The 115343-nt window shown below is 38.1% G+C and carries 88 protein-coding genes (1 of these 88 only partly in view); 47 read left to right on the top strand and 41 right to left on the bottom strand.

From position 1 onward, the window contains the following. Positions 1–80: 80 nt before the first annotated feature. Positions 81–1247: a response regulator gene (locus DSM106972_RS00965; RefSeq protein WP_127077990.1), complete on the bottom strand. Its 1167-nt coding sequence runs from the start codon at positions 1245–1247 to the stop codon at positions 81–83. A 29-nt stretch (positions 1248–1276) separates the two neighbouring features. Next, the gene (locus DSM106972_RS00960; RefSeq protein WP_127077988.1) at positions 1277–7225 is read right to left on the bottom strand and encodes a hybrid sensor histidine kinase/response regulator; all 5949 of its coding nucleotides are present in this window, start codon (positions 7223–7225) and stop codon (positions 1277–1279) included. A gap of 465 nt (positions 7226–7690) precedes the next feature. Between DSM106972_RS00960 and DSM106972_RS00955 the strand changes: the two genes are divergently transcribed. Together DSM106972_RS00955 and DSM106972_RS00950 are read left to right on the top strand one after the other, a co-directional pair. Then, complete coding sequence (locus tag DSM106972_RS00955) at positions 7691–8446, top strand: pentapeptide repeat-containing protein (RefSeq protein ID WP_158632742.1); 756 nt, start codon at positions 7691–7693, stop codon at positions 8444–8446. A 3-nt stretch (positions 8447–8449) separates the two neighbouring features. Further along, on the top strand, positions 8450–12916 hold the full coding sequence (locus tag DSM106972_RS00950) for an nSTAND1 domain-containing NTPase (RefSeq protein ID WP_127077984.1): 4467 nt from the start codon (positions 8450–8452) through the stop codon (positions 12914–12916). Between the two features lie 19 nt (positions 12917–12935). Here DSM106972_RS00950 and DSM106972_RS00945 read toward each other — a convergent pair whose 3' ends face one another. Continuing rightward, entirely contained in the window at positions 12936–15323 is a 2388-nt protein-coding gene (locus DSM106972_RS00945; protein WP_127077982.1) for a two-partner secretion domain-containing protein, read from the bottom strand. A gap of 137 nt (positions 15324–15460) precedes the next feature. Between DSM106972_RS00945 and DSM106972_RS00940 the strand changes: the two genes are divergently transcribed. From DSM106972_RS00940 to DSM106972_RS00930, 4 genes are all read left to right on the top strand, one after another. Continuing rightward, positions 15461–16420 carry a hypothetical protein gene (locus DSM106972_RS00940; RefSeq protein WP_127077980.1) on the top strand — a complete coding sequence of 320 codons (960 nt, stop codon included), beginning with the start codon at positions 15461–15463 and terminating at the stop codon, positions 16418–16420. 344 nt (positions 16421–16764) lie between these two features. Further along, positions 16765–17733: an SGNH/GDSL hydrolase family protein gene (locus DSM106972_RS00935; protein ID WP_127077978.1), complete on the top strand. Its 969-nt coding sequence runs from the start codon at positions 16765–16767 to the stop codon at positions 17731–17733. 81 nt (positions 17734–17814) lie between these two features. Next, on the top strand, positions 17815–17937 hold the full coding sequence (locus tag DSM106972_RS54700; RefSeq protein WP_267901035.1) for a hypothetical protein: 123 nt from the start codon (positions 17815–17817) through the stop codon (positions 17935–17937). A gap of 270 nt (positions 17938–18207) precedes the next feature. Beyond that, positions 18208–18537 (top strand): cupin domain-containing protein, encoded by a 330-nt coding sequence (locus DSM106972_RS00930; RefSeq protein ID WP_127077976.1) that lies wholly within the window; start codon positions 18208–18210, stop codon positions 18535–18537. Between the two features lie 57 nt (positions 18538–18594). Here the strand turns inward: DSM106972_RS00930 and DSM106972_RS00925 are convergent, their stop codons facing one another. Continuing rightward, positions 18595–19290: a Crp/Fnr family transcriptional regulator gene (locus DSM106972_RS00925; protein ID WP_127079073.1), complete on the bottom strand. Its 696-nt coding sequence runs from the start codon at positions 19288–19290 to the stop codon at positions 18595–18597. Positions 19291–19422: 132 nt separating this feature from the next. Between DSM106972_RS00925 and DSM106972_RS00920 the strand changes: the two genes are divergently transcribed. Further along, the gene (locus DSM106972_RS00920) at positions 19423–20751 is read left to right on the top strand and encodes an AAA-like domain-containing protein (protein ID WP_127077974.1); all 1329 of its coding nucleotides are present in this window, start codon (positions 19423–19425) and stop codon (positions 20749–20751) included. Positions 20752–20809: 58 nt separating this feature from the next. Here the strand turns inward: DSM106972_RS00920 and DSM106972_RS00915 are convergent, their stop codons facing one another. The 6 genes from DSM106972_RS00915 to DSM106972_RS00895 form a co-directional block, all read right to left on the bottom strand. Then, positions 20810–21331: a hypothetical protein gene (locus DSM106972_RS00915; RefSeq protein ID WP_127077972.1), complete on the bottom strand. Its 522-nt coding sequence runs from the start codon at positions 21329–21331 to the stop codon at positions 20810–20812. A gap of 35 nt (positions 21332–21366) precedes the next feature. After that, on the bottom strand, positions 21367–21528 hold the full coding sequence (locus tag DSM106972_RS53040; RefSeq protein ID WP_186538574.1) for a hypothetical protein: 162 nt from the start codon (positions 21526–21528) through the stop codon (positions 21367–21369). A gap of 393 nt (positions 21529–21921) precedes the next feature. Then, on the bottom strand, positions 21922–22128 hold the full coding sequence (locus DSM106972_RS00910) for a hypothetical protein (RefSeq protein WP_127077970.1): 207 nt from the start codon (positions 22126–22128) through the stop codon (positions 21922–21924). Positions 22129–22210: 82 nt separating this feature from the next. Further along, a complete protein-coding gene (locus tag DSM106972_RS00905; protein WP_127077968.1) occupies positions 22211–23704 on the bottom strand; it encodes an HlyD family secretion protein in 1494 nt (497 codons plus the stop codon). Next, a complete protein-coding gene (locus DSM106972_RS00900; protein ID WP_127077966.1) occupies positions 23673–25865 on the bottom strand; it encodes a peptidase domain-containing ABC transporter in 2193 nt (730 codons plus the stop codon). Before DSM106972_RS00900 ends, DSM106972_RS00905 begins: the two co-directional genes overlap by 32 nt. A gap of 128 nt (positions 25866–25993) precedes the next feature. After that, positions 25994–26410, bottom strand: a complete 417-nt coding sequence (locus DSM106972_RS00895) for a hypothetical protein (RefSeq protein ID WP_127077965.1) — start codon at positions 26408–26410, stop codon at positions 25994–25996. Positions 26411–26657: 247 nt separating this feature from the next. Here DSM106972_RS00895 and DSM106972_RS00890 point away from each other — a divergent pair, with 247 nt between their 5' ends. Then, the gene (locus DSM106972_RS00890; protein ID WP_127077963.1) at positions 26658–28961 is read left to right on the top strand and encodes a CHASE2 domain-containing protein; all 2304 of its coding nucleotides are present in this window, start codon (positions 26658–26660) and stop codon (positions 28959–28961) included. Positions 28962–28984: 23 nt separating this feature from the next. On the opposite strand, the gene DSM106972_RS00885 is transcribed toward DSM106972_RS00890, so the two are convergent. Further along, positions 28985–29842 carry a glycosyltransferase family 2 protein gene (locus DSM106972_RS00885; protein WP_127077961.1) on the bottom strand — a complete coding sequence of 286 codons (858 nt, stop codon included), beginning with the start codon at positions 29840–29842 and terminating at the stop codon, positions 28985–28987. Positions 29843–30014: 172 nt separating this feature from the next. On the opposite strand from DSM106972_RS00885, the gene DSM106972_RS00880 reads away from it, so the two are divergent. The 3 genes from DSM106972_RS00880 (at position 30015) to DSM106972_RS00870 (ending at position 36340) form a co-directional block, all read left to right on the top strand. After that, entirely contained in the window at positions 30015–33068 is a 3054-nt protein-coding gene (locus tag DSM106972_RS00880; protein WP_127077959.1) for a two-partner secretion domain-containing protein, read from the top strand. Between the two features lie 83 nt (positions 33069–33151). Continuing rightward, positions 33152–33712 carry an S-layer family protein gene (locus tag DSM106972_RS00875; protein WP_127077957.1) on the top strand — a complete coding sequence of 187 codons (561 nt, stop codon included), beginning with the start codon at positions 33152–33154 and terminating at the stop codon, positions 33710–33712. A 3-nt stretch (positions 33713–33715) separates the two neighbouring features. Continuing rightward, positions 33716–36340: a CHAT domain-containing protein gene (locus tag DSM106972_RS00870; protein WP_127077955.1), complete on the top strand. Its 2625-nt coding sequence runs from the start codon at positions 33716–33718 to the stop codon at positions 36338–36340. On the opposite strand, the gene DSM106972_RS00865 is transcribed toward DSM106972_RS00870, so the two are convergent. Further along, positions 36337–37176, bottom strand: coding sequence for a DUF928 domain-containing protein (locus DSM106972_RS00865; RefSeq protein ID WP_127077953.1), 840 nt, complete (start codon positions 37174–37176; stop codon positions 36337–36339). The two genes, DSM106972_RS00870 and DSM106972_RS00865, sit on opposite strands and share 4 nt — an antisense overlap. Before the next feature lie 394 nt (positions 37177–37570). On the opposite strand from DSM106972_RS00865, the gene DSM106972_RS00860 reads away from it, so the two are divergent. From DSM106972_RS00860 to DSM106972_RS00850, 3 genes are all read left to right on the top strand, one after another. After that, positions 37571–38335 (top strand): cupin domain-containing protein, encoded by a 765-nt coding sequence (locus DSM106972_RS00860; RefSeq protein WP_201800659.1) that lies wholly within the window; start codon positions 37571–37573, stop codon positions 38333–38335. Positions 38336–38808: 473 nt separating this feature from the next. Continuing rightward, positions 38809–39363, top strand: coding sequence for a sigma-70 family RNA polymerase sigma factor (locus DSM106972_RS00855; protein ID WP_127077951.1), 555 nt, complete (start codon positions 38809–38811; stop codon positions 39361–39363). Positions 39364–39390: 27 nt separating this feature from the next. After that, positions 39391–39981, top strand: coding sequence for a cupin domain-containing protein (locus DSM106972_RS00850; RefSeq protein WP_127077949.1), 591 nt, complete (start codon positions 39391–39393; stop codon positions 39979–39981). 137 nt (positions 39982–40118) lie between these two features. On the opposite strand, the gene uvsE is transcribed toward DSM106972_RS00850, so the two are convergent. Then, positions 40119–41060, bottom strand: a complete 942-nt coding sequence (gene uvsE, locus DSM106972_RS00845) for a UV DNA damage repair endonuclease UvsE (RefSeq protein ID WP_127079069.1) — start codon at positions 41058–41060, stop codon at positions 40119–40121. A 559-nt stretch (positions 41061–41619) separates the two neighbouring features. Here uvsE and DSM106972_RS00840 point away from each other — a divergent pair. Continuing rightward, positions 41620–41835 carry a hypothetical protein gene (locus DSM106972_RS00840; protein ID WP_127077947.1) on the top strand — a complete coding sequence of 72 codons (216 nt, stop codon included), beginning with the start codon at positions 41620–41622 and terminating at the stop codon, positions 41833–41835. A 180-nt stretch (positions 41836–42015) separates the two neighbouring features. Beyond that, on the top strand, positions 42016–43500 hold the full coding sequence (locus tag DSM106972_RS00835; RefSeq protein ID WP_127077945.1) for a protein kinase domain-containing protein: 1485 nt from the start codon (positions 42016–42018) through the stop codon (positions 43498–43500). 73 nt (positions 43501–43573) lie between these two features. Here DSM106972_RS00835 and DSM106972_RS53035 read toward each other — a convergent pair whose 3' ends face one another. Further along, positions 43574–45232, bottom strand: a complete 1659-nt coding sequence (locus DSM106972_RS53035; RefSeq protein WP_233787858.1) for a PPC domain-containing protein — start codon at positions 45230–45232, stop codon at positions 43574–43576. Positions 45233–45473: 241 nt separating this feature from the next. On the opposite strand from DSM106972_RS53035, the gene DSM106972_RS00825 reads away from it, so the two are divergent. From DSM106972_RS00825 to DSM106972_RS00815, 3 genes are all read left to right on the top strand, one after another. Then, positions 45474–47477 (top strand): WD40 repeat domain-containing serine/threonine-protein kinase, encoded by a 2004-nt coding sequence (locus tag DSM106972_RS00825; protein ID WP_127077943.1) that lies wholly within the window; start codon positions 45474–45476, stop codon positions 47475–47477. A gap of 230 nt (positions 47478–47707) precedes the next feature. After that, complete coding sequence (locus DSM106972_RS00820; RefSeq protein WP_127077941.1) at positions 47708–48397, top strand: chromophore lyase CpcT/CpeT; 690 nt, start codon at positions 47708–47710, stop codon at positions 48395–48397. Positions 48398–48743: 346 nt separating this feature from the next. After that, a complete protein-coding gene (locus DSM106972_RS00815) occupies positions 48744–49187 on the top strand; it encodes a hypothetical protein (RefSeq protein WP_127077939.1) in 444 nt (147 codons plus the stop codon). Here the strand turns inward: DSM106972_RS00815 and aroF are convergent. Beyond that, on the bottom strand, positions 49184–50041 hold the full coding sequence (gene aroF, locus DSM106972_RS00810; protein WP_127077937.1) for a 3-deoxy-7-phosphoheptulonate synthase: 858 nt from the start codon (positions 50039–50041) through the stop codon (positions 49184–49186). The two genes, DSM106972_RS00815 and aroF, sit on opposite strands and share 4 nt — an antisense overlap. 566 nt (positions 50042–50607) lie before the next feature. On the opposite strand from aroF, the gene DSM106972_RS00805 reads away from it, so the two are divergent. From DSM106972_RS00805 to DSM106972_RS00785, 5 genes are all read left to right on the top strand, one after another. Beyond that, on the top strand, positions 50608–51096 hold the full coding sequence (locus DSM106972_RS00805; protein ID WP_073619884.1) for a hypothetical protein: 489 nt from the start codon (positions 50608–50610) through the stop codon (positions 51094–51096). Positions 51097–51303: 207 nt separating this feature from the next. Next, on the top strand, positions 51304–52227 hold the full coding sequence (locus DSM106972_RS00800; protein ID WP_127077935.1) for a pentapeptide repeat-containing protein: 924 nt from the start codon (positions 51304–51306) through the stop codon (positions 52225–52227). A gap of 117 nt (positions 52228–52344) precedes the next feature. Then, positions 52345–52830, top strand: coding sequence for a glutathione peroxidase (locus tag DSM106972_RS00795; protein WP_127077933.1), 486 nt, complete (start codon positions 52345–52347; stop codon positions 52828–52830). Between the two features lie 94 nt (positions 52831–52924). Then, positions 52925–53746: an SDR family oxidoreductase gene (locus tag DSM106972_RS00790; protein ID WP_127077931.1), complete on the top strand. Its 822-nt coding sequence runs from the start codon at positions 52925–52927 to the stop codon at positions 53744–53746. Between the two features lies 1 nt (position 53747). Beyond that, on the top strand, positions 53748–54644 hold the full coding sequence (locus tag DSM106972_RS00785; protein WP_127077929.1) for an alpha/beta fold hydrolase: 897 nt from the start codon (positions 53748–53750) through the stop codon (positions 54642–54644). An 88-nt stretch (positions 54645–54732) separates the two neighbouring features. On the opposite strand, the gene DSM106972_RS00780 is transcribed toward DSM106972_RS00785, so the two are convergent. Beyond that, positions 54733–55377, bottom strand: a complete 645-nt coding sequence (locus DSM106972_RS00780; protein ID WP_127077927.1) for a DNA-3-methyladenine glycosylase family protein — start codon at positions 55375–55377, stop codon at positions 54733–54735. A gap of 105 nt (positions 55378–55482) precedes the next feature. Here DSM106972_RS00780 and DSM106972_RS00775 point away from each other — a divergent pair, with 105 nt between their 5' ends. Both DSM106972_RS00775 and DSM106972_RS00770 read left to right on the top strand, forming a co-directional pair. Next, on the top strand, positions 55483–56106 hold the full coding sequence (locus tag DSM106972_RS00775) for a Uma2 family endonuclease (protein WP_127077925.1): 624 nt from the start codon (positions 55483–55485) through the stop codon (positions 56104–56106). 101 nt (positions 56107–56207) lie between these two features. Beyond that, entirely contained in the window at positions 56208–56609 is a 402-nt protein-coding gene (locus tag DSM106972_RS00770; protein WP_127077923.1) for a protein kinase domain-containing protein, read from the top strand. Between the two features lie 140 nt (positions 56610–56749). On the opposite strand, the gene thrS is transcribed toward DSM106972_RS00770, so the two are convergent. Beyond that, on the bottom strand, positions 56750–58603 hold the full coding sequence (thrS, locus tag DSM106972_RS00765; protein WP_127077921.1) for a threonine--tRNA ligase: 1854 nt from the start codon (positions 58601–58603) through the stop codon (positions 56750–56752). A gap of 712 nt (positions 58604–59315) precedes the next feature. On the opposite strand from thrS, the gene DSM106972_RS00760 reads away from it, so the two are divergent. Further along, positions 59316–59633: a DUF2605 domain-containing protein gene (locus DSM106972_RS00760; RefSeq protein ID WP_127077919.1), complete on the top strand. Its 318-nt coding sequence runs from the start codon at positions 59316–59318 to the stop codon at positions 59631–59633. A gap of 249 nt (positions 59634–59882) precedes the next feature. After that, on the top strand, positions 59883–60197 hold the full coding sequence (locus tag DSM106972_RS00755; protein WP_127077917.1) for a DUF2973 domain-containing protein: 315 nt from the start codon (positions 59883–59885) through the stop codon (positions 60195–60197). Between the two features lie 37 nt (positions 60198–60234). Here the strand turns inward: DSM106972_RS00755 and DSM106972_RS00750 are convergent, their stop codons facing one another. Next, positions 60235–62520 carry an amylo-alpha-1,6-glucosidase gene (locus tag DSM106972_RS00750; protein WP_127077915.1) on the bottom strand — a complete coding sequence of 762 codons (2286 nt, stop codon included), beginning with the start codon at positions 62518–62520 and terminating at the stop codon, positions 60235–60237. Positions 62521–62534: 14 nt separating this feature from the next. Here DSM106972_RS00750 and DSM106972_RS52410 point away from each other — a divergent pair, with 14 nt between their 5' ends. After that, positions 62535–62678 carry a hypothetical protein gene (locus tag DSM106972_RS52410; protein ID WP_186538572.1) on the top strand — a complete coding sequence of 48 codons (144 nt, stop codon included), beginning with the start codon at positions 62535–62537 and terminating at the stop codon, positions 62676–62678. Between the two features lie 411 nt (positions 62679–63089). Here DSM106972_RS52410 and DSM106972_RS00745 read toward each other — a convergent pair whose 3' ends face one another. Then, positions 63090–64121 (bottom strand): glycosyltransferase family 4 protein, encoded by a 1032-nt coding sequence (locus DSM106972_RS00745; protein ID WP_127077913.1) that lies wholly within the window; start codon positions 64119–64121, stop codon positions 63090–63092. Positions 64122–65052: 931 nt separating this feature from the next. On the opposite strand from DSM106972_RS00745, the gene DSM106972_RS00740 reads away from it, so the two are divergent. From DSM106972_RS00740 to trpE, 3 genes are all read left to right on the top strand, one after another. Then, positions 65053–67065 (top strand): DICT sensory domain-containing protein, encoded by a 2013-nt coding sequence (locus DSM106972_RS00740; protein WP_127077911.1) that lies wholly within the window; start codon positions 65053–65055, stop codon positions 67063–67065. A gap of 160 nt (positions 67066–67225) precedes the next feature. Beyond that, positions 67226–67645 (top strand): photosystem I reaction center subunit II PsaD, encoded by a 420-nt coding sequence (psaD, locus tag DSM106972_RS00735; RefSeq protein ID WP_127077909.1) that lies wholly within the window; start codon positions 67226–67228, stop codon positions 67643–67645. 136 nt (positions 67646–67781) lie between these two features. Further along, on the top strand, positions 67782–69296 hold the full coding sequence (trpE, locus tag DSM106972_RS00730; RefSeq protein ID WP_127077907.1) for an anthranilate synthase component I: 1515 nt from the start codon (positions 67782–67784) through the stop codon (positions 69294–69296). Between the two features lie 71 nt (positions 69297–69367). On the opposite strand, the gene DSM106972_RS00725 is transcribed toward trpE, so the two are convergent. Next, positions 69368–70750, bottom strand: a complete 1383-nt coding sequence (locus DSM106972_RS00725; RefSeq protein ID WP_127077905.1) for an aldehyde dehydrogenase — start codon at positions 70748–70750, stop codon at positions 69368–69370. Positions 70751–70987: 237 nt separating this feature from the next. Between DSM106972_RS00725 and DSM106972_RS52405 the strand changes: the two genes are divergently transcribed. From DSM106972_RS52405 to DSM106972_RS00715, 3 genes are read left to right on the top strand one after another with little or no spacing between them, the layout of a single operon-like run. After that, positions 70988–71149 carry a hypothetical protein gene (locus DSM106972_RS52405; RefSeq protein WP_186538570.1) on the top strand — a complete coding sequence of 54 codons (162 nt, stop codon included), beginning with the start codon at positions 70988–70990 and terminating at the stop codon, positions 71147–71149. Between the two features lie 18 nt (positions 71150–71167). Beyond that, positions 71168–71314, top strand: coding sequence for a hypothetical protein (locus DSM106972_RS53030; protein ID WP_186538568.1), 147 nt, complete (start codon positions 71168–71170; stop codon positions 71312–71314). 59 nt (positions 71315–71373) lie between these two features. Then, a complete protein-coding gene (locus DSM106972_RS00715) occupies positions 71374–72684 on the top strand; it encodes an NAD(P)/FAD-dependent oxidoreductase (protein WP_186538566.1) in 1311 nt (436 codons plus the stop codon). 36 nt (positions 72685–72720) lie between these two features. On the opposite strand, the gene DSM106972_RS00710 is transcribed toward DSM106972_RS00715, so the two are convergent. Next, entirely contained in the window at positions 72721–72930 is a 210-nt protein-coding gene (locus DSM106972_RS00710) for a hypothetical protein (RefSeq protein WP_186538564.1), read from the bottom strand. Positions 72931–72985: 55 nt separating this feature from the next. Here DSM106972_RS00710 and DSM106972_RS00705 point away from each other — a divergent pair, with 55 nt between their 5' ends. Further along, positions 72986–73294: a type II toxin-antitoxin system RelE/ParE family toxin gene (locus tag DSM106972_RS00705; RefSeq protein WP_233787286.1), complete on the top strand. Its 309-nt coding sequence runs from the start codon at positions 72986–72988 to the stop codon at positions 73292–73294. A gap of 220 nt (positions 73295–73514) precedes the next feature. Here DSM106972_RS00705 and DSM106972_RS00700 read toward each other — a convergent pair whose 3' ends face one another. The 5 genes from DSM106972_RS00700 to DSM106972_RS00680 all read right to left on the bottom strand — a co-directional run bounded on the left by DSM106972_RS00700 (position 73515) and on the right by DSM106972_RS00680 (position 86474). After that, positions 73515–76439: a response regulator gene (locus tag DSM106972_RS00700; RefSeq protein WP_127077901.1), complete on the bottom strand. Its 2925-nt coding sequence runs from the start codon at positions 76437–76439 to the stop codon at positions 73515–73517. Between the two features lie 397 nt (positions 76440–76836). Then, positions 76837–79359, bottom strand: a complete 2523-nt coding sequence (locus DSM106972_RS00695) for a response regulator (protein WP_158632741.1) — start codon at positions 79357–79359, stop codon at positions 76837–76839. Between the two features lie 14 nt (positions 79360–79373). After that, a complete protein-coding gene (locus DSM106972_RS00690; protein ID WP_127077899.1) occupies positions 79374–82982 on the bottom strand; it encodes a helicase-related protein in 3609 nt (1202 codons plus the stop codon). Positions 82983–83079: 97 nt separating this feature from the next. Then, entirely contained in the window at positions 83080–83436 is a 357-nt protein-coding gene (gene relB / locus DSM106972_RS00685; RefSeq protein WP_127077897.1) for a type II toxin-antitoxin system RelB family anti-toxin, read from the bottom strand. A gap of 41 nt (positions 83437–83477) precedes the next feature. Further along, positions 83478–86474 carry a hypothetical protein gene (locus DSM106972_RS00680; RefSeq protein WP_127077895.1) on the bottom strand — a complete coding sequence of 999 codons (2997 nt, stop codon included), beginning with the start codon at positions 86472–86474 and terminating at the stop codon, positions 83478–83480. A gap of 437 nt (positions 86475–86911) precedes the next feature. Between DSM106972_RS00680 and DSM106972_RS00675 the strand changes: the two genes are divergently transcribed. After that, entirely contained in the window at positions 86912–87499 is a 588-nt protein-coding gene (locus tag DSM106972_RS00675; protein WP_127077893.1) for a Uma2 family endonuclease, read from the top strand. Positions 87500–87594: 95 nt separating this feature from the next. Here DSM106972_RS00675 and purQ read toward each other — a convergent pair whose 3' ends face one another. Beyond that, the gene (gene purQ / locus DSM106972_RS00670; protein WP_127077891.1) at positions 87595–88269 is read right to left on the bottom strand and encodes a phosphoribosylformylglycinamidine synthase subunit PurQ; all 675 of its coding nucleotides are present in this window, start codon (positions 88267–88269) and stop codon (positions 87595–87597) included. 42 nt (positions 88270–88311) lie between these two features. Continuing rightward, entirely contained in the window at positions 88312–88587 is a 276-nt protein-coding gene (gene purS / locus DSM106972_RS00665) for a phosphoribosylformylglycinamidine synthase subunit PurS (RefSeq protein WP_019493419.1), read from the bottom strand. A gap of 142 nt (positions 88588–88729) precedes the next feature. On the opposite strand from purS, the gene DSM106972_RS00660 reads away from it, so the two are divergent. The 3 genes from DSM106972_RS00660 to DSM106972_RS00650 all read left to right on the top strand — a co-directional run bounded on the left by DSM106972_RS00660 (position 88730) and on the right by DSM106972_RS00650 (position 92206). Continuing rightward, the gene (locus tag DSM106972_RS00660; RefSeq protein ID WP_127077889.1) at positions 88730–89134 is read left to right on the top strand and encodes a Fur family transcriptional regulator; all 405 of its coding nucleotides are present in this window, start codon (positions 88730–88732) and stop codon (positions 89132–89134) included. A gap of 533 nt (positions 89135–89667) precedes the next feature. After that, on the top strand, positions 89668–91635 hold the full coding sequence (locus DSM106972_RS00655; RefSeq protein ID WP_127077887.1) for a protein phosphatase 2C domain-containing protein: 1968 nt from the start codon (positions 89668–89670) through the stop codon (positions 91633–91635). Between the two features lie 289 nt (positions 91636–91924). Beyond that, complete coding sequence (locus DSM106972_RS00650; RefSeq protein ID WP_019493422.1) at positions 91925–92206, top strand: ferredoxin-thioredoxin reductase variable chain; 282 nt, start codon at positions 91925–91927, stop codon at positions 92204–92206. Between the two features lie 9 nt (positions 92207–92215). Here the strand turns inward: DSM106972_RS00650 and DSM106972_RS00645 are convergent, their stop codons facing one another. Beyond that, positions 92216–92437: a hypothetical protein gene (locus tag DSM106972_RS00645; RefSeq protein WP_127077885.1), complete on the bottom strand. Its 222-nt coding sequence runs from the start codon at positions 92435–92437 to the stop codon at positions 92216–92218. Positions 92438–92570: 133 nt separating this feature from the next. Here DSM106972_RS00645 and DSM106972_RS00640 point away from each other — a divergent pair, with 133 nt between their 5' ends. Continuing rightward, positions 92571–92798: a tetratricopeptide repeat protein gene (locus DSM106972_RS00640; protein WP_127077883.1), complete on the top strand. Its 228-nt coding sequence runs from the start codon at positions 92571–92573 to the stop codon at positions 92796–92798. 84 nt (positions 92799–92882) lie between these two features. Here the strand turns inward: DSM106972_RS00640 and DSM106972_RS00635 are convergent, their stop codons facing one another. The 5 genes from DSM106972_RS00635 to DSM106972_RS00615 all read right to left on the bottom strand — a co-directional run bounded on the left by DSM106972_RS00635 (position 92883) and on the right by DSM106972_RS00615 (position 97669). Next, the gene (locus DSM106972_RS00635) at positions 92883–93671 is read right to left on the bottom strand and encodes a YdcF family protein (RefSeq protein WP_127077881.1); all 789 of its coding nucleotides are present in this window, start codon (positions 93669–93671) and stop codon (positions 92883–92885) included. A 53-nt stretch (positions 93672–93724) separates the two neighbouring features. After that, positions 93725–94225 (bottom strand): hypothetical protein, encoded by a 501-nt coding sequence (locus DSM106972_RS00630; protein ID WP_127077879.1) that lies wholly within the window; start codon positions 94223–94225, stop codon positions 93725–93727. 9 nt (positions 94226–94234) lie between these two features. Further along, complete coding sequence (locus DSM106972_RS00625; RefSeq protein ID WP_127077877.1) at positions 94235–95779, bottom strand: bifunctional aminoglycoside phosphotransferase/ATP-binding protein; 1545 nt, start codon at positions 95777–95779, stop codon at positions 94235–94237. A 124-nt stretch (positions 95780–95903) separates the two neighbouring features. After that, positions 95904–96203, bottom strand: a complete 300-nt coding sequence (rplY, locus tag DSM106972_RS00620) for a 50S ribosomal protein L25 (protein ID WP_127077875.1) — start codon at positions 96201–96203, stop codon at positions 95904–95906. Between the two features lie 122 nt (positions 96204–96325). Next, positions 96326–97669 carry an adenylosuccinate synthase gene (locus DSM106972_RS00615; protein ID WP_019493428.1) on the bottom strand — a complete coding sequence of 448 codons (1344 nt, stop codon included), beginning with the start codon at positions 97667–97669 and terminating at the stop codon, positions 96326–96328. 366 nt (positions 97670–98035) lie between these two features. Between DSM106972_RS00615 and DSM106972_RS00610 the strand changes: the two genes are divergently transcribed. Both DSM106972_RS00610 and DSM106972_RS00605 read left to right on the top strand, forming a co-directional pair. After that, positions 98036–99775 (top strand): ATP-binding protein, encoded by a 1740-nt coding sequence (locus DSM106972_RS00610; RefSeq protein WP_127077873.1) that lies wholly within the window; start codon positions 98036–98038, stop codon positions 99773–99775. Between the two features lie 90 nt (positions 99776–99865). Next, positions 99866–100903 carry an adenosine deaminase gene (locus DSM106972_RS00605; RefSeq protein WP_127077871.1) on the top strand — a complete coding sequence of 346 codons (1038 nt, stop codon included), beginning with the start codon at positions 99866–99868 and terminating at the stop codon, positions 100901–100903. Positions 100904–101031: 128 nt separating this feature from the next. Here the strand turns inward: DSM106972_RS00605 and DSM106972_RS00600 are convergent, their stop codons facing one another. Further along, positions 101032–101367, bottom strand: a complete 336-nt coding sequence (locus tag DSM106972_RS00600) for a rhodanese-like domain-containing protein (protein ID WP_127077869.1) — start codon at positions 101365–101367, stop codon at positions 101032–101034. Between the two features lie 203 nt (positions 101368–101570). Between DSM106972_RS00600 and mutL the strand changes: the two genes are divergently transcribed. Continuing rightward, entirely contained in the window at positions 101571–103325 is a 1755-nt protein-coding gene (gene mutL / locus DSM106972_RS00595; RefSeq protein ID WP_127077867.1) for a DNA mismatch repair endonuclease MutL, read from the top strand. Between the two features lie 141 nt (positions 103326–103466). Here mutL and DSM106972_RS00590 read toward each other — a convergent pair whose 3' ends face one another. Together DSM106972_RS00590 and DSM106972_RS00585 are read right to left on the bottom strand one after the other, a co-directional pair. Beyond that, complete coding sequence (locus DSM106972_RS00590) at positions 103467–103724, bottom strand: hypothetical protein (protein ID WP_186538559.1); 258 nt, start codon at positions 103722–103724, stop codon at positions 103467–103469. 174 nt (positions 103725–103898) lie between these two features. After that, a complete protein-coding gene (locus tag DSM106972_RS00585; RefSeq protein ID WP_127077865.1) occupies positions 103899–104993 on the bottom strand; it encodes a glycoside hydrolase family 3 N-terminal domain-containing protein in 1095 nt (364 codons plus the stop codon). Positions 104994–105172: 179 nt separating this feature from the next. On the opposite strand from DSM106972_RS00585, the gene DSM106972_RS00580 reads away from it, so the two are divergent. Both DSM106972_RS00580 and DSM106972_RS00575 read left to right on the top strand, forming a co-directional pair. Next, positions 105173–105721 carry a coiled-coil domain-containing protein gene (locus DSM106972_RS00580; RefSeq protein WP_127077863.1) on the top strand — a complete coding sequence of 183 codons (549 nt, stop codon included), beginning with the start codon at positions 105173–105175 and terminating at the stop codon, positions 105719–105721. Between the two features lie 46 nt (positions 105722–105767). Beyond that, the gene (locus DSM106972_RS00575) at positions 105768–106886 is read left to right on the top strand and encodes a tetratricopeptide repeat protein (protein ID WP_127077861.1); all 1119 of its coding nucleotides are present in this window, start codon (positions 105768–105770) and stop codon (positions 106884–106886) included. On the opposite strand, the gene DSM106972_RS00570 is transcribed toward DSM106972_RS00575, so the two are convergent. The 3 genes from DSM106972_RS00570 to DSM106972_RS00560 all read right to left on the bottom strand — a co-directional run bounded on the left by DSM106972_RS00570 (position 106881) and on the right by DSM106972_RS00560 (position 112915). Beyond that, complete coding sequence (locus DSM106972_RS00570; RefSeq protein ID WP_127077860.1) at positions 106881–107768, bottom strand: GAF domain-containing sensor histidine kinase; 888 nt, start codon at positions 107766–107768, stop codon at positions 106881–106883. The genes DSM106972_RS00575 and DSM106972_RS00570 overlap by 6 nt on opposite strands. After that, the gene (locus tag DSM106972_RS00565; protein WP_127077858.1) at positions 107740–108579 is read right to left on the bottom strand and encodes a response regulator; all 840 of its coding nucleotides are present in this window, start codon (positions 108577–108579) and stop codon (positions 107740–107742) included. The genes DSM106972_RS00570 and DSM106972_RS00565 overlap by 29 nt, the downstream gene beginning before the upstream one ends. Positions 108580–108874: 295 nt before the next feature. After that, positions 108875–112915 (bottom strand): chemotaxis protein CheB, encoded by a 4041-nt coding sequence (locus tag DSM106972_RS00560; protein WP_127077856.1) that lies wholly within the window; start codon positions 112913–112915, stop codon positions 108875–108877. A gap of 267 nt (positions 112916–113182) precedes the next feature. Between DSM106972_RS00560 and DSM106972_RS00555 the strand changes: the two genes are divergently transcribed. Then, positions 113183–113854: an HD domain-containing protein gene (locus tag DSM106972_RS00555; protein WP_127077854.1), complete on the top strand. Its 672-nt coding sequence runs from the start codon at positions 113183–113185 to the stop codon at positions 113852–113854. A 36-nt stretch (positions 113855–113890) separates the two neighbouring features. Here DSM106972_RS00555 and DSM106972_RS00550 read toward each other — a convergent pair whose 3' ends face one another. Next, a protein-coding gene (locus DSM106972_RS00550; protein ID WP_127077852.1) for a GAF domain-containing sensor histidine kinase crosses the window boundary here: on the bottom strand, positions 113891–115343 show its 3' portion. It continues 803 nt past the right edge of the window; the window shows 1453 of its 2256 coding nt (coding positions 804–2256); its start codon lies beyond the right edge, outside the window — the gene reads right to left on this strand; it ends in the stop codon at positions 113891–113893.

The following is a 115343-nucleotide window of genomic DNA, read 5'->3' as shown; positions in this document are numbered from 1 at the left end:
AGTTTTCTATCCCTCTGTGTTAGGGCGCCTACCTCCCTTGGTGTAGTACTAGGTTCCAACATTGGTACAGCAGTTGGGGGTTACGGGCTGATGGTAAAGTAGAAGGTGGCGCCTTTATTTTCAACAGCTTCAGCCCAAATGTGTCCATTGTGACGGTCAATAATTCGCTTGACGGTTGCAAGTCCAATACCAGAGCCAGGAAAATCGCTTTTGTGATGTAAACGTTGGAAAGCACTGAAAAGTTTACTCGCATAAGCCATATTAAAACCTGCTCCGTTATCCCGCACAAAAAAAATTTCTTGAGATTGTTGCTCGTTTTGCATGGCGCCAAATTCTATACGAGCTAATGGGTTTTTGGCAGTATACTTCCAAGAGTTTCCGAGTAAGTTTTCTAACAATATTCTTAATAACCGTGTGTCTCCAAAAGCAGAAACATTTTCAGAATAGATAAATTCTACTTTTCGTTCTGGGTGTGCTTGCTGCAATTGTGCTATAGTTTCACTAGCTATTTTACTCAAGTTAACGTCCTCAAATAACATTTTGCTACCTTTAACTTGAGATAGAAGCATTAAACCTTCTATGAGTTCTTCCATCTGCATAGTGGCTTGCCGCACACGACGAGTATAGTGTTGCCCAGTATCACTTAGTAGTTGAGAATATTCTTTTTCTAGAAAATAATTAAACCCATTAATACTAGTAATTGAAGAACGTAAATCGTGGGCCACAGAATGTCCAAAAGCATCTAATTCTTGGTTAACTGCTTCTAATTGAGCGGTGCGTTGTTTGAGCGCTTCCTCAACTTGAAGACGAACGCCTATTTCTTGTTGTAAAAGCTGATTTTGCAGTTGCAGTTGCTTTTGTAAATTTTGTAAGTTAAGATGTGTTTTGACGCGAGCTAAAAGTTCTTGCTTTTTGATGGGCTTTGTAATGTAATCTACGGCGCCTGCTTCAAAACCCTTTACTTTATCTTCGGTATCAGCGAGAGATGTAACAAATATAATTGGTATATTATGAGTAGCTTGGTTAGCCTTAAGATGAAGGCAAGTTTCAAACCCAGTCATTCCAGGCATTAATACATCAAGAAGAATTAAATCAGGTTGTGCATATTCTGCCTGTTGAATTGCACTTTCACCATCAAGAGCAGCTAAAACTTCAAATCCTGATTCGATTAAATAATCTTGCAAAACTGCCAAATTATTTGGTAAGTCATCGGCAATCAAAATAACTTCTTTTGTAGCTTTCTCCATTTTATGAACCTTTAGGAACGTATTTGAAATTATTGATTTGTAGGTAAAAATTTTAAAACTAAATCTCGAATATTCTTGACTTGAAAGCCTTTAGCAAACCCACGTACAAGTGTAGTAAAAGGAATAAAATCTCCTTCCATACTTTCAATTAAAGCAACTTGCTCTAAAATCGCTGGAACATTGCCTCTTGTAGCCAAATCAAGTAAAACAGTGAGTTTTTCAATCGGTGGGGGTACTATAGTTACCGATTCATTAACATGAGAATGAGAATGAGAATGTAAGGATTGTTGTTCGCGCTCCTGGTAAACCCATTCTAGCCCTAAATGTATTTGCAATGCTTCAAAAAGTGCCTCCGAATCTATTGGTTTGGCTAGAAAATCATTACAACCAGCTTGGTAACTATGGGACTTAGAGTTATCAAAAACACTAGCAGACGTGGCTATTATAACCGTATTTTGCGTTTCAGAGTGCTTTCGCAGGCGCCGAGTTGCCTCAAATCCATCCATGATAGGCATAACTAAGTCCATAAAAATACAATCTGGTTGAAATTCTACAGCTCTATTGATACAATCTAAACCATTTTCAGCTTCGTTTATATCAAAACCAAGAGGTGAAAGCAATCCGGCTAAAACACCACGATTAGCCCATTTATCGTCTACTATCAAAATTTTACGCTGTTTACCTTCATAACCAACGATATTACTTTTGTTTTTTTGATTTTGAGCAATTGCCTCTGCGACTTGAGGTAAATCTAAATCTACCCAAAAAACACTACCTTGATTTAGGGTACTTTTAACGTTGATATTGCCACCCATTAGCTGGGCAATTTTTTGGCTGATAGTTAAACCTAAACCTGTACCTTCAATCACATGACGTTGTGAGCTAACTTGCTCGAAGGGTAAAAAGATTTTTTCTATATGTTCAGGCGCCATTCCAATACCTGTATCTTCAACTTGAAAGCGAATTCGGTCATTAATTATACAAACTTTAAAAATTACGCTACCTTTATCGGTAAACTTGACGGCATTACTCAATAAGTTAATCAAAATTTGTCGTAATCTTTTGGCATCGGTTCTGATAATTGTCGGTAACGGATAGCTTGGCTGATAAACAAACGAAATACCTTTTTGTTCGGCGCGAAGCCTTATTAAATTAACAATACCTTGTATCAAGTCAGCAAAATCAAAATTGTTTAAATCTAGCTCTATCTTTCCAGCTTCGATTTTAGAAATGTCTAAAATATCATTAATCAGAGTCAGTAAATGGCTTCCACACTCTTCAATTACATTTAGCCCCTCCATTTGTTTATTAATTAAACTTGTGTCTTTAAGTATTGAAACATTTTGCTTAAGGATGTGAGCATAGCCAAGAATACCATTTAGAGGTGTTCGCAATTCATGGCTCATATTTGATACAAATTCGCTTTTAGCTTGATTTGCAACATCGGCAAGTTCTTTTGCTTGTTTTAACTCTTGGGTGCGCTCTTCGACTTTTATCTCTAATGTTCGCGAGTAATCTTCTAACTGCGTTTTTGCAACTGTAAGTTTTTCTAGAAGTAGGGCATTTTCTAGAGAAATTGCAACTTGAGCGCAAAGAAGGTTTAAAATTTCTAATCTGTCTGGTGTAAAGGCGCCATCTGCTAAATTATTTTCTAGATAGAGTATTCCAATAAATTTACCTTGATTAACAATAGGAATACAGAGAATCGAAAGTGATGGTTTACCCTTTATATAAGTATCATTCGTAAATATTCCACTTTGAGATGCATTTGTTAAAAGTACATTTTCTCTAGTTCGCACTACATAATTAATTACAGACAACGGTAATAAATTACTCGCTTCAACAGGAATTGATTGCTGCAAAGTTATTTCATTTTTATCGACATTGACAGATGCTTCTATCAATAGTTTATCGTCTTGCTCTAAAATGAAAAGTCCATTACGGGCGCCAGCATTTTCGACGGCAATATTCATCATTCGACCTAGCAATTTTGTCAATTCTATTTCGCTAGATAGAGTTTGAGAAGCTTTAATTACAGTTTGTAAGTCGAGAGTGTCTAAATTATAATTAGTCGTCTTTATACTTGTAGTATCCTTACTTGTTCTAACATTGCTTTTTTCCGCTAGCTTAGGATATTCAGATTCTAGTTGCTTTACTTTTGCCTTAGCTCCCCAACGAAGATAATAGTAATGAGCGTCTGTAAGATATGCCCAAGCAACTTTTTCTTTTTTAATCGCCAAATAAAATTTTGCTGCTAATTCGCTGGCAAGTGCTTCTTCGTGTAAATATTTTTGCAATGCAGCACCTTGGATAGCTTTGTCGTAAAAATTCATCGCTGTCAAAATTTCTTCTAATACCCGTGCTTTTTCTGCTTCTACCAAGTCATATTTATGCTGATAATTACTAGGTGCATGGTTAGCCCAATTTTGCATTATTTTTTGATTAGCAATTACTTGGCTAATTGATTGCTGTTTTTCAGCTTCACTAATATTACTACACTGAGCTAATAGCGCTAGAGAATAATAAAAATTATACTCAGCACCAAAAATAGTTCCAACTACACCATCAAGATGTGCAAACGAATTAACTGCATTATCTAAAGCTTGTTTATAGTCTTGGAATAAATAAGCTAAAATTAGCTTGAAAAGGTAAAAACAAAATATTAGCATTTTGTAGTTAGCTTTAACTATTAATGGCAACATTGCTACTTCGTCAAAGCTTTCCCCTGTCAAAACTTTTGGGTTACTAGTATTACCTGTAAGATTCAAAACAGCTTGGCGCCCAATTTTAATATAAAAGCTGCCGAGTTCTTGTTTGAGATTTACTAATAATTCTTCATACTCGTAAAACTTTTGATTGACAACTTCTAAATTTTCACCTTGAAAAAATAAATATAGGCAGTATTCAGCACTACCATAGCTCAAATATTCAAAATTTCCTGTTTCTAATCCTAATTGAATCGCTACACTAAAATTGTTTGCAGAGTTACGTAAAGGTTCTTTCCAAGGTTGAATGTGACTGGCAAATACTTTATGAACTTGACATTTAATTGCGTGTTGCGGAAATTTTTCAACGATTTTTAAAGATAAGCATCCAAATTCATAACCCGAATCAAAATCATTATACATTCCGCACAACAGTAAACCATATAAACAATAACCATAAGCCGACTCAGCAGCATTTCCATAATTCACTGACAAATTAACCAAGGACAGAATAACTGGTACTAATAATTCTGGCTTGCTGAAATAAACAGGTGGTATGATAGTAACTAAAATCTCAACAACTGCTGTTTTAATTGCATCATTCATGAATGGTAAATCAACTAATGCAGCTATTTGCTTGATTTCAAAGCTTAACTCCGCACGTAATTGCTCTAACTGAGTTGGAATTGGGTTGCCTAATATTTCTAAAGCTTCCAAACCTGCGTGAATAGCTGTTGTTAAGTCACTTTGGCTAGTATAGAAATGAATTTTTTGCTTATAAATTGCTGCTTTTTGTAATACCGTCTTTGATTTGGCTATGGCAACATCAATTAAAGCTTTAGAGTCTAAGTAATTAGTATTGAGGTATTCAACTTCTATCGCTGCCAAATAAACTGAATAAGTCAGTTCGTACTGACAATCCCAGGAATTTAGTGTCAAAAGTGACAGAGCAGTTTTTAGATATTTAGCTGCGGCATAATAAGCTGTAGAAGCCTTTGCCTTTTGTCCAGCGATTAAATTTAGATTTACGAGTTGATATTTTTCGACTTCGCTAAAAATTAAGTCGGCGCCAATATTGAGGTGGTTAACAATTTCAAAAATATTTTCTTCAATTTCATGTTGCTGGCTTTTATTTAATAACTGTCTGCCAATTTGCAAATGCACTTCTTTTTTACTTACATCTGGAATTAGTGCATATGCAGCTTGCTGTACTCGGTCGTGTAAAAACTTGTAAGATATAGTTAAATTATCAAGATTATCGACAAATAGAGGTATTTTATACGCATTACTAAGAGGTAAAATTAAACCTGATTGGAAAGCAGTCCAAAGACAGTCAGCCGTTTCTCGAAAAGTTTGTGCGTACACTATTGCTAAGGTACTAAAATCAAATTTATTACCGATGCAGGCAGCTAGCTTTAAAATATTTTGTGTGTTCGCATCTAGTTTTTGTATCTTACCAATCATTAAATCGACAACATTATCAGTTATGTCGGTAGCTTCAATTTGTTCAATATCCCATTGCCATTCGCTTTTGGTTACACCCAAGTTAAACGATAAAAGTTTTTCTTGATAAAGTGAACTGAATAATTGATTTAAGAAGAAAGGATTACCATTTGTCTTAGCTTCTAAAAGTTGGGCTAATGTTTTAACTTTTTCTCGCGATTCGTGCAAAGTATCAGCGACTAACTCAATAATATTATTAATGTTCAAAGGATAAAGCGTAATAGTATCTAGCTTTTCGCTATATTGACGAATTTCATTTAAAGTCGCCATTAACGGATGCGTGGCATTGACCTCGTTATCGCGATAAGCTCCAATAATTAATAAATATTGACTATCAGGGTCAGTTACCAATAATTTTAATAAACTCAGAGAAGCAGTATCAGCCCATTGTAAATCATCCAAGAAAATCACTAAAGGATGCTCTTTTTTGGTAAAAACATGGATGAATTGTTTAAAAACATGATGAAATCGATTTCGTGACTCAGTTGGCTCTAAAATTGATATAGGCGCCTGTTTGCCAATAATCAACTCAACTTCGGGAATTACGTCAATAATGATTTGTCCGCTATTACCCACCCCTTCTAAAATTTCAGCTTTAATTGCAGCTAAACTCGATTCATCTTCTGTTAATAGCTGCCGTATCAAATCTTGAAAAGCCTGAATTAATACACTGTAAGGGATATTACGCTTAAATTGGTCAAATTTTCCAGTTAGGAAATACCCGCGCTCACGAATAATTGGTTTGTGAACCTCTGATACTAATGCTGATTTACCAATTCCCGAATAACCAGCTACTAACATTATCTCTGTCTGACCTTGACTAACTCGCTCAAAAGCAGCCATCAAAATCGCAATATCGTTCTCTCTGCCATAGAGTTTTTGGGGAATTTGAAATTTATCTGAGAAATCTTGTTTAGCAAGGGGGAAGTCATCAATATGTCCAGTGCTTGTTAACTGATGTAAACAAGTTTCTAAATCTGCCTTTATACCCCATGCGCTTTGATACCTTTCTTCCGCAGTTTTTGCAATTAATTTCATCACTATGTTAGAAATTACGGGACTCACATTCGGATTAACTTGATGAGGCGCCTGTGGTATTTTAGCAATATGGCAGTGAATCAATTCGATTGAATCTGATGTTGAGTACGGTAACTGTTTAGTCAGCAGTTCATAAAAAGTAATACCCAGAGAGTAAAAATCAGTACGATAATCGATATTACGATTCATTCGACCCGTTTGTTCAGGAGAAATATAAGCGAGGGTTCCTTCAATAACATTTACATGATTAACTTTGTCGGTTTCATTCTCTAGGTATGTTGCAATACCAAAATCAGTTATTTTTACTATCTCTGTTTCGAGATTTATAATAATATTTTCTGGTTTAATATCTTTGTGAATAATATGATTTTGATGTAAATAGCCAATTGCTTCTACAAGTTGAATACCAATGCGTAAAAACAACGGTAACTCAATATTACAAGAGTTGATCACCTCTTCGAGAGATTTACCACCAAAATCTTCTAAAATTAGTGCGATTCCATGATTATATTCAACCAAATTTATACACTTTACAACACCTTCGTTATTCAAATCTTTAACTACCATATACTCTTGCTTAATTTGAGCAATATCCTTAACATTGGGATAATATGCAGATAATGTTTTGATAATAACTAATTCTTTATCTACTGTCCTTTCGGCTCGATAAACAACAGTTTTAGAACGCGCGTAAATCTGTTCGTTAATTTTATACCCAGGAATAGAAAACATGGTTTTGTATTTCGCCCTTTATGATTAAAATTAAGAATTTTAAAACAATATGTTCTTGTTAGATTATATAACTACCGGATTGATGTAATTAATTTTTGTAGATAGAAAAACTGGCAACGGATATGTCAAAAGTTTTGGGTAGTTGGCACTCCCGCGTAGGTGTGCCTATGCCTCACTTACAACCAGCCAAAATTTCATTCTAATGGTAGATGTGGAAATAAAAGACAATACTCAAAAGAATATTATGTTTTAATTAATACTTGACTAATTGTGTTCAATACGGATAACTTGAAAAGTGAAAAGTAAACTATAGATTGTTGTAAGTGAGTGTGAATATTGAAAACAAAAAAGTATAAAAAAACACTTTTGTCATCGAAAATGCTTTGGCTTCGGTTAAAGAGGATATTTTTGCTTAGGATTTTAATATTTTTTCTATTAGTTTTATTGGTACTATGTGTAATTATCTTGTGTATTCACCTATTAAACTTTACCAATTTTCCAAAAGATATTGAAAGACTTATTAAAAATAATTATTTATTTGAAAAGCTGGAATCTTTTAGTATTATTGTGGGTTTGGTTATTTTTCTTTTAAATATTCCCGAACAGCAAAAGCGTACTCATTATGAAGCATGGCAACTAATTAATTCTGCACAGGGTCAAGGTGGAAGTGGTGGACGTGTTAAAGCGCTAGAAAATTTAAACGAAGATGGGGAAAGTTTAGCTGGTCTAACTGCTACTGATGCTGACTTAACAGGAGTTCAATTACAAGGAGCAGACTTAGTTCGAGCTAATTTAAAAGGGACTAATCTTAGTAAATCTGACTTTAGTGATGCGAAGCTTGATAGAGCGGACTTAACTGGCGCCATCTTAGTTGGTGCAAATCTAATGAGTGCTAATCTTTGTGATGCAAACCTTAGCCATGCTGACCTTAACGATGCCCAATTAGTCAAAGCTCAACTAATAAATGCCAAGCTAGTAAATACAAATTTCAGTGGCGCCAATTTAAGCGGTGCAAATTTCAGCTATGCAGACCTCAGAGGCGCCAACCTCAGTAGTGTAAATTTTAGCGATGCAGACCTTAGCAATGCAGACCTTATTTCCGCTAAATTAATGGGAGCAAAAAATCTAACTTCTCAACAAGTAAAAAAAGCTCGTAATTGGGAACTTGCAAACTACGATGAATCTTTTTTAAATTTGCTTAATTTATCATCTGAGAAATAAAAAATGTTATCTAACAATAAGCGAAAAGCCTTAGTAGTTGGAATTAATAAGTACAATTGCTTTAAAAATCTTCAAGCACCTGCTGTCAATGCAACATTTATAGAGAATAACTTTAAAACGCTGTGTCAATTTCAAGTTACGCGATTAGAAAATGTAACTCGAAAGCAAATTAAAAATGCGATTATCAATCTTTTAATGCCAAGTGGCGAACATGCAGATACAGTGATATTGTATTTTTCTGGATATGTTTTAGCTAAGAACGAAGGAGTTTCAGAACTTTTTTTTACGACTAATGAATCTAATCCCTCTCAAGACGATTTGGGATTATCTTTACAATGGTTAAAACAAATACTAAAAGAAAGTCCAGTCACCAATCAAATCATTATTTTTGATTGTTGCTATCATCAAAAAAAACAACTTGATTTAGACAAATTTATTGCTGGAAATGAAAATGGTAAAAATAGATTATTTATTGTTTCGTTCCATAGCCATAGTAAATCTTTTAGAGACAAATACCATAAAAATACTAAATTAAGGAAATGTACTGAATTAACTGCTGCAATACTTAATATACTTAAACCTAAGAGTAAAGAAAGTATTGATAATAAAAGATTAGTGAAACAATTGAAAGAATATGAAAAGCAGTTAAATACATGTGGAGATTTTAAACGTATCTCTTTTGGTAAGACTATTTATCTTATACCGGGAGAAGATAAGTACACGCTAGAAAACAAGTCAGAACCAAGTGATAGCCCTTACAAAGGTTTAGCTTATTTTAATTATACTGAAGCAGATGCTGAATATTTCTACGGACGCAATACTCTAACTGACGAGTTACTAGAAAAAGTAAATAAAAATAATTTCTTAGCATTACTAGGAGCATCAGGAAGTGGAAAATCAAGTATTATTAGGGCTGGTATAGTTTATCAGCTGCAACAAGGACTACGAATATCAGGCAGTGAAAATTGGTATATTCCTCAAGTTTTTCAACCTGGTAAGGAGCCACTTAATAACTTAGCACGAGCCTTTGTAGATACAAAATTACCAGAGGATGAACAGAATATTCGCTTTAAAGAGTTTAGAGAACTATTAAATCAAGAAGATCAAGGCTTAAAACAACTGATAAATAAAGTTATTAGCACTAACGTAGAGGGAGTGGTGTTAATAGTGGATCAGTTTGAGGAAGTTTTTTCTTTGCGTGATAATCCTGATGAACCTTTGGCTAAAGATTCTGAACAATATAAGTTTATTCAATGCTTGTTAAAAGATTTAAATGACTTGGGTGAGAAATTTTGCTTAGTATTAGCAATACGAGCAGATTTTTTTGGTAAGTGTGCCGAAGAGGAATATTTTGGACTTGCTAGGAAAATTCAGCAACATCTAGTAGCTGTAACACCGATGAGTGAGGAGGATTTAGAAGAAGTAATTGTTCAACCTGCCAAAAAAGTAGGTGTTAAAGTAGATGATGCTTTAAAAAGACAATTAATTACAGATGCAAGAGAAGTATCAGGAAGTTTACCTTTACTACAAAATTCTTTAACAGAACTTTGGAAGCGGCGAAATCATCAAGAATTAACATTAACATATTCGTTATATGAGGAAATTAAAAATGAAATAAAAAAACAGTTGGTCGATAATCGAGGATTTTTAGAAGCATTACTAGAAAAACATCTTGAACACGTCTATAACAGCTTAGATAAGCGAAAGACAGAGATTGCAAATTACATTTTAGTAAATTTAATAGAAATAGGAAATGGCACAGGAAGTACACGTATCAGAGTTTACATAACAAATTTAGCAGAATCAGCACAGTATTCTTTAAATGAAATCAGAGCAGTAATTAATCATTTAACAAGTAATAATATAATAATTATTAGCGAAGAAATACAGAATGATGGTTTCAAATACGAAGTAGTTACTTTAGCTCATGAAATTTTAATTATTCACTGGAAAACTTTACGTGAATTGCTAGATAAAAAACGTGTTTACCGCCCCTTCAAAGCTGCGATTGAATTGGATACAAAAAAGTGTAAAATTGAAAAAAAATCAGGGAATCAAAATATTGAAAGTTTTTTATATACCGGAGAAAAATTAAAAGAAGCTGAAAAAATTATTGAAAATTTCGGGTATCTTTTGCAGTTAACAGCAGAAGAGAAAGAGTTTATTCAAGAAAGTAAGGCAAATCAAGTTAGCGAAGAACAAAAGAGAGATAAAATCAGGCAACAGCGTTTTACGGCTCTAAGAATTTTAATTATAAGTTTACTTTTAATTTTATTTTTATTATCTTTATTGTTTGTTTCCGAAAAGGAAAAAAACACGCAAGCAGAAAGATTTCAGTTAAACCAAAGCGTTGCTCTGACTCGTTATTCAGATGCTCTTTTCAGAGAAGGGCAAAAATTTGATGCACTTGTAGAAGGTTTACGAGCAGCAATACCACTGCAAAAATTAAAGCTAGATACCCCAATGAAGGATGAGACTGTATCAGTATTGCGAAGAACTGTATATGGGGCAAAAGAACGCAATAGACTGGAAAAACATATCGGTTCAGTTTACAGTGCTAGTTTCAATTTGGATGGTAAAATTTTAGCCTCTGGTGGCGCCGATGGTACAATTAAACTTTGGAATGTTACTACGGGTGAAGAAATTAATACCTTAACAAAGCATAGTGGTAGAGTATATAGCGTTAGTTTTAGTTCGGATGGTACAACTCTAGCTTCAGGTAGCGCCGATAGTACAATTAAACTTTGGAATGTTACTACGGGTGAAGAAATTAACACGTTAAAAGGACATAGTGGCAAAGTTTACAGTGTTAGTTTTAATTTAGATGGTACAATCTTAGCCTCCGGTGGCGCCGATGGTACAATAAGACTTTGGAATGCTGCTACGGGTGAAGAAATTAACACGTTCAAAGGACATAATGGCAAGGTTTACAGCATCAGTTTTAATTCGGATGGGAAAACTTTAGCCTCCGGTAGTACAGATGGTACTGTTAGAATATGGAATATTGACACACACAATAATTCCATTCTCAGTAAAGATAACTACTTTGTTCACAGTGTTAGTTTTAGTCGAGATGGCAAAATTTTAGCTTCCGGTAGTGCAGATGGAACCATCAGACTTTGGAATGCAAGTGACACTGCCAAACTTTGGAACGCTAATACTCGTGAAAGTCGTATCCTTAATAGACATGAATATAGTGTCAACAGCGTTAGCTTTAACAAAGATGGTACTAAGTTAGTCTCTGGCAATTTCGATAATACAATTAAACTATGGGATGTTGCTACAGGTAAAAAAATTACTACTGTGACTGGACATCGTGATTGGATTTTAGATGTCAGCTTTAGTCCAGATGACAAAATCTTAGCTTCTGCTGCTGCCGATGGTTCAATCAAAATTTGGGATGCTAGTAGAATTGAAGAAAATACAACTTTTACAGGACATAGCGATTGGGTTAGTAGTGTTAGTTTTAACCCCAAAAATGAAACTAAATTAGCTTCTGGCAGTCTCGATAGTACTATCAAAATTTGGGATATTGCTACAGGTAAAGAAGAACGTACTATTTATACAGTTGAAGGCAATAATAGCGATTCGCGCCAAAGAAAAATTAATAGCATCAGTTATAGCCATAATGGTAAAATATTAGCTTCTAGTAGTGCAGATGGCTTCATTCAACTCTGGGATGCTTCCACTGGTCAAGAAATTGATTCTAAATTTATTGATAATAATACTTGGATTAACAATATTATTTTTAGTTTCGATGACAAAAAAATCGCTTTTGCGACTCTTAATCATACTGTTCAAATTTGGGATTTAGAAACAGATAAATTAATTCGTATTTTTCAAGAAAGTGACGGTTTTAGTGGTGTTAGTTTTAGCCCCGATGATAAACTTTTAGCATCTGGTAGTTTTGACAATACTATTAAAATTTGGGATATTATAACAGGTAAGCTAGTTAAAACCTTACAAGGGCATAATAGTAAAGTTAATACTGTTAGCTTTAGTCCTGATGGTAAAACTTTAGCATCAGGTAGCTTTAACAATATTATTAAGCTTTGGGATGTCGAAGAAGGCAAACTAATTAAAACTTTAAAAGGACATAGTGGTAAAATTAATAGCCTCAGTTTTAGCCCTAACGGCAAACTTTTAGCATCTAGTAGTGCTGACAAAACAATTAAAATTTGGGATATTCTCTTGGGTAAAGATATAAAAACATTCACAGAACATATCGAAGATATATTGAGCGTTACTTTTAGTCCAGATGGCAAAACTTTAGCTTCTGGTAGTGCAGATGAAAAAGTAATGCTGTGGAAAGTTCCAGACAATAATAATTTTATCGCAGCTAGCGAGAATTTAGATTTAAATGAGCTAATTAAACTGGGTTGTAATTGGGCAGGTGGTTATTTGCAATATAATTCTAATGTCAGAATTCATGACCAGCATTTATGCGACAATATTAATAGAGTAAAATAAACCATACAAAAATACTAATTTATAACGGACAAACTGCGGAACTGATGAAATGCCCATGTATGTCTTTTGATGCAGAAGCAATTAACATTACTTCACCAGAATTGCTAATTACCCAATTATCAGCTTCGCTAATTTCAGGTTTTATTAATTGCTCTTTATAATTAGTATCTTTCTGATTCGATACTAAGTCATTAGTTGTCACCCAATCAATACTTGCTGTTTGATTATTGCGAAGCATTGCATTCGGTGAGACTGGTAAACCCCCACGTCCAGTAATTATAAATGTATTACCTCGTTTAACGGGACAACTTTGAGCAATTAGGTAACTATGGTCAACAATATTAACAGGTAATTCAATTAACCCGGATGTTGGGTCTACTTCTGGTCGATTAATTCGTACAGTACCATTCAACTGAGAATTGGCGCCACTCGCAGTGATATCGCTCATATTAGTGGGTGCATCACGGAATTGTAGTCCAAATAACCCTGTAGTATTAATAGTCACATTTCCACCGCGAAAATCTATAGAATTAGCGCTAATATCGCTATTATCTTCAGGAATACCAACTAGATTAATTGTATTAATTTTAATATTACCACCGATATTATTACTTCCTGTGGCATTAGTAGTAATATTACTATTTCGATGCAATATTAAATCCTTTGCATTCAAATCAATATTACCGCGACCACCAACGGTGTCAGATGTAATCGCTCCTTGATTATCTAAACGAATAAAGTCAGCATTTATGCCTAAATTTCCTGCTGCTCCTTTACCTTTACTACTGCTAAACAATTGGGCGCCATTCATAACTCTTAGCGTTTGAGATGTAATATTTACATTACCAGCATTACCTATACCTGTAGGTTCGACGCTAGTAAAGGCGCCACTCGGTCCTCGAAGACCAACTCCATCAAATAAAATGCCCTTGCGAACATTGATATTAATATTTCCAGCATCCCCCTGACCGAATGTTCTTGCAGATAAGCGGGCGCCTTTGCTAACTTCGAGGCTAGCCGCTCTGATGTTAATATCACCCCCATTACCAACAGAAGTAGGTGAAGCAATACTGGTATAAATTCCACTTGCGTTTGAAAATCTTTCTCTTCTGGCAACATTACTCAACAAAACATCATTTTTGGCGTTAATAGTAATATTGCCAGCATTGCCGGAACCTAAAGCAAAAGAAGTTAATGCGGCGCCATTAGTAACAGAGAATGAATCAGCAGTAATGTTTGTATCACCTCCTGAGCCTATACCTTCAAGATTAATACCGCTTCCCACTGTAGTCGCAGATGTATTATTCCCTCCATCAAATGAAACAGTACCAAGAGCATTTATTCTAATGTTGCCAGCCAAACCTTTTCCATAAATACTGGCACTTATTAAGGCGGCGCTTTTTACATAAAGCGAACCACCAGTATTAATGTTTATATCACCAGCTTGTCCCGTTGCGTCGGGTTCCACAGTGTTGCGAACTCTACTTCCGTCTTTTAAATAAACATCTTTAATTGCATTAATATCAATATTGAATGCTTTACTGTCAACAGACCCTAACCCTTGTCCTATACCAGCTTGAAGAGTACTTTGCCCTGCTAATTCCACAGAACGAGCATTAATAGCAATACTACCTCCATTATCTCCAAGTACGTTCACTTCTGCAAAATTACTTAGCAATACATTTGTTTGTGCCGCCGTATCTCCTAACTCGACACGTCCAGACGGCGCCAGCAATTTTCCACCATTGATATTAACCGAAGCGCCAGTTAGTGTTAGAGTTTTACCAGGATTTACTTGTAAATTCGCTAATTTGACTTCAATATCGCCTGGATTACTTCCATATTGTAATCCTATTGGTACATTAACACTAAGTAACGGTGTCGCCAACGGGTTTTTAGCACTAAATTCTAACGAGTCGCCAAATTTAACACCACTAGCTGCGGTGGCAGTAAAAGAACCGCCAATTTCTAGTTTTGCATTCTCACCAAATATAATTCCTTTATGATTAATTAAGAATAGGTTTGCTGCACCGTTCGCTTTGATTAAACCATTTATATTAGAGATATTACTACCTGTTACCCGACTGATAATATTTTGAATGTCTGGGTTATTTTGAAAATGAGCCGTATTGCCTGTTGTAACAGAAAACTCTTGAAAGCTGTGGAATAAATTGGCGCCTGCTTGTGTGCCACCTGTAATATTTAAGGTATTATTTTCTAATTTGACATTAGAGTTATTGGGTAAAGTGCTATCCGGTGTAATTTGGGCTACAGCCGAATATCCAGTAAAAACTATTGTACCATTAATACCAATTACGAATGCCCAGAACAAATGTTTCATCATAGTTGCAGTAATAAAAGTATCGATTGTTGGTTGGAGTGCATAAATTAATAATTTCGCCCCCATATACAAAGTAGAACTATTTTGCAACAATTTTTATAATGCCATCCTATACTAAAGTCGAGTACGTTTTAGCAAGATTGGCGCCTATAATATTGAGCAAAATAATATCCAAATGTGGTCATTAATAAGGTTAAGAGTTTATGTTTAATCAGCAGAACGCAAATGTTATCGCAGAATCTCTTTACAACAGCAATTCTAATCTTATTTCGAGTCAAAGAGTACCATTTGAAGAGTTAAGTTGTAAATTCTATCGTAGCAGTGAAATAATTGACAGAAAACCGCAGGTTGGTGTGACGCTCTCACCAGCGACAGTTGTTGAAGGAAGTGGAATACCATTGGTATATTCATTTAATCTTAGTGAACCTGCACCAAAAGGAGGTTTGCAACTTAAATTTTTGGTGGGTGACACTGATGGTGGTGAGGATGATGCATCTGCTGTAGGTTTTGAGTCACAAAGTAGCAATATTAAAGATATATCATTTGCCGTAGAAAATGGTAGTGCTTTTTTCCTAGTTGGTATTGCAGAAGGTGCTGAAAATGCTTCCTTTGCGGTTGGAGCATATGAAGATAATGTTGCAGAAGGTTCGGAGACTGTTGTGTTTAGCCTTGTCGATAACAAAAACAGCTATACTATTGACACAAAGAACAGTTTTGTTATTGCTACGATTAAAGATGCAGAGAGTGTAATATCACCGACACCTAAAACTATAGATTTTGATGAAAGTTGGTCTTTTAAAATCGATGATTATGCAATTGAGCATCAAGGAAAAGCGGTAATCGATATTGACGTTAGCTATGACTATATTGATGGAATTGGAGTTCCAGACCCTTTACAGTACCCAGATTTTGTGCCTATCTCTAATTATGTTAAAAATTTCTTGGTTAATTATCCCAACGAAACTGATTTTTGGGAGATTTTGAATAAAAATCTAGTTAAGTCTTTACTAACGGAACCAATTCCTACACCTTATGGAATTGATTATAAGTTAGCAGATGTTTTAGATTCTTTAACTGTAAAAATAGACGTTGAATCTGGTTCATCTAATATTAATATTCCTCGTTCTAGCACTGTTACAGGTAGACCACAAGAAACGACCTAACTGGTAATACTGCAAGGGATAGCTCAAAAATCGAACAATTCGTAGGTTGGGTGGAGGAACGGAACCCAACGTTTTCAGGACGCGAGTTGGGTTCCGCAAAGCCTACACCCAACCTACAAATATCCAAACTGGTAGAAATTTAGGCAACATCATTTTGACATTTTGTTATATATTCCCGATTTATTAAATAAGTCGGGAATCTAGTTTTAGGCGATGGTTTTAATCACAGTATTGCATAAGTTGATTTTGCTTACATCTATTAATATATAGCAATCCGTGCAGGAATTTTAAAAAATATATCCATGTAAACACAAACTGCTATATCTAAAATAAGGAGTAAAATCATGATTGTTAATTTATATGATGTTGTTAACAAATATCGACATATTAATCTCGACTTAGTAAATATTTCTCAATCGATAGACCTCCCAAGTTTATCAAATATTCAACGTGACGCTGAATTTAATAAAAAACTTTATAATCTAAATAAGATTTATGTATTTGGCGATAGTCTCTGTGATGTTGGGAATTCTTTCGATGTGACTTCATTAGCTTTAGGGCAACCCATACCAGCAACACCTCCCTATTTTTGTGGCCGCTTTTCCAACGGTCGGGTATGGGTAGAATATCTTGCAGAACTATTAGGAATAAATCACGACCGATGTACTAATTTTGCTGTAGGTGGCGCCAATACTGGCAACACTAATACATTAGTTCCGAATAATTCTATTGGTTTACTAGGACTACAACAGCAAATCGATAAATTTAAGGCAGAAAATTATCAGCCAGATAGTCAATCGCTTTATATTATTTGGGCTGGCGCCAATGATTATCTAAGTGGTAGTATTACTGACCTTACTATATCAACCAAAAATTTATCAAATGCAGTTCAATCACTTGTAGATGAAGGCGCTAAGAATATAATGATATTAAATTTACCTGATTTAGGTCTTCTGCCAGCCATTCGTAATGATAGTCAAAAATCCGTCCTCCTGACAAATTTAACTAAATTACATAATTCGACATTAGAAAATTCTTTAGAAGCTTTAAGGCAATCGTTTTGTGAAAGCATCAGAATAATGTCAATCGATGTTTATTCGCTGTTTAATCAAGTTTTTAGTAACCCTAAAGAGTTTGGCTTTACAAATGTGAAAGACTCTGCACTTGCACAATACGAAAAATTTCAAGGTTGCAGCGAAACATTTTTCTTTTGGGATGAAATACACCCAACAACAGCAGCTCATCTCATGTTAGCTAAAATAGCACTCAAAGTACTGGCGCCAGTCAAAGAATTATCTTTGGTCGAAAGCTAAATTTCTTTAAATACTTCTTTGAGCTAGCTCATATTTCACAGCCAATTTCCAACAAAAAGGTAAGGCAATAGTTAAAAAATAATGAAATTCGGCACCTCACTCAAGCAGCTAGTAGTCCGTGTCATTAGTTTTGGTTGGTTTGCAACGGATGTAACGGATGTAACGGATGAGTTATTCGTCAAAAATATAGATTTTGTTATCTAAAATTACCTATCCGTTACATCCGTTGTATCATCCGTTGCCAATATTCCTACCCACCAAAACTAATGACACGGACTACTAGTAAAATTTTGTAAATAACGTATTTGCTTGCTGCATAATCTGGTTTGTACCCATTCTCCAATAGAGGTTTCCCAATTTCTTTACAAAACTTGAGCTACCTCAGAGAAGAAAATCGAAGACTTGAGCAAAATAGAAGCATAACAACTCAACAGTCAGTACATACCACCCAACCTACTAAAAAGGGGAAACATCATGTCATTAAAAGAAAGCAACGCTTGGTATACTCAATTACAAGACCAATGTGAATATCCGAGCAATCAAGTTTTCAGCAAAGTTCTATTCAAAGATAACAACAGCCAGCACAACTTAATTTGCATTGCTACAGGCATAAATATGGCTGAACACAGCACAAATCGTAACGCAATTATTACAGTCATATCAGGAAAAGGTACTCTTGTATTAAAAGGTGAACCAGTTATTTTAGAACCAGGTGTGTTTGTATCAATGCCATCAGGAACGCGACATGCTTTGAAATCAGAAGAAAATCTTGCTTTCTTGTTGATATTTTCTGAAAATTCTTAAAATATAAAGCGAAAAAATGCAAACGAATTCTCTAGAAATTATCAAGCAGGCTTACATTTACTTGAACGAGAAAGCTATTTCATCCAGCGCTTTCACATCTAAAATAGTAATTTTTCCACCTCGACGATAATTAATAACAGATTTTATACTTCCTATCAAACGGACACATTCTTCGTAGGTAATGCCAATACTCCGAGATATTTGATAGTAAGAAAGATTCACTTTTAAATTTTGCCCTTCTTTGGATATTTCAGTTCCATACTGTAACATCGCACACTGAATAAACCTTGCTAACCTAACTATCGCGCGTTCGGAAACCAACCCGTGTATAGTATTATGAAGTAATTGAATACGTTGATTTAAAACAGACATAATCTGTAGGGCAATTTCTGGAGTTTGTCGAATTGCCTCTAATAATGCTGTCCGCTCAATTGTGAGAATTTCACAATCTTGTTCACAAACTACCGTTGCTGGTGCAATCCCATCACCTATTAGCACATGTACGGCGAATATATCCCCTGTGTACAAAATTCTTAATATAGTTTCTTTACCTGTGGCAGAAGTTTTTTTGATATGAATTCTTCCCGATGCAAGTGCATACAGTTTTGCTGGCAAAGAGTCACCTTCATGAAAAATAATTTCTTCACGTAGGTACTTTAGTACTTGAGAATGCTGTACTAATTGCTCTAACTCTTCTGGTTTTATAAGCGCAAAAATGTGAATCTTGATGAGTTGTTCTACAGTAGCTAACATAATAAACTTGTTCAAAACAGTTTTCTTTTAGGTTTCCTCTTAAAACTAAGCCACCTCAAAAATATTATCCATAAACAGTTTATAATGGGCAAACTGCGGGAGTAATAAAATATCCATCTACAGGCTAGCATTATGGATTTCAACTTAAATGAGGCAATTCAGGTTGCTAATCAAGCAGTTAATCAAAAATTTAAGAGAAATTTAACAGATATAGAGATTATCATTCTCAAAGGCGCCTGGGAACGGCAAGAATATGATCAAATAGCTGCTAAACATCAGTATGCTACTACTTATATTAGTCAAGATGTGGCGCCGAAGCTCTGGAAACTACTTTCTGATTCATTGGGAGAAAAAGTCAAAAAAAATAGTTTCAAAGAAGCATTAAAGCGAAGATGGGAGAAATTAAGCACTAATACAAATGCTTTAGGTATTGACTTAGATATAGAGCAAGAACAATTAAAAAATATAATTCCTGAAATTTATGTTGAAAGACATCCGATAGAATCGATTTGTTACGAAACTCTTTTACAACCTGGTTCTTTAATCCGTATTAAAGCACCGAGTTTAATGGGGAAAACGTCACTGATGATTAATGTAATTACAAAATTATCGAAACAAGACTTTCGCAGCGTAATATTAAGTTTTGAGCTAGCAGATAGAAACACCCATTTTACTAACCTGAATAAATTCTTACGTTGGTTTTGTACTAATGTGAGTCGAGAGTTATCATACAAAAGCGAGTTAGATGAATATTGGGATGAAGAAGGTATGGGAGCAAAGGTCAGTTGCACGACCTACTTTGAAGAATATTTGTTAGCTGCTACCGATAGTCCCTTGATTTTGTGCTTAGATAATGTAGATTTACTTTTTCCTTATCCAGAAATTTATGAAGATTTTTTTGGACTGTTACGCTCCTGGTATGAGAAAGCAAGAACCAGAAAAATTTGGGCAAAGTTGCGGTTGGTACTAATACATTCTACTAATGTTTATATCCGATTAAATATTAATCAATCACCATTTAATGTTGGACTACCGTTAGAATTGTCTGAATTTACGCGCGAGCAAGTGCAAGATTTTGCCCAGCAACATGGACTTAATTTAGATGCGACTTTAATAGACTCGCTTATAAACTTAGTTGGGGGACATCCTCATTTATTAGAAATGGCTTTTTCTCACCTTAAAAATTATCCAGATATTACCCTAGAGCAAATCTTGATGGAAGGAACTACAGAAACTGGTATTTACGCTCATCATTTACGTGAACATTGGTTAAATTTACAACAACATCCTGAATTAGCAAAAGCCTTTACTAAAGTTAATAATTCTACACATCCCGTGCAATTAGAACCAGTGTTAGCTTATCAATTACAAAGCATAGGTCTAGTTAAACTTTCTGGTAATTTAGTAGAGCCAAGGTGTAATTTATATCGCCAGTATTTTCAAGCGCATTTACTAGAATAATAATGTTATATCCTTGGCATGTAATATACCAGTACTAGATTTTGGGGTTAATAACCAATTATTTGATTCTTTGTCCAGCAATGGTTTCTGTTACCTGACTATCAGATTTGTCGCTGATAGAATTTAAATCGTTCATTTTTATATTTTGATTATTTCTACTGCTCGGTATAAGTTGTAAGGTATGTAATGGTAATCGTTTCATTTGACGAAGAACAACAAGAGCTTCAAGTATACCGTCAAGACCACCCGAACTTTTTACTCCGGCACTCCTTGCCAACGATGCAAACTCTTCTGTATTAATTGGTTGAAAAACGTTATCTAAATATACAGGCTGGCTATGTCCAAGTGCTGCGCGCTCTGCGACCAATACCTTAGCTGCTAACCACCTAACTTCTCCAAAACGGTAGGGCAGAAATATAACGGATATTGTGTCATCATCTAACAAATCTTCCAAGTATGGTAATACCCGCTCATCAAGAACAGGCTGTCTATATAAGCATTTTAACGTATCAACACGTATTGATACGTCAGGACTTGACAAATCCTCGGCTAATTCCTGAAACTCAATATCACTTAACATTGTTTTCCTCACTGTGGGAGTTTTTCAAATAAACTTTAAAGTTGACTTATTTTTTTCTGTTTAACCGCTCTTACCAACTCAGCAAGCGTTGGGTTTGCTAGTAACTTTAATTTTAGCCGTTGATTACGATTTAGTTGAAGGATTTCTTCACCGCGTTGTTTCCAAAAGTACGGTACCAAGTATTTTTGCTGCTTCATGTAAAAGAGGTGGATATATTTTATTTAAATATTTTGTACTATATAATTCTCGTGTAGAATTATCTTGACATTTAAAATTGTTTATTTTTTTAGTTGTTAACTCTAAACCTATCTGTAAACCTATAGGATTTATTAAGAAGACTTTTCCTCGTCTTCCGTCAACATGCACAACATCTCTTCCAAGGAGGAGCTTTGATAAAACTTTGAATGTTGTCAATCTGCAAACTACTATCCATAAGTGCCTGACTCTCGCTTAAATTGTTTTAGCGGCTTCAAAACTCCTTATTTTTAGTGTTCCCGCAGACTGAGTAAATATAACACCGACTACAACCCATTCGGTGTTTCATTGACTACCTTTTAATTACATCCTCTTGGTTAGGATATAATCAAAAGTCAATTGTTCATGTTGGGTTCCGCACTCGCTGACACCCAACCTACAAATATCCTGGCGCCTCCGCTTGACAAGACTCCGTTTTTCTTAACTTGACGTAAATGGTGTCCCCGCCCCATGTTTATGACGGGCAAGGATGCCCGTTCCACAAGAGAGAGTTGTATTAGGGACTTCCAAAAATTTAATTCTCCATCTTGTGGGGTGGGCATCCTTGCCCGCCTTCTTTAAATAAACGGGCTTTCCTGCCCATTCCACAAGAAGATATTGGAGATTTTTTTATTTGGAAGTCCCTTAGATGTCTGTGATTAGTTTTGCTTTTCTTAGGAAGAATTGGAGTGCATTGTCTTCTCTGGAGATAATATCTGCTCTGCCTTCCATGCCTAGTTGGATGGAACATTTGTTTTTGCCTTTGCCTAGGATGAGGCTGTTTGGTTCTACTGTTACTTCGTAGAATGTGGCGCCTACACCGGGTTTTTGAGTTGTGGCAATGGCGCCTGTTTGTGTACCATTAGCTTGGGGGGTAATGGCATCTGGAGATATGGCTTTGACTTTACCATTAAGTGTTCCGTAGTCTGGGTAAGGACAAGCTGATACTCGTAAGTTGACTTTTTGTCCTATTTTGACTTTGCTTACATCTTGGGAGTCAACGATAGCTTTTACTACTACGTTGCTGTTGTTGGGTGCAATATGAGCAATTTCTTCACCTGCTCGTACTGTTTGGGTAGAATTTCGTAGAACTAGTTTGAATATAGTACCGTCTGCTGGCGCCGCTATAACTGTTTGTTTAATATCGGTTTCTACTTGTATTAACTCACGACTATCTCGTTCGAGTTGTTTTTGAATATCAATTTTTTGATGAATAAGAGCTTGTCTTTCTTTGCTTAGTGCTGCAAAGTTAGCTTTGAGTGTTGCTTTTTCTTGAGCTATACGTTGTTGTGCTATTCCTACTTCTGAATTACTTGGATTTAATATAGCTTGTGCGCGTTGTTTTCTAGCACGTGCTGCTAAGACTGCTTGTTCTAAGCGTTTAATTGTTTGTTTTTGTGATTCTATTAATGCTTTTTGCGCTTCTACTGCTTGTTCTTGTTGCGAGACTGCTAACTGTGTTTCTTCTAATTGATTCTTGGAAATAGCTCCTTCTTTAGCTACACTTTCGTATCTTTCTCGTTTTGTTCGTGCTGCTGCTAAAATAGCTTGAGTTGCATAAAAGGTTGAATGTACCGATTTTAAATCAGCGTAACCTTTATGTAGTTCTTCTCGAGCGATTCCTATATTGGCATCAGCTTCTTGGACTTCTGCAACTGTCGTCAAGTTTTTATCTCTAAACTCACGGGTACGACCGCTTAATTCGGCTTCTGCTGAGGCAATAGTGCGGGTTATGCGCTCTGTTTCGGCGCGAATTTGATTACCCATTGCATTTATTTGGGCATTAATTTGGACGAGTTGTAATTTGCTTTGTTGAAGATTGCTTTGTAGTTGACTTTTTTTAGTTTGCAGACGCGAGTCGTCAATAGTGGCAATGATATCTCCTTTTTTGACTATTTGGTTTTCTTGGACGGAGATATGCATTACTTGACCCTCGGTTGCTGACTGAACGATTCGTAATTCTCCAGCAGGACGGATAGTTGCTTGTGCTTTGACGGTAACTTTATATTTGGCAAAGGAAGCTATGGGAATAGTTAGACTCAATACAGTAAGGATAAAAATTCCACCAAACTGAGTCCAGCGTTTAATTGGGGGTAGAAAATTTTGTTCAACAGGGATTGAAGCTTCGTGTGTAAGCATAGTGAGATGGGGGGAGAAAGTCTTCTAAAAAATCTAAGTGTGTACCTGGGAGAGCGCGTAGTTGTTCTGGACTACCTTGAATTTTCAGGCGCCCTTGTTCTAGTAGTACAATTACATCCGCACGCTGGATGACTTTGGGACGGTGACTAATCATGATTGTGGTTTTACCCTGACGGTAATACAGTAGTTTGTCTAATACTTCCGCTTCACTAACTGGGTCAAGGGCGCCTGTAGATTCGTCTAATATTAATATAGGTGGGTCTGTAACTATAGCTCTGGCAATGGCTAACCTTTGTCGCTGTCCACCGGAAAGGTTGGCGCCAAATTCACCTAACACAGTTTGATATTTATCAGGTAATTTACTAATAAAATCATCTGCACCAGCGATTTGACAGGCTTTGACAATTTGTTCAAAGCTAATATTAGGATAGCTAAAGCGGAAATTATCAACTATAGAGCGACTCCAGAAGTGCGGTTCTTGAGGAACTAATACAACTGAGGAACGCAAACAGTCTAAAGAAAGGTCTTGCTGATTATAAAGACCATAACGAATATTACCTGATTGTGACTCATATAAACCAGCAAGCAGTTTAGCAAGGGTACTTTTACCGCAACCAGATTTACCAATTAAAGCAATTACTTTACCACCAGGGATAGTAAGAGAAAAATCTTCTAGTAAGTCAACCCTACCTGCATGGTGGAAATTAAGGTTATTACAATTAATATCGGCATTACCAGGAATTTCTGCCCAAGGCTTTTTAAAATCATTCTCGTCTTCTGGAGTTGCGTCAATAACTTCTGTCAAGCGTTGAATTACTATTTGAGCAGTGATAAATTCATCAGCTAACCCAATAACCGAACTCAAAAAACCCAGAAAGTTACCGCTCATGCCATTAAACATCAGCAATTGCCCAATGCTTAAAGTTTGATTAATTACTAAACTGCTACCTAACCAAAGTAAACCAATATTAGTTAAAGTTGAAATAATACCCGTAAACGTACCGCTATATAAACTTAGTTGCATCCGACTCCAACCCAAATTAGCTAGGCGCCCGAAATTGTTTTGATACTCTTCCCAAGCTTGAGGAGTAGCTTGTGTTGTTTTTAGCACCTGAACACCCCGAAAGGTTTCAACGAGAAAACCCTGATTTTCTGTGCCCAGTACCAAGAGATTACGGCTTTTATTACGTAATGCTGGCAAAAAAAGTAAATTAATTCCCGTAACGACGATAAAAACAACAATTGAAGCGCAAGTTAGTTCCCAACTGTAAACCAGCATTAAACTTAAGGAAACCAGAGCAATAAAAAATTGACTAGGTAAACCAAGGACAATTTGGGAAACTAAGGCATTGATAGCATTAACATCAGAAATGCGACTAACTACTTCTCCACTACGGCGCCCTTCAAAATAAGATAGCGGTAAATGTAGTAATTTTTGACCATATTCTAAAATTAGTCCTAACTGTAACTTTTGTGCAAAGTGACCTATTAAGTTTGACTGTACTAAACCGATAGCACTTCTAACCAAATTCATGACAATTACCCCAATTGCCACAGTAGTTAGCAACTGAGTATCTCCCCGCACCAATACATCATCAGTGAGCAGTTGCATCATAAAGGGAGAGGCAAGCGATAATAGTCCAATAAATAAATTAATCGCAATAGCTTGAGCAAGAATTAAGCGATAAGGTAAAACCCGTTGAATATAACGCCCAAAACCGCCTATTTTATCAGACTCTTGTAAGTAAAAACGGCTATCATCAGGTTCTAATAACAACATCACACCATTCATCCAACCAGCGACTAATTCTTTACTGGTTAAATACCGTAGACCAACGGCAGGGTCGCCTATTACGTATTTATTCCCCTTCTTACCGTATAAAACAACCCAGTGATAGCCCTTCCAGTGAATAGTCGCAGGCAAAGGAATTTCCGAGAGTCGTTCAAGTAACTGAGGAGTACCTTTACAGTAGCGTGCATGGAAACCTAACGTTTCTGCTCCTCGTTTTAACCCCAGCAAACTGGTACCTCGCGAACCTGTACCAACCGCTTCACGCGCACGGTTAATCGCAAAAGTGCGTCCATAGTGTTTAGCAATAGTTGCAAGGCAAGCAGCACCGCAGTCTTCCTCGCTATGTTGAAGAACAATCTGATATTTCATAATTAAATAGTAGGTTGGGTTAACACCCAACCCCACCTCTAAACAACACTAAACAAGAAACCCGGTTTCTGATGATAAGCTATGCTAACAAAGCTAAATTTTCGTAGAGAAACCTGGTTTTTTTAGGACTACACAATGCTGTAAGTTACATCGTAAGTAGAACCAGAACCCCTAACTCGCATTGTTCTTGTACCGTTAGTTGGTGTGCTTCCTACAGTAAAACCTCCCATATAGTCGTCATCGTTGGGCCAGGGGTCGCCGTCAAAAAGATTAACCTTGGCGGTTCCATTGAAGTATACTCGTTTGTTAATACGAGCAGTTTCGCCAGTATCTACGTCGTCAAGAGTTCCAAAGACTTGTCTGCCGTTAACTTTAACCTTAAGGTCGTCTCCGTTACTTGGTCCAAAGTCGGCGCCTGCTTTAACAGCAGTTGCATTATGTAAAATTAGGTAGGCGCCTCCTTCAATTACAGATGCTTCTTCAGCAGTTAATTCGGTAAACAGTTCTTGTTCGACGCTAGTAATGTTAGAAGTAGAAAGTGACATAAAGAAAGTCCTTAATTTTTGATTTGTGTTAATTGTTGGGAAAGAAAGCTTTAATGTTGCTTTCTATTAATAGTATGTTTGAAGACATTCTTGAAGTGTTTAGTTAAATTTAGGAGTATCAAATTAGATTTACAAAGCAGTAATTCTGTGAAATTCAGTAAAATTCAGGTAAGACACTGAAAATATCGCCAGTGGGCTGAAACGATATATAATTTGGTAAAAATAAAGCCTTTGTGGGGAATCGAAGATGAGGGCTGATTTTAACTCCAACTACAAATATCAAGCCGGAGGAAGCCTACCTGCTGACGCTCCTACTTACATTGTTCGTGCAGCAGACCATGAACTTTACAATGCTTTGTTAGCAGGCGAATATTGCTATGTCCTTAATTCCCGGCAAATGGGCAAATCAAGCTTACGCATTCGTACAATGTACAAGCTACAAGCACAAGACATCGCCTGTGTTGAAATTGAATTAAGTGGAATTGGAAGCCAAGAAATTACTGCTTCCCAATGGTATGGGGGTATTATTCAAGAATTAATAAGCGGTTTTGAGCTAAAAATAGACCGTCGTAGTTGGTGGCGCCAACAAGAAGACCTTTCGCCAGTGCAACGTTTAGGGGAGTTTATTGAAAAGGTATTACTGACGCAACTTAAACAAAATATAGTTATCTTTATTGATGAAATTGACAGCGTTCTGAGTTTAAGCTTTGCCACAGATGAGTTTTTTGCTTTAATCCGCAACTGCTACGATAAAAGAGCTAGCAAAACAGAATATCGAAGACTTTCTTTTGCACTATTGGGTGTAGCAACACCTGCTGATTTGATACAAGATGAAAATGCCACTCCCTTTAATATCGGTAGAGCCATTGAATTAAAAGGCTTTCAACTGCACGAAAGTAACATTTTTATGCAAGGTTTGCTTGAAAAAACCAGCAACCCAGAAGCAGCTTTAAAACGAGTACTGTACTGGACTTCTGGACAACCGTTTTTAACCCAAAAGCTTTGTTTACTTATTTCCCAGCAATCTAAACTGCAAACACCCCAGTCAATAAATCAATTAGTCAAAAAGCAAATTATAGAAAATTGGGAATCTCAAGATGAACCAGAGCATTTACGTACAGTTCGTGACCGCATTCTTAGAAACGCGCGCTCCACACAACGCTTGCTATTACTGTATAAACAAATTTTGCAGAAGGGAAAAATACCTGCAAATAATTCTAACGAGCAATTAGAATTACGTCTTTCTGGTTTAGTACATAAGTACAATGAAAATTTAGTTATTAAAAACCCTATTTATCAAGCTGTTTTTGATTTAAAGTGGCTTAACAAACATTTAGATAAACAGCACAACACCAATACTATACCATTTTGGCAAGTTGCTTTAACAAGTGTTGCTGTTACCAGTATAATTACTTTTGTTAGAGCGCTTGGTTTTTTACAAGCATGGGAACTTCAAGCTTACGACCAACTAATGCGCTGGCGCCCTTATGAAGGAGTAGATAAGCGGTTATTAATAGTTACCATTACAGACGAAGACGTTCAGTCTCAACCCGTTATAGAGCGAGGAGCAGCATCTATATCAGAGCGTTCTTTAGCACAATTACTATCAAAACTAGAACAGTCTCAACCGCGAGCTATTGGTTTAGATATATATAGAGAAACAGGTGTAGGAGAAAAATACCCAACCCTAGCCCAAAAAATAAAACGCAATAACTTCTTTGCAATTTGCTTATATGGTAAACCAGGTATCAAACCACCTTCATATGTTCCTAAACGTGGTCAAGGATTTAATAATGTAGAACGCGACCCCGATGGAATTTTGCGGCGCCAAATATTAGCTGTGGATTCTGCATCTCCTTGTCAAAGCAAATACTCGTTTAGTTGGAAACTTGCGACCCATTATTTAGCTTCTTCTGGAATTAAACAAGAATTTACACCAGATAATTACTTAAAACTTGGCGAAGTAACATTTAAACCTTTAGAAGAGAATACCAGTGGCTATCGCAAAATCAACGCTAGTGGTCATCAAATATTACTTAACTATCGCGCGTCATCAGAAATTGCCGAAAAAGTAACTCTTCGAGATATTCTCAGCAATCAGTTTGATGTAGAAAGAGCCAAAAATCGTATAGTACTTATTGGCACGACAGACCCTAGCTTTGGAGATTATCAGTGGCGCACACCTTATAGTAGTGGCGATTTAACAGAAGAAACTCTAGCAGGTGTAGAAATTCAAGCACACATGGTTAGTCATATTCTCAGTACAGTACTTGATAAACGACCGTTAATTTGGTCTTTGCCAAAACCAATAGAAACTATATGGATTTTTAGTTGGTCATTAGTAGGAGGTGTACTAGCTTGGCGTTTAATGTCACCACATTTAATATTACTAGGAGCAGGAATTGAAAATGGCGCCTTGTATCTAACTTGTGGGGGATTACTAATTTTAAAAGGAGGTTGGATACCCCTAGTTCCTTCAGCTTTAGCATTGATAGCTGTTAAAAGTCTTTTGGTCATATATAAATACAAGATATTTGACAAAACTCATTAAAATCTCTCAAAATTCTCCTAGCATTAAGGAAGATACTTATACTTTATACAACCTTGTAAATGTCCAGTAAACCAGGCAACATCTAATAACCACCTTACCAACTTTTCTCGATTATGAACTTTAAGCAGAAATTTCACAGGAAGAATGGCTGCGTCTTTGACGAAACTTTGCCATTTAATCAACTTAGGCATACCCACTTTTTGATGCTGTTTATTGAGCAAAACGTCGTAAACAGCTAATTTCCGATATCTATGGTACAAATCTCCTATAGTGTTGCGAAAGCGGAAATGAACGAGTGCATTTGTTGCAGAATTAAGAGTTTTCCCTGCCTCTTGAATTCTCCAGCAGTAGTCAACATCTTCGAGTACAAGCATTTTTTCATCGAAACCACTAACCATTTCATGAACTGAACGCTTAACACCAAGATTACTGGCGCCTGCATAAGGAAGATATGGATGTTTATTAACTCCATTGCCTTCTCTGTATTTACAGCACTCAATGACCCACGGTTGATTCAGTTTCCAGTAATCATTATAACCAGCAACAAAGTCGTACTTGGAAAGTGCCTCAATCATAGCTGCCACCCAACAAGCAGCTACTTCATCATCCGCATCGCAAAATGCAAGCGCTTCACTATATGCAACACTTGCACCAACGTTACGCGCGTGGGCAGCACATTGAATAGCAGATGTTTCCACAAAACGAAGATGAGGCAAACGGTGCTGATATTGTTTGATGATGGCTACTGTGTCATCAGTGGAGCCATTATCAACAACAATAATCTCCCACGGTAAGGAGCATTGCTGTTTAGCCAATGCCTCTAATTGAAAAGCGATGGTATCCGCAGCATTAAAACACGGTACTATCACACTTAAGTTCATAAAAATTTTATATTTCCTCCGATTAATGTATCGATTCCTAACCTGGTAAGGTATATTTTTAAAGCTGATTATTTTGTTAGCAAAAAAATATATGTACCCCAGTAGCTTATGAAACACTATATCAAAACTTTTTATTTTTATAACTGCTCATAAAGTATTAAGGAGGTAACTGATGAAAACCAGCAAAGTTAATTTTTTATTACATGCAGTTCGCGTAGCTAAATTCGCATTTTTCGGAGGATTGGCGATTACATTTTCTTGCAATAATGTCCTTGCTCAAATTATTCCAGATGAAACTTTAGGCGCCGAACGTACACTAATTACCCCGAATGTAAATATCAAAGGTGCGACTGCTGACCAAATTGATGGTGGCGCCATTCGAGGCAGTAACATTTTTCACAGCTTTAGTGAATTTAATATCCAAGATGGACAACGAGTATATTTCTCAAATCCTCCTGGTATAAATAATATTCTGGGTAGAGTTACAGGTAATAACCAATCGAATATTTTGGGAACTGTAGGTGTAAAAGGTAATGCCAATTTATTTATACTCAATCCCAATGGGATAATTTTTGGACAAAATGCACGTTTGGATATTGGGGGTTCATTTGTTGCTAGTACGGCAAATGCAATTCAGTTTGGCGAGCAAGGCTTTTTCAGTGCAGCTAATCCTTCTAGCCCTGCGCTACTAACAGTCAATCCGGATGCATTATTCTTTAACCAGATAAATAATAAACAAATCGAAAATCGCTCTAGGGTGGAAGCAGGGTTAAACGTAGCAGGAACTCCTTTATTTGGCTTACGAGTACCAGATGGCAAAAGCTTGTTACTACTGGGGGGAAAAATTGTCGTTGATTCCGGAGGTCTTCACGCATTAGGGGGTCAAGTCGAATTAGCAGGTGTGACAGTGGGAAGGTTAGGATTAACTTTCAATGACAACAAACCGAGTATCAATCCTGAAAAAATAGAACGAGCAGATATATCCCTTCGTAACGGAGCATCTGTCAGCACTAGTAACCAAGGAGGGGGTAATATTAGGGTTTTTGGAAAACATGTGACAGTTAGTGATGGTTCGCGAATTGAAGCCAATACTTTAGGGTCGCTAGTTGGTGGAGAGTTGAACATAGATGCTTCAGAAATATTAGAAGTAGTTGGAGAATCTGCGACTGGTCAACGTAGCGAGTTGGTTGCACGCACTACAGGAACAGGTAATGCCGGAAACTTAACAATTACTGCTCCCGTGTTTCGCATTTTAGAGGGCGCCAGGGTTTCCACTACTACTGCTGGTTCAGGAAAAGCGGGAAATTTGAGGGTAACAGCATCAGAAGTCAAAGTAAGTGGTTTCACTAAAAGTCGCGAATTTGGTAGTGATTTATTTGCTCAAACTCGGAGGGGTTCAACTGGAGATGGCGGAGAATTGGCTGTTACTACCAAACGATTATTAGTGCAGGATGGGGGACAGGTCGGGGTTTCGACGTTTGGAAATGGCAATGGAGGAAAGTTAACTATCAACGCATCTGAATTGGTAGAAGTTAGTGGCTCCTCTGAAAGTATTTTAGCAGCCAACACAAATGGGAAAGGCAAGGGGGGAGACCTGATAATCAATACAGGAAAACTGCTTGTCCAAGATGGTGCAGAAATTGCTGCTACTGCTAATAGTGATGGCGATGCCGGAAGTTTAATTGTAAACGCCACGGAATCAGTACATGTACGCGGGGCTTCAGCTTCGGGTAATGTGAGTGAGTTGACTGCTGGCGCCTACGCAACAGGTAAAGGGGGAGAATTAACAATTAACACACCACTGTTACGAGTTGAAGGGGCGGATATTTTTGCAGGAACCGCTAGTAAAGGTGATGCAGGCAACCTGACAATTAATACTGGTTATTTATTTGCTGACAAGGGAGCGCAGATTTCTACTTTAACTGTTGGCAGTGGGAATGGAGGACGTTTAGCTGTAAATGCTTCAAAACAAGTGCAATTGAATGGAACTTCAGATGATGGCAAACAAACTACTGGTTTTTTTGCTAGTACTTACAATGTAGGCAAAGCCGGAGACTTGATTGTTGATACTCCGGTACTGATAGTTAAGAACGGCGCTCAAGTTTCAACTAGTACTATTGGTGGAGGTCAGGGAGGAAAATTAACAATAAAAGCTTCAGAGTCGGTGCTGCTTGAAGGTATAGGTAGTGGATTATCTTCTCAAGCTTTGAGTACAGGTAATGCAGGAAGCATCACCCTTAACACCCCCAACCTAACTATCCAAAAACAAGCAAGAATTGCAGCAGAAACCATTAATAAAGGCAACGCAGGAAATATAAATATTGATACTAATAAATTGATGATTCAAGATGGTGGAATTATTTCTAGTGCCACTACAAACGAGGGAAGCGGTGGCAAGTTAACGGTAAACGCCACTGAATCAATACAAGTAATAAATAATCCCAATGAACAGAGTATAACTGGTTTGTTTACCCAAACTCAAGGTACTGGAAAAGCACAAACGTTGACTATCAATACCCCAATTCTTATTCTCCAAGATGGAGCGCAGATTGATGCTGGTACCGATATCCGTAGTACAGGTTCGGGTGGAGATTTAATAGTAAATGCATCAGAATCAGTTCAATTAATTGGAACTACAGCAATTCGTAGATTTCCAAGTGGTTTATTTACTGCGACTAGAGGCACGGGAAAAGCGGGAAATATTACCGTTAATAGTCCAACACTCATTATCCGGGATGGAGCTACTATCTCCAGCGCCACCAATAATGGTGCTGGTGGTAACATTTCAATCACTGCGAATCGCTTAGAGACTATTAATGGAGGTAAATTCCGCACTAGTACCACAGGCGTTAATAAAGCTGGCGACATCACTTTGAACGTTAGGGACAGCATACTTATAGCTGGAGTAAATAGTGGGTTGTTTGCCAACACCCAAACAGGCTCTACTGGCAATGGTGGTAATATCTTTATCGACCCTAGAAGCATCATTTTACGAGATGGCGCCCGTATTGCTGTAGATAGCCAAGGTAGCGGAAAGGGTGGTGATATTCAAATTGAAGCAGGCGCCCTCACCTTAGACAATCAAGCTGCTATTTTTGCCGAAACCGCTAGCAACACTGGGGGTAGTATCACCCTTAAAATGCAAGAACTATTACTACTGCGTCGTGGTGGTAAAATCTCCACCAACGCTGAACTAACTCTTCAGGAGGAGATGGTGGTGATATAGATATTGATGCCAAATTCATCGTCGCTCCTCCAAACGAAAACAGGGACATCACCGCGAATGCTTTTCAGGGTAGCGGTGGTAAGGTGAATATTAATGCTGCTGGAATATTTGGGATAAAACCGCTTAGTCGTCAACAACTTGAGCGGTTGTTGCAAACCACTGACCCACAAAAACTAGACCCTAGTCAGTTACAAACAAGTGAGATTACCGCCATTTCTCAAACCAACCCTTCGTTGAATGGTGAAATAAATCTCAATACACCTGATACTGACCCTAGTAGGGGAATAACAGAATTACCCACAGAAATAGTCGATGCTTCTGGGTTAGTTAACCAAAATCTTTGTGTAGCTTCTATTGGAAGTGAATTTACTATCACGGGTAGAGGTGGTTTACCTGCTTCTCCTTATGGAATTGTTAGTGCAAATGCAGCTTGGGAAGATTGGTCGATATTAGAACCATATCAAAGCAAACCAGCAATAATTAATAACTCACCACGCTCCTCACCAGACATATCTACAACAATTGTTGAAGCTCAAGGTTGGGTAACTGATGCAAATGGTAATGTAATACTTACGGCAAAACCTGTAACCGTGGCGCCTAAAAATACTTGGTTACATTCTTTAAATTGCCAAACGGGGAGGTAAATTATGAGGCGCCTGCTAAACTTGATTTTGTTGAGTATTTTTGCACTAATATTCAGCTTGGTTATTCCATTAATTCCAGTTGCATTACCACAAAGTAACTTGGCGCCAGCTTTAACTTTAGTGCAGTCTGGTAAAAAATATTATGATGCTGGACAATTTTTTGCAGCAGCGCAGTCGTTAGAAAAGGCAGTTAGTATTTATCAAGCTTCGGGAAACAAACTTAATCAAGCTCAGGTATTAAGTTTATTATCTTTAGTTAAGCAAAAACTTGGACAATGGCAGCAAGCAAAGGCAGCAATTGACACAAGTTTAGATTTACTAGATAAATTACCATCTGAGCGAGAGTCATATAAAGTGCGCGCGCAAGTTCTTAACAGTCAGGGACATTGGCAGTTAGCACAAGGACAAACTGAAGCAGCATTCACAAGCTTTACGTTGGCACAAAAATTTTATGCTTCTTCTGGTGATACTGTTAGTGTTGTTGGTAGTCAGATAAATCAAGCTAATTCGTTGCAAAGTTTGGGGCTTTACCGTAGAGCGGAGAAATTATTAACTCAAGCCGAGCAACAATTATATGAACAATCAGACTCTTCCTTAAAAGTATCTGGTTTACTGAATCTTGGTAATATTCGCCGATTTGATGGAGATTTAGAAAAATCGACTGAAATTTTGACTCTTGCTTTAGGTGTTGCCCAAAAATTGAATTTACCCCAAGAACAAAGTACAGCTTTGCTCAATTTAGGAAATGTTGAAATAGCTTTTGCTAACAGAGCGGAAGCATTAAAAGATACAGATAACACACAAAAGCACAGACAAAAAGGTTTAGAATATTATCAAAAATCCGCAGCACTTGCAGCTTTGCCTATTACCAAAATTCAAGCGCAACTCAATCAAATTGCAGTGTTAATTAATACTAGTGAGCTTACATCTATTTCGCCATTAATAAATCAAGTTAATGCTTCAATTAGTCAATTACCAGCAAGTCGAGTATCCATCTACGCGCGCGTCAACTTTGCTCAAAGTTTAATGAAGATGGAAGAAAGAGATAATTCTCAAAATATTATTCAGGTATTAGAAACAGCTATTAATCAATCTCGAACTTTGCAAGACCAGCGTGCGGAATCTTATGCACTTGGCACTCTTGGCACATTATACGAAAGCAGCAAAGATTGGTCGAATGCAAAAAAAATTACTACTACTGCACTATCTCTGGCACAGGGTATAAATGCACCAGATATTAGCTACCTGTGGCAGTGGCAAATGGGAAGATTGTTTCAAAAACAAGCAGAAACACAACAAGGCGCCAACTTTCAAGCAATTCAATATTATACTCAAGCATTTAATAACCTCAGTAGTTTACGCAGTGATTTAATTGCTCTTAGTCCAGAAGTTCAGTTTTCCTTCCGAGAAAGTGTAGAACCAGTGTATCGGCAATTAGTCGAATTGCTTTTGCGCTCCCCCAGTAAAAGTAATCTCATCCAAGCGCGTCAGGTAATGGAAGCGCTACAACTAGCAGAATTAGATAACTTTTTTGGAGATGCTTGTGCCAAACCAAAACAAGTAAATATTGACAATTTAGACTCAAATGCTGCTGTTATTTATCCAATTGTCTTACAAAACCGTTTGGAGGTAATACTCAAATTACCAGGTTCAGATAATTTACGTCATTATGCTCATGTAAATGTCTCGGAGCAAGAAGTTGATGCAGCAGTAACACAACTGCAAAAGTCTCTAACACGACCTAGCACGAGTTTAAAACAAGTCAAAGCAGAAGCACAACAATTATATAACTGGTTAATTAAACCTTTTGCGGCTGAACTTGGCGCCACAACTACACGAGAACAAAGTCAGATTAAAACATTAGTATTTGTTTTAGATGGTTCATTACGAAATATTCCAATGGCTGTTCTTTATGACGGAGACAAATATTTGGTCGAAAGATATGCTGTAAGCGTTACTCAGACTTTACAATTACTCGAAGCTAAACCATTACAAAGCTCAAACGTCAATGTGTTAATTGCAGGCGCCAGTGATGCTCCTAGCTTTAAAAAAGAAGGATTAGGAGTAATTGATAATGTTGAATTAGAATTAGCAGGAATTAAGCAGAAGGTACAACGCAATCAGACACTAGAAAATCAACAATTCATTAAAAATAACGTGCAAGCCAAGATTAATACAACAAATTTCAATGTTGTCCACTTGGCAACTCACGGTAAATTTAGCTCCAATCCTGAACAAACTTATATTTTAGATTGGAATGGACGTATAAAAGTTAAAGATTTAGATAACTTACTGCGTTTAGATTACCAAAGAAGTGCCAAGCCAATTGAATTACTAATTCTTAGTGCTTGCGAAACAGCAAGTGGAGACAAGCGGGCAGCATTAGGACTAGCAGGAGTAGCAATTCGAGCAGGCGCCCGTACTACCCTAGCTTCGTTATGGCAAATTAACGATGCATCTACCGCAGAATTTATGATTGAATTTTACCAACAACTCAATCTCGGACAAGTCACAAAAGCAGAAGCTTTAAGAAACGCTCAAATTAAGTTTTTGAAAGAATCTTCAAGCCGAGATTATAATCGTCCTTATTATTGGGCTTCATTCATTTTAGTGGGAAACTGGCTTTAGAAACCCGGTTTCTTTGTTAATAACTTGTAATAAAAACGATAATCTTGCTTAGAAACCGGTTTCTCGCCAATTATATCGACTTGAGCAATACTTTTTAAGCCAACTTGTTTAGCGCTTAAAAGCTCAACCCACATTTTTTTTAAAGTAGAATTTTGTGGCTCTTTTAAACGTAATTGCGCCAACTCCGTTATTGTTTCGTACCAAATACCATACTTGGCATAAGCAGAAACTTTCTCTAAAGGACTGCTTGCTTTTTCTAATTGCCTTGCCAGTTCAACTGGTATTGACTGTCGTTGTATAAGTCCTGTTACGGAAGCTGGTGTAGCTGAGTTACCTCTATTGGAGGCGCCGTGACAGTTAACTTCAACATACCATCGATAAGAGTTACCAATCGCTAAAGCTGGTACTGTTGATGGCAAACTCACACTGATAATACCAGCTTTTTCTGGTAAGCGAAAGCGAGTACGATATAACTCAACGTCACCATCCTGCAAAGAAAATTCTCCCGACTCCGCATCAGTCGAAGTATAAGGCACATAAACCCAAATAGTTGGACGTTCATTTACTGTTGACTTCAATTGATTACTACCTACCACACGAGTTAGTGGTATCATGCCCTGCTTATATCCACAGTCACCTCTGCTTCCTGTACCCTCTTTGGCTGGAGGAGTTCCCCTACTTGGAGGGTCTTTTTCTTCTTGGACTGCATTAGTTTGTGCCTGATGGTCATTACTAGCTAGCTTTTTTGTAGATGCAACAGAAGGCGCCGAACACGAAGGAAAGCTAACGATTAACCACAAAAAGAAAAATAAACCTTTTTTACAATCTATCAACATCGCTATATCCGGCTATATTTTTCGTTTTCTATCCATAGTATTTAACTACAATATTTAGCTTTATCATTCCAGATATGGGCTATCTCCAGCTTTTCTGCTTCATTAGTACAAGACAAATGTAACAATCCAGGTGCCATAAAGGATTGCACTGGTATTCTGGCAATACTGCTGTTCGCTCCCACTTTCTACAACAAGTAAGAAAAATAAATTATTCCTAAATTCACCTAAAATTTTTTGTGTTTTTATTTATGCAGTTCTAAGGTAGTGATGGTGAACATTTGCACGAAATAGTACATTTGTAAGACAGTGCATAAATTAATAGTTTTACCCCTGATATGTGAAGTAGAACTGTTTCGATTGAAGAACCGCAAGTTAATTAACAATATTAAAACATATGATATCTTCTCAACCCAAATGGAACTCTCGACAAGTTCACAATCACTTATTGAAGCGATATTCTGTGCGACCAGAAGCGCTAACTTGGTATCAGACAGACTTTACCGGAATTTGGTTCGGTTGCTTCGAGTCTGATGATTTGGTTCAAGATCATCCTGTGACTATGCTGACTCGTTTTGACCCAGGTGGCTTTTTTCCACTACATGGACACCCTGGTGGGGAGGAGATTTTAGTGCTTCAGGGAAACTTTACTGATGAAACTGGTGTGTATCCACCAGGTTCTTATATGCTTAATCCTGAAAAGTTTAATCATCGTCCATACAGTCAGGAAGGTTGTTTGACCTTTGTTAAGTTACGACAACATGGTGGTGAATCTCGTCAACAAATTAAAACAAATATTTATTCCTTACCTTGGCAACCCAGTATCATTCCGACTATTGAGGTAAAGCCTTTATACCAGCAAGCAGGGTTTTCAGAAAAAGTCAGCATTGAGCGCTGGCACCCTGGAACGGTACTGTCTCTAGTCGTCGAATCTGAAGTTAAAGAAATCTTCGTCTTGGAAGGTACTTGGAGCGATGAATTGGGAGACTACCCAGCGGGCAGTTGGCTGCGGTATCCACCAAATTGTCCTTATACTCCTTCTTCTATTGAAGGTTGTACTGTTTACGTCAAGACCTATCCTACAGATACAACCAGATTTATTGTCGGAGCAGACTTCCAACATCCACTTCAAAACTGTAGGTTGGGTGGAGGCTTTGCGTAACCCAACCTAGAACCACGTTTAAATTAGTTACCAACAAAAAAATTTGATTATACGTCATCAGGGGAAACGCACCTAAATAGTCACAATATAGGTCAAATAAGCTTTTCAGACGAGAAAAAAGAGTAAGTTGACCTTGTTACTGTCAAACAATAAAAATGTAATATAAGTTTCAATAGTAATGCATTAAAAATCGCATTAATATCGACTTTTGTCAATATCCCTGAACATTTTTTAGATGCGTTTGCCCTGGCGTTCCTAACCAACTGGATTTTACTGGTATTTGCATTTTTAACTAATCTAGAACTCGTAGTAAGGATTGTATGGAAGAACATATGAAATAAAAATTACACAGTGTCTACATATATATTCGTATTTAATTGATTTGTGTAAATTAATTTTTGAAATAAAAATTTGATTAGAGAAGTAAACACTTGGTATACTTAGTAGTCAGATAAAATAAACAAAGCCTGTAAATGGATTGCCGACCTGTATCCGATGATGCGCTGCTAAGTCAAATCGCCAAGCATGACCAGACTGCTTTGTCTGAACTGTATAATCGCTATGCGAAAGTTATTTATTCGGTTGCCTTTAGCAGTTTGAAATCAGTAGAGGAAAGCGAAGAAGTTGTACTAGATGTTTTTTCTCAAGTATGGCGAATCGCTGAACGTTATGATACTACTAAAGGTAGAGTCGATACTTGGGTTTTTATGCTAGCCCGCAGTCGGATTTTAGATAAACTTCGCAAACTCCAGCGATCTCAATTCTCATCCCCTGTTTTAACAAAACTTTCAGAAATTGAAACACCGACAACTATAGACCCAACAGAGAATGTAGCAATTTACGAACGGCGCCAGCGCGTTAGTGATGCGCTACAAGTTTTACCCAAAGAGCAGCGGCAAGTAATTGAGCTAGCTTATTATCATGGTCTAAGCCATAGTCAAATTTCTGTTCAAACCGGTATCTCTTTGGGAACCGTTAAAACCAGAATTCGGTTAGGCTTAAATAAGTTAAAATCGGCACTTGAATAACACCCGTACACGTAAACTAAACTCCCAATGGCTATTGAAAACAACTGTTTCTGCGAACTAGTTCCACTATATGTACTAGATTTACTAGCCGACTCAAAGCGGGTTTGGGTCGAGCGCGAAATACAACAATCTCCAGAGCTAGCTGAAGAATTAGCTTATTACCAAACAGCTGCAACGGCAATTCCTTACAGCGCACCCGTTGCACCAATGGCTCCAGATTTAAAAGACCGACTATTCGCACGCTTACAACTGGCGCCACCATCTCAAAGAACACAGTCAGAAAATGTCGAGAAGCCATTAACGACAATACGTTTTCAAGATTTAGAATGGCAACCGTACTCAGTCCCAGGTGTAGAAATTGCGAACTTATATATAGATAATACAAAGCGCGAAGTTACCGGAGTGTTACGCGCGCAAGGTGGTGTTCATTATCCTTTACACCGTCATGCAACAGGAGAAGAAATTTTTATGTTAGAAGGTGATTTAGTCGTTGATGGTAAAGTTTATGGCGCCTTCGACTATATCCGTTCTGAACCAAATTCGAGTCATGCTCCTCATACAATAGGTGGTTGTATGTTCTTCTTCCGCACTTCGATAGATGATGAATATACAACTTAGAACAAGTCTTGAGTTACCACGTACAGGTAAGATGAATGAACCACAAAGGCACGCTCGTACACAAAGAAAGAATTATTAATATATAATATTTCTCAATCATTCGTAAATTTCCGTGTTGTAGAGACAGGTCTCTAAATTTACTCATCAATCCACCAATCTCGCAAATTAGCGATAGCGTCTTCTTTATGTTTGGCTTCAACTTCAATCCAAGGCGCCTCTCGGTACACTTCAGGCATAGAATTAATTAAATCACTATGCTTTCTATCTTTAAACGCTTCTTCTCCGTTAGAAATATGTACTAATTGCCAATCTGGATTTTCCCAAGTTGCACGTGCAGCATAAAACATTTCCGCAACGCTAGGGTCATCATACGATTCTAAGTTTTCGTGACAGATATGATGGTGCGCGTCAAATACCATTGGCACCCCAGTACGTTGACACACTTCTAATATCTCACTGCTGCTATAAGCGTGTTCGTCGTTTTCAAATGTCAATCTATTTTTTATATTGTGAGGTAGCTGCGAAACCACACTAACTAAATTATCTGTACGCTGCGATTTTCCACCATGAATATTCATTAATGCCCAAGGTGACTGCGGTAAACCCATTAAATCGAAAGTGTGTGCGTGTCCTGTTAAAATTTTGATGCTTGATTCAACAATTAATGGTGAATCTGAGCTTAACACAACAAATTGGTCAGGATGCAACACGACTCTTACACCCAATTTTGTAGCTTTTTGTCCAACCCGCGCTAACTCGGCGCCCATATTATCTAAAATAGTGGCACCAATATTATCTTCCCAGTCACTAAGTGGGAATAACCCTGAAGACATACGATAAAGTTTTATTCCACGCTTATGACAATACTCTAATGCAATATGCAGGCGCCGTAAGTTCTCACGATAAAGCTCTTCTAGAGTGCGTACTTTGAAATTCTCAGTTAGTTGTAAATAACGTGTGCGCGTAATTGTCTTAAAACGTACATCTTTGGAGAACGTAATACAAACCAATCCTAATTGTGGCGTAATATCCTTACGTCTCGCCTCCTGTCTTGGAATTTTGATTTGAGTTGCAGTCATAATCAGGTTCTGTGATTGAGTGGCGCCGTTCAATTCTACTTTGACAAACTCAGGCGCCGCACAATCAGTATCTAAAGACATAAAAACCGGGTTTCTTTCCAAAGTGCCATAGAAACCGGGTTTCTTTTCAAAGACTTGTAATAGAAACAACAATTTTACATAGAAACCCGGTTTCTTAAGATTTGTTACGTAAATTGTTACATTGGTAACACCAATTCAGAATACCAGTGATTACAATGGCATCAAAAAAGTACTACCTGGGTGCAGTATACAAATGAATCAGCTTGTGGGTTTTCGCATGGCTATAAAGGTTAAAAGCCTTATGCAGCATAGATAAATTGCTTTGGCACCGAATCCGAGCGAACAATAAACTATCCAAAGGCATAGTCGGGAATAAATCTACATGTACCTGGGGGTAGTGATGTCAAGTAAGAAAAATATTTATTAATATAAGTACATACTTGGCAACAAACGTATTGATTTATGTTAAGGAGATTAATTTTATCAATTGAGTCTAAATAGTGCGATTTTGCCAACTTATACGAAAAAATAGGAAATTATGAATAATCAGCAATCGAGCGACTCGAATGAATTTGTAGGAAACCTTAAGAATGGGATATGGCTTTTTGGTGTATCGTCTTGGGTGTTCGGCATAACCGATAGAAGCATCGCTTCATTTTCCGATGGGTATTTATCTGCATTAGACTTGACGCAATTATTTACAGCAGCAACTTTCTTTGTTGCCTGGATATTTTTAAAGCCAGTGAAAGTTTAAAATTGCCAATACTTGTAGGTTATGGGAGGATGCTTTCGTTTAATATTTCAGTAAGCCTGGTTTCACCTAAAAACCAGGCTGTATTGTAATAAAACTGTGCAGTTACAACTATTTACCCTGTTCAAACCAAGGTTGTATATTATATTGGTCTTATAACAACCCAGGAATTTCGTAGCGCAAATGAGCTACTGCATAAATCCCAACTGTCTAAAAAAAGAAAACACGGGAAAACCGTTGTATTGTCAGACTTGTGGTTCCGAGCTGCTTTTGCAAGGACGTTATCGAGTTGTGCGTACACTTGGTGGTGGAGGTTTTGGCATAACTTATGAAATTGATGATTCTGGGTTGCCCAAAGTTTTAAAAGTTCTTACAAATAGTTTACCCAAAGCTATTGAGCTATTCCAACAAGAAAGCTCAGTGCTAAGTCGTTTGCAACATCCAGGTATTCCCAAAGTGGAGTCAGATGGATACTTTACATATTTGCCCAGAGATAGTGAACATCCTTTCCATTGTTTAGTGATGGAGAAAATTGAGGGAGTTAACTTGGATGAATACATGCGAGAATCTCGGAGTTATCAACCTATTGCCGAACTTGCCTCAATTAACTGGTTAAAGCAACTCGTTCAGATTTTGCATCAAGTTCATCATCAGCAATATTTCCATCGTGACATCAAACCAGCGAATATCATGCTGCGACCAGATGGGCAATTAGCTTTAATAGATTTTGGTACTGCCAGGGAAGTTACACAAACGTTCATGCAAAAGCTTGCTGGACAAGAAGTAACAGGTATTGTTTCCCTCGGTTACACACCTCCCGAACAAATGAATGGTAGGGCAGTACCACAATCAGACTTTTATGCTTTGGGACGCACTTTTATATTTCTACTCACAGGAAAATTTCCAAATTCTTTTCCTGAAGACCCTCGAACAGGTGAATTAATCTGGCGAAATTACGCTCCCCATGTATCACAGCAACTTGGTAACTTAATCGATTATTTAGTGGCGCCGTTTCCAGGAAATCGACCCAAAGATGCATCTCAAATTTTAGATTTGCTTGCAGCTATAGATAAAGACTCATCAAATTACGAAAAGGCGCCTGTACATAACACACCAAAATATGCTGGTTTTTGGAAGCGCGCAATAGCTTACATAATTGATTACGTAATTATCGTAATTGGTGTAATGGTAATAAGTGGAATAGTCGGGTCAATACTGGTAGATGTATTTCCTGCTTCAATGGCAACGCTACCAAGTTCCATACCAAAAGAGAAAATAACAAGTACCCCAATTACAGATGCAGTTGTCGGAGGACTTTTCACTTCTAGCTTCGGTTTATTTGGACTATTACTTGTTTTTTTTGTCTCAGACCCACCACTATATCCAGTGGCAAAAATTACGAGTCTTCTTATATTAATATTGCAATGGTTGTATTTTGTATTCTTAGAAAGCTCAAATTTACAAGCAACAGTAGGAAAAATGCCGCTACAAATTATCGCAACAGATGCAAATGGAAAACGTCTTAGTTTTGCTCAAGCAAATATTAGATATTGGAGTAAAAATCTTTCAGGTATAATGTTATGTATTGGTTACGTAGTTGCCATCTTTACCAAAAAGAAACAAGCTCTCCACGATATAATAGCAAATACTTTAGTCATAAATAAGTAGGTTGGGGAGCCACTGCGCCCTTACGGGTTTCCCGGTGAGTCCAGCCTGCGGCACGGAAGCCGACACCGCTGGACTAAAAAACAGTTAGTCTATACGTTCCCCTCTCACGTGCAATAGCAGAAATAACTACCACATAATAAATATCATCTTGAGGCAACCTAACCCTGTCAATTAAAGCACTGTATCTACCATCCTTATCATTATCCCTAGCAACAACCTCTCCTCTAGAGTTTAAAAGCACAACATAAGGAGAAAAATCTTCAAAAACACTATCAGCACGTATACTTACAAGCTGGTCTCTTCTACCTTGAAACTTAGAAACGCTATAAGGACTGCCATTTCTTCTAATAGTAGAACCTCGCGTAGTTAGCACACCAGATTTATCTAAAGCATAACTAGCTCTATCGTTCCGTAAAGCCAAACTATAACGACCACTATCTCGTGGGTTACGACTAGTTACTGCAATGGTGTATTTGCCTGTAGCAGGAAGTCGAACGAACGCAAATGCACTCTTAACCCTTCCGCTAGCTTGTCCATTATTTAATTCGTTGCTACCTCTAGTTAAAATAACTTGATTATTTGAGTCTAGTAGAAACATAAAGGGGTCTAGACTCAAATTATTAGAACGACGCTTATCTATACTCCCAGTTAACCTAACTTCAATAAGTTGATTTTCTGTACCCTCGAACTGGTAAAAATGAAAATATCTGCCTTGTGACTGGAAATCACCTCTTTTTAAAACTCCAATTTCTAAATCTACAAAGTTAATATTTTTATAATTACCAGACGAAGAAACTGGTGATTTTGTTCTTTGCTGCTGATTTCTCTGTCTTTGAGGTATTTGATTAGATTCAATATTTTCAGAAGGTATTGATTCTATTCGTTGACGTACAGGTGTAGATTGACGCTGTGGTTGTGGCGCCGTTTGTAAGGGTGTCGTTGGAGTTACATTTGGTTGCGGTGTTTGACGACGTTGCACAGGTTGAGGTTGACGCTGTGGTTGTGGCGCAGTTTGTAAGGGTGTCATTGGAGCTACATTTGGTTGCGGTGTTTGACGACGTTGCACAGGTTTAGATTGACGCTGAGGTTGTGGCGCCGTTTGTAAGGGTGTCGTTGGAGTTACATTTGGTTGCGGTGTTTGACGACGTTGTACTGGTTGAGGTTGTGGCGCCGTTTGTAAGGGTGTCGTTGGAGTTACATTTGGTTGCGGTGTTTGACGACGTTGTACTGGTTGAGGTTGTGGCGCCGTTTGTGTTGGTGGTTTTGTAGGGGTTACGTCCGGTTGTGGAGTCGGCGCCGTTTGTGTTGGAGTTGTAGTAGGAGTTACGTTTGGTTGTGTTGGAGTTGGGTCGGGTGTAGGAGTTACGGGTGATGGGGTAGGAGGTAAAGGAGATTTTATTGGCTGTTTGGGTTCTCGCTGTTGCGGTATTTCAGATGTCGGAATTTTTTCAATACCTTGTTCTACTGCTTCTGGTTGTCTCTCATCTGGTGGTTTAGCCAGTAAAAATTGTTTTGAATTAGAATTTGTTTGATTTGAAGAGTTTGTGTTCAGATAATTTATACTTCGGGAATTTGGGCTTCCTGAATTTACGGTCAAAGACTTTGCTGATGCTGCGAGAGACAAGCCATTACTTAATAATAATACACTGCTGCTTATGCAACTGGCTAAAATTAGCTTTATTTTTTCTTGATTATTTTTTGGATAATATTTATTCTTATTGTTTGCCATCATTCTACTCCTCGCGGTTTATTTTAAAATTTTGATGGTAAAATTACATTTATGAAATTAAGTGTGACAATAATTACACCATAATCATAATTATTTTGAACTTAATTACTTAAGTATAGGTATTATATAGCGATTATAGCTATATAATTAACAAGAATTTAGAAAATATTGTTTAAGTAAAATCCGGTTGTTAAATTAGTAAGGTATGGCTCAATAATAACTTAAGCTGGACACGAATACCAGTATGCTCTGTTGCCTAAATCCCGACTGCTCAAATCCTTTGAACCCTGATGGCGCCAGTCATTGTCAGGAATGCGGTACACCTTTGATACCTCTACTTAGAGGTCATTATCGTATTATTAAAGTTCTATCCAACGAGGGAGGTTTTGGCAAAACTTATCTAGCTTCCGACGTAGATAAGCTAGATGAAAAGTGTGTTGTTAAGCAGTTGGCGCCGAAAACTCAAGAACCAATGGTTATCAAGAAAGCAATTGAGCTATTTAAACAAGAAGCGAATCAATTACAGCAGTTGGGAGAACATCCACAAATACCTTCGCTATACGCTTACTTTGAGCAAGACAATTATTTATACTTGGTGCAACAATATATTGATGGGCCGAATTTGCTCAAAGAACTACAAATACAAGGAATTTACAGAGAAAGTAAAGTTCAAGAACTGTTGTTAGATTTATTACCTATATTAAGTTATATTCATGACCGTGGGGTAATTCACCGAGATATTAAATTACAAAATATTATTCGCCGTTCGAGTGATGGAAAGTTTGTACTTATAGATTTTGGCGCCTCGAAGCAACTGAGTGAAACAGTACAAACTAAAGTTGGTACAGCTATTGGGTCACATGGTTATAGCGCACCTGAGCAATTACAACATGGGCAAACTTACCCAGCAAGTGACTTATATAGTTTAGGTGTAACTTGCTTTTACCTGCTAACAGGCATTTCTCCATCTAAATTATGGATGGAACACGGTTTTAGCTGGACTAACGACTGGCGGCGCCATATTATCCTAAAAAGCGTATTACCAAGCGAGGAATTAGGCAACTTTTTAGACAGGCTGTTAGTAGCTGACATTCAAAAACGCTACCAATCTGCCTCAGAAGCTTACGCGCACTTAACACACAACGCTTCCAACCACACCTCGATTAATGAACCTCTTCAAACCAAGTTAACACAGCGAACTCAACTAGATAACCTACTCAAGAATCAACTACTGTTGTTTAGTATAATAACTTTGTTAACTTTAGGCATCGGTTGGTATTCTAAACAATCTCAAAATATTCGACCGAATCATTCGGAGCAAACAAACACATTCAAATTGGCGCCTAAAACTTTGAGTGGACATTCAAGCGATGTAAATTCTGTGGCATTTGCTCCTGATGGTAAAATACTCGCGAGTGCGAGTGATGATAAAACGATAAAATTATGGAATTCAGCCACAGGGCAAGAAATTCGCACCCTTACAGGACATTCTAATTGGATTTGGTCTATAGCTTTTAGTCCTAATGCAAAAATACTAGCAAGTTCCGGCGCCGATAAAACCATAAAACTGTGGGATGTCGCAACAGGAAATTTAATCAACACATTCAAAGGACATACACAAGGTGTTAGCTCTGTAGCTTTTAGTCCTAATGGCAAACAGCTAGCTAGTAGCAGCTTAGACAAAACTATTAAAATATGGGATGTAGCAAACGCAAAAGAAATTCGCACTCTAATTGGACATTCTCAACCAGTCGATAACATTATTTTTAGTCCCGATGGTGCAACACTAGCTAGTGCCAGTTGGGATAAAACTATCAAACTATGGAATTTAGTAAACGGTCAAGAAATCCGCACACTAAAAGGACATTCAGATATTGTCCTCTCCATTGCCTTTGATGCCAGAGGTGTTATGTTAGCAAGCGGTAGTAAAGATAAAACTATCAAATTATGGAACTTGGTAACAGGAGAAGTAATCCGTACCATAGAAGGACATACCGAAAAAGTTAATTCTGTTGCCTTCGCATCTGGTGCTAAATATAATCAAGCTTTAGATATCGATGAAATTTTAATTAGTGGTAGTAACGACAACACTATCAAACTATGGAATCCAGTTACTGGAAAAAAACTTCGTACTTTAACACAAGACTCTGGCTTTATTTATTCTATCGCCGTTAGTCCAGATGCACAAAGTATTGCTAGCGGCGGTAGCGCAGGAAATAATCTCAAAATATGGCACATCCCTTTTTAAGAGGTATAAATTGTCATTAGTTGCGTAGCGAAGAATCTGTAGCTACGTTCTACCCGCATGTCCCTTTCAGTCCCCATGCTAATAGCAAAACTCCTCTAGAAGAGGACTATAAATGAATGTGACTGTTACGGCGCCAGACTAAATGACATATTTTTAGATATTTGAGATGCTTCCGTAATCTTGATTTAGAATAGTTGTATTAATTGCATGTTTTTACATAAGTATTACCAATGAAGGCTGTTACAAAAATTTTCCAAAATTGCGGTTTGGGTATTGTGTTACTCGGCGCCTCTCTACTAAGCAATTATACTTTGGTTGCTGTAGCCCAGGATGCTGTGTCAAGTCAGCAGCAGATAGAAGAAGTTGCACAGCGCTTGGAAGGGATAATGGATACTTCGGCACGAGCGCGGGTAAATTCCAAAGCTGCAAATGTTAGGATGACTGCTTGCCGTATTAGTTTAAATAATAATGCTCAAGCAACAAACAAATCTAATAACCCAATATTTCTATATCAAGAGCAAGCGTTATCAAGCGAACTGAACAAACCTTATCGGCAACGCTTTCTAGAAATATCTTCGGTAAATAACGGTCGAACCGTGCGGTCATTATCTTACAAACCAGCCAACGTACAATCTGTTATTAACCTCTGCAACAAACCAGTTTCTGAACGAATAGTTACATCAACTGACCTTGGTAAACCAGTTTGTAGCGTTTATCTTACACGTTCAGGTGAAAACTATATTGGTATCACACCAAATGAAGGTTGCCCCGCTAACGTTCGAGGCGCCGTTAAAATCACAAATACAATTGTATTAAGTAAAACCGGAATGAATACCTGGGATAGAGGCTTTGATGCCAACGGTAAACAAGTTTGGGGCGCCAAAGCTGAATCATATGAATTCCGTAAAATCACTCAATAAACCAAAGTCCTGTAATACATCTTATAGAGCATCTTGTGGGATGGGCATCCTTGCCCGTCCCTTATCTATATTTTTTTTACAAACAAAGTATATTTACCGACTTAATAAATAAAAACTATAAATTTTTGATTTTACTTATATTTCAGATTGACGATAACACAAATGTTATGCCAGTTTGTAGAAGTAGAATTTAATCCCCCCAACCCCCCTTACTAAGGGGGGCTTTAAATCTTAATATTGTTCCCTCTTCCTTCAGAAAAAAGCTTCAAACACCACTCTTATTCCCCCCCTTATTAAGGGGGGCTAGGGGGGATTTCCAATCTTTAAAATAGGAAAAAATCATAAAATGCTACGTAAAATTATTTTATCAAACATTGTAGTTGCAGGTTTAATGCTTACCATATTTCCAGCAACAGCAAGCACTAACGTTAATAAAACACCATCTTCACCAACCTCAACACTACTAGCGCAAGCTATCGACCAAGAAGCACTCTACAAAGCAGGTAATGCACTAGAAAGAGCAGCAAACGCAATGCTCGCAACCCAAACAGCAAAAAGTACACAACAAGTGCAACTACATTTTGACACAGCATTAGTAGCAATGGAAGAAACAGCAAGTTTATTAGAACAAGCTGGTGTTCCAGAAGGCGCCAAAGCAATGAACCGCGCGCTTGCATCAGTACAAGCTGCGGTCAATGCTGAATCTGATGCTGAGGCAGACAACTTCATCAAAGAAGCAGGTAAAGCTTTAGATGATGTAATTACAGCAGTAGAAAAAGCAGCTAATTAGTAATGAGCGCACTTTCTACTCAGCACTTTTCTATTAGATATTTTGCGTCCGACAGAGAAGGCAACTGGTACTAATGTGTGAACTAAATCAATCATTTCTTCTAAAGATAGTGCTTGTTGTGCATCGGAAACTGATTTTTCTGGAACTGGATGACACTCAATTATTAATCCATCGGCGCCACATGCAATTGCGGCACGTGATAATGGTGCTATTAGTTCGCGTCCACCAGCAGCGTGTGATGGGTCTACGATAACTGGTAGATGTGTAATTTGTTTGAGTGCTGCTACGGCGCCTAAGTCTAATACGTTACGAGTATAGTTATCGAAACTGCGAATACCGCGTTCGCACAGTACAACATCAGAATTGCCGTGACTTAAAATATATTCTGCTGCCATGACAAACTCTTCAATTGTGGCAGCTAAACCGCGTTTAAGTAGAATTGGTTTACCTGCACGTCCAAGTTCTTTAAGTAAATCGAAGTTTTGCATGTTGCGACTGCCTACTTGCAGCATATCAGCATGAGCAGCTATAACTTCGATTTGTGAAATCGCCATTACTTCTGTAACTACAGGTAGATTATATTTGTGACTTACTTCTGCTAGCACTTTCAACCCAGTTTCACCCATACCTTGGAATGCGTAAGGAGATGTGCGGGGTTTGTAAACTCCACCACGTAATGCTTTTACAGGGGAAGTATGGAGTTTTTCTGCTACGGTTTCCATTTGTTCGTAACTTTCTACCGCACAGGGACCACCAATAATAATTATTTCTTCTCTTCCGAAGGTTACATTATCAGAGATTTGTACTAAAGATTGTTGTTGGTTTGATTTAGCAGCGAGTTTAGCGTTATTCATTGCAAGATGTTGTTTATATGTGTGAAAGTCAAAAAAAACCCGGAGTGTTAATACTCCGGGCAAAAGTTTGTCATCATGACGCGCCTATTGCTCCGGAGGATATCCGAACCAAAAATAAAATCCGTAAAACCAGCTTGTAAGGTATGCCATGACGAACAAATTAATAGAAGTACAAAAAAACAAAAACCGCAGAACATCTAGTCTGCGGTTCACTGGGTGATTTCCATGTGGAAACGTCATTCACTCCCAGTGAACCACCCGATGCCAAAAATAAAAGTAGCTGATTGTATGTATCATTGATTAGATTGTTGCAAAAACTTATAATAATCCTATCCTTTACAATTTAGCAGGGTATAACAGCATTCGTCAATATATGAGCATCATTAAAAAAAATAGTGTTTATTCTGTAAAGTACAGCTTAGTGAAGTAAAGCTTTATAGATAATAGGTAGTAGTCAATCGGCAACCACCAGGGTAAGTAAGATATGTTCATAGCATCGATTGAGTGGAAAGCGCGGCGCCTATTAACCATCCATTGCACAACGTTATCGACGCATCGACTTATATATGAAGCCCAGTTCCAAACTTTTATCAACATCATTTAACTATCACGGTGCTTATCCCTGTCCGGTTTGTCGTGTGGGTAAAATTACTCATATGCCCATGATGGAGGCAATGTCTTGTGATTTTTGTCAGCAAATCTTTACTGTCAACATAGAGCAGCAGCAACTAAAAATGCCTTCGCGACAACCTCCTTTAGTTTGGCGTTGGAATGGTTTCAATTGGACAGAAGCTCAACTAGAAGGAGTTGAATTTGGCTGGGGTTACGTTTTTGCAGCACTTGCCTTTATATTTTTACCAACAGGACTAATAGGTATCGTTGCTTACAATTTCCCCCCATCGCCAGAGGCTCCATTAAGCTGGGTACCTTATATTTGGACTGCGTTGACTTTTATATCGCACTTTACAATCATTTTATGGTTGTTCATTGAGATATATCAAGTACCGATTCGAGCTTATTTGCGAGCTATACGCGAGCGTTTGCTGATTCGGTAGATAAAAATTGAGGATTCTGAGTCCGGGAATAGGGGATTACAAAATGTATATTCTCTAGTCCCGATTCATAATTCTAGGTAATCACAAAAATTAAAAAATACCGTATTTGTGGTGCCCTGAACGAATTTGTTAAAAGATTTACTCCTGAAAAGAGCAGATAAGGGGCTAAATCACTCATAATTAAAATGGTAAAAATACAACTGACTTATGCGAGAACTGGAGCGATACTACCGAATTTTAGAATTGGAGCCAGGAGCTACTCTTGATGAAGTTAACCAGGCTTACAAGGATTTGGCTTTTGTATGGCATCCAGACCGCATCCCGTTGGATAATCAACGTTTAAGAGAAAAAGCTGAGAGAAAGCTTCAAGACATTAACGAAGCACGCGAGAAGTTACGCTCGTACAAATCGCGCTTTAACGTTAATCGCACATCCTCGCAAACAACCTACAGGCAATCATCTAGACCTGTATCACAACCGCCACCAAAGTCAACTAGATATACCTCTCAATCAACCTCACAATCAAGAACATACGAGCCAGCACCAGAGCCAAAACCACAGCCAGCACCGGAACCCAAACCACACTCGCCAGCACCAGAACCCAAACCAGAAGCGGCGCCAGAACCCAAATCAGAAGCGGTGCCAAAATCTTCATCGTCAAGCCAAACAACCTACAGACCTGCATCTTCAACCACACCAAAACCCACACCCCAGCCAAGTTATCAAGAACAAACATATCAATCAAATTATCAACCGCCTAAGCAGCATCCCGATTTAAGCGGCAAAGACTACAGTAACGCCAACTTAAGTAACCGTGATTTCTCTGGTCGAAACTTGAGTTACGCAAATCTTAGCGGCGCCAATCTTAGCGATACATTTATGCACAAAGTAAATTTACGTGGTGCAAATCTATCTGAAGCTAATTTATTTCGGGCAAATTTATTGCTAGCCGATTTACGAGAAGCCAATTTACAGTCAGCCAACTTAATAGGTGCCGACTTAAGCGGTGCTGATTTACGTGGCGCCGACTTCCGCAATGCCAGAGTCATGATTGGCGATAGAGTTCAAGTTAAACTCATCGGCGCCATGTTAAGCGGCGCCATTATGCCCGACGGTTCCGTACACGATTAGTTAATGTAAGGGCGGGTTAACCCAAATCTTTCTTGTTCACCAAACATATAACTAAACCCGCCCCGTACCAATAATGTGAGAAACTTAACAATGGTTTACAATTACACCATTAGTTAAATGAGTACCACAATCACAGACATAGCAGTCAAAACAATCGACGGACAAGAAAAAAACCTCAGTGAATATGCTGGAAAAGTACTATTAATAGTAAACGTCGCATCTTACTGCGGTTACACAGGGCAATATAGCGGACTAGAGCAATTAAACAAAAAATACCGCGATGCCGGATTACGTATACTTGGATTTCCTAGTAACGATTTCGGCGCCCAAGAACCAGGTACAAACCAAGAAATTGCAACATTTTGCGACAGAAACTACGGCGTAACTTTTGACTTATTCGATAAAGTTCACGCAAAAGGTTCCGACAAACACCCACTTTACGAGCGACTAACAAGCGCAGTGGAACCAAAAGGTGACGTATCTTGGAACTTTGAGAAATTTGTAGTCGGCAAAAATGGTGAAGTCGTCGCGCGGTTCAAAAGCGGTACCACACCCGAATCACCAGAGTTAATCGAAATAATTGAGCGCGAACTCGCAAAATAGTAGATTTAGTTATGAGTGCTGAGTGCTGAGTTGTAACTCATAACTCATAACTCATAACTCCTAACTCCTAACTCCTAACTCCTAACTTTAAATTATGAATGTTGCAATTATTGGATGTGGTTATGTCGGTACAGCAGTTGCTAAATGTTGGCAACAAAAAATGACGCTGGTTGTAACAGCGACTACTACTACACTGGCAAGAGTTTCAGAATTACAAACTTTTGCCCAAAAAGTATTTGTTTTACAAGGTAATGACCGCGAAGAGTTAGAAAAAGTTGTACATGGTCAAGATTGTGTATTGTTGAGTGTTGCACCTAGACGTGGTAATTCTTATCAAGATACTTATTTACAAACTGCCGAAACAGTCGCACAAGTCTTAAAAAAAGCTTCAGTCAAACAATTAATATATACAAGTACTTGTTCAGTATACGGAAATCAAAACGGTAATTTAGTAGATGAAACAACACCTTTGGCGCCAACTAGTGAAAGTCAGCAAGTTCTTTGTGACACCGAACAAGTATTACTTACTGAATTAAAAGATAAATTACATGTTTGTATATTTCGTCTTGGTGGAATTTATGGGCCAGGACGCGAACTAGTAAAAATTTACAGTCGAGTCGCAGGCCAAACTCGTCCTGGAGATGGAAGCGAACCATCTAACTGGATACATTTGGATGATATTGTTGGCGCCATTGAGTTTGCACGACATTATCACCTTCAGGGAATTTATAATTTAGTTGACGATGCTAATTTATTAAATCGCGAAGTAATAGACCGTGTATGTGAGACACATAATTTACCCAAAGTCACATGGGATACCTCACAACCGTCTAACAAAAACTACTTAGCCAAAATCTCGAATCAAAAAATTAAAGCTACTGGTTACAAGTTAATTCATCCGGAGATGATTTTTTAACATGCTAACTCAAGATACTACACAGACACAATATTACACCTGGCAAAACTACCGTTGTGCTTACGAGGTGTACAATCCTACTAATACACCAAGTGGCGCCCCTTTATTATTAGTTCACCCTATCGGGGTAGGTTTATCACGCCAATTTTGGCAGCGTTTCATTCGCGAATTTTACAATCAAGGTCATCAAAATCAGATTTATAATCCTGATTTAATTGGATGCGGTGACAGTGATATGCCCGCTATACCATCTACACCCGAATTTGAAGCACAACAGTTACAATTCTTTATTCAAAATATAATTCAGAAGCCAGTAATTTTAGTTGTACAAGGCGCCTTATTTCCTGTAGCTGTCGAATTATACCAGAAAGTACCCGATTTAATCGCGGGAATGGTGTTATCTGGGCCTCCCACTTGGTCACTAATTAGTAAAGACAGACCCAAATGGCGCCAAAATTTAGCATGGTCAATATTTAGTTCACTATTTGGAAATTTATTCTATCGTTATGCACGTACCGAGAAGTTTTTACGCAACTTCTCAACTAAAAGACTATTTGCATCCTCTGATAAAGTTGATAGTGAATGGCTAAATACTTTACAGAAAGGCGCCTCTAATATGGCTTCTCGCTATGCTGTATTCTCATTCTTAGCTGGATTTTGGCGCCAAGATTATCGTAGCAAGGTAGCAGTAATTCAAAAACCCGTACTTGCAGTAATGGGTGAAGTCGCATCGAGTATAGCCAAAGAAGGAGAACAAGAAAAAGCAAACGAACGTTTAGCCGAGTACTTGGCATGTTTACCCCAAGCACAAGGTATTAAAATTCCAGGAAGAAATGTTCTGCCATATGAGTCAACAGCAGAATTTGTAAAAGCAATGTCATCATTTGTCAAACTCTAAAATCAAATCTTGTGGAACAGGCATCCCTGCCTGTTAATTTAATCTCAAAATTAAAGGCGGGCAAGGATGCCCACCCCACAAGAAAAAATTAAATACTTTTAACTTTAGTTGTGTTATTCAAATAATAATGCCACAAAATCCTTGTAGCTATAGCACGCCACGGGCGCCATTTCTCAGCAATAACTTCTAGTTGTTGTGGTGTTGGACGTGTAGGTAAATCTTTTAATTTCTGATAAGCAAGAATCACTCCTAAGTCAGATGCAGGAAAAGCATCAGGACGCTGTAACGACATCATTAAATATATATCTACAGTCCAATTACCAATACCTTTAATTTTTGTAAGTTCCGCGCGTAAAATTGCCTCATCACCCAATTCAAGTTTATCCAAATCAAGTGAGTTACTAGCTATTGCAGCAGCTAGGGCGCGTGTATAAACAATCTTTTGACGACTTAAACCTGCTGACTGTAACTGCAAATCATCAAACTTAATAAAATGTTCTGGCGTTAACGGATTAACTAAAAGTTCTAACTTCTTAAATATTGCATTAGCCGAAGCAACCGAAACTTGTTGTCCTAAAATAATTCGTATAAGTCCAATAAAACCCTTTTCCCGTATCCAGTTTGGTGGATACCCATAGGTTTGAATAATTTCTGCTAAGTCATTATCACGACTCACAAGTTCTTGTATACCTAGCGCAATCGTTTCTTCTGTAAGAGGTTGCAGTATTAACATTATGTTTTTATTTATACGTGGATACTCTTGCTATAATCAAAGGTAATCCTAAGATAGGAAAGAAGTAACATTTGTCCTATCGCTTCCAATATTATTATTACGCAAATGCAAGTCACAGAAAAGCGGTACTATACCATAGAGGAATACTTAGCTTTGGAGGAAAAAGCCGACTCAAAAAGCGAGTATATAGATGGAGAGATTATTCCAATGGCAGGTGGAAGTGCGAATCATAATCGAATAGCTGGTAATTTTTATGCTGTTATGAATTTTGCGTTCAAGCGAGAAAATTATGAAGTATTCAAAAGCGATATGCGTCTTTGGCTACCGAAGCCACGTATTTATACATACCCAGATGTAATGGTTATAGCAGGTGAACCAGAATTTTTGGAGAATCGTAAAGATACAATTACCAATCCAAAAGTAATCATTCAAGTTTTGCCAAAACTTACTGAGAAGAATCAGAGAAAAACTAAATTTAATGCTTATTGCACAATACCATCTTTTGAAGAGTATTTATTGATTGAACAGGATGAAATTAATGTATTGCATTATTCAAAAATAGATGATAAGCATTGGTCAATACAAGAATACGATCATGAGGATGAAAAAATTTCTTTAGTGACTGTTCCGTTTGAAATTACGTTGCAAGATTTATACAATAAAGTAAAATTTGATACAATTGAATCAGAGGAAGAGGAAAAAAATTCTGACGAAGGCGCCATCCCATAATTGTTAAGAAAATATTAAACCTGAAAACTTGAATTAAGTACTGACTGCGGAAGGGTTGTTGTGCCAAAATTTACAATAATAACTTCAGTGGCATCAACGCAATGATTGGACAAGTCATACGGCAGCATTACAAGATTATCGAGCAATTGGGGCAAGGAGGCTTTTGCGAAACGTTCTTGGCAGAAGATTTAGACATTCCCGCAGAACCGAAGCCAAAATGTGTTGTCAAGCGCTTACATCCTCAAGTTATACAACCAGAAGTTTTACGGTTGTTTGAGACAGAAGCGAAAATAATGTACAACCTGGGACAAAGCCATAATCAAATTCCCAGGCTCTTCGCTTATTTTGAAGAAAATGGCGAATTTTTCTTAATTCAGGAGTTTATCGAGGGACAAGACTTAGGCAAAGAACTTACTCCTGGAAAACAACTGAGCGAGGGTTACACCATCAAGCTTCTGCGAGATGTATTAGAAGTACTGGAGGACGTTTTTTGCCTGTTTTAACTGAGGTTAATTTCATTACAGGTTTTCATCCTTGGTAATGATTATTTCTTTGCTATTCATACAACTTATATTAAATTTTTGAGTTGTTGTGATATGTAAATTTTTGACTGCACAGGCAGGATGCCTGTGCTACATGAGTGTTAGAAGTTCTCGAAGTTGGTGATTGCGTTTTTCATTTTGTCGATGACTTCTGTTACTGCTACGCTTCCTAGTTCTCCTGATGCGCGTGTGCGGATACTTAGGGTGTTTGTTTCTACTTCTTTGGCGCCTACTACTGCCATTACTGGTATTTTTTGTTTTTCGGCGTTACGAATTATTTTACCTAGTCTGTCTCCACTGATATCTACTTCTGCACGGATACCTACAGCGCGCATTTTGGCAGCAACTTCTTTGGCGTAGTCTAAGAATTGTTCGCTTACTGGTAGTAAACGTGCTTGCTCTGGCGCCAACCATAATGGAAAGTCACCTGCGTATTCTTCAATTAAAATACCAATTAATCGTTCTAAGGAACCAAATGGCGCCCGATGTATCATAATTGGACGTTTACGTGAACCGTCTTCAGCAACATATTCTAAATCGAAGCGTTCGGGTAAGTTGTAGTCAACTTGTACCGTTCCAAGTTGCCATTCTCTTTCTAATGCGTCTTGGAAGATAAAGTCTAATTTGGGACCGTAGAAGGCAGCTTCTCCTATACCTAAAAAGTGGTCCATTCCCAAATTTTCAACTGCGCGACGAATGGCACCCTCAGCTTTTTCCCATGCTTCGTCTGAACCTATGTATTTGTCGCTTTCTGGGTCGCGGAAACTTAAGCGTGCTTTAAAGTTCTTTAGTTGCAAACTTTTGAACACTGACAATATTAAATCAACGACGTTGAGAAATTCAGAGTCGAGTTGTTCGGGTGTTACAAATAAGTGCGAGTCATCAACTGTAAATCCGCGCACACGTGTTAAACCACCTAATTCTCCAGATTGTTCGTAGCGGTATACTGTGCCAAACTCGGCGAGACGCATTGGTAACTCACGGTATGAGCGTAGTTCGCTGCTATATATCTGGATGTGGAAAGGACAGTTCATTGGTTTCATGACAAAACCCATTTCCAGAGCTTTCGCTTCTTCATCCTCTGCCATGAGAGGAAACATGTCTTCTTTGTACTTCTGCCAGTGTCCCGAAGTTTTAAACAAATCAACTTTGGCAATGTGAGGAGTAACAACAGGCAAGTAACCGCGTTTAATTTGTTCTTGTTGGAGATAATTTTCTAAAAGACTCCGTAACAAAGTGCCTTTGGGTGTCCATAATGGTAAACCCGGCCCTACTAAGTCAGAGAATATAAATAACCCTAACTCTTTGCCTAGTTTACGGTGGTCACGACGTAGTGCTTCTTCTTTACGTCGCTTGTACTCTGCTAGCTGTTCGGGTGTTTCCCATGCGGTGCCATATATACGCTGTAATTGTGCCTTGGTTTCGTCGCCACGCCAATAGGCGCCTGCTAAAGTTTCAAGTTCAATTGCTTTCGGGTTTAAATCACCTGTATTGTCAACGTGAGGTCCTGCACACAAATCCCACCATTGGTCACCCACATGGTAAATTGTTATGGGTTCTTGCTTGATGTCCGCTAGTATTTCTAACTTGTAAGGCTCGTTAATTGCGTTAATTCGACGTTCCGCTTCTTCTCGACTAACTTCTTCGTGCGTTACTGGCAGTTTACGGTTGATAATCTTTATCATCTCCTTGTAGATGGATTTTAAATCCTTCTCAGCAAAAGGTTCTGGACTATCAAAGTCGTAGTAAAAACCATTTTCAATCCAAGGACCAATTGTAACTTGTGCCTTGGGAAACAGCTTTTGTACTGCCATTGCCATGACGTGAGAAGTCGTATGGCGAATTTTCTTCAAGCTTTCCGACTCGCTTGTGCGGGGTAAACTAATTTTTTCGACGGATGATTGCTCTGATTGCTCTGGCTGATTATTATCTAGTTGTGTTACGTTTGGCGACATCGGCTGTTTTACCTTTGGCTTAATTCTTTAATTACTTTGTATTTGGACTTGCGCTTATATTGTAAAAAAATAGTTCCTATACTAACATGGTCGTTTTTGATTATTGTGGCGCCGCTCCTAGGTCGCCCGTCATTCACAACTTAAGCCATGTGGAGGATGATTTTAACAATATCAAGTCAACAAACTCTAACCTATAGATACCGCTACGGCGCGATATATTCTCTCATGCTTTCTTAATAAAATATTTATATTCTGTTCATCTTTACACAAAGATACCTCCTCTGACACATTGACTTACTACTTAATTAGTACTTAAATTAAAAAACTAAATCAATTTGCTTTTGATTACCTGTAATGGTAATTTTAATATTCCAATCGCAAAATTAATTTTGGTATTGGACTTGTTACAAATGTGATTTTTGCACTTTTGAGGCGCCGAAGAACAGAACATAGTTCTGCATCTATGTTAACGATAGAGTCGGACTAAGGTAAAAGTCATGTTTTTGTATCATAACTGTACATATTGACAGTAAAAGGTTTGTGTTCCCTATATAGTTAAAGTTTTACAGGTAATTAATCAAATCGACTATAATATAGATTGTAGCCCTTGCTACAAAATGCCAGGTGTGAGAAGTATCTTATGATTCTAGAGTGTTAAGAATCGTTAAAAAAGTTAATATTAATAAGAAAGTTAGAAGTATGCTTCTCATTTATGCGGGACTCAAATCTACCAGAACCGGAATTACTAAAGTCAGTTTTACAGCCTTTATTGGAAGATTTCCAGTACTGGTTTGCCCGTGCCTTGCACTTGCTTGAAACTGAGCGGATTGATTTTATGAGTACACAGCAGCAGTCAGACTTGAAGCAGCGAGTAAAGACCGCGCAAGAACAGGTAAATACTGCGAAGATGATGTTTAGCGCGACCTCTGGACAAGTTGGAATCGATATGGAAGCCTTAATGCCTTGGCATCAGCTTGTTACCGAATGTTGGAATGTGGCTATGAATCATCGCGCTCAAGGTGAAGTGTAGGAAGTACAGCTATATTACTTTACAATTACAAAGAAATGATTTAACCAGTTTATCTTCAGATTAAAGTATATTATGCTACTTAGTATCGATAAAAGATAAGAGTGTAGCCCAATATTTAGCTAGTTAAGTAAGTTTTCGTAGTTCTTGTTTTGATTTGATTGCATTTAAATTTCAGTATCAAGTACAAACTGCAAATCTAGTATCGATTTATAAACCCTTTAATAATACGCTGCCTTGGAGGAAACCCCTATGTTACACCTTATTTACATTCTTGCTTTTACAGTTCTCGCGATTATTGCTGTTGCGAATTTGATTCGTAACTTAATTATGTTTAGTTTTGATAGAGAGCGAACATATACAACAAGACCACAAGGTGGTAATTACGGTTACACAGCAAGAAAGCAATTTGTGCCTCATCCAGAATTGTTGGATAGTTCGGGCAATTTAATTAAAGAACCTTTATTAGTAATGCGTTCTATTAACGTAGAAGACGCTCGTCAGCAGCTTGATGCAATATTTGAAGCATCACCTGGACACAAAAGCGACGTTCAAGAAGAAAAATAATTAATGTAGAGACGCGATATATCGCGTCTCTACATGTTTAGGCTTCAATAACGACACGTAGGTTGCCGCGTTTTTTAGCTACACGGCAAGCTGTTGTGTTACCTGAACGCTCAAATTCTAGGTCGAGAATAGTTGGACCTACACGTAAGTTGTGTATAGAAAGGTGAGTAATTGATTCGGGTAAAGCTGGGTCAATAACTCTAAGGCAGTTGTTTGGTGCATCTGGAACAAGATTGACAATCATTTGTATTAGTTGGAAGACGCTACCAGTTGCCCATGCTTGTGGTGAACATGCTACAGGATATAGCACTGGAGCGTTATCTCCATCACGTTCGTATCCACAAAGTAGTTCAGGTGGACGTTGGTATGGTTGAACGCTGGTCATGTCAACTAGTCCCTGAAAAACTTCGAGTGCTTGGTCTATTAAACCGAGGGAACGTAACCCCATAGCAATCATTGAGTTGTCATGGGGCCACACGGAACCAATATGGTATCCCATTGGATTGTATGCAGGTGATAAGCTGCTCAAGGTACGAATACCCCAACCGTTATACATGTCCGGCGCCCGTAATCTTTCGGCAACGCTGTAAGCTTTTTCGGGAGTAAATATACCTAGTTGTAAACAGTGACCTGGGTTAGAAGTAATACTATCTACATGTTTCCCATCACCATCTAAAGCTAGGGCACAGAAATCTTGGTCTTCCATCCAAAAATCACGGTTAAAACGCATTTTCAGACTACGCGCTTCATCAGTCCAACGGTCTGCTAAATCTAAACGCTTTTTCATTCGGGCAATTTCAGCCAGACGTAATTTAGCAGCATAAACATACGCTTGTACTTCACACAGTGCTATTGAACCATAGGCAAGTTCACCTTTACGGTTAACTATACAATCACCAGAATCTTTCCAACCTTGGTTTGCTAAACCTAGTCTCGACCTGCGGTGATAGCTTAAATAACCTGTTTGTTTCATATTGCGGTCAATCCATTCCATCCCGGAAAGCGCATTATTCCACAAATTTTCTAGGGTTTCAGAGTCATGTGTCCAAGCGTAGTATTCAGCATAAAGCATTAACCATAATGGAGTCGCATCGACTGTACCGTAATAAGGAGTATGAGGTACTTCTTTACAGCGTGCTAATTCTCCAAATCGTAATTCGTGTAGAATTTTTCCTGGTTCCTCTTCACGCCATTCGTCTTCGAGCTTACCTTGGTATATAGCTAATAAAGTAAGAGTTTCCTTCGCAATTTCAGGATTTAACATCAAGGTTTGCGAAGCGGTGATTATTGAGTCGCGTCCAAACAGCGTCGAAAACCAAGGTACTCCAGCGGATACGGTTTTATGCTTACCAAATGACTGTCGTAGCAAATACATATCCTGTTCCGCACGCTCGATAACTCGGTTGAATATACCTTTATCAGCGCGAATCCGGGTTATTTGCTGTACCCAGTTTTGCTCTTCCATTACTTCAGCAGCTTTCGCCTGACCTAATGTTACAGGCGCACTGACAATTGAACTCGACTTATTATTTGTAACAGGTCTAGCACGATAACCTATTTTTTGCTTTTCATGCGGCGCCAGTTCAAACCGCCAAAGTGCTGTATAACCTTTAAAATAATCTGGCTGACGGTGCTGGAACTTAATCCGCGACTCCATTATTATTCCATCTAAACCCTGATAAGCAAGGAATAAAGACTTTTCGGTTACTTCGTCTGAATTATGATGATGTTCATGGTCTTCTTCTGATGGCACCTCAAGATGAGAGACCCCTTCAGCTAAACGCAATAAGCGGCCGCGTTTTTCTCTGCCATGTCCACGCACTTCAAATAAATCGGCAAAATCACCGTCAAAACTAAGACTAAGCTCAAAACTAATTGTTGTAGTACTGTAATTAGATACTTCTATTTCTTCAAATAAGGCGCCGTTTAACACAAGCTCACGACGAATACCAATCGTATCAGGTCGTAAACGCTCATCAATACGCGGATTAGTACATAAAACAGATAATGAAAACCCTTTATCAGCAGTACTGCTTAATAAAACAGGCGAGTATCCGTCAATTTGTAACTCTAAGCGACTTAAAAAGCGTGTATCTGAACAAAATAATCCCATACTTGGGTTGCTGTCACCAAGACCGCACCCAGAAATATTACCTAAAGTATCTGTAACTAAAAATAAATCGTCATCTTTAATAGTTAATGTAGGCTGTGGACGCGAGCTAGCCACACAGGGCCATTCAGGAATAGGGATTTGGTCGGCAGGGACAAAAGCTTTTCCGTCCAGCAAAATTTTTTCCGGTGCGATTAATGTATCCGGTGTCATGCTCCAATTTCCAGGTGATAACAGGTCTAGTTTCTTCGTCAAAAAAGCGTCAACAGGAAAAAAGGCGCCTTTTTTTTAATTCAATTCGTTATTGCCGTGTTGCCGTAGAACCGCAAACAGCACTGTTAGAAATATCTATACCAAGCATTTTGGTATAAAACTTACACAATAAACGCAACGAGTCGCTTTGTTAACTTATGTAAATCTTTTAGAAATTTTATAGATTATAACGCCAGATAGTATGTCAAAGACGATAAAAATGTGTTGATTTCCGTATGATTAAATGTAAATTTCAAGACACAAATCAACCGAAAACATTATTACAGCTTTAACGCATAAATGGCGCCTGATATCAAAAGTTTTTCTATTTGATTAAATTATATATGTTAAAAAACGCCTATAATTGTTCTAAAAGAACAAAATACTTGAAAAAACTGCTTAACAAGCGATTACTAGTTGATTAAGCCAAGCAAAAGCCTTTCTTACATATATAAGTATTTATAATATATCTGGCAACGGATGTAGCGGATGTAACGGATAGTTGATCAGCTACATCCGTTACATCCGTTTTATCCGTTGCCCATAACCATCGAATAAGCGCGTTCATACTCCGATGCCATAGATTCAACACTAAAGCGGTTAACAACATACTCGCGACAAGTATGACGGTCAAGCTTCATAGCATAAGGAACCATTTCAATCATGGCTTCAAGAGAGTGACACACGTAACCAGTTTTGTCGTGAGCAATAACTTCGGGTACAGACCCCAGACCCATAGCAACAACAGGTGTACCAGTTGCCATTGACTCAATCATTACTAAACCAAATGGTTCTCGCCAATTAATGGGGAATAAAGTTACAGATGCTTCTGATAGAAGTTTCACCTTTTCTTCGTGAGAGACTTCACCCAAAAACTGAATTTGCTCACCATCGATGAGTGGTTCAACTTGCTCGGTGTAAAAATCTTTATCTACAACGTCAATTTTACCCGCCATTTTTAAGGGTAAGCCAGTCGCACGGGCAATTTTGATGGCTTCGACGGGGCCTTTTTCTGGCGATATGCGTCCAACAAAAGCTAGTAATGGTGGTTGTACGGGTTCTGAGTTAAAAGCGTAGACGCTTGTGTCGATACCGTTATAGACGGTGTGAATGTAATTTAAGCCCAAACGTGGTTCGCGTTGCGAAAAGCTAATACTAATGAACTTCTGCCAAGCAAAGCGACGGTATATTTTCTCATTTTCCTCAGAAAAGGCGCCGTGGAGTGTGTGAACAGTAGGAGTTTTGACGAAACTGCTGTAAGAAAGAGCTTGGTAGCCAAAGTGAGAGTGGATAACATCAAAATGATGCGCGTGCTGGAAAACATCAGCGAGGAGCATATGCTCATAAATACCCGGTTCCTTGATATTCGGGTCAAGTCGTAGCGCTTGTGGGTGTACTGTTTTAAGTTTTGCTGCTGTTATTGAATCTCCTGAAGCAAATAATGTGACGTCATGACCACGCCGAACTAATTCGTCGGTTAATAACTTAACAATTAGTTCAATACCACCATAACCTTTAGGAGGTACACGTTCCCATAAAGGAGCAACAATCGCAATTTTCATGTTTCACCGCAAGCAGGTAAAGGAAAATGCCTACTACTGTTGAAAATGCAAGACGAGATGTTGAAGTAAGTGAGTATATAAATACTCACTTTTCTTCAAGGCATAGGGAAATGATTTACCTGCTGTTTTTAAAGTTATTTTCAAACTCATTTCCCCCATCAAAGTCTTTGCTGACAAGGATTAAACTACTTATGACGATAAAGTTACACGTGCAAAACCATCTGAAATAAATAGTTTACAATTGAGTTTATTTTACATGATTTTGTAATTATATTTTTCAACAAAGTTATATTACATTAATTTGTCAAACATCGCAATATCTGCATCTTGCCAATTAAATCTACTAATTGAATTTGAATTTTACGTATTACTATTGAGCCAGAATTGTGTTTTTGTATACTAATAAATTAAATTTAAAGTTAACTGTATAAAAATACCATCTGTTCTGATTATCACTTAATATGTTGATAATATGTTGAATCTGGGACAAGGCTCTTAAGTGTGAATTAAACTACAAATCTAAACTTATGTTAAGGTTTGTCTTAAGGATAGTTATGCATCTGGAGTGGTATTGGATATATTGTAAACAGGGGAGTATCAACAAAAATAAGCAATTGAAATACTGAGATAATTTTAAACAAATGTAATATTATTAATACTTTTTTAATATTGCTAATTATACTACTGGAGTGATGGCGCCAAGTTGTCATTATTAGGGTAGATAAAATTTAACTGATGTGCGAATATATAGAGGAAACTAACCATGTATAATAAGAAAAACAAATATCTATAGAGAGGAATCTAAAACTTTCGGCTTCGGCTTTGCTAATCTTTACATATCGCAACCATGTGTTTGGATTGAAAGACCGTTGTAATTTGTACAATGCAGCTGAGAGATGGTTTTTTGTCCAGATTTTTGCTCGAGAAACGCATGAGCATTTCGACTTCGGTACTGAGCGATTTGCTACAGACCTTACCCTACCTACGTCCACAACTGTATTTTAAAGCTTCGCTAACAGCCCTCTCCCATGCGATGGAAGACCAAGTATTGGCGGCAACTCTCGAAGCCCCGCTGGTAATAGCCAGTTTTCAGCGCGAGCGTTTTTATCGCCAAGAGGCACATCGATATGAGCGACTAGCACAACGAAGTGACCAAGTATATGTTTTGGCTGCCCCGGAAACTGATTTTACTAGCAGTTCCGAGTATTACGAAAAAGTAGCTTTTGAACCAGAAGATGCCCTCAGTCTTGAATGGCATCTAATTGTGATTGCTCAAAACTATGCCACTTGTTTGGTTTGTCGAGAGTTTTCACGTTCAACCAGCCGACACGATAGTCAAGATGAGGAAGACCTACGCGAATTAAGTCCAAGCTTAGATATGGACACAGCGCGAAGGTTTGAGGGAATCTGGACGTCGGAGCGAGGTGTTAGCCTGAAAGCTGCTGATTTGCTATTAACGCGCATTCAAACTTACCGACCGGAGCTAACCAAAAAAATCAACTCGGCTCGGCGCCGATTTGGTATTGGTAAGTACAAAGATGTTTTAGAGCCTGTAAAAACAAACGAGTATGCCTGTGATATAGACACAGATCCGTTTGTACAGCGCTTAGTAACTTATTTGCAGGCGAGTCAATACAAATTGCATAAAGCTTATCGTTCAATTGCCGCCCAAGCACGAAAAGAGCGTTTAGTCAACTCAATTACAACAACAATTAGGCGTTCATTAAACCCACAAGAAGTACTTCATGCAGCAGCGCAAGAACTAGGACAAATATTAGGCGCCTGTAGGTGTTTAATTTATCGCGCACAGGTGAGTGACTTGGGAGCGACAATCGAGCATGAGTTTATTCGTGCGGGGGTAACATCGGTAAAAGGACAAACTTGGCAGCTAGACAACAATCCGTTATTTGCGGAAGTTGTAAAGCATTCAGAAGGGGTGTGCGTTGCCGATACAATGAACGACAGTCGTACATCAACATCAAGCGTGGTATGGAAACACGTAGAGAAACTAGGAATTCGTTCTTGGTTACTTGAACCTGTTTATTATCAAGGACGATTGTTGGGGATTGTTGAGTTACATTACTGTGGAAATTCGCCACACATTTGGCACACAGGCGAAATAGATTTAGTTAAAGCAATAGCAACTCAAATAGGCGCCGCATTAATTCAAGCCGAGTCGTTTGCCAACCTTGAAGACCTCAACAGTCAACTTGAAGCACTCGACCGTACCCGTAGTAACTTAATCGCCATTACTGGACACGAGCTACGCACACCACTTTCAACAATTCAAGTTTGTTTAGAAAGCCTTGCTTCGGAACCTGATATGCCCTTGGAATTGCAGCAAGTAATGCTCAACACAGCCTTATCAGATTCCGAGCGAATGCGAAAGCTCGTGCAAGATTTCTTAACACTATCGAATCTTGAAAGCGGTCGAGTTGAATGGCATCCAGAATCATTGACATTACAGGAATGTATCGATTTAGCCCTGAGTCGAGTACGTGCCCGTACAGCGATTGAAAATCTGCCACAAATAACTACTAACATCGCCGATAATTTGCCCTTAGTATTGGCAGATGGAGATTGGCTAGTAGAAGTTTTTGCAAAGCTGATAGACAACGCTTGTAAATTCACTCCACCCGACGGAAAAATTACAATCATTGGGCGCCTCAACAGCGAGCAAATGGTCGAAGTCACAATTGCCGACACAGGTAGAGGAATCGAGCCAAATCGTCTCGAAATTGTATTCGACCGTTTTTACCAAGAAGAAGGCGCCTTAAGAAGAACAGCAGGAGGAACAGGGCTAGGGTTAGCAATTTGTCGTCAAATTGTCTCAGGTTGGGGAGGAGACATCTGGGCACAATCAACAGGAAAAAACCAAGGAAGCGAATTCCACTTTACTGTACCCACCGTGACAAAAAGCCAAGAGTTAGGAGTTAGGAGTTAAAAGTGCTGAGTTCTGAGTGCTGAGTTTGGAGTAAAAAACACTCGGTACTCAGCACTCAGGACTTTCCACTTCTAAAAAAGTGTTACAGACTATGAAATAATCGCAATGTTGTCTACCGGGCAATGTTAGGATGCCGTAAAAACTATGAAGTGAAAACCTTATGGCAGAAACACTTTCTGGACAAGCTCCTTTATTCGGTGGCTCCACTGGCGGCTTGCTTACCAAAGCAGCCGAGGAAGAAATGTACGCAATCACCTGGACTAGCCCCAAAGAGCAAGTTTTTGAAATGCCCACTGGTGGCGCCGCTAAAATGCGTCAAGGTGATAACCTGTTGTATTTAGCTCGTAAAGAATACGGCATCGCACTCGGTGGTCAGCTTCGGAAATTTAAAATCACCAATTACCAAATTTACCGGATTCTTCCAAGCGGTGAAACTACAAAGATTCACCCAGCAGATGGTGTATTCCCAGAAAAAGTCAACCAAGGACGTGAAAAAGTACGTTACGTTGACCGTAGAATTGGTGAAAACCCCAGCCCTGCTCAACTCAAGTTCAGCGGTAAGTATACTTACGACGCATAACTAATTTAAAGTTAAAAGTGCTGAGTGCGCTCGTGCTGAGTTTAAGAAGTAAAGAGAGTAAAGAGTCCCACTTTCTACTCTCAACTCTTATTCCCTCACTCAGCACTCAGCACGAGCGCACTCATAACTCTTTTCTATGATTTTTCCCGATTTCTCACAATTTACTGAATTAGCTAATCTTGGTAATTTTGTTCCGGTATATCAAGAGTGGGTTGCAGACCTAGATACACCTGTTTCAGCTTGGTATAAGGTATGTGCTGGACAACCTTATAGTTTTTTGTTGGAATCAGTCGAAGGTGGTGAGAAAGTCGGACGTTATAGTTTGCTTGGTTGTAATCCTTTATGGGTATTAGAAGCGCGTGGAGAACTTTCAACGCAAACGCATCGCGACGCAAGACAAGTAGTATTCGATGGCGACCCATTTGAAGCATTAGCAAACTGTTTGGCGCCATATAATCCAGTTAAGTTACCAGAGTTACCACCAGGAATAGGTGGTTTATTTGGATTTTGGGGTTATGAATTAATCAAGTGGATAGAACCGCGAGTGCCAATTCATACTCAAGATGAGCGTAATATACCTGATGGATTGTGGATGCAGGTAGACAATTTACTCATATTTGACCAAGTTAAACGTAAAATTTGGGTAATAGCATATGCAGATTTACGCAACAGTGATGTAGAAGAAGCGTACAACAAAGCCGTAGAATGTGTTACGCAAATGGTGGATAAATTATCATCACCGCTTCAGCCAGCCAAAACTATTTTAGAATGGACACCACCTGCAAGTCTTGCGCCTCGTTCAAACGAAACCGAAGAGTATCAAAGTAACTTTAGTAAAGAAGAATTTTGTCGCAGTGTCGAGAAAGCCAAAGAATACATCAAAGCAGGCGATATATTTCAAGTAGTAATTTCCCAGCGTCTAACAACCGAATATAGCGGAGACCCCTTTTCACTTTACCGCTCACTACGTCAAATCAACCCATCACCATACATGGCGTACTTTAACTTCCAAGACTGGCAAATAATAGGCTCCAGTCCAGAAGTCATGGTAAAAGCCGAAAAAGACGCCGACGGTAACAATATAGCAACACTGCGTCCAATAGCAGGCACAAGAAAACGCGGTAAAACTCCAAAAGAAGACGACGCACTAGCAAAAGACTTATTACAAGACCCCAAAGAAATTGCCGAACACGTCATGTTAGTAGACCTAGGTAGAAACGACTTAGGTCGAGCATGTGAAAGTGGCAGCGTATGCGTCGATGAATTAATGGTTATTGAGCGATACTCTCATGTCATGCACATCGTCAGTAACGTAATAGGTAAACTGGCGCCATCAAAAACAGCATGGGACTTAATGAAAGCTTGTTTTCCCGCAGGAACAGTAAGTGGGGCGCCAAAAATTAGAGCAATGGAAATAATCAACGAACTAGAACCATCACGCCGAGGAGTATACTCAGGTGTATATGGATACTACGACTTTGAAGGACAATTAAATACAGCCATAGCCATCCGTACAATGGTAGCGCGCGCAGGCAAAGTTAGTGTACAAGCAGGCGCCGGTTTGGTGGCAGACTCAGAACCCGAAAAAGAATACGAAGAAACCCTAAATAAAGCACGCGGACTACTAGAAGCAATAAGATGTTTAAAATAGCTCGTAGTAAGCACGAAGAGTGCTTTTTCCTATAAATTCTACAAAAGGACGGGCAGGACACCCATCCCATTTTAATTTTTACCAAAAACCCGCTTGAGCAAAGCTAATTTACCCTCGTAAGGAGGATACAAAACTTTCATGTCAAAACCAAAACCCCGTTTCAAAACACTCTTGTAATGCGAAAAAACGTCAAAACTAGCTTTGCCGTGATACTTACCAATTCCACTATCTCCTACACCACCAAAAGGTAACGAAGCCACTCCGCAGTGCTTAATAGTATCATTAATACAAACACCACCAGATGAAGTTTCACGTAATATTCGCCCTTGTAAATCTTTATTATTTGTAAACAAGTATAAAGCAAGAGGTTTCGGACGAGAATTTATTGCTGCTATAACCTCATTAATATCTTCGTACTCAATAACAGGAAGAATTGGACCAAAAATTTCTTCCTCCATAATTGAATCTTGCCACGAAACATTGTTGATTACAGTTGGAGCAATAAATAATTTATCAGAATTATATTCGCCACCAAAGTAAATATCTCCTTCAATGTAATTTATCAATCTAGTGTAATGCTTTTCACTGATAATTCTACAGTAATCAGGACTGTCTATTGGGTTATCGCCATAAAATTCTTTGATACTATCTGCTATTGCTTTTAATAAATCCTGTTTAATAGACTTATTTACTAATAGGTAATCAGGTGCAATACAAGTTTGGCCAGCATTCAAAAACTTGCCCCACGCAATTCGTCGCGCGCTAACTTCAAGATTAATATCTGTATCAACTATACAAGGGCTTTTACCACCTAATTCCAAAGTAACTGGTGTCAAATGTTTTGCTGCTTCCTTCATAATAATTTTACCGACGGCTGTACCACCTGTAAAAAAGATATGGTCAAACTTTTCTTGCAGCAGCTCTTGAGTAGTTTCTACCCCACCTTCAACAACAGCAATATATTCGCGCGGGAAAACCTTTGATATTACGTCATTTATTACATGGGAAGTATGAGAAGCAATTTCAGAAGGCTTGACAATTGCACAATTACCTGATGCAATGGCGCCTACTAACGGCAGTAAAGATAATTGAAAAGGATAATTCCAGGGGCCTATAATTAAACCAACACCCAATGGTTCAGGATATAAATAAGCCGACCCAGGCAAAAAAGACAATTCAAGTCCTTTTCTTTGAGGTTTTACCCAATTCTTTAGATGTTTAATAGCATCAGCAATTTCAGTAAAAATTAGCGAAAACTCTGCACCATAAACTTCAAACTCTGGTTTATTTAAGTCAGCTTTTAACGCTTGAGTAATCTCATGTTCATATTGCATTATTCCTTGTTTCAAGTTTCTTAGTTGTTCAACACGGAAACTAACATCTCTAGTTGCACCCGTATAGAAAAACTGACGCTGCTTGCTGACAATCTCACTAATTAACGATTGAGTAATCATAATTACGTGCTATCTTTTACAAAATGAACCGATACTTATATCCTACAGTAGCTATAATTTATTATCAATCGCAAATACGTAGGTTGGGGAGCCACCTCCGTGCGGGGGTTTCCCCCGTTAAGGAGAGTGGCGTTGGAGCGACTTAGAGCTTACCAACAAGCTCAACAAGAGGCGCCCTCCTAGAAACTGACAATACCAATAATATATAATTAATATATAACCAGTAACCTAAAATTAATGACTCAAACAATGGGAGCAGTTTACACCAAAATAAAACTAACCAACGCAATAGACGAAGCATTAATAAGTCGAGGTTTACTAGCACCCAGCTTACTACGTACATGCGAATTCGATGCACTAGTTGATACAGGTTCAACATATTTAGTGATATCACCATAAATATTACAAAAACTAGGTTTGAGAATTGTAGGTCAGCAAATAGCCAAGTATGCTGATGGTCGAGAAGATACAGTAGGAGTAACAGAAGCTTTGTTCATAGAATGTGAAGGGCATTTGCTTAGGAGTAGACATGTTAAAATCAATTTTCATGCTTATAGTGTTTAATAACTATTCCAAGTAATGATAGTAATTAGTTGATATTTAATCGTTAATAGGAGCGATTTATGCGTTTGCAGCGAGTTCAAGTTCCTGAATTTCGTGTTTTAAAAAATGTTGATATAACTTTTGAAAAAGCTTTTGTACCAAATATTTTTCCAATTGGTAGTCAAAATGGAGGTGGTAAAAGTACACTTTTACAACTAATTTTTGTTTTACTTCACTGCTCAAAAAATCCTGAAAGACATGTTTTTTTACAAAATATGCTTTATGAATTTACTATAAATAAAGATTGTGTAAATAGAACAGTAGCCACAATTGAAATATGGACTGGAGTAAAAGTTGTTAAACTTAAATTTTTATCATACAAGGATTCTGCTTTAATACAAATAATTCCAAATTTAGAGTTTGTAACGTCTACCTTGTTCAAAGGACTACTCGTAAATACTGAGAATCAAGTATCTGGAGTTAAATTACATTGTAAAAATAGCGCTCTCGACAAAGAACTAACAGCCGATTTAGTCGTTGACGCTAGTGGACGTAACTCGCAGTTACCCAAGTTTTTAGAAGAAATTGGCTACCAGGCGCCCGAAACAACGATAATTAATTCTTTTTTAGGATACAGTACATGCTGGTATGAAGTTCCAGATGAGTTTTGCGCTTCTTGGAAAGCACTGTTAGTAGCGGCAAAACCACCCGACAGCTTGCGCGGTGGAATTTTATACCCTGTAGAAGCGAATCGTTGGGCAATTACACTGGCTGGGATGTCCAAAGATTACCCACCTACAGATGCTGATAGTTTTTTAAAATTTGCCCGAAGTCTACGTAGTCCGATAATTTATGATGCCATCAAAAACGCAAAACCTATATCCCCAGTATATGGTTATCGACGCACAGAAAATTGCAGGCGCCATTACGAAAAACTTTCACGCCTTCCAGATGGTATAGTCGCAATTGGGGATGCAGTTTGTGCATTTAATCCAATCTACGGTCAAGGAATGACAACAGGAGCTGCTTCTGCATTAGAACTTTCACGTTGCTTGAAAGAGCAATTTAAAAATTCGCCTTGTAACGTAAAAGGTTTTACATTAAAGTTCCAAAAACAATTAGCAAAAATTTTACAAACACCCTGGTTGATGGCAACAGGTGAAGATTTTCGCTACGAAACAACAGAAGGTGGTAAAGCAGATAAAATTACACAGTTGATGCAAATGTATATAGATAAAATTTTAGAGCTTTCAGTCAGTGATTCCGATATCTCTAAAAGATTTGCTGAAGTGGCACATATGATTAAAACTCCAAATTCTTTATTTGCGCTTCCTGTGTTATATAAGGTATTACGTTCTTCATTAAAATTCCGTACTCTTGAGGCGCCTTAATAACCAATTTCAAAAATGTGAACCATTGGTTCACATTCAAGATACCCAAGTATTATCTCCTTTCCATATATTAAAAGTGCTATGTTGTCCATTTTTCATATATTCATACCGCATCCAATGGTCGTCATCTCTTGCTTGTAGAAAGAAAGCAGCTTTAACTCTAATATCGTCTTGCCAAGTGTTGTTATCGCTCTTCCATACTTGAAAGCAATGATGATTGACACTATCGAGTTTATAATAACGCATCCAGTGTTTATCGTCAGATTAAACCATTGATTTAACCGCTGAATTTAAACGAAATTTGCGCGACCTTTCCAAGAGATTTCGCAACATTCGTTCTGATATTCAATTAATTATTGAGGAATTACAGCAAGGTAATATTTTAGGAGATAGAATAGGAGATATTGGTGAGGAATATGTTGTTTATAAATTAAGGGTTCGCAATAGTAATATAAAAAAAGGTAAGAATGCTGGATATAGGTTGATTTATCAAGTTGAGTCACCTACAAGTATTTTACTATTAACGATTTATTCTAAGTCTGACCGAGAAGATATTGCTACCAATGAAATTCAAGATATTATAGCTGATTTTGATAGGGAAGAAAGTTAAATAGCTTATTTTAATCGATATTTATTAAATGCCTATATGGTATTATTTATATATATGACAAAATTAGATTTAGTAAATTAAACTTCTCGAAAGTTGGCGGGTAATATAGGCGCCTATAACTCGTCTTACTAGAATTTGTATTAAACTTGAAAAGTCTACAATCAGTTTGATAAAAAGAGAAGCAAGATGATATTGAGTAAGGTTGAGGCACCATAACACTTCACTTGTTAAGTAAACTGCCAATCGCTTGCATTAAACTATGAGTTTCAATGGGTTTAGAAAGATGTTTTTGAAACCCAGCATTGAGTGCCTGATGACGATCAAACTCACCAGCATAAGCAGTTAAAGCAATCGCTGGTATTGTTATTGCTTGTTCTCGAATCGCCTGAACCAGCATATAACCATCCATTTCGGGCATTCCGATATCACTAATCAAAATATCAGGTTTAAATCGAGCTAAAATTTCGAGTGCCTGCGTAGACTCAGATACCGCTGTTACCGTCGCACCTGCTTGTTCTAAGAAAAAAGCAACAAAATTAAGCGAATCAACTTCATCATCAACAACTAAAATATTGATGCCATTTAAATCTAAAGAATTATTTATTGCTTCGTGATTATATAAATCACTTTGTGTGCTTGCCATTAACGGCAAACAAACGGTAAAAGTTGCACCCTGTCCTATACCGGCACTTTCTGCACATATCGTTCCACCATTCAATTCTACCAAGTGCCTAATAATTGCTAACCCCAACCCCAACCCACCAAAATTTCTAGTGGTGCTGCTATCTTCTTGACGAAAATAATCAAATATATAAGGTAAAAATTCTCGTTTAATTCCTTTACCTGTATCGCGCACAGTAATTTGCGCCATTCCATTCGTCTCTTCAAGCATTACCGCAACACATCCTCCTTGCGGAGTAAATTTCACGGCGTTAGAAAGCAAATTCCAAACGACTTGCTGTAAACGCGCGCTATCGCCTAATACAGGTTTAATATTTGGTTCTAAGCTTGTATTAATTTGAATCGCTTTGACTTCTGCCGATAATTGTACTGTTTCTAAAGCAGCGGAAATAATTGACTCCAAGTTCACAGGTGATGAATTAAGTACAAGCTTTCCACGTAAAATTCGCGACACATCAAGTAAATCGTTAATCAAATCGATTTGCAATTTAACATTGCGCTCGATAGTCGTTGCCGCTTGAGCTATTTTTAGAGCGTCGAGCTTGCCACTTCTAAGTAAGTTTGCCCAACCCAAAATTGGATTTAGGGGTGAGCGCAATTCATGAGAAAGTACCGCCAAAAATTCATCTTTGATGCGATTTGCTTTTTCTGCCTCAACACGAATAGCTTTCTCGCTTTCTAACAGTTCTCCTTGTTGAATTACAATTCCCACCTGTGTTGTCAGTTGCATAAGTAAATCAATTTCTATTTGCTGCCATTCTCTTGGTTGCGAACAGTGATGGGCAATCAACAATCCCCACAAATTTTTACCCTGTAAAATAGGCACTACTAAATTAGCCCGTACAGAGTACTGTTCAAGTAATTCCACATGACACGGGTTAATATCAGCAGTATAAATATCCTTTTTAGCAGTCACTAATCCTTGGCGATAAGCTTCAATGTATTTTTCAGCAAAACAAGGGTCATTAATTCTTGAAGAGAGAATAGATGCCCACTCAGTTGCTACTGACTCAGTTACAACAGTACCACTGCCATCGGGCATTAAACGAAAAATCAATACACGGTCGGTTTGTAAAAACTGCCGTACTTCTTGAACTGTAGTGTCCAAAATCGCATCTAAATTAAGCGATTGGCGAACAGAAGCAGCAATTTGCGAAACAATTCGTTCGCGCTCGAAAACTAAGCGCTGCGCTATTTCTGCCTGCTTAGATTCGGTAACATCAAGCACTGTCCCAATAATACAGCGTGGTTGTCCATTCCGATGTGTGTATAATTTTCCTGCGATTTGCAACCATCGCTCAGTACCATTTGCCCAAACAACCCGAAATTCGACATCTTGTTTTTTTCCAGATGCAATGGCATCACTTGCAGCTCTTTTCACCCGTTCACGGTCAGCGGGGTGTACATTATTTAAAAACACTTCATAATTTGGTAACGATTCACCCGCAGCCAACCCTAACATTGTCCCTACATACTCAGAGAAAATCATCGCATTGCTTTGAAGATTCCACTCCCAAGTACCCATATGGGCTGCATCTAGAGCTAATCGCAATCGTTCCTCACTTTGCTTTATACGCCTTTGTAGCTGTGCTTTTTCAAGCGTATAATTAACAGCCGACCGCAGTTTATCTGAAGTAATTTCTCCCTTAATTAAATAATCTGAGGCGCCCAACTTCATCGCTTGTACGGCAACTTCTTCCGAACCTTGACCTGTAAGTACAATTATAGGAGTATAGTAAATATTTTGTAACTTTTTTAATTCTGCGAGCAATTCTAACCCATCAATATCAGGCAGTAAATAATCGAGCAACACTAAATCTGGTTTGTGGCTTTGAAAAAGTTCGAGTGCTTGTTTTCCCGACTTGGCATCAACTATTACGTAATTATATCCTTTATTTTTAAGCAAATAACGCCGATAAGTTTCTCTATCTTCTAGACAATCATCAATAACTAAAACTGTACGTTGTAATCGCTCGTTTTCTGTTTGCTCTATCGCAGCATCAAATAACTCGCATCTGTCTTCAATTTTACATTTTGATTCTGTAATATCAACAAAACTTGTTACAACCCCATATGGTGCAACTTCTCCAGTACGAAACATCGGTTGCGAATTGAGCTTTAACCACACTAACTCACCATCAAGTTTGTAAAAACCCATCACCACATTCAAACAAGGTTCACCAGTAGAGAGTGCTACCATTGCTGGGTGTTGATCACCAGGAAACTCAGAACCGTCTTCATGAATTGTTTGCCAAGGATAATTACATGAAGTTGACCCTTGTAATTGATCCGCAGTACGACCAAGAATTTTCAGAGCAGTAGCATTACAAGCGTAAATAGTACCATCAGCTAGCTGTAATACCACACCCTCACTAACAGGCGCCGTTGATATTGTATCAATTCGCTGATTGCTACTGCATCCCTTGTCAAGAGGTAAATTCAAAAATACTTCTTCGTTCTGCATATAGGTCTCGCAAATAAGCTAGGTGATTTCAAGATTGAGTTTTTTCCAGACTACCAGTATCGATTGTAAAGAAAATATTGTAATTTTAGTGACAAGCATTTCTTAAGTATTTATCAATTACAGCAATCAAAATTGGTGTAAGTCTAAGAAGCCTTTTGTAAAATTACGACAACTATTTCTTTCACAATACGTGTTTTTAGAGAAAAACTGCGGTACCTTTTATCTTTTTTTTATCTTCTTTTTGCGGGATACCTTGACCGAGCATGTAACAGGTCGGAGAGAAGTAGCGAGCCAAAATAATTGCTAAACAATAGTATACCACTATTTACTTATTCTTCTTGTGTTCTCTGTGTCGGAAATGTAATAAAAATATACGATGAAAAATAATAAATATGAACTACTGATTTATAAGTAAACTCCCAATTACTTGCATCAAAGTATCAGTTTGAATAGGTTTAGGAAGATGTTTTTGAAACCCAGCTTCAAGGGTTTGATGAAGAGCAAACTCTCCAGCATGAGCAGTTAAAGCTATAGCTGGTATTGTTATTCCTTGTTCTCGAATAGCACGAATCAGCATATAACCATCCATTTTAGGCATTTCAATATCGCTAATTAAAATATCAGGTTGAAATCGCGCTAAAATTTCAAGTCCTTGCATAGATTCGGATACTGCTGTTACCGTCGCACCCGCTTTCTCTAATAAAAAAGCGATAAAATAAAGCGAATCAACTTCATCATCAATGACTAAAATACTAACGCCATTTAAATCTAAAGAATTATTTATCACTTCGTTATTATTCACATCGCTCTCTATACTTGCCATTAACGGCAAACAAACGGTAAAAGTTGCACCCTGTCCAATGCCAGCACTTTCTGCACATATCGTTCCACCATTTGCTTCTACTAAGTGCCGAGCAATTGCTAACCCCAACCCTAACCCACCAAAATTTCTAGTGATGCTGTTATCTTCTTGACGAAAATAATCAAATATATAAGGTAAAAATTCTTGTTTAATTCCTTTACCTGTATCACCCACAGTAATTTGCGCCATTCCATTTATCTCTTCAAGCCGTACCGATACACATCCTCCTCGCGGAGTAAATTTCACAGCGTTAGAAACCAGGTTCCAAACGACTTGGTGTAAACGCGCGCTATCACCCAATGCTAGTGGAAAATTTGGTTCTATAATTGTATTAATTTGAATACCTTTGACTTTCGCCGATAATTGTACTGCCTCTAAAGCAGAAGTAATAATTGACTCCAAGTTCACAGGTGATGAGTTGAGTACAAGCTTACCACGTAAAATGCGTGATACATCGAGCAAATCATCAATCAAACCTGTTTGCAATAGAACACTACGTTCAATAACCGTTGCCGCGTGGGCTATTTTCTTTGAGTCGAGTTTACCATCTTTAAGTAAGTTTGCCCAACCTAAAATTGGATTTAGGGGTGAGCGCAATTCATGAGAAAGTACTGCCAAAAATTCATCTTTGATGCGATTCGCTTTTTCTGCTGACTCACGAGCAGCTTTTTCGCTTTCTAACAGTTCTCCTTGTTGAATCGCGATTCCCACCTGTGGTGTCAGTTGCATAAGTAAATCAATTTCTATTTGCTGCCATTCTCTTGGTTGCGAACAGTGATGGGCAATTAATAATCCCCACAAATTTTCACCCTGTAAAATTGGAACCACTAAATTAGCCCGTACAGAAAACTGTTCAAGTAATTCCACATGACACGGGTTAATATTAGCAGTATAAATATCAGCTTCAGCAGTAACTAATCCTTGACGATAAGCTTCAATGTCGCTTCCAGTAAAACAGGGGTCACTAATTGTTGAAGAGAGAATAGGTGCCCATTCAATTCCGACTGACTCAGTTACAACAGTACCACTACCATCAGGCAATAAACGAAAAATTAATACACGGTCGGTCTGTAAAAACTGCCGTACTTCTTTAACTGTAGTGTCTAAAATCACATCCAAATTCAACGATTGCCGAATAGATGTAGCAATTTGCGTCACAATTCGTTCGCGCTGATGTAGTTGTGCTTTTTCAAACGCATAATTCACAGCCGACCGTAGTTTATCTGAAGTAATTTCTCCCTTAATTAAATAATCCGAGGCGCCTAACTTCATGGCTTGTACAGCAACTTCTTCTGAACCTTGCCCTGTCAGTACAATTACAGGTGTATATAATATATTTTGTATTTTTTTTAATTGCGTAATAAATTCCAGCCCATCAATATCGTGCAGTAAATAATCGAGCAATACCAAATCTGGCTTGTGGCTTTGAAAAACTTCGAGTCCTTGTTTTCCTGACTTGGCATCAATTATTACATAATTATATTCTGTATTTTTAAGTAAATAACGCCGATAAGTTTCTATATCTTCTAGACAATCATCAATAATTAAAACTGTACGTTGTAATCGCTCGTTTTGTGCTTGCTTTATTTCAGTGGTAGATACCAAATCACATCTGTCATCAATTTGACATTTTGCTTCTGTAATATCAACAAAAGATGTTACAACACCATACGGTGTAACTTCTCCAGAACGAAACATCGGTTGCGAATTAAGCTTTAACCAAACTAACTCACCATTCAGTTTATAAAAACCCATCACCACATTCAAACAAGGTTCACCTGTCGAGAGTGCTACCATTGCTGGGTGTTCATTGCCAGTAAACTCAGAACCATCCTCATGAATCGTTTGCCAAGGATAATCACTCGAAGTTGACCCTTGTAATTGCTCGATAGTACGACCAAGAAGTTTAAGAGCAATGACATTACTAGCATAAATAGTACCATCAGCTAGCTGTAATACCATACCCTCAGATACAGGCGCTGTCGATACTATATCAAAAATCTGCTCGCTATTACAGCCCGTCTCTATTCCTCTATACCCTGTGTTACAATCGTTCACATTGATAATGATAGTTATTTTGATAAGATTAAATTTAACACATTCAATTCATGCGACGATAGTAAATACTTATCAGTAAAAATCTTTTGCCGAGTTTCTTTCAAACTGTAACTTTTAAATACGACAAAAGGAAATTCTTTATAGTGCGACCCGATGGGTAGAATATTTCCTACTGCATAAGATGACCGGATATATCTTGCTAAAATGTCGCGAAAGCTTTTATCTTCGGGTTCTTCGGGTTGTGTTTCAAAGTACGCACGCATTGCGTCTCCACAGATAAATGCAAATAGTGGGAATGCATAGTATTGGTCGGGTTGTGCTGCACGTAGTTCTAAGTGTTGTGTTTTTTCTACTCCTACACGTAGTTTTCTTATTAGTTCAATAGCATCTCTTATTGCTGAACGCAGGTTTTCTGGGTATGATTTACTATGGCTGATTTTTTGCATGTTTCGCCAAAGTTCTTCGTTCGCTATTTCGTTGATGTCCGCTAATTTAATTAAGTAATTTTCTTCTAATGTATTATGTTCAAGTGGTACAATTAACATACCACCGCTTATATAAGCTGATTCAACGGCGCCATCATCCAATAATTTATCGAGTGTGTTATAGTTTTGAATAAATTTAGTGTTGAAGTCTTCACGTAGTGTGAGATAATTGGATTCAGCGGCGCCTTGAATGACAAATTCAGCAGAACTCAATAATTTCTCCAAGCTGGTATATACATTTTTAATCAGCTTATTACTCGGTTCTCGATAACTTTCTTGTTTCAATAATAGTATCAAGTTTGCCAGTTCCATCGAAAATGTCTCACCCGCTGCAAAAACTGATTTACCACCAATCGGTATTATAATAAAGTTATCACGACCAATCTGACCAGAACCAAATATTCTTGTCATTATCGCAGCTTTTAAAATCAATAAAATATTCAAAATGTCCAATACACTTTCTTGAAGTCCTATTTGCCAGTCTTGTTCTGAGTGATAATGCGAGTTAACAGCTAAATAAAACGTTAGTTCTTTATCTTGGTTATCTATTATTTCATTCCCACGTCCTCTATATATAACCTGAATAATTTCCATCAAGTTATTTTCAATTTGATACTTAGGAATTTCTACCAAGATATGCTTAACTTTTGGAAACGATAAACCACGACTTCCCGAAGAAGTCATAAATATAACTTTGACTTGATTCTGAAAGGTATGTATTTTTTGCTTTTCTTCTTCGGATATACTCGCATGTATTTCTAAATAATCTGTATATAAGTTAAATTCTTGATGTTCTTGAATTTCAGCAATTAATTCTGCTAATTTTCGTTTATGCTGAATATAAACTATAAATTGCTCAACTTCCGGATTTTTTAAGAGTGTTTGTATATCTTTTAAAATTTCGATGTGCAGCTTATATTCTAAAGTATTTTTACCTTGAATATTCGTTTGCTCGTCGTACTTACTTGATTGTATCAATAGTTTGTACGTAATTGCTAAAGAACGCGCAGGATATGAGTTTGTATTAATTACTGTTGCAGGTAGGTTTTTAAAAACAAAGTTTTCTAATGATATCGGTTGATTGCATAACTCGTCCGAAGGGCGCCTAAAATATATTTTATCAGGTTCCGGCGCCTCCAAAGACAAGTGCTGCGTAATTACATTCTTATCAACAATCGAAGCATCGGCAACTATGATTTTTGTATTGAAACCAAATTCCGGACTAGTTAATTTATATCTAGTAACTATTTCGTATATCCCATTTAAAAATTCTACACCACCGCCATCCCCCGTAATTTCATCAATCATTACAAAGAAATGTTTAATACGGCTTGATATTTGCTGCATCTTCTCAGGAAAAATAGTACCTTCACGTTGGTTATAAGCATTTCTAAAGATTTTCTCAAAATGCTTCAAGGTATCCCCTACCCCTGTTTTTTTCAAAGCTTGAATTGAAGTAGTTGCAACAATTTGCCTGGAAACATCATGTTCAATGACGGTTGAAATAGCTTCGCAAACGCTGTTTAGAACACCTTTACTTTTTCTGCCAACATCACGGATGGTATCATCCGAAGAGTTTTGCAGTCGGTTAGTACGTTTAGATTGTAAATCAACATCACCATCGATAAAATTAACAGCTTGTTCAGAAAAATTACCTTGGCGCCGATTGCTGGTATACTGAACGGTGTAATGTCCACAGTTATCGGCGATGAGATTACTGTGAGAGTTGATAGTAAATATCCTATCGTCACATAGCTGTTGCGTTTGTTTGTCTTTAAATTTATCGATAATATCTAGGTTGACTTGTTTTCTAGGACTGACATAGAAAAATAGAAAACCATCATCAAGATGCTTTTTGAGAAAATCTACTATTGCCGTAGTCTTACCAATACCAGGATTACCCGTTAAAAATACAAAAGTATCGTGTGACAGTAAAGATTTTTTGATGAGTGAAGCATGTGCATCTCGTAGGTTCAGCGTACCAGATAATCCTAATTTTCCCATTAACTCCGGAGGAACTTGGGCAACTGAGTTAAAAAATCCCGTCAGCTTCTCGCAATGTGGGGGTATATAATTTATATCACCAGGTGATATCGATAATATTGCGTCAACAAATTCTTTACCTCGTTCAAAACTAGCATAAGCACTGCGCTTTATTTTATTTAACACTCCCAAACGCGCTTCTGAGATATCTTCAATTTGATGATGCTTATAGATTTCGTAGCATGTCTTTAAAATCTCAAGGTTTTGAGGAGTGACGGATATTGCATTGATATCTCTGTCACTGTAACCAACCGCATTGAAAACCATTGACGTATCAGATATGATTTTAGCTTCTTGCAGAAATTGGTAAAAGCTGTAAATGTAACCACCAGCTTGAATTAACTTCGCGGTTTCCTTGTCTCTATACTTAAAAGCGTTAAAATATTGCATTAAATCGGGTGATATTTCAAAGTCCATAGACTCTGTATCAAGACGCAAACGCGAAAATACGCTTTTAGAACGTAAATAGCTGACATCCCGCATTAGTAAATTGCGAATAATCTCTACATAGTCGATATTTTGGATATCACTTTGCAAACGTATTCCAAACACCGTCAAATCTATACATAGAATTCTATACGATTTGCCTAGTTTGAGTAATACTAAAGTATCAGCGTTGAGAAACTCACCCTTTTTTTTATATTTATCTATATATATAGATAACGCACTCGAATTTAATTCTAGCTGAGATAGAACACGACTATACCACTGCTGGTTATCTTCTGGGTCATAAGTACCGAGACTGTTCTCACCACTAAACCGACAATGATAGTAAACTACTTCTACACGTTTGAGACGATGTGGTTCATTCCATCCTACTGCACTGAGGTACTCGCGAAAAAAATTCAAACCGCTTAAAAACCCTTTTTGCAGAAAAAAAGTACTCCAAGTTTCTGCAATATCCCTATCTACTGCACTAATTACTTCTGAACCAATTCTTTGACGTATTTTGGCAAAGTTGAGATTTTCTAGTTCCTCACGGTATAAACTTCCGAAATTATGTTTTATTTTATACTGATTTATTGAGGCGAGGGCGCCAATATTAAATCCTACCTCGAATAGGCGCCCTAAGTGTTCGGCAATTTTAGATGACATAGCAGTTTTTTGGAAGAAAGGGGTAAATTCTTTTTTACCACAGAGACGTGGAGAACACAGAGGTAAGATTTAAAGAAACAATCACGAATTATGCTTGTCAACTTTGCTCGTTATTCTCCTCATTAAGTTCTGCAAATCCAGTAATTACAACAGGTGGTCTATCAGGAAACTCTACAACTAGTTGAAGTGAACCTCCCATTGCATCCAAGTAACTACGAAGGGTTGAAAGAAGAAGGTCAGTGCGTTTTTCAAGTTTTGAGATACTATCCTGACGAATGCCTAATAATTCTGCCATCCGCTCTTGCGTCAGTTCCCTTGCTTTTCTTATATCCCGAAGCGTCATATGTTCGGCAATTAGCTCGTTTGCCCGTGCCTCAATCTTTTGAACGCGCTCTGGTGGATCCCCATTACCTTGACTTAAACTCCTTTTCAGTTCAAAACCAAGCAAGGACACAAAGGAAAATTCTTTACGTCCTTTGCGTCCTTTGCGGTTTGTTACTCTTTCACATTCAACACTTTTTTAACCAACGTCAAAAACGCAAGGGAGTTAAATTCAGTTTTACCTTGCATGTGAGCAAACGTTGCCAACTTCCCAACCGAGTTATCACCAATCAATTTATCGTATGGGTCAAGCTTGAGGTGAATTTCTTTCGCTTTTTGATAACGTGAGAAGTGGAATAAAGTCAAATACTGCAAAATATCATTCTTCAAAGACCCTTCGTACATCAAACCAGTACGAATATCCTCATCATCGAGTATCCCTTTATAGATATTCAACAGCGTTGCATACGAAATTACGCCATTGTAATACTTTTCGGCGCCAGCTACATCGATACCGTTGAACAGGTTGAAGAAAACTACTGACTGTTTACTGCTGTCTTCGACTAAATTCGTAAGTTCTACCGTATCCTGTATATATAAGGAACTAGATTTGACTTTATCTGGTTTGATGGCATAGTATTTGTCAAAGAACATTGGATATATTTTGATATCGTCGTGTTGAGCTTTCAACGCTTCAATAACCTCCCTCGACATGAAGAATAACCCATCGTCTTCTTCGGTTTGCGTCATATGCAAAGTACTCGTATAAGGTGCTTTGGCAATATAAGCAAAATGACGAAATCCCATTTTATAGAGTTTGGCAACGTTTTCGACGATGACAGCAGGGTGGGTAAATAACTGTTGGTCGTCGTAATTATCAGAAAATGTGGTGAGTAACTGAACTCGAACCGAGTTGTTCATCAGTCGTAACCCAATAATCTCCCCCATCAAATTAGAGATTTTATCCTTTGCACCCCATTTTCTATCACTCTCACGACTCGAAACCACAATAATTGCCAGTTTATCTAGCTGTGGTGTGTAGTTCGTATTGGTAAAAGTAAACTTTTTGGGAAGTACAGAATACAGCGAACTCATTACATTCGGTATTTTATACTGACCTTTACTTTGCAAATCACGAATATCTACTCCTTGTGAGTTGGAACGATGCGTTTCGTTGAGTAGATGTGAGAGTACGTTCGACAACGAAACGAGAAATTTCTCTGTCGGCGCCTCATCCTGTTTATTATGTAGATGTAGTCGCAGTATGGGTACAAACGACATTTTTTGATGTTTTAATAACACATGCAAACAAATGTACGCAAGCAAGCTATATGTAAATTGATGAATAAATCCTCGAATTGAGTCATACTGGTTGGTTTCTTCGCCGTAGGGAAATACAATTAACTTACGCGATTGAAATTCTTGCTCGTACACACGCTTGCAAATAGAATTATTGATAGGCGCCATTAAAATTGGCAAAGCGTTGATACCCCGCAAATCATAGTCCATCGTAAAAGTCTGCTTGTCGTCGGTGGCAAAGAAATGAATGTCGCTAAAAGTTATCTTTCCTGGTAATGTGCATAATGCATTTGTATTAGATTGTGCTTGACCGAGTGCAATATATTTGAGGTTTTCTTTGGGGTTTGTGCGTAAAACAGGTTTGAATAAAGTATTGTTTTTAAAACATGACTCGATATTCTCTTCGACGATACCGTGTTTGATGGAAATATGCAGAGGAAACTCGCGCGTGCTAAAATAAGACTTGTATTTGAGCAGGTTACGTAATAGAACTTTGAGTGAATTGATTTTGACTTGTACTTTCAAGTCTTGGAAGTACTTATAGATATCTCGGAACAACTTTTGTTTTGCAGGTTCATCGCTAGCTTGAAGTTTAGTAAGTACATGTTTATCAAACGCTGCTATCGGGTCATATTCGAGTTCTTGGTGTAAATTATACTCTTTTTTAGTTGGGTCTTGACGTGAAGCGAAAACGAAGTAATATAAAAACGCGATTTTTAGAACTTTACGAACAAAAGTTTCCTTTGTTGCTTCATTCGATAACGCTGCTTTGTGTTCTGCACTATCGGGGTTGAGTAAATTTAAATGGTAATCAAATACATTTTTACCACCAAGGGAAAGCACCTTGCCATCAAATTTTAACTTGATACCGAAAACAAACTCAATTTCTCCTTTCTCCTCATCTTTGTTTTCGCCTAAATATCCTTCGATGATGGGGATAATTGGTAGTATCTCATAAACTTCCGCGCGTGAGAACATGTCTCTATAGTTAATTGAGACACCACCATAGCTAACCAAGTAATATCCATCAGGTTTCGCACTATTACCGATATACGTTTCGATCAATTTGAGTCGTCTAATTAAATCTTTTAAATAGATTATAGCTTTCTCGTTTTGACTACCGGAAGTACTAACGTTCTCTAAAAGAAACTCTAGATAATTGACCTGTGCTTGTTTTTTGAGTTTTCCAAGGGTTTCTGTATCAACAATCTTCTGCAACCGATAAAAGTCGGAATTTGGGTCTTTTTCCAAATCTTCTAAAATATATTCTAAGTCTTCGCGTTGCGCTGTAGTTGCACCGATTTGATGTAAATCTATATAATGGTTGATTCCTTGCTGTAAATGTCGATTAAATTCGCGGGTATTTTGTACTGTTATGGTTAACTTGTGAAACTTGAGAAGTAATTCTGCTTGCGTTTTTTCTTTATTTGTGTTGTTTAAAGTCAAACGCTGTTTCTGCAATCCTTGATGTGACGAAAAATTATAATTAAAATTCAAGCTAGGTTTACCAGTCAATGCTTGTAAACTAGTTACCATTCCTGCAACAAACTCCTCAATTTCAGTATTACCCAGTAAACTAGATAACTGCTGCCTAATGCAATAACTGATTTGACCAATTAGTTGTTGGAAGCGTGCATCCGAACCTGGACTAATATTAACAGTAGCAGAACGTGCGCTACGTGAACCGGCGCCTAAAGGGTTTTGTACCTGTGAAGCTGCAACATGGGTAGCAATTTTATCAATATTAACCTGTAAATGTAAGCGTTGAGACAATTCAAATATTTGCTGATTCTGAAGTGCGTGTAAAATTTTAGCCAATAAATCAGTATAATCTACATATACTAAAGCGTTATCGCCTGAAATATTATTCAATCTCAACTCCCTGGTAGATATTAAATGCGAATTTAAATAACTTTTGTATCCAGTTTGGATTGATAGAAGGGGAAATACAGTTTTTCCAATCTTTCAAAACGAAGTGGATAATATAACTAGTTCACCGCATAAAGATTGATTACCTCGCTTCCGTTGTATTGTCTCAGGTAATGTGATTAACACACTTTTTCGTTAATTAAAATTAATACGGTAAGGTAGTTATTTAGTAATAATCTTTGTGCGTATTAAATTACCACCGCTATAATACTTAAAACAATTAGTAACGAAATAATTACGAATCACAGTATAAATACTAAGTAAAACCAAGTAAAAACCGATTTACACGAAATAACAGGCGCCGTCAGTTACACACGGCTGTTGCTATTCTGATAATGCGGACATTACAATATAGTCATATTCATTTATTTAATTGACTTATGCAGGCGCCATCAGTCACTACTACAAATACCTTTAAGCTGAAAATAGACTTAACTGATGAGCAGTTTTTCGAGCTATGTCAAAGAAATCGTGATTACCAATTTGAACGAACTGCATCAGGGGAAGTGTTAATTATGTCACCATCGGGGAGTGATACAGACAGACGTAACGTCAAAATCACTACAAAGCTTGATATATGGAATGAAAAAAGTAATTTGGGTGAGGTATTTGGCCCTTCTGCTGGTTTCAAACTTCCCAATGGTGCGGAGCGAAGTCCAGATGCTTCTTGGATAAAACGTGAAAGATGGGATGCTCTAAGTGAAAAAGAACAAGATATTTTTGCTCCGATTTGTCCTGACTTTGTTGTAGAATTACGCTCTCCAAGTGATTCGCTCAAAGAATTGCAGAAAAAAATGGAAGAATATATTCAGAATGGTGTTAGGTTAGGCTGGTTAATTGACCGTAAGAATAAGCGGGTAGAAATTTATCGTCCGAACCAAGATGTTGAAATTCTTCAAAATCCTGCCACTTTATCGGGAGAAGATATACTACCAGGCTTTATATTAGATATGGCAAAAGTTATGTAGTTTGTAGTTGGGTTGGCGTAAGCGAAGCCAACCTACCATACATATAACGGCGCCAAAAAATCAACCATCCGTTACATCCGTTAATAATCCGTTGCCTAGACCATTGCAGCGACTTTTTCGAGTAATCCTGCGAACATTTTTAATCCGTCGGTGTTACCGAGCATTGTATCAGACGCGCGTTCGGGGTGTGGCATCATGCCTACAACATTGCCAGTAGAATTGCAAATACCAGCAATATTATTTAATGAACCGTTGGGATTATCGTTTTCGTAGCGAAATACTACTTGGTCGTTGTCTTCGATAGCTTTGAGTGTGTCTTCTGAAGCATAAAATCTTCCTTCACCGTGGGCAATGGGTAAAGTAATGATTTCACCTTTACTGTACTGTTGTGTCCAAACAAGACTGTTTTTTTCGACTTTGAGCGGAACTCTATCGCAAATGAAATGTAAATCGCGATTCCGCGTTAATGCTCCTGGTAAAAGTCCGGCTTCGGTTAGTACTTGAAAGCCATTACAAATACCAAGCACTAGTTTACCAGATATGCTGTGTGCAATTACCTGCTGCATTACAGGTGAGAACTTCGCAATGGCGCCACATCGTAAATAATCACCGTAACTAAACCCACCAGGAATAATTATTACATCTAAATCAGAAATATCAGTGTCTTGGTGCCAAACCATTCGTGTAGGTTGTTGAAGGATATCACGTGTTACATAAGCAACATCTCTATCGCAGTTAGAACCAGGAAAAACTATAACCCCAAATTTCATACATTAACCTCGTTTACGGTTTACCCTTTCCTCTTTACCCCGTTAAACTCCAACTTGAGATTCAACTTCGATTAACTCAAAGCGGTAATTTTCGATTACAGGATTTGCTAGCATAGAGTCACACATCTTGTCTAAATCTTGACGTGCAGCATTATCATCGGGTGCAGTAAGGGTGAGTTCAATGAATTTACCAATTCGACACGACTCAACGTTGCTGTATCCTAGCTGCGTAAGTCCTGATACTACTGCTGTTCCTGCTGGGTCTAAAACTGAAGGACGCAGCGTGACAAAAATTTTGGCTTTGTATTTTCTCAGCACTTGCTTTTTCTTGAATTTAAGTTACAAAACTTATACTACATCTTTCAAGGGTTCATTGTTTGTGTTGATTATAAGTATAAGTTAAGCTACATCTAGCGTCACTATTAAAGTATAAATGATATCGGCACACCAAAAAACTGTCATGAAAGCTTCGCGTACCCGTAGTCAAGAGCGGATTTTAAACCTGCTCAAAACAATTAAGCTTGGTATTTCTGCCCAGGATATGTACGTAGAATTGCGTAGTCGTAACCAAAGCATGGGTCTAGCGACTGTTTATCGTTCACTCGAAGCGTTGAAGCTCGAAGGATTGGTACAAATGCGGACGCTTCCAAATGGTGAAGCGTTGTATAGCTTGGCACAACAAGATAAGCATCACCTCACCTGTCTAGCTTGCGGTACTTCAATACCCATTAACCAATGTCCTGCACACGAGCTTGAAATTGAACTCCAAACTGACCACAAATTTAAGATTTTCTATCATACTCTGGAATTTTTTGGTTTATGTAGTCAGTGTCAATTAGCACAAGCTGCACAATTAAGTCAATAGTGCTGAGTGTTGAGTGTTGAGTGCTGAGTGTTGAGTTGAAAGTATCCTAAGCGTGATTACTTTGAAGAATATAAAGTACTAGATGTATGGTGGCTTTTTTTTAATTACTCTGGTGAAGCTTTAGTAATACATCAGTATTTGTAAGCAAATATCTACTAGTCAATAATTAACCCCCTGCTGCACTAGTTTGTATTTGTGGGGAACCAGAAGCTGTAGTAAAAAGCGTAAAATGTAAGTCTAGAATCAGCATTCATTTTCTACCCTTTACATTTACCCTTCTCTTCATACGTGCTGAAGGGTTCCCCTGACTTTTAGTGTTTTGACTTTATAGCAATGAAAAATTCAAATCGAACAATTCTTAAAATCCCAGTTTCTCTAAGAAACCGGGATTTAGTTTTGAGGCGCCATTCCCTAAAATGCCTTTTTGTGCTTATATACACTCATGAATTTGTCTGTTATTTTTTACAGAAACAAAATTACTTTGACTTTTAAGTATGTAGAAGTCAAAACAATCACAAATAAACAATATACTTATGATTTCGACTTCTAGTATAATTGATTGCATAAATCCGGCTTGTACAGCACCCAGAAATCCAGTTGGCAATCGTGAGTGTGCAGCTTGTCAAACACCATTAGTTTATAAATATGTTTGGGCAGCAGGTGAAGAAGCGAGGAAAGTGCCTGTTAATGAGATAGTCGCTGATAGATACGAAGTGGTGGCGCCTTCGATTTGGCTTGATACTAAACCAGGTGTAGTTGATACGGAAATATCTGTAGAGAGTACTGTATATTCTAAATTATATAGTCATCATTTACACATACCTCAAGTATATGATTTGATTGGGACAAGCAAAATTGTTTTACTAGAAAATGTACCAATAGATAACAACGGCAAACTTACGAGCGCAATAGATGATGCATGGGAACAAGCAACTGCGGTTCGTCAAGTATATTGGCTATGGCAAATTCTGCAACTGTGGGAACCTTTATCTGTTAATAATTTAAGTGGTAGTTTATTAGTATCAAATAATTTACGAGTAACTGGTTGGCGCCTGCGTTTACTAGAATTAATAACAGCACCTGCATCAATACAACAACTAGGTACACACTGGCAACATCTAGTATTAACAGCACATCCATCTATTCGCGACCAGTTAGAATCAATAGTTAAACAAATTACCCAATATGAATCAGTAGATATAAAAAATATACAAATTCAACTCAATCATTTATTGCTTTCAGCCGCTTCAGAACAACCACTTAGTATAAAAACGGCAGGTGCCACTCATCCCGGCGCCCAATTAAAACAAAACGAAGATGCTTGCTTTCCTAGTAGTGGTGATATCGAAGATTCTCAGTCAGTACGAGTATCAATAGTTTGTGATGGTATTGGTGGACACGAGGGAGGAGAAGTAGCAAGTCAACTCGCAGTACAATCTGTAAAATTACAAGTTCGCGCATTAAAAGCTGAGGTAGCACTAAGCAACGAACCTGTTCCTCCTGACTTATTAATGTCTCAACTCGAAGCGAGTTTACGTGTTGTTAATAACTTGATATGTAACGCGAACGACCAGCAACATCGCTCAGGTAAACAACGGATGGGGACGACGCTGGTAATGGCATTACAAGTAGCACAAACTATTCAAACACCAATGGGATGGGATGCAGAAAATTCCCACGAACTATATATAGCGAGTATTGGTGATAGTCGTGCGTATTGGATAACCCGCGATGGTTATCAGCAACTAACTTTAGATGATGATATTGCCGCACGTGAAGTACGTAATGGTCGCAGTTTATATCGTAAAGCTTTAAGTCGTGCGGATGCAGGCGCCTTAACACAAGCTTTAGGAACAAAAGAAGCTCAAAACTTACACTTTTCGATTCAACGGTTCATTATTGAAGAAGATGGTTTACTTGTACTGTGTTCGGATGGGTTCAGCGACAATAATTTAGTTGAACGCACGTGGCAATCATTCGCACCTGCGGTGTTGAATGGTTATATGACGGTATCCGAAGCAGTTGACGCTTGGATAAATAAAGCGAATCAAATCAATGGTCACGATAATATTTCGTTAGTACTTAATTACTGTCACGTCTCACCAGATTATGTATCGGCAACTTCGCAGACGCCACTTCATATATTTGACAATGTTCACGAAGAAGCAGATAAAGAAACCCAGGAATTAGTTGATGTTATTACAATTCAAGCCGAGTCAGATAATACTCAGGAGTTAGATAGTGACTCACAACCACCGTTAGATTTAGAATTACCACTTGAAGCGCCTGTGGTAAATGGAGTTGAAACACCACCTCTGAAAAATAAACGTTCTTCTAGGCGCCGTTTTCCGTTAGTGTGGTTAGTAAGTTTAACACTGCTATTGTTAGTGGGTAGCTCAGTCGGATTGTTTGTGTGGTGGCGTTACAGCCCAAAAACATTTAACTCATTGTGTCGTCAGCTACCAATAACAGTACAACGTGTATGCCCAAATCGAAAATAAGGCTTTGCTCCCCACTATCAAGTGCGCCAATATTATGTGAGAATTAGGAGATGATTAGACCTCTTGCTATATTTAGATGGTTTTATCGTCTAAACTCGTTTATCTCCATAGAGTTATATTTTGGATAACTCAAGCCTGCACGAGCAGGCTTTTGTTCGTCTAAAAACATCTCAAAGTCCGAATAAATACCAATATTATTTATGACTAGTCATGATTACAAAAGGACTTTAACTCAAATCACAGCAAGCAAGAGGCGATCTTTTTTGTCGTGCGTCATATTCGATGAGGGATGAGTGTGGAGACACTAGTAGAAGTGCAAACAGTAAAGTTAGGTGTAAGTGCTGATATGAAAACAGGCGATCGCGTTCGTGTTAAAGAGTCGGTTATAATTTACCATCATCCTGAACATCGCGGTAAAGCCTTTGACCTCAAAGGCACAGAAGGACAAGTAGAACGTATTGTAACCGAGTGGCATGGTAGGCCTGTTAGTGCCAACTTGCCGATATTGGTTCAATTCACTAAAAAATTCAAGGCACATCTACGTGAAAACGAACTAGAAGCCATTCAATAAATGTAACAATCACCGCCGGCGAAACCATGCAAAAATATTCAATTCGCCGCGCATTTTTTCAAGTTCATTACGGTGACGCGCGGCAGTCGCGCGGTACCATTCACAGTGCTGTTTGTGTGTACTCCGAACCTTTATCTCATCATAATATTCCCTCGTTACCTGTGCCGCCTCAAACACTTCTTCAACTTCCGCAGGCGCCGAAGGTATAATATATGGAAAATCTTTTGACATAAAAAAGTTATTACTAAGAGTTAGGAGTTAGGAGTTAGGAGTTAGGAGTTAATTTGCCCTACCTCTTATTGTAGCGATTAGGACTTAAAAGCTAAGAAATGTTGGCACCTGTTCCAAACAAGGGCGGGCAAGGATGCCCACCCCACAAGAAAACTTTAAATATTTTATATTTGGGTATGACGTACATCCAACTAAAGCAATTAATATACAAGAAAAACTCGGCGCCGACACCGAACTGATAATAATTTTAGAAAATCTAGCTTCACTCTACAAATCTCAAGGAAAATATAGCGAAGCTGAATCAATACACACCAGAATATCAGAATTAACAAAGCAAGCAACGGATGATAAACGGATGTAACAGATAACTTCTTTGATAAAAGAAATCATAAATCTTTGTTTATAAAAATAACTCATCCGTTACATCCGTTACATCCGTTGCCAGCTACAACCACCCTCGTAAGCGATATATAACAATACCAATATATTCTTTGAGCGCGCTAGTAAACTGGTCAATATAACTAGTATCAGGAAGCAAATTTAAAATAGCAGCTTTTGGTGTACTCGTTAATTCTCCTAGCTCCCCAGTACTAACTAAAAAATCGGTCGGCGCCGCAATTACATCTATATTTTGCTTTTGAAAGATTAACAGCGAACGCGGCATATGAATAGCAGATGTAACAAGTAATACACGCTTAATATTACGTTGTTCTAAAATTTTTCTAACATTAACTGCGTTTTGATAGGTATTGAGCGAATCTGGTTCTTGAATTAGTGCTTCCTTGGGTATACCAATCGAAGTTAAAATTGTCGCCATATCTTCAGATTCAGGCGTACCTTTACCGAACCACTCGATTCGACCACCGCTTAATATAAGTAAAGGCGCCTTTTTTTGACGATAAAGTTGTGCAGCATAAATAACTCTGTCTCCAGACTCTTGTAAATCTACCGTTGGTCGCGGTAAGAGTGCCGAGCGAGTAGCACCACCGAGTACTACAATCGCTTCAGCATTTGGTAACTGACTAGGAGTATTTTGCCATTCGAGTGAACGCACTAAATAGCGCGACACCCAACCATTACTAGTACCCAATAGCAGTATTAGCGCAAAAGCGATACAAAACGCCGCAGTACGTGGGCGCCGACCAACAGTCAAAAAAGCCACTATTAACACCACGCAACTGAGTCCAAGCGGGTAGAAAAATAGTGGTATCAATTTAGAAAGATAAAGAAACATAGAGAATTAAGGAGCGGGAATAAGTTTTTGAGTAGATTTCCCCAGGTTTTAATTTATTCCCAAAAACGAAAATTGATTCTGCCACGTGGACGACGGAACCGACGAGTTTCTTTGCGATGACGACCAAAAGTTTGTTTAGGTAGTTCGGCACTTTCGTCTTCGGTTAACTCAGGTGGTAATTCAGTTTGCGTTGCTTCTCGACTTCCCCACCAAGCAATAATTGTTCCACCACCAAAACCACCCAGTCCACTTAACAAAATATTTAAGGGTGCTGGAAAGATTCTTACTAGCATAAAGCCAGCTAGGAAAAATAACCAGTATTTTAACCCAGCGTCGATACCTTCTGAGGCCGCAACATCAGACTGTTGAGGTCCACTTTTGTTCGTTTCGCTAATCCAACCAACTGCAAAACCACCCAAAATGCCTAAAAATATACTCCAAGCATATGGCAAACCTGTCATTGACAGCACGAGCGTCAAAAACAAGCCAAATATAAGCTGGTTAGAAAAGTTCGGAGAAATAGGTACCGGATTATTATTTTTTTGTGGTGCCATGAGAAAATACTATTGGCGAATTACATCATCTAATTGTGACGCTAGTGGTTGAGTTGTGTCCAAGATTTTTATATAACTTTTTTCACTTGCTGTAAATGCTTCTGATGATTGTAGCTGTGATGACAGTAAATCAACTGTTGCATCCGCTATATCACCACTGCGGTTACTCAACCGTTCGTTTAACACTTCTACTGGCGCCGTACACTGTATTATCTGTAGTGAAATCCCTTTTTCAGTTGCTTTATTTATCGCATCACTACGTAAATTTACTCTATCATACTTGGCATCTAAAATCACGTCAAATCCTTGATTTGCTAGCATTACACCCAAATCTACCAATCGAGCATAAGTCTTCGCCGTCATTTCTGGAGTGTATAATTCGCTGCTACCACGTTCATACAATTCCACACCCCCTAAATGCTTCCGTACTGCATCACTACGTAAATGAATGGCGCCTATTTGTTTAGCTAAATAACGAGCGGTCGTACTTTTTCCAGACCCCGACACCCCCGACATTAAAATCAATCGTCCCGTTGAAGAATGCGTATATTCCCATGCTTGGGTGTAATATGCTGCCGCAGTTTTTGCCGACTCTTGTTTTACAGCAGTAGGAACACCTGGATCATCGAGTAAAAATGAAGTGACCTTAGCGCGTACATATGCTTGCCGACTCAAATATAAAGGCAATATTTGTAAACCTTCCCAGTCACCCGTTTGTTCAACATAAGTATTTAAGAATATATTAGCTAAATCCTTACGTCCGCGCGCCTCCAAATCCATTACAGTAAACGCGACATCATACATGACATCAACAAAACGAAACGGTTCGTTAAACTCAATACAATCAAAGAGTAAAATTTGGTTATGCCATAAACAAATATTCCGCATGTGCAAATCACCATGACACTCACGGATAAAGTTATTCTTCATGCGACTTTGAAACAGTTCATTGCGTTCTGCAAAAAACTTATTGGTATATTGCTGGGTTTCGTCGAACTGCTGTTGTGTTTGGGGACCACCTATATAATTAACAGTCTGTTCGTAGTTTTGGTCGAAAGCTTCCCTAACCTTTGGCACAGTTCCAAAACTACTAATATAGTCCGATGTCTCAGTTTTACCGTGATAGCGTGCAACAACCCTGCCCAAATCTTCAATATACGACTCGTTTATTTTCCCTGACTCGAACATTGTGCTAAATAAACCATCATCAGGAAACTGCCGCATCTTCAGGGCATATTCTACAGCATCACCTGTGGCGCCGAATTGATATTGCTCGTTGCTTTGATAAATAGGCAAAACTTCCAAATATAATTCAGCAGCACCTCTTTGGTTAAGACGCAACTCCTCATGGCAAAAATGGCGCCGTAAATCTAAAGTAGAATAATTCAAAAAGCCAAAATCCACAGGCTTTTTTAACTTATATACATAATCACCAGTTAACAGAACATACGAACAGTGCGTTTGAATTAGTTGTATAGGTTCCTGACACGGATGTGGATAGAAACCAGGTTGTTGCATTTGCTGAATTAAAGCAGGAAGCGAAGTATCAGACATAATATATTGATGCGTTTTTACAAACTTAGACAGCTTAACAAAAAAACCAGGGCATTAACCCTGGTCTAATTATTGCTTCGTAGAAACTTCAAATAGCGGAAAATACAGATACTTAGTATCTTTCTTAACCTTTTCCAAGAGAAAAGAAGCTTAAATGATACAAAGTGCCTTTAGCAGGATGAGCTTGCACTTCCTTAATCACCGTATTACCAACCCATTCCCCATCAGTTATCTTGAGTTCAATTGGTGTATCATTTACACGCGCTTTTCTAAGCAACGTTTCAACGGTTTTTCTGTCAATCACAAGCGATATAGATTCATTACCGTTGTGACCATACAAATTAGCAGGTAATAATCCTGAACGACGTAAGGCATTTGGTTTACTACCTTCGGGTCGCTTCTTACATTCAACTGTCAGTGGCATATCAATAAACTTCTTGTTTTCGTTTTCGCAGCAAATCTTAGTGTAGCAGAGAATATTTGTAGAGACTGTACATGTACAGTCTCATAACTCCTGCACAGACTGTACATGTACAGTCTCTACAATTAGGCGCTAATTAATGAAACTGGTGTACCATCGGCATGTAATAATGCGCGTTTGGGACCGTGGATAGGGTCTTCGAGAATAATAGTTTGGTCGCGACTGGCGCCAAGGGAGACAATAGCGATAGGAACTTCCATTAATTCGGCTAAGTATTTAAGGTAGTCCTGTGCTTGTTTTGGTAATTCAGACCAGGAACGGCAATCGCTAGTTGAAACTTTCCAACCTGGTAAGGTTTTATAAATGGGGTTGCAGCGTGCGAATTTACGAGAACTTGATGGGAAATGGTCGCTACGTTCTCCATCAATATCGTAAGCTGTACAAACTTTGATTTCGTCGAGTTCGTCGAGAACGTCAAGTTTGGTAATAGCTAAACAGTCGAGTCCATTAATTCGGACAGCATAACGTCCAATTACTGCATCAAACCAACCGCAACGTCGTTTACGTCCAGTGGTGGTACCAAATTCTGCACCTTTAGCACACAATAATTCTCCCATTTCACCGTCGAGTTCGGTAGGGAATGGACCTTCACCAACTCGTGTGGTATAAGCTTTTGCTACACCTATTACCCGGTCTATCATTGTGGGCCCAAGTCCTGTACCTACACAGGCGCCACCTGCAACGGGGTTAGAAGATGTTACAAATGGATATGTACCGTGGTCTAAGTCTAATAAAGTACCTTGGGCGCCTTCAAATAAGATATTACGACGGCGCCGAATTGAATCGTATATTTTTAAAGAGGTATCAACAACATACTGCCGTAAACGTTCGGCATAACCCAAATATTCTTGAATTACTTGTTCGGGGTCTAACGGAGGTATATTATAAAGCTTTTCGAGAATGACGTTTTTGTGGGCAATCGTCCAAGATAGCTGTTTACGCAGTCCAACTGGGTCCATCAGGTCTAACATCCTGATACCTGTACGTTCCGATTTATCTGCGTAAGTCGGGCCAATACCACGTCCAGTAGTGCCAATCTTGTGACTACCTCTTTGTTCTTCAGATGCATTATCAATCAATCGATGATAAGGCATTGTGACGTGCGCGGTCTCGGAAATCAACAAATTATTTGTATTAATTCCGAGTTCTTCGAGTTGATCGAGTTCACCGATGAGAACCTTGGGGTCAATCACCGTTCCACAACCAATTATGCACTCTGTGTCTGGATACAAAATACCAGAGGGAATCAAATGCAGTTTAAAGGTTTGACCCTTCACTACAATTGTGTGTCCAGCGTTGACACCCCCTTGGTAACGTACTACTACATCTGCGGAACGACTAAGTAAATCAGTTATCTTGCCCTTCCCTTCATCGCCCCACTGGGCACCTATGACAATAACGTTAGCCAAGTGTCTATATTTTGCTTATTCTAAAGTTTCCACAAACAACTATTATTAGCAGGCAATTTTGCTTATGTCAAGACTCCGTTATTACCTTTCAAAAAAATTAAAGAAACCCGGTTTCTATGCAAAATTGTTCTTTTTATTACAACATATCAAAAATAAACCCGGTTTCTAACTTCGGCGCCATTCAAAGAAACCGGGTTTCTATGTAAAGTTGTCGTTTTTATTACAAGATATCAAAAAGAAACCCGGTTTCTATAAACTTTGAGTAACTTGATACAGCAAAAGCCATAAAGAAGTAGCTATTGTTATTTTCCCTAAACCGGGAACATCAGCAGTCAAGGTCATCGCTTGTTGGATATCAAGGGACGCATGAAGAAGTTGTCTAGACTGAAAAAACTGACGACTGTTTTTGTGGTAGCGGCTTCAGTCGTCGTGATTAATGCCATAATTTATTACAGTAATACATTTAAACTCATTTATCATCAACATTCAGTAAACCAAGCTTTACAGGTTATTAGTCAACTCGAACGAACGCTTTGGGAGTTTAATAATACTCAAATATCTTTTCAAACTTACTTAGTTACAAATAATCAAAGTTATCTATCAGATTATACCGTTGGAGTTGAGCAAACGAATACAAGTCTTAAACAGCTTGATACCATCTTTAGCTACGCAAATGATAAGAAGTATATAAATTTACTTCAAGACAAAATTACTAATAGTTTTAATCTGTTTGAAAGTCAAATAAACGCTAATAAAAATCAAGAATTGTTATCAACAGAGGTTTTGACTCGTGATATTCAGCAATTGTTTGAGAAAATCAAAGCAAACGAGTCTAAAAAGCTTCAAACAGTTATCAAAGCTTCGCAAATCAGCTTTGTTCATACAATAACAACTTTTTCGATTGCCACATTTGGGAATGTCGGGTTAGTAGTACTATTCTATTTGCTACTGCGAAGTGCAAAGATGCATTTACAGGTGACAGAACGAAAGTTAGCTTCGTGTGAGAATCGTTTACAAGCGTTAATGGATGCAAGTGAGTGTGTGGAGTTAATTGCTCCCGACACAACGCTATTGGAGATAAATGCGAATGGAATCAAAATGATGAAAGCTTTAAGTGCAAACGAGCTACTTGGCAAACGAGTTGATACAAGAGTAGAGCGTGAGTACTATCGCGCATTTGCAGCATTGCATGAAAGTGTATGTAGAGGAAACGCAGGAACATTAGAATTTGAGATTAACGTTCAAGGGACACGTCGTTGGGTGAAAACACACGCAGTTCCGTTGAGTTGCGAAGATGGGAGTTTTTTGAATTTATCGGTGACACGTGACATTACCGAAGAAAAGCAACTATTTTCTACACTGTTACGTTTCCAACGTCTCGACACAATTGGTTCAAATGCTGGTGGTATTGCTCATGACTTGAATAACGTGCTTTCTCCAATTCTTTTGTCAGCACAGTTATTACGGATGAAATTGCCTAACAACGAATATAGCTCTTTGCTAACGACGCTAGAAAACAACGTCAAACGTGGAGCAAACCTAATTAAACAGATATTATTATTTGCTCGTGGTGTTGATAAACAGACTCTTATTGACTTGAAAGCTGTATTTAGCGATGTCGAGCTTTTCATCACCCAAACATTTCCTAAATCTATTACCTGTCAAATCAGTGTATCTCCATATTTAGGCTGTGTAATGGGAAATACCACTCAAATACACCAAGTCTTGATGAACTTGGTTGTCAACGCACGAGATGCAATGCCACAGGGTGGTAAATTAACTTTACATTTGAACGGCGCCGACACCGAGACTAATTTCGTCATCATCACAGTTACAGATACAGGAATTGGGATACCAGCATCTAATTTAGAGCATATCTTTGAACCATTTTTCACTACCAAAGAAGTTGGCAAAGGAACTGGTTTAGGACTTTCGACTACAAAAAGCATCATCAAAAATCATGGTGGGTTCATTGACGTTCATAGCAAAGTCGGTGAAGGTACTTGCTTCAAAGTCTATTTACCTGTAATTAAAACCACCTCCACACACATTTTACCAACACAGCTAACAAGCTCTTGTGGCACAGGCATCTTGCCTGTGCAGTAAGTCTCTAAATAAAAAATTATTCTGCGTATAGATTACTTTTTACATTTGTTCTTGTTAAGATTAATAAAATTTATATTAAAAAGTGGCATTATGGCATTATATGCGGAATTGCATCGGCATTTGGGAGGTTCGGTAGTACCTCGCGTACTATGGAGATATTTCCAGCGTCATTCCGAGGATATGGTATCCCGCTTTAATGATTACTCAACATTTGAAGAATTTTATACAAAACCTCGTAATACACTGGATGAATATCTCGAATTACACACATTAGTTGAAAGTGTTCAAACTGTAGAAACTCTCCCTTATTTTATTTATCGCTTATTGAGAGGCGCCTACATATTTGAAAATCTGGCGTACTTAGAATTGCGTTATACTCCATATTTACGCACACCCGAACACCTGAGTCAATCAGAACGAATTGACAAAATGAGAGAAATAGTTGAGGTAGTGGGTAAAGCGAGTCAAATACCAGAGTATCCCATTGTCACAAGTCAAATATTGTGTATGCACGCACGTTTACCATATGAGGTAAATAAAGCAATAGTTGACCTAGCAGCAGAAAACAAAAACTTCGTATGTGGGGTAGATGTAGCAGGAGGAGATAGTTACTACGCAGAAAGGTTAGAAGAGTGGATACAACTTTATAACTATGCACTGTCATTAGGAGTCAAAACTACTGGACATCTATATGAGACAACAGCAGGTTGTTATCCAGAACTATTACCTTGTTTAATGCGTATCGGACACGGGATTCAAGTTCCTCTATTACATCCTGAGTTGTTACCTGAACTAGCACAGCGTGGACAATGTTTAGAAGTTTGTCCGACAACTTATATTAAGACGGGTACATTAGAAGATATTCGTCAATTAAAAACAGTATTTGACCGTTGTTTTGAAGCAGGAGTAGATATAGCAATTTGTACGGATAACGCAGGACTACATAACGTGCGTTTACCGTTTGAGTATGAGAATTTGTTAACCTACGACATCATTAATTTTCAACAACTACAAGCTTGTCAAGATGCTGCGTTTAAACACGCTTTCGCTTGGCCCTACGGTCAACGTCCCGCATCGCTATTAAATGGAATACTCAATACTCCACCAGTATTGGTACCCACACCATAAAAAAGATGTAAAAAACTTGTCATTCTGAGCGCAGCGAAGAATCTTAAAATTTCAATAGTAATGAGATGCTTCACTACGTTCAGCATGACATCATCAAAAAAACAACTACCAATGAAAATGTAATAATATTATACGCCTTCTACTGCTCCACCAGCAGTTTGCCAAGCGCTCAAACCACCAATGATTTCAGAGACGTGTATAAATCCAGCATCGCGGAGTAATTGTGCTGCATGAGCAGTTTGTTCGTCGTTTTCACCGTAAACGTAAATATCACGTTTTTGGTGTAAACTAGCTTTCGCGCGCGATGCTAAGTCATCAATAGGCATTGGCATGGCGCCTGTAATGTGACCGTGGTTGTAGGTAAAACGGTCGCGAACATCCACAATTGTCAGACCGGGTTGTCCCCATTCTAAACGCGCTCTTAAATCATGAGCATCAGTGTGAGCAACGAGATGATTCAGCATGTATTTATTTTTCCTTGTACTACCAACAGCAATTTATCAAGAAATTGCCGCTATATAAGTGATTTTTAGAATTAATAAATATTTTTATTCATTTCAATAATTTGGTATTGCTTTTAGTAACAAAATGTAAATTTATATTTGTAACTAAACTTAATAAATTAAACAATTGTATTGGGGTTTACTTTTGCCGTACACTATATGTTATGGCTAACACGATTCAAACTTTACCCCAAGAAGTCGTACATCTGATTACGGCAGGAGAAGTAATTGACTCGTTTGCGGCTGTAGTTCGGGAGCTTGTTGAAAATTCTCTCGACGCAGGTGCAACGCGAATTGTAGTGTATTTATATCCTGAGCAGTGGCGAATTCGCGTAGCTGATAACGGTTGCGGAATGAACTACGAAGATTTGCAGTATGCAGCGAGCGCCCACAGTACAAGTAAAATACATAACGGCGCCGATTTGTGGAAAATTCACAGTTTAGGGTTTAGAGGAGAAGCGCTACATAGTTTAACAATGTTGGCAGACCTAGAAATTATGAGTCGTCCAACAAATTGTTATATTGGCGCCGATATAAATAGCTGTGGTTTTAAAGTTATATATAGTAACGGTGGAGAAACACACGAAATAGCAGCAACCGCAATGGCGCCGGGTACAGTTGTGACAGTATCAAATTTATTTGGTTATTGTAAAGCACGTAGACAAGGATTACCAAATACATCACAGCAACTCAAAGCAGTACAAGAAACAATTCATCAAATAGCCTTATGTCATCCGCAAGTAACATGGCAAGTGTGGCATAATGACCGTCTCTGGATAAATACGAGTCCAGCAGCAACAATGGGTAAATTATTACCACAAATATTAAATCGAGTTCGGCAAGGAGACTTACACGAATTAACTTTAGAGTTAGCTTCATATGCGTGTAGAGATAACATATATTTAGTGATTGGATTACCCGACAGATGTCACCGTCATCGTCCCGACTGGGTAAGACTAGCAGTTAATAAGCGCATGGTTAAAGCAGCTGAACTCGAACAGACAGTACTTTCAGCATTTCATCGAACATTACCACGTGACCGCTTTCCAGTTTGCTTACTACACTTATCAATATCTCCCGAACACATCAACTGGAACCGCAACCCCACCAAAAGCGAAATTTATTTAAATAACCTGCATTACTGGCAAGAACAAATAAATCAAGCCATCGAACAAGCACTGCGTATAAACTCCGACACATTAAACGAAACAGTACAAACCAGTCGAGTTAGTAAACTTATTACAACAGCCGAAAAACAAAACACCTATCGTACCAGTCGTTCAATTCAAACAATACCAAAAACAGAAACAGAGGCTAAGGATACAATAAACTCATTACCAGAAACACTGCCCACTCAGAACTCAGAACTCAGCACTCAGCACTATTTTAAAGTCGTAGCTCAAATCAACAACATGTATATACTTGTTGAACATCCTGGTGGAGTATGGCTAGTAGAACAACACATTGCCCACGAACGAGTATTATACGAACAAATATGTGATGACTGGCAACTAGTTCCAATCGAACCGCCATTAATTCTATATCAACTATCGAAAGCAAACGTAGAACAACTACAACGCATAGGACTAGAAATAGAACCCTTCGGAGAAAACATGCAGGCAGTACGCACAGTACCCGCAATGCTCAAAGCGCGCTCTGACTGTCATCAAGCCATCCTCGAACTTAGCCAAGGAGGAGACCTAAAAGCAGCACAAGTTGCCGTAGCATGTCGCAGTGCCATACGTAACGGTACACATTTAACCATAGAAGAAATGCAAACCTTAATCGAACAATGGCAACGTACCCGTAACCCCCGCACATGTCCCCACGGGCGCCCCATCAGCTTATCACTACTAGAAACATCCCTATCCAAATACTTCAAAAGACACTGGGTAATAGGAAAAAGCCACGGCATCTGAAAAAAACCTCGTCGTAATAAGCACTTCAGTGCTTCAAAACCTCAAAACCTTAAAATTGTGCTTGTTACACCAGAAGAACCACGTCCGAAATTTGGAAGTGCCAAAGGTCTAATTGAAATGTCAGAAGATTTTAATAAACCATTATTGAGTTAAAATATACGTATCTAGGCACTTAAGCGTATATCGAGCGCGTGCTTTCATCACCATTAAATAATCCGCATCCACTAGCAAGCGGTCTAATTCAATCACCTCATCAGAACACAGTTGCGACTCCGCATTTCGAGCGATTAAATCATTCAAATGACCTTGCTCTGCTGTAGACAATTTAAAATTTGCCAACGCGCGCAACTCATCAACACTCAAACCAACCAAACAATCCGCATCTAGTACCACAGACATTTCATTTCTCAAAGAAGATATTTGAATCTAGTTTAGCAACTTTATTTTCTATCGAGAGGCGCCTTTCTTCACGCAACTCTCATCTCTGTTACCTCTGTGTCTCTGTGGTATTTATAGAGGCGGGCTTTCTATGCCCGCTCCACAAGATACAAGATACAAGATACAAGATAAATGTTACAAGTCACTAAAAACACAATCAATTACTAAAGAAGCATGGCGCCTTAAAACATCTTTACTCAGCAAATGCGCTTCATACTGTCCAGTCATAGCTAAAAGTTTATCAACTCGTCTGAACGCAGTTTCGACAATTTGTTCATCAAGACTACCATTATTAATTGAGTCAGCAAAATCTTGAGCTATGGCAATAGTTCTTTCAATTGAGGATGAAGGTAAATTGCGCGATACCATTAGTAAATCGCAGCCTGCGTTAAATGTTTGTGTTACCGTTCCTGGTTTTGCGTACATATCCGCAACGGCTTTCATATCTAAATCATCCGATACTATTACCCCTTTAAATCCCAATTCTTCGCGAAGTATACCTGTTAATATTGTTTTTGATAATGTTGCTGGCACATTCGCATCTATCTTAGGGAATAAAATATGTGCCGTCATTACCATTGGAACTTCGGCGCCAATTAAAGCTTGAAAAGGTAAAAGTTCGCGTGCCTGTAGTTCTTCTTTGGTTAAATGCAGTACAGGTAACTCTAAATGCGAATCGGTACTTGTATCACCATGTCCAGGAAAATGTTTCGCGCAACCAATTATACCTCCATCACGCAGCCCAGCTAAATATGATATGGCGCCAACGCTAGCAGACTCGGGAGTAGTGCCAAAAGCACGTGTGCCAATAATTGGATTATTTGGATTAGAATAAATATCAGCATCAGGCGCCCATGAAACATTGATACCCATCGATTTAAGTTCGATAGCAGCACATGCAGCAATACTAAGTGCATTTTTTGAAGCTAAATACGCTTCGGGAAAACGAGTAATTGGCATTGGGGGACGATGAACACGACCACCTTCATGGTCAAGCGACATAAACATGTCATCACGTTCTGCGTATTCCCGAATTTGCGCGCTTAGTGATTTAAATGTTTCTAGCCAAACTTCGTAAGGGCGCCCAGTCACAAAGTTTTTACCGTAAAATACTATTCCTATGGGCTTCACAGTACTGAGTAACTTTTTATCGTCGTCGTTTAATTGGGTGCCAGAAATACCAATAAGCAGGTGATTGCCGAATTTCTCTAGTTGAGATGGGGTGGACATTGCTTTCTCCCGTAGTTGTATTTTAAATACGTGCTAGCAGATGATAACCTGCACAGGCAAGATGCCTGTGCTACAAGACACAATAAATTAGATATATATCGAATCAGAGTAGTCAAGTACCCAAAAGAAGGGTTTTTTATTAAAATAGTTTGTAACCATGATTACATGAAAAATAATTTATGTATAAAAATATAAAAAAATGTAAAATTAATGACAAGGAAGTAATAAATGAGGAAAGTAATGAAGAATTATTAGCTGCACGAGAGGAGATAGAATTTTTACACCAGTTAATAGAGACTCAAAACTCACATATCTATAATCTTGAAAACCAATTGCTTGAGGTAAATCAGGAGTTAGAAGTTATAAATGATGAATTAGCAAAGACGCTGATGGCAGGGGTGAGTTTTGATGAGGCTAAAGCAATAGCTAAAACAATGTTGAATTCTTCTGAATGTACTAGTGAGTTAGTGGAAAAGTTACTCAATATTATCTATGGCGTATCAGAAGAACCCCAAGAATTGAAAGAGAAAGTAAAGTTTAATATTAAAATGAGCCAAGTTAATAATCAGCTTACTAATAAAATTATTACTCAATCACGGGAGCTTAAGAATAGCTCAACACAAATACGAAGTCAATATCAAGAGCTAGGTTGTAGATTTATTACTTTTAAAGCTCATTTAAATAAAATTCAAGAACACTTAAATAATTCCAATAAATCGTCCGTGTAGAATAATAGTATAATTAGTTATACAGCATTAAATAGAGTTGATGCTTATGGAACACGATTTAACAGCGCAAGAATTACTCTCTGAAGGCGCCCGTCTACTAGAAGCACGCGAATTCGAGAAGGCAATAGCACCCCTAGATGCAGCTATCACACATGACCCAAACTACAGCGATGCTTGGAGTTGTCGAGGTTTAGTATTAGGACATCTCAAACGTCACACTGAGTCAATAGAAAATTTTAATCGGGCTTTAGAACTAAACCCCAAAGACCGTCGTGCCTGGTTTAATCGCGGTTTAATATTGGCTGAATTAGGTAAACATCTTGAAGCAATTCAAGGTTTTGAGCAACTACTAATATTATATCCTTATGACTACGAAGCTTGGGATTCAAAAGGGAACTCGTTATTTGAATTAGGGCGCCATACCGAAGCTTTAAACGCTTATGAACGAGCAATAGAATTTAACCCTAGCTATTACAAAGCTTTTACAAATCGCGGCAACGCATTAATCAACTTAAAACGTTTTAAAGCAGGTATTCGCAGTTACGACCAAGCCATAAGTATCCAACCCGATGACCCAGCAGTATGGTTTAATCGTGGTTGTGGTTTCATGGTTTCGGGAGAACCACAAGAAGCACTAAAAAGTTTTGATAAAGCCATTGAAGTTGACGCCACATATGCACCAGGTTGGGCAAACCGTGGACATATGTTAAGTCAAATGGGAAATGACGCAGAAGCATTACCTTGTTACGACCGTGCATTAAAACTACAACCCAATGATACAAAAACCTGGTATAATCGCGGCATCACTTTACGGCGCCTAGGCAAAACTAAGGAAGCAATAGATTCTTACAAAAAATCTGTAGAAGTAGACCCAAATAACTACGAAGCTTGGGACAATCGAGGTTACGCTCTGACCAAACTCGGTAAATACCAAGAAGCACATCAAAACATTGACCGTTCGCTAGAAATAAAACCCAACCATGTAAATGGTATGTATAACAAAGGTTATTGTTATGCATGTCAAGGCAAAACAAGTTTGGCTGTCGATTGGATTGCCAAAGCAATTGCAATAAATCCTAACAAATATTTACCCGCAGCAAGAACCGACCCCGACTTAGAAACTCTACGCCACAATAAACGATTTCAAAAAATTTTAAAATTATGATAGAGTGCAATGGTGGTTAGGTAATTTAATTGTAAACTTTGTTTGCCCTTTATAGCTTTCTAATTCCAAAGAGGCGCCTATAACTTCCACCATTTTTTTTACTAATGTTAACCCTAACCCAGTTCCACCATGTTGCCAAGGGTCATTATCAGGAATACGATAAAACTGGTCAAAAATACGATGTTGTTCTTTTTCAGGAATTACTACACCTGAATTTGTCACACTTAACTCTATAGCTTGGTCGGTAACTCTAGCTTGTAATCCAATAGTCTCTCCTGGTCCCGTATATTTACACGCATTAGTTAGTAGCTCAACTACAATATGTTCTAAAGAAGCAGCATGAGAACTTAATAGCGGTAAATGTTCTGGTAAGTCTATTAATAAATGTTGCTGCTGTTGTTGAATCCGCGCTGAAAATGATTGAATAATTTCGGGAATAAAGATTTGTAAATTTATTAACTCTGATGTAAACACTTCTGATTTAACATCTAAATAACATAGCATCAGTAAATTTTCGATTAATCTATTATGGCGCCGAGCAGAAGAAGTAAAAATTTCTAAAACGCGCGCAAATTTTGGAGATTTATAGTGAGGATAGTCAGATTGAAGTAACTTTTCTAAAGTTTGCATCGCAAGTTGCATACTGCTCATTGGACTCCGCAACTCGTGAGAAATAGTTTTTAGAAAATCATCTTTAAGACGGTTAAGCTTTTCTAATTCTTTAACTTGTTGTTGCGATGCTTCGTAAAGTCGAGCTTGACGTATCGCAATCGCACATTGACTCGCGACTTGCTGTACTAGTTGCACCTCTAACTCTTCAAATACAGCTTCACTAGGTTTTAATAACCAAAGATTACCAAGAATACCTTTTGCTGCCACCATTTTCAAAAATTGGACAAGCTAATTTAGTATACTTACTATCTAGACTAGTACTGACAAATTGTAAAGGAATTTTTTTTAATAGCTGTTGATATATCGGTTCTATAACTTGTCGTACTTTGCCATGATATCGTAAGTGTTCTCTTGGCGCCTCTTTACTATCTTCTTTAATATACTCATATACAACAGTTGCCATCGTCAGTTTTTCATCATAAAGTTCTATCTGACAACTATCTGTATTTAAAACTTTGACTAACTCCTCTGTAACTGTTTGCAATATTTGAGTTTCATCTAAACTATCGCGAATCTTTTCTGTTATTTTCCCTACTAAAGCTTGTTGACGCTCAACTCGTGTACGTGCGTACACTTCTTGCTGTAACTTCTCATTTTGACATGCTAACGAGAAGCTCATTTTTTTGAGGGTCAAATGCGTTTGAATACGTGCTAAAAGTTCTCGATGTTCAATTGGTTTTGTAACATAATCAATTCCTCCCATCTCAAAACCCTTAACTTTGTTGACAGTTTCAGAAAGTGCCGTCAAAAAGATTACAGGAATATGTTGAGTCTCAGATTTCGCTTTCAATAAACGACAAACCTCAAAACCATCGATACCCGGCATTAAAATATCTAACAAGATTAAATCAGGAAGAATCGAGTTTGCTATTTTTAAAGCATTTTCGCCGTTTTGTACCGCTAAAACTCGAAATCCATAACTTTCTAGCAACGCGAACAAAACCTGCAAATTACTAGGATGGTCATCCACAATCAAAATTGTGTCAGCATTTGACTTGACATTGGTATTGTTCGAGTCCATCGCGAAACCTCACCTTACTTAAATTGCGTTCCGCTTATGTTGTACAAATAGCTTCAGCGGTTTGGCTTCAGATAAATTCCTCTACCATCAATGTACCGCATAAAACCAATTTCTTAACTTTCTTTTTATATTCTACCTGTATCTAAGGTGATTAAACATAATTGCCATAAGTTATAAAATCTTAAATAAATTTGATAAAAGTTAGGATGAGAGACATTCTAGAGTAATGCAGCATATTTGGCAACGGATAAAACGGATGTAACGGATGGTTTATCTGTAACATCCGTTACATCCGTTATAATCCGTTGCCCAAGAATTGGTGTAGAAAGTGTTGAAGTTGGTTTACTTGCAGGTTTTCTGCTAGCTGTCGCACTGACTGAACGAATGGTGTAAATTGGGCGCCAAGTTGTTCTAAGATAGAGGCTTGTTCTAAAATTCCTCGAATGTCACCTTGTATTGCAAGGTCGTAGAGTTGATTTAAGTTTTCGGTGCTGGGTGGAACGATAGAAGGTGAAATTGAGTCATTAGAAACTTCGTCTTGTGTGGGTACTGGTTCACAGGTTATCCATTCCAGGTTTAGATAAGCTTTTAATATAGATAATAACTCTGAAAAACGTACTGGTTTAGGAAGGAAAGCGTTGCAACCTGCTTCGATACACGCAGTTTGTTCAAGAGGAAGCTGAAGTGCAGAAGTTGCAATTATAACTATATTTTTGCTCATGTCTTGCCGTCGAAGTCTTTGGGTTACTTCTAAACCGTTGACTTCTGGCATTATCCAGTCGAGTAAAATTAAGTCGGGTTGATTTTCATTCGCTTGCTGTATAGCTTCTCCCCCATCACTAGCTTGACTAACATCAAAACCTAATAGTTCTAAAAAATTCACAATAAACGTTCGGTTATTGGTTTTGTCATCTACGACTAAAATCTTTCGTATGGCGCCTTCATAACCTATAATTTTTTGGTCGTTATCTAATTGTCGTACAGCATTGTAATTTTCTGGTAAGTCTAAATCAAACCAAAATACGCTTCCTGTTCCTTGAAGACTGGTAACTTGAATCTTTCCACCCATTTGCTGGACAATATTTTGACTAATAGTCAAACCGAGTCCTGTACCCTCTTGCGAAGAATTATTTTGATTCAACTGTTGAAAAGGTAAAAAGATATCGATTAATTTATCGCTAGGTATCCCAATACCTGTGTCTGTAATTTTAAACCGAATTTTTGTTTGATTGCTTGATTTAAAATCTGGTTCAAAATCTTTGACATAGCCAACTTGAAATAATACACTCCCAAAGTTTGTAAATTTGATGGCATTGCTTAATAAATTCAACAGAACTTGACGCAACCGAGTTTCATCGCTACATATAACCACAGGTAGCAGTGACAGCGCTTGATATTTAAAATCAAGACCTTTTTGCTGTGCGCGTAATCTTACCATCGCGATTAAATTATCGAGAAATGCCAGAAAATGAAAATCATTAACTTCTATTTCAAGTTTTCCAGCTTCGATTTTTGCTAAGTACAAAATATCATTAATAAGTGTCAGTAAATGTTGTCCTGACTGATGAATTATTTCAAGCTCTTGATAACTTGAATTTATATCTGTATCACGTTGCAGTATTTGTGTAAATCCTAAAATTGCATTTAAAGGAGTTCTAAGTTCATGACTAATATGAGCGATAAAAGCACTTTTCGCACGGTTTGCAGCTTCAGCAGATTCTTTCGCTTGCGCTAGTTCTGCTGTACGTTCGGCAACTCGTTGTTCTAGCTCTTCGTTAACCCCTCGCAAAGCTACTTCTGCTTGAATCAGCTTTTGCTGTACTTGTTTTATTTCATCGATATCAACGAACGTTAGTACTACACCATCGAGGCGCCCATCTTCTTGTAAGTAAGGGTTAGCACGCATCAATAAGTTAAAGCCAAAGTTAGACCCAGCTCTAGAAATTTTGACTTCTTGCTCGACTTGTCGCTGAGTTTCGATAACTTGTTGTAGTTTTGCGAGTAAATCACTGCAATTTAAATTATGGGTGATATGCTCTAATGGGCGCCCAATATCAGCTTCAACTAAATTAATAGCTACGGTAGCAGCAGGAGTAAACTTGCGAATTTTGAGCGAGCTATCTAGAAAAACAACACCAATATCTGTACTACGTAGTAAATTATCGATATCGTTATTAAGTTCGGTTAATTCCTCGATTTTAGATTGAAACTCCGCGTTAACAGTATAAAGCTCTTCATTCACAGAGTGTAACTCCTCGTTAGTGCTTTGCAATTCTTCATTCGAGGCAATTAACTCTTCGTTCGTTGCTTGCTGTTCTTCGTTGGTTGTCTCCAACTCTTCAATAACTGCTTGCAAATTTTCGCGTGTTTGCTGAAGCTCATACTCTAACTCCATTATTCTTTGCGATGCTTCGTTGTCTGCTTCAAAACGTTCGCTGTCGGTGGGTTGTGGTCTTGTATCCTCCTGAATTATGACCATTAAAAAATCACTCGCGAGTTTGTTCGTTTCGTGATATGTAACTTTCAAAGTCACAACGCGACTATCATCTTCCCCTAATTTTATTCCACTGTAGGCAACTAGGCGCCGCTCCCGCGAAGCACGATGCAATGCAGTACTCAAAGCTAGCTGCAAACTCGGAACAACTAACTTTGAAACGTCAGTACTAGCTCGACCTGTAGAAAATTGAAGTATTTCGAGCGAATGATTAAAGATGTGAAAAAGCTGAAAATCTCGGTCTACAAGTAAGCAAGTCGCATTTTGTTCAGATAGAAAAACGCTGAATGCTTCATTAAGTATAGGCTCAAGTCGTGCTTCAGCGGTTTGTTGCGGTTTTGACTGAGGTAAAAAATTGCTCCTAGAAATCTTTTCGACTCTAAGAGTAGGAATGGGTAAACGTACCTCACGTCGCTTTTGGTAAATTTTACTTTTCTTGCTTAGTGGTTTAAACTCTTCTTCGATATTTCCGAGCGTTTCAGCTTCCCCTAAGAATAATACTCCTTGCGACAATAGCGAAAAGTGTAAATTTCGTAAAACCTGCTGTTGTAATTCCGACTGCATATAAATAAGGACATTACGGCAAGTTATCATGTTCATGCGCGTAAAACCCGCATCCTTCGTTATATCGTGAGGGGCAAACAGCACTCGCTCGCGCAATTTACGAATAACTTGGTAAGATTGTTCTCTACGAATAAAGTAGCGCTGCAAACGTTCGGATGTAACGTCATTAGCAATTGTTTCAGGATAAACCCCGTTTGTTGCCTTATCTAAAGCTTCTTTGTCTATATCTGTAGCAAAAATCTTGACTCGAACTTGCTTATCCATTCTTTCCATCGCTTCTTCGAGCAATATCGCGAGCGAATAAGCTTCTTCACCGGTTGCACAAGCTGTCACCCAAAACCGTATTTCCTCTCCAGGTAAGATGCGCTCTATCAACTGCGGTATTACCGATGTCTCCAAATACTTCCATGCTTCCGGGTCACGGAAAAAGTGAGTCACACTAATTAATAAATCATGACGAAGTATCGAGCGTTCTTCTGAAGAAACCTCTAACAAGCTGATATACTCTTCTAAATTATTACAGCCACTAATCAAACAACGGCGATGAATACGGCGAGTGAGTGTACTCGTTTTATAATGTGAAAAGTCTGTTTGCTCATATTTAGCAAGAATATTCGCCACTAATTGAAGTTTATGCGATTCAAACGGTTGAAGTTGGCTTCTGCTTGATACTGGTATTTCAACGAATGAACGTATTAGTTGATACACAAATGCAGCCAAAGCAGGCGCCGAAAGAACTTGGTCAACAACACCCGTAGCAATTGCAGTACGAGGCATTCCATCAAATTCAGCGGTTGCGGGGTCTTGTGCCATTGCGAACCCACCAGCTTCATTTATTGCTCTTAACCCGTTGCTACCATCACTACCCGTTCCCGACAAAATTATTCCAACTGCGTATTCCGCACAGTTTCTTGCCAAAGACTCAAAAAATATATCAATCGGAAAATTTAACCCGTGACGGTTTCTGTCTTCTTGCTCGAGCAAATGTAACTGATTATTTTCCACCACTAAATTCTTACCTGGTGGAATTAAATATATCGAATTTGCTTCTAACATCATTCCTTCAGTCACCCGATAAATCGCCATTCGCGTCCGACGCTCCAGCAATTCCTTCATCAAGCTCTTAAAATCGGGCGATAAATGCTGTATTACCACAAACGCGGCGCCGCTACAAAAGGGCATATTCTCCAAAAACTCTTCCAAAGCACGCAGTCCCCCCGCAGATGCTCCAATCCCGACTACGAATAATTGTGTTTGACTTGATTTTTGGTTCGTCATACCTACTCTGTAACTTCAAATCTCGAATGTTAATTTATTATTAATTTTTGTTAAGTATTATCAATAATCATTATAAAGCATCAGAAACCGGGTTTCTTTGTCAAAACTTGTAATAAAAATAAAGATTCTGGGTAGAAACCCGGTTTCTTGAGTTATATAAGTAAAACTTGTAATAAAAATAAAGATTTGTCTGCGACAATGAATGGGTAGAAACCCGGTTTCTTGAGTTATATAAGTAAAAGTAATATATTATATTAAAAAACATTAATGTTACTACAAAATAAATGGCGGCGCCTGCTAAAATTATTTGAGATTGATGAAAATATAATCAATCAGACTTTTAGTGAAATAGCAACAGTATACGAGTGTCCAGGTCGTTATTACCACAACTTAAAACATATTAAAGAAGTATTAGAAATTATAGATAATCTACAAAGTAAGTATAAATTAGATGCATCATTACAGTTTGCCGCTTGGTTTCACGACATTATTTACGATACACAAGCGCATGATAACGAAGAAAAAAGTGCGGAATATGCGCGAAAATTATTATCATTACTAAATATTCCTAGCTCGACTATAGATAAAACCTGTCGGTTGATTTTAACAACAAAGCATCATAAAGCATCTGAAGATGATTTGGAAAGTCAAATATTACTCGATGCTGATTTAGCGATATTAGGATGTAACCCACAGCGATATAGTGAGTACATGTTGGGTATTCGTCAAGAGTATGGTTGGGCGCCGGAAAAAGACTACAGTACTAAGAGAAGCGAAGTATTGCAAAAGTTTTTACAGCGCGCGAGAATATTTTCAACTTTGGAATTATATCAGCAATTAGAATTGATAGCTCGAAATAATATCAAAGCCGAAATTATAGCGTTAGAATCCCCCCCTACCCCCCTTAATAAGGGGGGAGAAGACAAGAAGTATTTTTAGCTTCCTCTAAAGAAGAGTTATTTTTAGCCCCCCTTATTAAGGGGGGTTGGGGGGATCAAGTATTGGAATTTTAATTACAAACTCAGTACCCTGTCCAGGTTCAGATATACATTCTAACTTTCCGTTATGCTTTTCAACAATAATTTGTTTACTAATTGAAAGCCCAAGACCAGTACCTTTACCAACTGGCTTAGTAGTAAAAAAGGCGTTAAAAATTTTGTCTTTCTTTTCATTAGGAATACCCGAACCATTATCGCTAATTTTTATGATTGCGTGTGTATTGCTATATAAAGAAGTAGAAATACGAATAGTTGGTTTATTTACATGCTGACGCGGCGCCTTTTGAACATTTAGCAAGAAAAAGTCTTCTAATGCGTCGATAGCATTAGCAATCAAATTCATAAAAACTTGATTAAGCTGACCAGGGTAACATTTAATTAAAGGCAGAGCGCTATATTGTTTAATAATATTAATGCCAGGGTTATGACCACTGGCTTTAATTCGATGATGTAAAATAAGCAAAACACTATCGATAATGGAGTGAATATTAACATTCTGAGTAGTAGTATCATCAATGCGCGAGAAGCATCGTAAACCGTGAATAATTTCATAAATTCTATCGGTACCAGTTTGCATAGAAGACAGTATTTTAGGAAAGTCTTCTTTGAGATAATCTAGTTCGATAGCTTCAGCTTGTTTTTGTATTTCTGGCTCAGGAATAGGGTAGTATTTTTGATAAAGTTCAAGAAGCTCAAGAAGATTACTAGCATATTCGTTAGCAAAATTGATATTATTGCAAATAAAATTAATCGGGTTATTGATTTCGTGTGCAACCCCCGCAACCAATTGTCCTAACGATGACATTTTCTCGGTTTGAATAAGTTGGGTTTGGGTACGCTGCAATTTGTACAACGTTTGTTCGAGTTCAGATGCTTTGTATCGCAGTTGCGTTTCCGAATGTTCAAGAGCTGCTTGAGTACGTTTTGATTCGGTGATATCCATTACCAAGCCATCCCAGAGGATATCACCGTTTGGTTGTTTTGCGGGACGAGCGGCGCCTTTTATCCACTTTTCTTTACCAGAAGCTGTGACAATTCTTCCCTCCCATTCCCAAGGTTCTAATTGAGTAGCACTGCGATGAATAGAAGTAGCTAAACGAACGCGCTCACTACTTAGGACAATATCGAATAGCCTTTTTGGGTTTTGCTGAATTTCAAAAGGAGTAAGCTCGTATATTTCGTAACAGCTAGGACTCACAAATGGAAATGAGTAGGAACTATCTGATTTTAACAAAAATTGATAAATGGCGCCTGGTATATTTGCAGCAAGCTGTTGAAATTGTGCCTGCGTTTGTTTAAGGGTAGACTCAGCACGTGCAAGTTCAATAGCAACTGCTGCCAAATGAACCGCTTTAATAATTAGCTGTTTATCAGCATCGTTAGGAGTACGAGGTTGGTCGTAATAAACAGCAAACATCCCCAGTAATTCG

The sequence above is a fragment of the Dulcicalothrix desertica PCC 7102 genome (assembly GCF_003991905.1).
In the GTDB taxonomy this organism is placed as follows: domain Bacteria; phylum Cyanobacteriota; class Cyanobacteriia; order Cyanobacteriales; family Nostocaceae; genus Dulcicalothrix; species Dulcicalothrix desertica.
This window is presented reverse-complemented; position numbering and strand designations above follow the sequence as displayed.

Bases quoted from the DNA above. Each gene is read 5' to 3' on its own strand.
- DSM106972_RS00965 (WP_127077990.1), bottom strand. From the start codon at position 1,247: ATGGAGAAAGCTACAAAAGAAGTTATTTTGATTGCCGATGACTTACCA.
- DSM106972_RS00960 (WP_127077988.1), bottom strand. From the start codon at position 7,225: ATGTTTTCTATTCCTGGGTATAAAATTAACGAACAGATTTACGCGCGT.
- DSM106972_RS00950 (WP_127077984.1), top strand. From the start codon at position 8,450: ATGTTATCTAACAATAAGCGAAAAGCCTTAGTAGTTGGAATTAATAAG.
- DSM106972_RS00945 (WP_127077982.1), bottom strand. From the start codon at position 15,323: ATGGGGGCGAAATTATTAATTTATGCACTCCAACCAACAATCGATACT.
- DSM106972_RS00940 (WP_127077980.1), top strand. From the start codon at position 15,461: ATGTTTAATCAGCAGAACGCAAATGTTATCGCAGAATCTCTTTACAAC.
- DSM106972_RS00935 (WP_127077978.1), top strand. From the start codon at position 16,765: ATGATTGTTAATTTATATGATGTTGTTAACAAATATCGACATATTAAT.
- DSM106972_RS54700 (WP_267901035.1), top strand. From the start codon at position 17,815: ATGAAATTCGGCACCTCACTCAAGCAGCTAGTAGTCCGTGTCATTAGT.
- DSM106972_RS00930 (WP_127077976.1), top strand. From the start codon at position 18,208: ATGTCATTAAAAGAAAGCAACGCTTGGTATACTCAATTACAAGACCAA.
- DSM106972_RS00925 (WP_127079073.1), bottom strand. From the start codon at position 19,290: ATGTTAGCTACTGTAGAACAACTCATCAAGATTCACATTTTTGCGCTT.
- DSM106972_RS00920 (WP_127077974.1), top strand. From the start codon at position 19,423: ATGGATTTCAACTTAAATGAGGCAATTCAGGTTGCTAATCAAGCAGTT.
- DSM106972_RS00915 (WP_127077972.1), bottom strand. From the start codon at position 21,331: ATGTTAAGTGATATTGAGTTTCAGGAATTAGCCGAGGATTTGTCAAGT.
- DSM106972_RS53040 (WP_186538574.1), bottom strand. From the start codon at position 21,528: ATGAAGCAGCAAAAATACTTGGTACCGTACTTTTGGAAACAACGCGGT.
- DSM106972_RS00910 (WP_127077970.1), bottom strand. From the start codon at position 22,128: ATGCCCACCCCACAAGATGGAGAATTAAATTTTTGGAAGTCCCTAATA.
- DSM106972_RS00905 (WP_127077968.1), bottom strand. From the start codon at position 23,704: ATGCTTACACACGAAGCTTCAATCCCTGTTGAACAAAATTTTCTACCC.
- DSM106972_RS00900 (WP_127077966.1), bottom strand. From the start codon at position 25,865: ATGAAATATCAGATTGTTCTTCAACATAGCGAGGAAGACTGCGGTGCT.
- DSM106972_RS00895 (WP_127077965.1), bottom strand. From the start codon at position 26,410: ATGTCACTTTCTACTTCTAACATTACTAGCGTCGAACAAGAACTGTTT.
- DSM106972_RS00890 (WP_127077963.1), top strand. From the start codon at position 26,658: ATGAGGGCTGATTTTAACTCCAACTACAAATATCAAGCCGGAGGAAGC.
- DSM106972_RS00885 (WP_127077961.1), bottom strand. From the start codon at position 29,842: ATGAACTTAAGTGTGATAGTACCGTGTTTTAATGCTGCGGATACCATC.
- DSM106972_RS00880 (WP_127077959.1), top strand. From the start codon at position 30,015: ATGAAAACCAGCAAAGTTAATTTTTTATTACATGCAGTTCGCGTAGCT.
- DSM106972_RS00870 (WP_127077955.1), top strand. From the start codon at position 33,716: ATGAGGCGCCTGCTAAACTTGATTTTGTTGAGTATTTTTGCACTAATA.
- DSM106972_RS00865 (WP_127077953.1), bottom strand. From the start codon at position 37,176: ATGTTGATAGATTGTAAAAAAGGTTTATTTTTCTTTTTGTGGTTAATC.
- DSM106972_RS00860 (WP_201800659.1), top strand. From the start codon at position 37,571: ATGATATCTTCTCAACCCAAATGGAACTCTCGACAAGTTCACAATCAC.
- DSM106972_RS00855 (WP_127077951.1), top strand. From the start codon at position 38,809: ATGGATTGCCGACCTGTATCCGATGATGCGCTGCTAAGTCAAATCGCC.
- DSM106972_RS00850 (WP_127077949.1), top strand. From the start codon at position 39,391: ATGGCTATTGAAAACAACTGTTTCTGCGAACTAGTTCCACTATATGTA.
- uvsE (WP_127079069.1), bottom strand. From the start codon at position 41,060: ATGACTGCAACTCAAATCAAAATTCCAAGACAGGAGGCGAGACGTAAG.
- DSM106972_RS00840 (WP_127077947.1), top strand. From the start codon at position 41,620: ATGAATAATCAGCAATCGAGCGACTCGAATGAATTTGTAGGAAACCTT.
- DSM106972_RS00835 (WP_127077945.1), top strand. From the start codon at position 42,016: ATGAGCTACTGCATAAATCCCAACTGTCTAAAAAAAGAAAACACGGGA.
- DSM106972_RS53035 (WP_233787858.1), bottom strand. From the start codon at position 45,232: ATGATGGCAAACAATAAGAATAAATATTATCCAAAAAATAATCAAGAA.
- DSM106972_RS00825 (WP_127077943.1), top strand. From the start codon at position 45,474: ATGCTCTGTTGCCTAAATCCCGACTGCTCAAATCCTTTGAACCCTGAT.
- DSM106972_RS00820 (WP_127077941.1), top strand. From the start codon at position 47,708: ATGAAGGCTGTTACAAAAATTTTCCAAAATTGCGGTTTGGGTATTGTG.
- DSM106972_RS00815 (WP_127077939.1), top strand. From the start codon at position 48,744: ATGCTACGTAAAATTATTTTATCAAACATTGTAGTTGCAGGTTTAATG.
- aroF (WP_127077937.1), bottom strand. From the start codon at position 50,041: ATGAATAACGCTAAACTCGCTGCTAAATCAAACCAACAACAATCTTTA.
- DSM106972_RS00805 (WP_073619884.1), top strand. From the start codon at position 50,608: ATGAAGCCCAGTTCCAAACTTTTATCAACATCATTTAACTATCACGGT.
- DSM106972_RS00800 (WP_127077935.1), top strand. From the start codon at position 51,304: ATGCGAGAACTGGAGCGATACTACCGAATTTTAGAATTGGAGCCAGGA.
- DSM106972_RS00795 (WP_127077933.1), top strand. From the start codon at position 52,345: ATGAGTACCACAATCACAGACATAGCAGTCAAAACAATCGACGGACAA.
- DSM106972_RS00790 (WP_127077931.1), top strand. From the start codon at position 52,925: ATGAATGTTGCAATTATTGGATGTGGTTATGTCGGTACAGCAGTTGCT.
- DSM106972_RS00785 (WP_127077929.1), top strand. From the start codon at position 53,748: ATGCTAACTCAAGATACTACACAGACACAATATTACACCTGGCAAAAC.
- DSM106972_RS00780 (WP_127077927.1), bottom strand. From the start codon at position 55,377: ATGTTAATACTGCAACCTCTTACAGAAGAAACGATTGCGCTAGGTATA.
- DSM106972_RS00775 (WP_127077925.1), top strand. From the start codon at position 55,483: ATGCAAGTCACAGAAAAGCGGTACTATACCATAGAGGAATACTTAGCT.
- DSM106972_RS00770 (WP_127077923.1), top strand. From the start codon at position 56,208: ATGATTGGACAAGTCATACGGCAGCATTACAAGATTATCGAGCAATTG.
- thrS (WP_127077921.1), bottom strand. From the start codon at position 58,603: ATGTCGCCAAACGTAACACAACTAGATAATAATCAGCCAGAGCAATCA.
- DSM106972_RS00760 (WP_127077919.1), top strand. From the start codon at position 59,316: ATGCGGGACTCAAATCTACCAGAACCGGAATTACTAAAGTCAGTTTTA.
- DSM106972_RS00755 (WP_127077917.1), top strand. From the start codon at position 59,883: ATGTTACACCTTATTTACATTCTTGCTTTTACAGTTCTCGCGATTATT.
- DSM106972_RS00750 (WP_127077915.1), bottom strand. From the start codon at position 62,520: ATGACACCGGATACATTAATCGCACCGGAAAAAATTTTGCTGGACGGA.
- DSM106972_RS00745 (WP_127077913.1), bottom strand. From the start codon at position 64,121: ATGAAAATTGCGATTGTTGCTCCTTTATGGGAACGTGTACCTCCTAAA.
- DSM106972_RS00740 (WP_127077911.1), top strand. From the start codon at position 65,053: ATGAGCATTTCGACTTCGGTACTGAGCGATTTGCTACAGACCTTACCC.
- psaD (WP_127077909.1), top strand. From the start codon at position 67,226: ATGGCAGAAACACTTTCTGGACAAGCTCCTTTATTCGGTGGCTCCACT.
- trpE (WP_127077907.1), top strand. From the start codon at position 67,782: ATGATTTTTCCCGATTTCTCACAATTTACTGAATTAGCTAATCTTGGT.
- DSM106972_RS00725 (WP_127077905.1), bottom strand. From the start codon at position 70,750: ATGATTACTCAATCGTTAATTAGTGAGATTGTCAGCAAGCAGCGTCAG.
- DSM106972_RS52405 (WP_186538570.1), top strand. From the start codon at position 70,988: ATGACTCAAACAATGGGAGCAGTTTACACCAAAATAAAACTAACCAAC.
- DSM106972_RS00715 (WP_186538566.1), top strand. From the start codon at position 71,374: ATGCGTTTGCAGCGAGTTCAAGTTCCTGAATTTCGTGTTTTAAAAAAT.
- DSM106972_RS00710 (WP_186538564.1), bottom strand. From the start codon at position 72,930: ATGCGTTATTATAAACTCGATAGTGTCAATCATCATTGCTTTCAAGTA.
- DSM106972_RS00700 (WP_127077901.1), bottom strand. From the start codon at position 76,439: ATGCAGAACGAAGAAGTATTTTTGAATTTACCTCTTGACAAGGGATGC.
- DSM106972_RS00690 (WP_127077899.1), bottom strand. From the start codon at position 82,982: ATGTCATCTAAAATTGCCGAACACTTAGGGCGCCTATTCGAGGTAGGA.
- DSM106972_RS00675 (WP_127077893.1), top strand. From the start codon at position 86,912: ATGCAGGCGCCATCAGTCACTACTACAAATACCTTTAAGCTGAAAATA.
- purQ (WP_127077891.1), bottom strand. From the start codon at position 88,269: ATGAAATTTGGGGTTATAGTTTTTCCTGGTTCTAACTGCGATAGAGAT.
- DSM106972_RS00660 (WP_127077889.1), top strand. From the start codon at position 88,730: ATGAAAGCTTCGCGTACCCGTAGTCAAGAGCGGATTTTAAACCTGCTC.
- DSM106972_RS00655 (WP_127077887.1), top strand. From the start codon at position 89,668: ATGATTTCGACTTCTAGTATAATTGATTGCATAAATCCGGCTTGTACA.
- DSM106972_RS00650 (WP_019493422.1), top strand. From the start codon at position 91,925: ATGAGTGTGGAGACACTAGTAGAAGTGCAAACAGTAAAGTTAGGTGTA.
- DSM106972_RS00645 (WP_127077885.1), bottom strand. From the start codon at position 92,437: ATGTCAAAAGATTTTCCATATATTATACCTTCGGCGCCTGCGGAAGTT.
- DSM106972_RS00640 (WP_127077883.1), top strand. From the start codon at position 92,571: ATGCCCACCCCACAAGAAAACTTTAAATATTTTATATTTGGGTATGAC.
- DSM106972_RS00635 (WP_127077881.1), bottom strand. From the start codon at position 93,671: ATGTTTCTTTATCTTTCTAAATTGATACCACTATTTTTCTACCCGCTT.
- DSM106972_RS00630 (WP_127077879.1), bottom strand. From the start codon at position 94,225: ATGGCACCACAAAAAAATAATAATCCGGTACCTATTTCTCCGAACTTT.
- DSM106972_RS00625 (WP_127077877.1), bottom strand. From the start codon at position 95,779: ATGTCTGATACTTCGCTTCCTGCTTTAATTCAGCAAATGCAACAACCT.
- rplY (WP_127077875.1), bottom strand. From the start codon at position 96,203: ATGCCACTGACAGTTGAATGTAAGAAGCGACCCGAAGGTAGTAAACCA.
- DSM106972_RS00610 (WP_127077873.1), top strand. From the start codon at position 98,036: ATGAAGAAGTTGTCTAGACTGAAAAAACTGACGACTGTTTTTGTGGTA.
- DSM106972_RS00605 (WP_127077871.1), top strand. From the start codon at position 99,866: ATGGCATTATATGCGGAATTGCATCGGCATTTGGGAGGTTCGGTAGTA.
- DSM106972_RS00600 (WP_127077869.1), bottom strand. From the start codon at position 101,367: ATGCTGAATCATCTCGTTGCTCACACTGATGCTCATGATTTAAGAGCG.
- mutL (WP_127077867.1), top strand. From the start codon at position 101,571: ATGGCTAACACGATTCAAACTTTACCCCAAGAAGTCGTACATCTGATT.
- DSM106972_RS00590 (WP_186538559.1), bottom strand. From the start codon at position 103,724: ATGTCTGTGGTACTAGATGCGGATTGTTTGGTTGGTTTGAGTGTTGAT.
- DSM106972_RS00585 (WP_127077865.1), bottom strand. From the start codon at position 104,993: ATGTCCACCCCATCTCAACTAGAGAAATTCGGCAATCACCTGCTTATT.
- DSM106972_RS00580 (WP_127077863.1), top strand. From the start codon at position 105,173: ATGTATAAAAATATAAAAAAATGTAAAATTAATGACAAGGAAGTAATA.
- DSM106972_RS00575 (WP_127077861.1), top strand. From the start codon at position 105,768: ATGGAACACGATTTAACAGCGCAAGAATTACTCTCTGAAGGCGCCCGT.
- DSM106972_RS00570 (WP_127077860.1), bottom strand. From the start codon at position 107,768: ATGGTGGCAGCAAAAGGTATTCTTGGTAATCTTTGGTTATTAAAACCT.
- DSM106972_RS00565 (WP_127077858.1), bottom strand. From the start codon at position 108,579: ATGGACTCGAACAATACCAATGTCAAGTCAAATGCTGACACAATTTTG.
- DSM106972_RS00560 (WP_127077856.1), bottom strand. From the start codon at position 112,915: ATGACGAACCAAAAATCAAGTCAAACACAATTATTCGTAGTCGGGATT.
- DSM106972_RS00555 (WP_127077854.1), top strand. From the start codon at position 113,183: ATGTTACTACAAAATAAATGGCGGCGCCTGCTAAAATTATTTGAGATT.